General features: G+C 72.9%; 106 protein-coding genes and 7 tRNA genes. 80 read left to right on the top strand and 33 right to left on the bottom strand.

All coding sequences use genetic code 11. The features are described 5' to 3' along the window. The first annotated feature begins 174 nt into the window (after nt 1-174). Genes ACFYWG_RS30590 through ACFYWG_RS30580 form a run of 3 tightly spaced genes read left to right on the top strand, consistent with a single transcriptional unit; the run spans nt 175 to nt 3151 of the window. Entirely contained in the window at nt 175-1149 is a 975-nt protein-coding gene (locus ACFYWG_RS30590) for a hypothetical protein (protein ID WP_389204269.1), read from the top strand. Nucleotides 1150-1178: 29 nt separating this feature from the next. After that, a complete protein-coding gene (mycP, locus tag ACFYWG_RS30585) occupies nt 1179-2378 on the top strand; it encodes a type VII secretion-associated serine protease mycosin (protein WP_389204340.1) in 1200 nt (399 codons plus the stop codon). A gap of 44 nt (nt 2379-2422) precedes the next feature. Beyond that, the gene (locus ACFYWG_RS30580) at nt 2423-3151 is read left to right on the top strand and encodes an SseB family protein (RefSeq protein WP_376332611.1); all 729 of its coding nucleotides are present in this window, start codon (nt 2423-2425) and stop codon (nt 3149-3151) included. 52 nt (nt 3152-3203) lie between these two features. Here the strand turns inward: ACFYWG_RS30580 and ACFYWG_RS30575 are convergent, their stop codons facing one another. After that, on the bottom strand, nt 3204-3569 hold the full coding sequence (locus ACFYWG_RS30575) for a DUF1844 domain-containing protein (protein ID WP_376332612.1): 366 nt from the start codon (nt 3567-3569) through the stop codon (nt 3204-3206). Nucleotides 3570-3963: 394 nt separating this feature from the next. On the opposite strand from ACFYWG_RS30575, the gene infC reads away from it, so the two are divergent. From infC to ACFYWG_RS30525, 10 genes are all read left to right on the top strand, one after another. Continuing rightward, on the top strand, nt 3964-4602 hold the full coding sequence (gene infC, locus ACFYWG_RS30570; RefSeq protein ID WP_232840736.1) for a translation initiation factor IF-3: 639 nt from the start codon (nt 3964-3966) through the stop codon (nt 4600-4602). Between the two features lie 107 nt (nt 4603-4709). Then, nucleotides 4710-4904 carry a 50S ribosomal protein L35 gene (rpmI, locus tag ACFYWG_RS30565; RefSeq protein ID WP_003977225.1) on the top strand — a complete coding sequence of 65 codons (195 nt, stop codon included), beginning with the start codon at nt 4710-4712 and terminating at the stop codon, nt 4902-4904. A gap of 94 nt (nt 4905-4998) precedes the next feature. Further along, nucleotides 4999-5382, top strand: coding sequence for a 50S ribosomal protein L20 (gene rplT / locus ACFYWG_RS30560; RefSeq protein ID WP_003989074.1), 384 nt, complete (start codon nt 4999-5001; stop codon nt 5380-5382). An 88-nt stretch (nt 5383-5470) separates the two neighbouring features. Then, the gene (locus ACFYWG_RS30555; RefSeq protein WP_376332615.1) at nt 5471-6334 is read left to right on the top strand and encodes a TrmH family RNA methyltransferase; all 864 of its coding nucleotides are present in this window, start codon (nt 5471-5473) and stop codon (nt 6332-6334) included. Nucleotides 6335-6385: 51 nt separating this feature from the next. Beyond that, complete coding sequence (locus ACFYWG_RS30550) at nt 6386-7537, top strand: ATP-binding protein (protein WP_383501995.1); 1152 nt, start codon at nt 6386-6388, stop codon at nt 7535-7537. 136 nt (nt 7538-7673) lie between these two features. Continuing rightward, a complete protein-coding gene (pheS, locus tag ACFYWG_RS30545) occupies nt 7674-8795 on the top strand; it encodes a phenylalanine--tRNA ligase subunit alpha (protein ID WP_389204268.1) in 1122 nt (373 codons plus the stop codon). Beyond that, entirely contained in the window at nt 8795-11308 is a 2514-nt protein-coding gene (pheT, locus tag ACFYWG_RS30540) for a phenylalanine--tRNA ligase subunit beta (RefSeq protein ID WP_389204267.1), read from the top strand. Before pheS ends, pheT begins: the two co-directional genes overlap by 1 nt. A gap of 203 nt (nt 11309-11511) precedes the next feature. Beyond that, nucleotides 11512-12534, top strand: coding sequence for a PP2C family protein-serine/threonine phosphatase (locus ACFYWG_RS30535; protein WP_389204266.1), 1023 nt, complete (start codon nt 11512-11514; stop codon nt 12532-12534). Nucleotides 12535-12787: 253 nt separating this feature from the next. Continuing rightward, nucleotides 12788-14128 carry a transcriptional regulator gene (locus tag ACFYWG_RS30530; RefSeq protein ID WP_376332622.1) on the top strand — a complete coding sequence of 447 codons (1341 nt, stop codon included), beginning with the start codon at nt 12788-12790 and terminating at the stop codon, nt 14126-14128. Between the two features lie 107 nt (nt 14129-14235). Next, nucleotides 14236-14781: an NUDIX hydrolase gene (locus ACFYWG_RS30525; RefSeq protein WP_376332624.1), complete on the top strand. Its 546-nt coding sequence runs from the start codon at nt 14236-14238 to the stop codon at nt 14779-14781. A gap of 11 nt (nt 14782-14792) precedes the next feature. Here ACFYWG_RS30525 and ACFYWG_RS30520 read toward each other — a convergent pair whose 3' ends face one another. Further along, on the bottom strand, nt 14793-15050 hold the full coding sequence (locus ACFYWG_RS30520) for a hypothetical protein (RefSeq protein WP_383502006.1): 258 nt from the start codon (nt 15048-15050) through the stop codon (nt 14793-14795). Between the two features lie 219 nt (nt 15051-15269). Continuing rightward, on the bottom strand, nt 15270-16145 hold the full coding sequence (locus tag ACFYWG_RS30515; RefSeq protein WP_333934523.1) for a 3-hydroxybutyryl-CoA dehydrogenase: 876 nt from the start codon (nt 16143-16145) through the stop codon (nt 15270-15272). A gap of 173 nt (nt 16146-16318) precedes the next feature. On the opposite strand from ACFYWG_RS30515, the gene ACFYWG_RS30510 reads away from it, so the two are divergent. After that, nucleotides 16319-17554: a glycoside hydrolase family 10 protein gene (locus ACFYWG_RS30510; protein ID WP_376332628.1), complete on the top strand. Its 1236-nt coding sequence runs from the start codon at nt 16319-16321 to the stop codon at nt 17552-17554. A gap of 9 nt (nt 17555-17563) precedes the next feature. Here the strand turns inward: ACFYWG_RS30510 and ACFYWG_RS30505 are convergent, their stop codons facing one another. Next, a complete protein-coding gene (locus tag ACFYWG_RS30505) occupies nt 17564-17764 on the bottom strand; it encodes a DUF1918 domain-containing protein (protein ID WP_376332630.1) in 201 nt (66 codons plus the stop codon). Nucleotides 17765-17854: 90 nt separating this feature from the next. Further along, nucleotides 17855-18868, bottom strand: coding sequence for a DMT family transporter (locus ACFYWG_RS30500; protein WP_389204265.1), 1014 nt, complete (start codon nt 18866-18868; stop codon nt 17855-17857). Between ACFYWG_RS30500 and ACFYWG_RS30495 the strand changes: the two genes are divergently transcribed. The 3 genes from ACFYWG_RS30495 (at nt 18867) to ACFYWG_RS30485 (ending at nt 21535) form a co-directional block, all read left to right on the top strand. Then, complete coding sequence (locus ACFYWG_RS30495) at nt 18867-20303, top strand: PLP-dependent aminotransferase family protein (RefSeq protein ID WP_385417318.1); 1437 nt, start codon at nt 18867-18869, stop codon at nt 20301-20303. The two genes, ACFYWG_RS30500 and ACFYWG_RS30495, sit on opposite strands and share 2 nt — an antisense overlap. A 40-nt stretch (nt 20304-20343) precedes the next feature. Continuing rightward, entirely contained in the window at nt 20344-20784 is a 441-nt protein-coding gene (locus ACFYWG_RS30490; protein ID WP_389204264.1) for a GNAT family N-acetyltransferase, read from the top strand. Between the two features lie 157 nt (nt 20785-20941). Next, nucleotides 20942-21535, top strand: a complete 594-nt coding sequence (locus tag ACFYWG_RS30485; RefSeq protein ID WP_389204263.1) for a histidine phosphatase family protein — start codon at nt 20942-20944, stop codon at nt 21533-21535. Here ACFYWG_RS30485 and ACFYWG_RS30480 read toward each other — a convergent pair. Continuing rightward, nucleotides 21517-21957 (bottom strand): DUF6314 family protein, encoded by a 441-nt coding sequence (locus ACFYWG_RS30480; protein WP_383502023.1) that lies wholly within the window; start codon nt 21955-21957, stop codon nt 21517-21519. The genes ACFYWG_RS30485 and ACFYWG_RS30480 overlap by 19 nt on opposite strands. Before the next feature lie 131 nt (nt 21958-22088). On the opposite strand from ACFYWG_RS30480, the gene ACFYWG_RS30475 reads away from it, so the two are divergent. The 6 genes from ACFYWG_RS30475 to ACFYWG_RS30450 all read left to right on the top strand — a co-directional run bounded on the left by ACFYWG_RS30475 (nt 22089) and on the right by ACFYWG_RS30450 (nt 29825). Next, a complete protein-coding gene (locus ACFYWG_RS30475; RefSeq protein WP_389204262.1) occupies nt 22089-24572 on the top strand; it encodes an alpha-L-arabinofuranosidase C-terminal domain-containing protein in 2484 nt (827 codons plus the stop codon). Between the two features lie 410 nt (nt 24573-24982). Then, nucleotides 24983-26011 carry an N-acetyl-gamma-glutamyl-phosphate reductase gene (gene argC / locus ACFYWG_RS30470; RefSeq protein WP_376332641.1) on the top strand — a complete coding sequence of 343 codons (1029 nt, stop codon included), beginning with the start codon at nt 24983-24985 and terminating at the stop codon, nt 26009-26011. Beyond that, a complete protein-coding gene (argJ, locus tag ACFYWG_RS30465; RefSeq protein WP_389204261.1) occupies nt 26008-27159 on the top strand; it encodes a bifunctional glutamate N-acetyltransferase/amino-acid acetyltransferase ArgJ in 1152 nt (383 codons plus the stop codon). The genes argC and argJ overlap by 4 nt, the downstream gene beginning before the upstream one ends. Beyond that, the gene (gene argB, locus ACFYWG_RS30460; RefSeq protein WP_389204260.1) at nt 27156-28076 is read left to right on the top strand and encodes an acetylglutamate kinase; all 921 of its coding nucleotides are present in this window, start codon (nt 27156-27158) and stop codon (nt 28074-28076) included. The genes argJ and argB overlap by 4 nt, the downstream gene beginning before the upstream one ends. After that, nucleotides 28073-29272 carry an acetylornithine transaminase gene (locus ACFYWG_RS30455; protein ID WP_383502033.1) on the top strand — a complete coding sequence of 400 codons (1200 nt, stop codon included), beginning with the start codon at nt 28073-28075 and terminating at the stop codon, nt 29270-29272. The genes argB and ACFYWG_RS30455 overlap by 4 nt, the downstream gene beginning before the upstream one ends. Nucleotides 29273-29279: 7 nt before the next feature. Next, entirely contained in the window at nt 29280-29825 is a 546-nt protein-coding gene (locus ACFYWG_RS30450; protein WP_376332649.1) for an arginine repressor, read from the top strand. Between the two features lie 164 nt (nt 29826-29989). On the opposite strand, the gene ACFYWG_RS30445 is transcribed toward ACFYWG_RS30450, so the two are convergent. The 6 genes from ACFYWG_RS30445 to ACFYWG_RS30420 all read right to left on the bottom strand — a co-directional run bounded on the left by ACFYWG_RS30445 (nt 29990) and on the right by ACFYWG_RS30420 (nt 35744). Then, nucleotides 29990-30781 carry an FAD:protein FMN transferase gene (locus ACFYWG_RS30445; RefSeq protein WP_376332651.1) on the bottom strand — a complete coding sequence of 264 codons (792 nt, stop codon included), beginning with the start codon at nt 30779-30781 and terminating at the stop codon, nt 29990-29992. A gap of 4 nt (nt 30782-30785) precedes the next feature. Continuing rightward, nucleotides 30786-31874, bottom strand: a complete 1089-nt coding sequence (locus tag ACFYWG_RS30440) for an FMN-binding protein (RefSeq protein WP_385417335.1) — start codon at nt 31872-31874, stop codon at nt 30786-30788. A 40-nt stretch (nt 31875-31914) separates the two neighbouring features. Further along, nucleotides 31915-33297 (bottom strand): ferric reductase-like transmembrane domain-containing protein, encoded by a 1383-nt coding sequence (locus ACFYWG_RS30435; protein WP_383502039.1) that lies wholly within the window; start codon nt 33295-33297, stop codon nt 31915-31917. A gap of 127 nt (nt 33298-33424) precedes the next feature. Next, nucleotides 33425-34123: a L,D-transpeptidase gene (locus tag ACFYWG_RS30430; RefSeq protein WP_385417341.1), complete on the bottom strand. Its 699-nt coding sequence runs from the start codon at nt 34121-34123 to the stop codon at nt 33425-33427. Between the two features lie 3 nt (nt 34124-34126). Then, the gene (locus ACFYWG_RS30425; RefSeq protein ID WP_383502045.1) at nt 34127-34714 is read right to left on the bottom strand and encodes a pyridoxamine 5'-phosphate oxidase family protein; all 588 of its coding nucleotides are present in this window, start codon (nt 34712-34714) and stop codon (nt 34127-34129) included. Nucleotides 34715-34856: 142 nt separating this feature from the next. Beyond that, nucleotides 34857-35744: a hypothetical protein gene (locus ACFYWG_RS30420; RefSeq protein ID WP_389204259.1), complete on the bottom strand. Its 888-nt coding sequence runs from the start codon at nt 35742-35744 to the stop codon at nt 34857-34859. A 320-nt stretch (nt 35745-36064) separates the two neighbouring features. Here ACFYWG_RS30420 and argH point away from each other — a divergent pair, with 320 nt between their 5' ends. From argH to ACFYWG_RS30400, 4 genes are all read left to right on the top strand, one after another. Next, complete coding sequence (gene argH / locus ACFYWG_RS30415) at nt 36065-37501, top strand: argininosuccinate lyase (protein WP_389204258.1); 1437 nt, start codon at nt 36065-36067, stop codon at nt 37499-37501. Between the two features lie 136 nt (nt 37502-37637). After that, entirely contained in the window at nt 37638-38609 is a 972-nt protein-coding gene (locus ACFYWG_RS30410; RefSeq protein ID WP_389204257.1) for an aldo/keto reductase, read from the top strand. A gap of 90 nt (nt 38610-38699) precedes the next feature. Then, complete coding sequence (locus ACFYWG_RS30405; protein WP_383502057.1) at nt 38700-39251, top strand: TetR/AcrR family transcriptional regulator; 552 nt, start codon at nt 38700-38702, stop codon at nt 39249-39251. Further along, nucleotides 39248-40777: an MFS transporter gene (locus ACFYWG_RS30400; protein WP_389204256.1), complete on the top strand. Its 1530-nt coding sequence runs from the start codon at nt 39248-39250 to the stop codon at nt 40775-40777. The genes ACFYWG_RS30405 and ACFYWG_RS30400 overlap by 4 nt, the downstream gene beginning before the upstream one ends. Before the next feature lie 121 nt (nt 40778-40898). Here ACFYWG_RS30400 and ACFYWG_RS30395 read toward each other — a convergent pair whose 3' ends face one another. After that, nucleotides 40899-41573, bottom strand: coding sequence for a lysophospholipid acyltransferase family protein (locus ACFYWG_RS30395; RefSeq protein ID WP_376332215.1), 675 nt, complete (start codon nt 41571-41573; stop codon nt 40899-40901). Nucleotides 41574-41957: 384 nt separating this feature from the next. On the opposite strand from ACFYWG_RS30395, the gene ACFYWG_RS30390 reads away from it, so the two are divergent. The 3 genes from ACFYWG_RS30390 (at nt 41958) to ACFYWG_RS30380 (ending at nt 44262) form a co-directional block, all read left to right on the top strand. Then, a complete protein-coding gene (locus ACFYWG_RS30390; RefSeq protein WP_389204255.1) occupies nt 41958-43124 on the top strand; it encodes a glycerophosphodiester phosphodiesterase in 1167 nt (388 codons plus the stop codon). Between the two features lie 91 nt (nt 43125-43215). Then, nucleotides 43216-43707, top strand: a complete 492-nt coding sequence (locus ACFYWG_RS30385; RefSeq protein ID WP_383502067.1) for a sigma-70 family RNA polymerase sigma factor — start codon at nt 43216-43218, stop codon at nt 43705-43707. A 57-nt stretch (nt 43708-43764) separates the two neighbouring features. Next, a complete protein-coding gene (locus ACFYWG_RS30380; protein ID WP_383502134.1) occupies nt 43765-44262 on the top strand; it encodes a GNAT family N-acetyltransferase in 498 nt (165 codons plus the stop codon). A 52-nt stretch (nt 44263-44314) separates the two neighbouring features. On the opposite strand, the gene ACFYWG_RS30375 is transcribed toward ACFYWG_RS30380, so the two are convergent. After that, nucleotides 44315-44746 carry a hypothetical protein gene (locus ACFYWG_RS30375; protein WP_376332221.1) on the bottom strand — a complete coding sequence of 144 codons (432 nt, stop codon included), beginning with the start codon at nt 44744-44746 and terminating at the stop codon, nt 44315-44317. Then, nucleotides 44727-45086, bottom strand: a complete 360-nt coding sequence (locus ACFYWG_RS30370) for a hypothetical protein (protein WP_333934494.1) — start codon at nt 45084-45086, stop codon at nt 44727-44729. Before ACFYWG_RS30370 ends, ACFYWG_RS30375 begins: the two co-directional genes overlap by 20 nt. Nucleotides 45087-45155: 69 nt before the next feature. Here ACFYWG_RS30370 and ACFYWG_RS30365 point away from each other — a divergent pair, with 69 nt between their 5' ends. From ACFYWG_RS30365 to ACFYWG_RS30325, 9 genes are all read left to right on the top strand, one after another. Further along, nucleotides 45156-45806, top strand: coding sequence for an HAD family hydrolase (locus ACFYWG_RS30365; RefSeq protein ID WP_389204254.1), 651 nt, complete (start codon nt 45156-45158; stop codon nt 45804-45806). 388 nt (nt 45807-46194) lie between these two features. Continuing rightward, on the top strand, nt 46195-47229 hold the full coding sequence (locus tag ACFYWG_RS30360) for a methionine ABC transporter ATP-binding protein (protein ID WP_376332224.1): 1035 nt from the start codon (nt 46195-46197) through the stop codon (nt 47227-47229). After that, nucleotides 47226-47933, top strand: coding sequence for a methionine ABC transporter permease (locus tag ACFYWG_RS30355; protein WP_376332226.1), 708 nt, complete (start codon nt 47226-47228; stop codon nt 47931-47933). Before ACFYWG_RS30360 ends, ACFYWG_RS30355 begins: the two co-directional genes overlap by 4 nt. 61 nt (nt 47934-47994) lie before the next feature. Further along, nucleotides 47995-48825, top strand: a complete 831-nt coding sequence (locus ACFYWG_RS30350) for a MetQ/NlpA family ABC transporter substrate-binding protein (RefSeq protein WP_383502077.1) — start codon at nt 47995-47997, stop codon at nt 48823-48825. Between the two features lie 139 nt (nt 48826-48964). Further along, entirely contained in the window at nt 48965-49597 is a 633-nt protein-coding gene (locus ACFYWG_RS30345) for a GNAT family N-acetyltransferase (protein ID WP_376332230.1), read from the top strand. A 145-nt stretch (nt 49598-49742) separates the two neighbouring features. Continuing rightward, the gene (gene cbiE, locus ACFYWG_RS30340; RefSeq protein ID WP_389204253.1) at nt 49743-50963 is read left to right on the top strand and encodes a precorrin-6y C5,15-methyltransferase (decarboxylating) subunit CbiE; all 1221 of its coding nucleotides are present in this window, start codon (nt 49743-49745) and stop codon (nt 50961-50963) included. A gap of 365 nt (nt 50964-51328) precedes the next feature. Continuing rightward, nucleotides 51329-55555, top strand: a complete 4227-nt coding sequence (gene cobT, locus ACFYWG_RS30335) for a nicotinate-nucleotide--dimethylbenzimidazole phosphoribosyltransferase (protein ID WP_389204252.1) — start codon at nt 51329-51331, stop codon at nt 55553-55555. A 139-nt stretch (nt 55556-55694) separates the two neighbouring features. Further along, the gene (gene cobA / locus ACFYWG_RS30330) at nt 55695-56942 is read left to right on the top strand and encodes a uroporphyrinogen-III C-methyltransferase (protein ID WP_376332236.1); all 1248 of its coding nucleotides are present in this window, start codon (nt 55695-55697) and stop codon (nt 56940-56942) included. A 65-nt stretch (nt 56943-57007) separates the two neighbouring features. Beyond that, nucleotides 57008-57826 (top strand): TrmH family RNA methyltransferase, encoded by an 819-nt coding sequence (locus tag ACFYWG_RS30325; RefSeq protein WP_389204251.1) that lies wholly within the window; start codon nt 57008-57010, stop codon nt 57824-57826. 102 nt (nt 57827-57928) lie between these two features. On the opposite strand, the gene ACFYWG_RS30320 is transcribed toward ACFYWG_RS30325, so the two are convergent. Next, complete coding sequence (locus tag ACFYWG_RS30320) at nt 57929-59380, bottom strand: protein kinase (RefSeq protein WP_389204250.1); 1452 nt, start codon at nt 59378-59380, stop codon at nt 57929-57931. Nucleotides 59381-59575: 195 nt separating this feature from the next. Here ACFYWG_RS30320 and ACFYWG_RS30315 point away from each other — a divergent pair, with 195 nt between their 5' ends. The 4 genes from ACFYWG_RS30315 to ACFYWG_RS30300 all read left to right on the top strand — a co-directional run bounded on the left by ACFYWG_RS30315 (nt 59576) and on the right by ACFYWG_RS30300 (nt 61837). Next, nucleotides 59576-59815, top strand: a complete 240-nt coding sequence (locus ACFYWG_RS30315) for a hypothetical protein (protein WP_376332242.1) — start codon at nt 59576-59578, stop codon at nt 59813-59815. A 234-nt stretch (nt 59816-60049) separates the two neighbouring features. Then, complete coding sequence (locus tag ACFYWG_RS30310; RefSeq protein ID WP_369197422.1) at nt 60050-60259, top strand: hypothetical protein; 210 nt, start codon at nt 60050-60052, stop codon at nt 60257-60259. Between the two features lie 278 nt (nt 60260-60537). Next, a complete protein-coding gene (locus tag ACFYWG_RS30305; protein WP_389204249.1) occupies nt 60538-61476 on the top strand; it encodes a phosphotransferase family protein in 939 nt (312 codons plus the stop codon). A gap of 79 nt (nt 61477-61555) precedes the next feature. Then, complete coding sequence (locus ACFYWG_RS30300; RefSeq protein ID WP_376332246.1) at nt 61556-61837, top strand: zf-TFIIB domain-containing protein; 282 nt, start codon at nt 61556-61558, stop codon at nt 61835-61837. A 52-nt stretch (nt 61838-61889) separates the two neighbouring features. On the opposite strand, the gene ACFYWG_RS30295 is transcribed toward ACFYWG_RS30300, so the two are convergent. The 5 genes from ACFYWG_RS30295 to ACFYWG_RS30275 form a co-directional block, all read right to left on the bottom strand. After that, nucleotides 61890-61961: transfer RNA gene (locus ACFYWG_RS30295), tRNA-Val, on the bottom strand. A gap of 43 nt (nt 61962-62004) precedes the next feature. Then, nucleotides 62005-62076 (bottom strand) — tRNA-Val (locus ACFYWG_RS30290). A gap of 21 nt (nt 62077-62097) precedes the next feature. Beyond that, nucleotides 62098-62169, bottom strand: a tRNA-Val gene (locus tag ACFYWG_RS30285). Nucleotide 62170: 1 nt separating this feature from the next. Then, nucleotides 62171-62244: transfer RNA gene (locus ACFYWG_RS30280), tRNA-Cys, on the bottom strand. A 36-nt stretch (nt 62245-62280) separates the two neighbouring features. After that, nucleotides 62281-62353: transfer RNA gene (locus ACFYWG_RS30275), tRNA-Gly, on the bottom strand. 177 nt (nt 62354-62530) lie between these two features. On the opposite strand from ACFYWG_RS30275, the gene ACFYWG_RS30270 reads away from it, so the two are divergent. Genes ACFYWG_RS30270 through ACFYWG_RS30260 form a run of 3 tightly spaced genes read left to right on the top strand, consistent with a single transcriptional unit; the run spans nt 62531 to nt 65271 of the window. After that, on the top strand, nt 62531-63574 hold the full coding sequence (locus ACFYWG_RS30270) for a chorismate-binding protein (protein WP_383502096.1): 1044 nt from the start codon (nt 62531-62533) through the stop codon (nt 63572-63574). Beyond that, nucleotides 63571-64392 carry an aminotransferase class IV gene (locus ACFYWG_RS30265; protein ID WP_376332250.1) on the top strand — a complete coding sequence of 274 codons (822 nt, stop codon included), beginning with the start codon at nt 63571-63573 and terminating at the stop codon, nt 64390-64392. The genes ACFYWG_RS30270 and ACFYWG_RS30265 overlap by 4 nt, the downstream gene beginning before the upstream one ends. Before the next feature lie 54 nt (nt 64393-64446). Continuing rightward, nucleotides 64447-65271, top strand: coding sequence for a GNAT family N-acetyltransferase (locus ACFYWG_RS30260; RefSeq protein WP_383502099.1), 825 nt, complete (start codon nt 64447-64449; stop codon nt 65269-65271). A gap of 49 nt (nt 65272-65320) precedes the next feature. On the opposite strand, the gene ACFYWG_RS30255 is transcribed toward ACFYWG_RS30260, so the two are convergent. Further along, nucleotides 65321-65833, bottom strand: a complete 513-nt coding sequence (locus ACFYWG_RS30255) for a DsbA family protein (protein WP_389204248.1) — start codon at nt 65831-65833, stop codon at nt 65321-65323. Between the two features lie 235 nt (nt 65834-66068). Here ACFYWG_RS30255 and ACFYWG_RS30250 point away from each other — a divergent pair, with 235 nt between their 5' ends. Both ACFYWG_RS30250 and ACFYWG_RS30245 read left to right on the top strand, forming a co-directional pair. Further along, entirely contained in the window at nt 66069-66509 is a 441-nt protein-coding gene (locus tag ACFYWG_RS30250; RefSeq protein ID WP_389204247.1) for a hypothetical protein, read from the top strand. Nucleotides 66510-66672: 163 nt separating this feature from the next. After that, nucleotides 66673-67155, top strand: coding sequence for a hypothetical protein (locus ACFYWG_RS30245; RefSeq protein WP_389204349.1), 483 nt, complete (start codon nt 66673-66675; stop codon nt 67153-67155). 73 nt (nt 67156-67228) lie between these two features. Here the strand turns inward: ACFYWG_RS30245 and ACFYWG_RS30240 are convergent, their stop codons facing one another. Further along, the gene (locus tag ACFYWG_RS30240; RefSeq protein WP_385417380.1) at nt 67229-67789 is read right to left on the bottom strand and encodes a CGNR zinc finger domain-containing protein; all 561 of its coding nucleotides are present in this window, start codon (nt 67787-67789) and stop codon (nt 67229-67231) included. Between the two features lie 313 nt (nt 67790-68102). Next, nucleotides 68103-68516 carry an SsgA family sporulation/cell division regulator gene (locus tag ACFYWG_RS30235; RefSeq protein WP_004002642.1) on the bottom strand — a complete coding sequence of 138 codons (414 nt, stop codon included), beginning with the start codon at nt 68514-68516 and terminating at the stop codon, nt 68103-68105. 191 nt (nt 68517-68707) lie between these two features. Between ACFYWG_RS30235 and ACFYWG_RS30230 the strand changes: the two genes are divergently transcribed. Further along, a complete protein-coding gene (locus ACFYWG_RS30230) occupies nt 68708-69166 on the top strand; it encodes a TIGR02611 family protein (protein ID WP_383502108.1) in 459 nt (152 codons plus the stop codon). A 67-nt stretch (nt 69167-69233) separates the two neighbouring features. Next, nucleotides 69234-69305, top strand: a tRNA-Val gene (locus ACFYWG_RS30225). Between the two features lie 559 nt (nt 69306-69864). On the opposite strand, the gene ACFYWG_RS30220 is transcribed toward ACFYWG_RS30225, so the two are convergent. The 4 genes from ACFYWG_RS30220 to ACFYWG_RS30205 all read right to left on the bottom strand — a co-directional run bounded on the left by ACFYWG_RS30220 (nt 69865) and on the right by ACFYWG_RS30205 (nt 75813). After that, entirely contained in the window at nt 69865-70068 is a 204-nt protein-coding gene (locus ACFYWG_RS30220) for a hypothetical protein (RefSeq protein ID WP_376332260.1), read from the bottom strand. An 11-nt stretch (nt 70069-70079) separates the two neighbouring features. After that, nucleotides 70080-71435, bottom strand: a complete 1356-nt coding sequence (locus tag ACFYWG_RS30215) for a diaminopimelate decarboxylase (RefSeq protein ID WP_389204246.1) — start codon at nt 71433-71435, stop codon at nt 70080-70082. A 220-nt stretch (nt 71436-71655) separates the two neighbouring features. After that, entirely contained in the window at nt 71656-73329 is a 1674-nt protein-coding gene (locus tag ACFYWG_RS30210) for a PucR family transcriptional regulator (RefSeq protein ID WP_389204245.1), read from the bottom strand. 99 nt (nt 73330-73428) lie between these two features. Beyond that, nucleotides 73429-75813, bottom strand: coding sequence for an SCO7613 C-terminal domain-containing membrane protein (locus ACFYWG_RS30205; protein ID WP_383502117.1), 2385 nt, complete (start codon nt 75811-75813; stop codon nt 73429-73431). 98 nt (nt 75814-75911) lie between these two features. Between ACFYWG_RS30205 and ACFYWG_RS30200 the strand changes: the two genes are divergently transcribed. Then, nucleotides 75912-76358: an SRPBCC family protein gene (locus ACFYWG_RS30200; protein WP_389204244.1), complete on the top strand. Its 447-nt coding sequence runs from the start codon at nt 75912-75914 to the stop codon at nt 76356-76358. 39 nt (nt 76359-76397) lie between these two features. After that, nucleotides 76398-76469 (top strand) — tRNA-Val (locus tag ACFYWG_RS30195). A gap of 90 nt (nt 76470-76559) precedes the next feature. On the opposite strand, the gene ACFYWG_RS30190 is transcribed toward ACFYWG_RS30195, so the two are convergent. Then, nucleotides 76560-77288, bottom strand: a complete 729-nt coding sequence (locus ACFYWG_RS30190; protein WP_383502123.1) for a 3'-5' exonuclease — start codon at nt 77286-77288, stop codon at nt 76560-76562. 169 nt (nt 77289-77457) lie between these two features. On the opposite strand from ACFYWG_RS30190, the gene ACFYWG_RS30185 reads away from it, so the two are divergent. The 4 genes from ACFYWG_RS30185 (at nt 77458) to ACFYWG_RS30170 (ending at nt 82030) form a co-directional block, all read left to right on the top strand. Continuing rightward, nucleotides 77458-78024, top strand: coding sequence for a DUF4365 domain-containing protein (locus ACFYWG_RS30185; protein WP_333934468.1), 567 nt, complete (start codon nt 77458-77460; stop codon nt 78022-78024). Next, nucleotides 78021-79328 carry a hypothetical protein gene (locus tag ACFYWG_RS30180; RefSeq protein WP_389204243.1) on the top strand — a complete coding sequence of 436 codons (1308 nt, stop codon included), beginning with the start codon at nt 78021-78023 and terminating at the stop codon, nt 79326-79328. Before ACFYWG_RS30185 ends, ACFYWG_RS30180 begins: the two co-directional genes overlap by 4 nt. 91 nt (nt 79329-79419) lie before the next feature. Further along, nucleotides 79420-81405, top strand: a complete 1986-nt coding sequence (gene thrS, locus ACFYWG_RS30175; protein ID WP_389204242.1) for a threonine--tRNA ligase — start codon at nt 79420-79422, stop codon at nt 81403-81405. 64 nt (nt 81406-81469) lie between these two features. Beyond that, nucleotides 81470-82030, top strand: coding sequence for an HIT domain-containing protein (locus ACFYWG_RS30170; RefSeq protein ID WP_376332275.1), 561 nt, complete (start codon nt 81470-81472; stop codon nt 82028-82030). Between the two features lie 110 nt (nt 82031-82140). Here ACFYWG_RS30170 and ACFYWG_RS30165 read toward each other — a convergent pair whose 3' ends face one another. Both ACFYWG_RS30165 and ACFYWG_RS30160 read right to left on the bottom strand, forming a co-directional pair. Beyond that, the gene (locus ACFYWG_RS30165; RefSeq protein ID WP_376332276.1) at nt 82141-83808 is read right to left on the bottom strand and encodes a hypothetical protein; all 1668 of its coding nucleotides are present in this window, start codon (nt 83806-83808) and stop codon (nt 82141-82143) included. A 170-nt stretch (nt 83809-83978) separates the two neighbouring features. Then, nucleotides 83979-86177 (bottom strand): elongation factor G-like protein EF-G2, encoded by a 2199-nt coding sequence (locus ACFYWG_RS30160; protein WP_385417404.1) that lies wholly within the window; start codon nt 86175-86177, stop codon nt 83979-83981. 244 nt (nt 86178-86421) lie between these two features. Here ACFYWG_RS30160 and pgsA point away from each other — a divergent pair, with 244 nt between their 5' ends. From pgsA to relA, 15 genes are all read left to right on the top strand, one after another. Beyond that, nucleotides 86422-87195 carry a phosphatidylinositol phosphate synthase gene (gene pgsA / locus ACFYWG_RS30155; protein ID WP_389204339.1) on the top strand — a complete coding sequence of 258 codons (774 nt, stop codon included), beginning with the start codon at nt 86422-86424 and terminating at the stop codon, nt 87193-87195. After that, nucleotides 87192-88100, top strand: coding sequence for a phosphatidylinositol mannoside acyltransferase (locus ACFYWG_RS30150; protein WP_383511406.1), 909 nt, complete (start codon nt 87192-87194; stop codon nt 88098-88100). Before pgsA ends, ACFYWG_RS30150 begins: the two co-directional genes overlap by 4 nt. Next, complete coding sequence (locus ACFYWG_RS30145) at nt 88097-89260, top strand: glycosyltransferase family 4 protein (protein WP_376332281.1); 1164 nt, start codon at nt 88097-88099, stop codon at nt 89258-89260. The genes ACFYWG_RS30150 and ACFYWG_RS30145 overlap by 4 nt, the downstream gene beginning before the upstream one ends. Before the next feature lie 180 nt (nt 89261-89440). After that, nucleotides 89441-89983, top strand: coding sequence for a hypothetical protein (locus ACFYWG_RS30140; RefSeq protein WP_376332283.1), 543 nt, complete (start codon nt 89441-89443; stop codon nt 89981-89983). Between the two features lie 200 nt (nt 89984-90183). Beyond that, nucleotides 90184-91089, top strand: a complete 906-nt coding sequence (gene pdxS, locus ACFYWG_RS30135; protein WP_389204240.1) for a pyridoxal 5'-phosphate synthase lyase subunit PdxS — start codon at nt 90184-90186, stop codon at nt 91087-91089. A gap of 4 nt (nt 91090-91093) precedes the next feature. Further along, a complete protein-coding gene (gene pdxT, locus ACFYWG_RS30130) occupies nt 91094-91699 on the top strand; it encodes a pyridoxal 5'-phosphate synthase glutaminase subunit PdxT (protein ID WP_383511403.1) in 606 nt (201 codons plus the stop codon). A 48-nt stretch (nt 91700-91747) separates the two neighbouring features. Beyond that, on the top strand, nt 91748-92500 hold the full coding sequence (locus ACFYWG_RS30125) for a YebC/PmpR family DNA-binding transcriptional regulator (RefSeq protein ID WP_094057782.1): 753 nt from the start codon (nt 91748-91750) through the stop codon (nt 92498-92500). Nucleotides 92501-92605: 105 nt separating this feature from the next. Next, nucleotides 92606-93145, top strand: a complete 540-nt coding sequence (gene ruvC / locus ACFYWG_RS30120; RefSeq protein ID WP_369197447.1) for a crossover junction endodeoxyribonuclease RuvC — start codon at nt 92606-92608, stop codon at nt 93143-93145. After that, complete coding sequence (gene ruvA / locus ACFYWG_RS30115; protein ID WP_376332289.1) at nt 93142-93747, top strand: Holliday junction branch migration protein RuvA; 606 nt, start codon at nt 93142-93144, stop codon at nt 93745-93747. Before ruvC ends, ruvA begins: the two co-directional genes overlap by 4 nt. Before the next feature lie 156 nt (nt 93748-93903). Then, complete coding sequence (gene ruvB, locus ACFYWG_RS30110; RefSeq protein ID WP_383511273.1) at nt 93904-94974, top strand: Holliday junction branch migration DNA helicase RuvB; 1071 nt, start codon at nt 93904-93906, stop codon at nt 94972-94974. Nucleotides 94975-95159: 185 nt separating this feature from the next. Beyond that, on the top strand, nt 95160-95651 hold the full coding sequence (yajC, locus tag ACFYWG_RS30105; RefSeq protein ID WP_376332293.1) for a preprotein translocase subunit YajC: 492 nt from the start codon (nt 95160-95162) through the stop codon (nt 95649-95651). A gap of 132 nt (nt 95652-95783) precedes the next feature. Beyond that, entirely contained in the window at nt 95784-97535 is a 1752-nt protein-coding gene (secD, locus tag ACFYWG_RS30100; protein ID WP_376332295.1) for a protein translocase subunit SecD, read from the top strand. 1 nt (nt 97536) lies between these two features. Further along, entirely contained in the window at nt 97537-98646 is a 1110-nt protein-coding gene (gene secF, locus ACFYWG_RS30095) for a protein translocase subunit SecF (protein WP_383511276.1), read from the top strand. Further along, entirely contained in the window at nt 98643-99182 is a 540-nt protein-coding gene (locus tag ACFYWG_RS30090) for an adenine phosphoribosyltransferase (protein WP_376332299.1), read from the top strand. The genes secF and ACFYWG_RS30090 overlap by 4 nt, the downstream gene beginning before the upstream one ends. Before the next feature lie 193 nt (nt 99183-99375). Continuing rightward, complete coding sequence (gene relA, locus ACFYWG_RS30085; protein WP_383511277.1) at nt 99376-101892, top strand: GTP pyrophosphokinase; 2517 nt, start codon at nt 99376-99378, stop codon at nt 101890-101892. A 74-nt stretch (nt 101893-101966) separates the two neighbouring features. Here the strand turns inward: relA and ACFYWG_RS30080 are convergent, their stop codons facing one another. Together ACFYWG_RS30080 and ACFYWG_RS30075 are read right to left on the bottom strand one after the other, a co-directional pair. Further along, on the bottom strand, nt 101967-103196 hold the full coding sequence (locus ACFYWG_RS30080) for a DUF349 domain-containing protein (protein WP_389204239.1): 1230 nt from the start codon (nt 103194-103196) through the stop codon (nt 101967-101969). 136 nt (nt 103197-103332) lie between these two features. Then, nucleotides 103333-104178 carry a peptidylprolyl isomerase gene (locus ACFYWG_RS30075; protein WP_389204238.1) on the bottom strand — a complete coding sequence of 282 codons (846 nt, stop codon included), beginning with the start codon at nt 104176-104178 and terminating at the stop codon, nt 103333-103335. Between the two features lie 167 nt (nt 104179-104345). Between ACFYWG_RS30075 and ACFYWG_RS30070 the strand changes: the two genes are divergently transcribed. The 9 genes from ACFYWG_RS30070 to ruvX all read left to right on the top strand — a co-directional run bounded on the left by ACFYWG_RS30070 (nt 104346) and on the right by ruvX (nt 113776). After that, nucleotides 104346-105053, top strand: coding sequence for an MBL fold metallo-hydrolase (locus ACFYWG_RS30070; protein ID WP_389204237.1), 708 nt, complete (start codon nt 104346-104348; stop codon nt 105051-105053). Nucleotides 105054-105066: 13 nt separating this feature from the next. Continuing rightward, nucleotides 105067-106329 carry a histidine--tRNA ligase gene (hisS, locus tag ACFYWG_RS30065; protein WP_376332308.1) on the top strand — a complete coding sequence of 421 codons (1263 nt, stop codon included), beginning with the start codon at nt 105067-105069 and terminating at the stop codon, nt 106327-106329. A gap of 308 nt (nt 106330-106637) precedes the next feature. Further along, on the top strand, nt 106638-107294 hold the full coding sequence (locus tag ACFYWG_RS30060) for a vitamin K epoxide reductase family protein (RefSeq protein WP_376332310.1): 657 nt from the start codon (nt 106638-106640) through the stop codon (nt 107292-107294). Nucleotides 107295-107363: 69 nt separating this feature from the next. Beyond that, nucleotides 107364-108716, top strand: coding sequence for a replication-associated recombination protein A (locus ACFYWG_RS30055; RefSeq protein ID WP_383509664.1), 1353 nt, complete (start codon nt 107364-107366; stop codon nt 108714-108716). A 310-nt stretch (nt 108717-109026) separates the two neighbouring features. Continuing rightward, nucleotides 109027-109641, top strand: coding sequence for a 30S ribosomal protein S4 (gene rpsD, locus ACFYWG_RS30050; protein WP_309096595.1), 615 nt, complete (start codon nt 109027-109029; stop codon nt 109639-109641). A gap of 185 nt (nt 109642-109826) precedes the next feature. Beyond that, nucleotides 109827-110261 carry a DUF948 domain-containing protein gene (locus ACFYWG_RS30045; RefSeq protein WP_376332313.1) on the top strand — a complete coding sequence of 145 codons (435 nt, stop codon included), beginning with the start codon at nt 109827-109829 and terminating at the stop codon, nt 110259-110261. Between the two features lie 9 nt (nt 110262-110270). Then, nucleotides 110271-110624, top strand: a complete 354-nt coding sequence (locus ACFYWG_RS30040; RefSeq protein ID WP_376332315.1) for a hypothetical protein — start codon at nt 110271-110273, stop codon at nt 110622-110624. Beyond that, nucleotides 110624-113296: an alanine--tRNA ligase gene (gene alaS, locus ACFYWG_RS30035; protein ID WP_389204236.1), complete on the top strand. Its 2673-nt coding sequence runs from the start codon at nt 110624-110626 to the stop codon at nt 113294-113296. The genes ACFYWG_RS30040 and alaS overlap by 1 nt, the downstream gene beginning before the upstream one ends. Nucleotides 113297-113311: 15 nt before the next feature. Then, the gene (ruvX, locus tag ACFYWG_RS30030) at nt 113312-113776 is read left to right on the top strand and encodes a Holliday junction resolvase RuvX (protein ID WP_376332318.1); all 465 of its coding nucleotides are present in this window, start codon (nt 113312-113314) and stop codon (nt 113774-113776) included. Nucleotides 113777-113801: the final 25 nt, after the last annotated feature.

The raw sequence follows: 113801 nt of genomic DNA, 5'->3' as shown, positions 1-113801 counted from the left end.
CGCCCCGCGCAAGTGCCGCAGCCGGGCGCCGGTACCCCGGTCTCCGCCCAGCCGCGCCCCGCGCAAGTGCCGCACCCGGGAGCCCGTACCCCGGTCTCCGCCCCGCCGCGTCCCGCGCAGGCGCCGCACCCGGGTCCTCGTACACCGGCCACCGCCCCGCCTCCCCCCGCACAGGTGCCGCACCCCGGTGCCCGTACACCCGTCTCCGCCCCGCCGTACCCCGCCCAGGAGCCGCACGCCGCGTCTCCGGGCGGGGAGCGGACCGCTCCCGACCCCGCCCTGTCCTGGAGCGCCCCGCTCACCCCCGGTGGCAGCCCGGGGGCCACGCGGCCGGTCGTGTCGTTCGGGGAGCCCGAGGGGTACGACGGGGACGCGCGGCCCCGGCCGCTGCGGCGGCGCGAGGTGTCGCAGGCCGCCGCTGCCGCCGTGTGCCTCGTCCTGGGGCTCGGCCTCATCTCCGGTGCGGCCACCGGCAGCTGGCTCGTCGGGGATTCCGACGCCGCCGGCTCACGCACCGCCTACGGCGCCGCCGCGGGTCTGTGGCACAACGTGCCCGTCGACCGGCTGTTCCCGCCCACCGTGCAGGGCCGCGGCGCCGGCCCCGGCGGAGCCGACCGCTCCTGGACCCGGGTCGCCGTCGCCCCGGACAGCGGCTGCAAGGACGCCTTCGACCCCCTGCTGCGCAAGGCCCTGGCCCCCGTCGGCTGCGAACGCCTGCTGCGCGCCACCTACACCGACGCCACCGAGAGCCACGTGACCACCGTCGGGCTGCTGTTCACCACGGCCGACGCGCCGGGCATGACCGCCCTCGCGAACCGTTTCCGCAAGGAGCGCCTGGACCGCCGCAGCGACCTGATGCCCCTGCCGTACGCGGCGAAGGGCACACCCGCCGCCGGCTTCGGCGCCGCCCAGCGCGCGTCCTGGACCGTCTCCGTGCTGACCGAGGCACCGGTCGTCGTGTACGCCGTCTCCGGCTGGGCCGACGGCCGCACCGTCGACGACCCGCAGCCCGCCGAGGACGCCATGGCCGCCGACGCCGCCACCGCCGCCGGCCAGGCCGGGCTCGGCCACGAGGCGCAGGGCCTCGCCGACCGCCTCGAACGCGACCTGCGCAGGAACGCCCGCTCGGCCACGGAGCAGCCGTCGTGACCGACCCGACCCGGCAGACGACGGGTGCCGTGCCGGCCCCCCGGGCGCGCACCCGGGCCGCCCGGCACCGCCGCACCGCGGCCCTCGGCGCCCTGCTCACCGCCGCCCTGGTCCTCCTGCCCGCCGCCACGGCCCACGCCGACGGCATCCGCGCCCAGCAGTGGGCCCTGGAGGCCATGCGCACGGACGAGGCCTGGCGGACCACGAGTGGCGAGGGCGTCACCGTCGCCGTCCTGGACACCGGCGTCGACGCCGACCACCCCGACCTGGCCGGCAACGTCCTGACCGGCAAGGACCTGGTCGGCTTCGGCGCGAAGGCCGGCGACCGCGCCTGGGCCCGGCACGGGACCGCCATGGCCGGGATCATCGCCGGTCACGGACACGGCCCCGGCGACGGCGAAGGCGTCCTCGGCATCGCCCCCGAGGCGAAGATCCTCCCCGTCCGCGTGATCCTGGAGGACGGGGACCCCGCCCGCGCCAAGGCCCGCACCACCCGCGGCAACGCCCTCGCCGAGGGCATCCGCTGGGCCGCCGACCACGGCGCCGACGTCATCAACCTCTCCCTCGGCGACGACTCCGCCTCCGCGCACCCCGAACCCACCGAGGACCAGGCCATCCAGTACGCGCTGGACAAGGGCGTGGTGGTCGTCGCCTCCGCCGGCAACGGCGGCGAGAAGGGCGACCACGTCTCCTACCCGGCCGCCTACCCGGGCGTCGTCGCCGCCACCGCCGTGGACCGCGCCGGGACCCGCGCCTCGTTCTCCACCCGCCGCTGGTACGCCACCGTCAGCGCCCCCGGCGTCGACGTCGTCATCGCCGACCCGGACCGCAAGTACTACGAGGGGTGGGGCACCAGCGCCGCCGCCGCCTTCGTCTCCGGCGCCGCCGCCCTGGTCAGGTCGGCCCACCCGGACCTGACCCCGGCCCAGGTCAAGTCGGTCCTGGAGAAGACCGCCCGCAACGCCCCGGCGGGCGGCCGCGACGACTCCCGCGGCTACGGCTTCATCGACCCCGCCGCCGCCCTCAGGGCCGCCGCCCGGCTGAAGCCCGAGGGCCTGCGCGCGGCGTCGTACGGCGAGAAGTACTTCGGCAGCGGACCGGACGCGGCGGCCCCGGGCGACGGCGTCGCCGCCTGGGCCGGTCCTCTCGCGGGCGGTACCGGCGGCGTCCTGCTGGTCACGGCGGTCCTGCTGTGGCGCGGCCGGCGCACGGGCCGCGAGGAGCACTGATCCGCCGCGGGACGCACCACGTCCGGCCGATAGGCTCGGCGACCGTGGCGAACAAGAACATCCCCGACCCCGGCTTCTCCGACGACGACGGCTCCGCCGACCCCCGGCTGAGCGCGGCCCTGGCTGCCTGGTCCGAGGACCGCACCGCTGTCGGGCCCGTCCTTCAGGCGCTCAAGGGCGCCCGGCTGCTGGTCCCCGTCGTGGCCGTGCTCGGGGAGGTAGAGGAGGACGAGAACGGCCTGCGCCGCGAGAAGACCAGCGACATGGCCGTACCGACGCTCAAGGCCGGCGACCGCACCGCCCTGCCCGCCTTCACCTCCACGGACTCGCTCGCCCGCTGGGACCCCGCCGCCCGCCCCGTCGCCGTACCCCTGCACCAGGCGCTGCAAGCCGCCGCGCACGAGAAGGCGGACACGGTCGTGCTCGACCTGGCCGGGCCCGTGCCGTTCGAGCTGACCGGCTCCGCGCTGCTCGCCCTCGCCGAGGGCCGCGCCACCGCCGACCCGCTCGCCGACCCGGCCGTCGTCGGGGCCGTGCGCGAGGCCGTCGCCGCCGAGCCGGCCGTGCTGCGCGCCCACCTCGGCCCCGGGCAGGCCGACGGCACCCTGGCCCTGGTCCTGGACCCGTCCGCGGACCCGGCCGAGGCCGCGCGGGCCGTCGCCGAGCGGCTGGCCGCCGACGAAACGCTGAGGGCCCGCCTGGTGCGCGGCCTCGACCTGGCACTCCTGCCGGCCGAGGTGACGCCCCCGGGCGAGCCCCTGTTCGTGCGCTGAGCGACGTCAGCCCGGCGCGCCATGCGCCGGGCGACGTCCGCCGCGCGGCCTGCTAGCCGTAGACCGGGCCCGTGTACTTCTCGCCCGGGCCCTGGCCCGGCTCGTCCGGGACGAGCGAGGCCTCGCGGAACGCCAGCTGCAGCGACTTCAGGCCGTCGCGCAGGGGCGCCGCGTGGAAGGAGCTGATCTCGGTCGCGGTGGCGTCCAGCAGACCGGCCAGGGCGTGCACCAGCTTGCGGGCCTCGTCCAGGTCCTTGTGCTTCTCGCCCTCCTCGGTCAGACCGAGCTTCACGGCCGCGGCGCTCATCAGGTTGACGGCGACCGTCACGATCACCTCGACCGCCGGGACCTCGGCGATGTCGCGGGCCATGGCGTCGAAGTCGGGGTTCGCCGAGGATTCAGCAGGGGTCTCACTCATGCCCCACACGATAGGCGCACGAGGGGGGCGTGCCGCACCAGGGCCCGGGCGCCTGAATTAGCCGTTCCTGGCCATTGCTGGTAACCTCGTGTAACGACCGGTCGGACCCGTATGCCTCACGGCCCGCGAGCCCGGCCCACAAGTGGAGGCTTTCGAACTCCCACCCGACCGCCCCCGAGGCGGCGGGTCACCGGTCAGGCGGTCCCGTCCCTGCGGCGGCGATCCGTCCGAAAGCGCGCCCCGCGGATCCCGCGGCGGTGCTCCGGTAGTTCGAGGAGCCCCGCCTGGGAATCGTCCGGGGCATTTTTTGTGCTTCGGCGCGGTTAGGTCTGTCGAAAAGAGACGTTACGCGGCCGTCCGCCAGACCGTCGCGTGGTGCTACCGAGGAGGATCCATCAGCGCCGAGCCCCGCATCAACGACCGGATTCGCGTTCCCGAGGTGCGACTTGTCGGTCCCAGTGGCGAGCAGGTGGGCATCGTCCCCCTGGCCAAGGCACTGGAGCTTGCGCAGGAGTACGACCTGGACCTGGTCGAGGTCGCGGCGAACGCCCGTCCGCCCGTGTGCAAGCTCATGGACTACGGGAAGTTCAAGTACGAGTCGGCCATGAAGGCCCGTGAGGCGCGCAAGAACCAGGCGCACACGGTCATCAAGGAGATGAAGCTCCGGCCGAAGATCGACCCGCACGACTATGACACCAAGAAGGGTCACGTCGTCCGGTTCCTCAAGCAGGGCGACAAGGTCAAGATCACGATCATGTTCCGTGGTCGCGAGCAGTCCCGGCCCGAGCTGGGCTACCGACTGCTGCAGCGCCTCGCGGAGGACGTCCAGGACCTCGGTTTCGTCGAGTCGAACCCGAAGCAGGACGGCCGCAACATGATCATGGTCCTCGGTCCGCACAAGAAGAAGACCGAGGCGATGGCCGAGGCTCGTCAGGCGCAGGAAGCCCGCAAGGCGGAAGCGAAGGCCAACCCCGGCAAGTCGCAGAACGCCGCGGACGCCGAGGCGCCGGCCGAGGAGCCCGCCGAGGCGTGACCCCCGGGACGCGAGTCCCAGGAAGCAACCGAAACAAGACGACGCTCCACCGTGCCCGGTTTCACGACCGGGCACCGGAGCGCCACCGACGAGGAGAGAACGGCGCTATGCCGAAGAACAAGTCGCACAGCGGTGCCAGCAAGCGCTTCAAGATCACCGGCTCCGGCAAGGTGCTGCGCGAGCGCGCCGGCAAGCGCCACCTGCTCGAGCACAAGTCGTCCCGCGTGACGCGTCGCCTCACCGGCAACGCCGAGATGGCCCCGGGCGACGCCGCGAAGATCAAGAAGCTTCTCGGCAAGTGACGCCCGGCGCGTGAGCGCCGCACGTCAGGACCGGGACCCAATCGATTTCGGGCCGTGTGCAGACCCCCACGGCCCCGCTACAAGGAGTTAAGAAGTGGCACGCGTCAAGCGGGCAGTCAACGCCCACAAGAAGCGCCGGGCGATCCTCGAGCAGGCCTCCGGCTACCGCGGTCAGCGTTCGCGCCTGTACCGCAAGGCCAAGGAGCAGGTCACCCACTCGCTGGTCTACAACTACAACGACCGCAAGAAGCGCAAGGGCGACTTCCGTCAGCTGTGGATCCAGCGCATCAACGCCGCTGCCCGCGCCAACGGCATGACCTACAACCGCTTCATCCAGGGTCTGAAGGCCGCGAACGTCGAGGTCGACCGCAAGATCCTGGCCGAGCTGGCCGTCAACGACGCCGGTGCGTTCGCCGCGCTCGTCGAGGTCGCCCAGAAGGCGCTGCCGAGCGACGTCAACGCCCCCAAGGCGGCCTGACGCCGGCTTCGAGCCGATGTGACTGACAGGACCCGCAGGCCGAACGGCCTGCGGGTCCTGCTGTGCAGCTACCGAGAAAGCGAACAGGATGTCCCCTGCCACCCCCGAGCTCATCTCCCCCCGTTCCCCCCGCGTCTCCGCCGCCCGGCGGCTGGCCCGGCGGAACTTCCGGGGGAAGGAGCGGCTGTTCCTCGCCGAGGGGCCGCAGGCGGTGCGGGAGGCGGCCGGGCACCGGACCCGGGACGCGGCGACGCTGGTGGAGCTGTTCACCACGCCCGAGGCCGCCGACCGCTACGCCGACATCGTGGGGGCCGCCCGGGACGCCGGGGCACGCGTGCACCTCGCCTCCGAGCAGGTCATCGCCGACATCTCCACCACCGTCACCCCCCAGGGCCTCGTCGGCGTGTGCCGGTTCCTCGACACGCCCTTCGAGGAGGTCCTCGCCGCACGTCCGCGCCTGGTCGCCCTCCTCGCCAACGTCCGCGACCCCGGCAACGCCGGAACCGTCCTGCGCTGCGCCGACGCCGCGGGCGCCGAGGCCGTCGTGCTGACCGACGCCTCCGTCGACGTGTACAACCCCAAGGCCGTCCGCGCCTCCGTCGGCTCCCTCTTCCACCTGCCGGTCGCCGTCGGCGTACCCGTGGAGCAGGCCGTGGAGCGGCTGCGCGCCGCCGGGATCCGGGTGCTGGCCGCCGACGGCGCCGGCGACCGCGACCTCGACGACGAGCTGGACAAGGGCACCATGGGCGGGCCGACCGCCTGGCTCTTCGGCAACGAGGCATGGGGCCTGCCGGAGGAGACCCGGGCCCTCACCGACGCCGTGGTACGCGTCCCGATCCACGGGAAGGCCGAGAGCCTGAACCTCGCCACCGCCGCCGCCGTATGTCTCTACGCGTCGGCGCGTGCACAGCGTGCCGCCGGAGGGTGCCGCTCCGTCACCGGGAAAGAGTAGGGTGACCAGCTCGGGGAGCCCTCTGCGGAGCCTTGGAGGTGGGGGACGGGGATGAGCGTCGGCACGAGCAGCGCACCGGGGGCCCGGGGCGCCGGGAGCCCGCCCGCCGCGCCCCTGACCACCGGTGACCCCGGCGGCCTCGGGATCGATCCCGACCACCTGCCCGACGGGCTCGTCGTCGCCGACGAGCAGGGCCGCGTCATCTGCTTCAACGCCGCCGCCGAGCGCATCACCGCCGTGCGCGCCCGCGACGCCCTCGGGCAGCCGCTGGAGAAGGCCCTGCCCCTGGAGGACCTGGAGGGCCGTCGCTGGTGGCAGCTGACCGACCCCTACGGCGGGCTGGCCATCCGCGTGGGACAGCCCGAGCGGAACCTGCTGCTGCCCGGCGGGCGCGAGGTCCTCGTCCGCGCGCGCTACGTCCGCAGCCGGCCCACCGGCCCCCTGCGGCGCCTGGTGGTCACCTTGCGCGACACCGAGGCCCGCCGCCGCACCGAGCGCAGCCACGCGGAGCTGATCGCGACCGTCGCCCACGAGCTGCGCTCCCCGCTGACCTCGGTCAAGGGCTTCACCGCCACCCTGCTCGCCAAGTGGGAACGCTTCACCGACGACCAGAAGCGGCTGATGCTGGAGACCGTCGACGCCGACGCCGACCGCGTCACCCGGCTGATCGCCGAGCTGCTCGACATCTCGCGCATCGACTCCGGCCGCCTGGAGCTGCGCCGCCAGCCCGTCGACATCGGCGCCGCCGTCGGACGCCACATCCAGGCCCACGTCGCCTCCGGCCAGCCCGCCGACCGGTTCCTGCTGCGCGTCCAGCAGCCGCTGCCCGATCTGTGGGCCGACCCCGACAAGATCGACCAGGTCCTCAGCAACCTGCTGGAAAATGCCGTGCGCCACGGTGAGGGAACTGTCACGATCGACATCACGGCCACGGCGTCCCCCCGTGAGGGCGAGCACGCCGAGAACGCAGCCACGTCGGTCACGGTGAGCGACGAGGGGCCCGGCATCCCGGAGGAGTCCATGAACCGCGTCTTCACCCGCTTCTGGCGGGGCAGCAAGCGCGGTGGCACGGGCCTCGGGCTCTACATCGTCAAGGGCATCGTCGAGGCCCACGGCGGCACGATCACGGTCGGCCGCGCCCCGGGCGCCGGGGCCGAGTTCCGATTTACGTTGCCCGTGGCGGCTCCGGCGTATCTCGCCTGAGGACCACGGGCGCATTCGCCTGCCCCCACCCCGTTAGACTCGGCCATTGGCACCTTTGTGTCCCGAAAGCCGTGACGAGCCGTCCATGAGTCGGTGACGGGGACCTTCAGCCAGCCAATCGGAAGCACGGGAAGAGATGTCGGCACCGAATAAGTCGTACGACCCTGTAGAGGTCGAGGCCTTGAAACCGGAAGAGATCGAGCGCATGCGGGACGAGGCGCTCGCCGCCTTCGCCGCCGCGGACTCCCTCGAAGCCCTCCAGGAGGCCAAGGTCGCCCACACCGGCGGCACCTCCCCGCTGGCCCTCGCCAACCGCGAGATCGGCGCCCTGCCCCCGCACGCCAAGGCCGACGCCGGCAAGCGCGTCGGTCAGGCCCGCGGCGCCGTCAACAAGGGCCTCGCCGCCCGCCAGGCCGAGCTGGAGGCGGACCGGGACGCACGCGTGCTGGTCGAGGAGGCGGTGGACGTCACCCTGCCCTACGACCGTGTCGCCGCCGGTGCCCGCCACCCGCTGACCACGCTGTCGGAGCGCATCGAGGACGTCTTCGTGGCCATGGGCTACGAGGTCGCCGAGGGACCCGAGGCAGAGGCCGAGTGGTTCAACTTCGACGCCCTCAACATCGGCCCCGACCACCCGGCCCGCGGCGAGCAGGACACCTTCTTCGTGCAGGGCCCGGACGGCGGCCCCGACTCCGGCGTCGTCCTGCGCACCCACACCTCGCCCGTGCAGATCCGCTCGCTGCTCGACCGCGAGCTGCCGGTCTACGTGATCTGCCCCGGCGTCGTGTACCGCACCGACGAGCTGGACGCCACGCACACCCCGGTCTTCCGCCAGGTCGAGCTGCTCGCCGTGGACGAGGGCCTGACCATGGCCGACCTCAAGGGCACGCTGGACCACATGGTCAAGGCCCTGTTCGGCGAGGGCATGAAGACCCGGCTGCGGCCCAACTTCTTCCCGTTCACCGAGCCGTCCGCCGAGATGGACATGGTCTGCTACGTCTGCCGCGGCGCGTCCGTCGGCAACCCGGACCGCCCCTGCCGCACCTGCTCCTCCGAGGGCTGGATCGAGCTCGGCGGCTGCGGCATGGTCAACCCGCGCGTGCTGCGCGCCTGCGGCGTCGACCCCGAGAAGTACAGCGGATTCGCCTTCGGGTTCGGCATCGAACGGATGCTGATGTTCCGCCACAACGTCGAAGACATGCGAGACATGGTCGAGGGTGACGTCCGGTTCACCCGGCCGTTCGGGATGGAGATCTGATGCGGGTCCCGCTTTCCTGGCTGCGGGAGTACGTCGACCTGCCGGCCACCGAGACCGGCCGTGACGTCCAGGCCAAGCTGATCTCGGCCGGTCTGGAGGTCGAGACGGTCGAGCAGCTCGGCCACGACCTCAAGGGCCCCCTCGTGGTCGGCCAGGTGCTGACCATCGAGGAGCTGGAGGGCTTCAAGAAGCCGATCCGCTTCTGCACCGTCGACGTCGGCCGGGCCAACGGCACGGGCGAGCCGCAGGAGATCGTCTGCGGCGCCCGCAACTTCGCCGTCGGCGACAAGGTCGTCGTCGTCCTGCCCGGTGCCACCCTGCCGGGCGGCTTCGCCATCTCCGCGCGCAAGACCTACGGCCGGAACTCGCACGGCATGATCTGCTCCAGCGACGAGCTGGGCATGGGCGACGACGGCACCAAGGGCATCATCGTGCTCCCGCCGGAGACCGAGGTCGGCCGCGACGCCGTCGAGCTGCTGGAACTGGTCGACGAGGTCCTCGACATCGCCGTCACCGCCAACCGCGGCGACTGCCTGTCCATCCGCGGCGTGGCCCGCGAGACCGCCATCGCCTACGGCCTGCCGCTGCGCGACCCGGCCCTGATCGACGTGCCCGCGCCCAACGCGTACGGCTACCCGGTGCGCGTCTCCGAGCCCACCGGCTGCGACCGCTTCACCGCCCGCACGGTGACCGGCCTCAGCCCCGAGGCGCGCTCGCCGATCTGGCTCCGGCGCAGGCTGCAGAAGGTCGGCATGCGCCCGATCTCGCTCGCCGTCGACGTCACGAACTACGTGATGATGGAGCTGGGCCAGCCCCTGCACGCCTACGACCGCTCCCTGGTGCAGGGCACCATCGGGGTGCGCCGGGCCGAGCCGGGCGAGAAGCTCACCACCCTCGACGGCGTCGAGCGCACGCTGGACGCCGACGACCTGGTGATCACCGACGACCGCGGCCCGATCGGGCTGGCCGGTGTCATGGGCGGCGCGAACACGGAGATCGCCGACCACGACGACGTGGAGAACGCCACCGCCGACGTGGTCATCGAGGCCGCGCACTTCGACGCGGTGTCGATCGCGCGCACCGCCCGCCGCCACAAGCTGTCGTCCGAGGCGTCCCGGCGCTTCGAGCGCGGCGTCGACCCGCAGGCCGCCGCTGCCGCCGCGCAGCGCACCGTCGACCTGCTGGTCCTGCTCGCCGGCGGCACCGCCGAGGCCGGAGTCACCGAGGTCCTCGCCCCGGGCGCCCCGCACACCATCACCCTGCCCGCCGACCACCCGGACAAGGTCGCCGGTGTCGTCTACGGCCGCGAGACGGTCGTCCGGCGGCTCCAGGAGATCGGCTGCGACGTGTACGGGCAGGACGAGCTCGTCGTCACCCCGCCGTCCTGGCGGCCCGACCTCACCGACCCGAACGACCTGGCCGAAGAGGTCATCCGGCTGGAGGGCTACGAGAACCTGCCCTCCACGCTGCCCAAGCCGCCGGCCGGCCTCGGCCTGACGGCCCGGCAGCGGCTGCACCGCCGCATCGGCAGGGCCCTGGCCGGCGCCGGCTACGTCGAGGCGCTGAACTACCCCTTCGTCAGCGAGCAGGTCTTCGACCAGCTCGGCCTGGAGGCGGACGACCCGGCCCGCCGCGTCGTGAAGCTCAGCAACCCGCTGAACGACGAGGAGCCCGCGCTGCGCACCTCGCTGCTGCCGGGGCTGCTCGCCGCGCTGCGCCGCAACGACGGCCGCGGCTCGCACGACCTCGCCCTGTTCGAGACCGGCCTGGTCTTCCTCCCGGGCGAGGAGCAGCGCACCGCCACCGTCCTGCCCGTCGACCGCCGCCCCTCCGACGCGGAGCTCGCCGAGCTGAACGCCGCGCTGCCCGAGCAGCCGCGGCACGCGGCCGTGGTCCTCACCGGAGCGCGCGAGCAGGCCGGCTGGTGGGGCAAGGGCCGTCCGGCGGACTGGGCCGACGCGGTGGAGGCGGCCCGGACCGTCGCCCGCGAGGCCGGTGCCGAACTGGTCGTCCGCAAGGGGCAGTACGGGCCCTGGCACCCGGGCCGGTGCGCCGAGCTGGCGGTCACCGTGGACGGTGCCGAGCGGGTCGTCGGCCACGCGGGCGAGCTGCACCCCCGCGTCGTCAAGGCGCTCGGCCTGCCCGCACGCAGCTGCGCGATGGAGATCGACCTGGACGCGGTGCAGGCGGCCGGTGACTCCACGGTGCAGGCGCCCAGGATCTCCACGTTCCCGGTCGCCACGCAGGACGTCGCCCTGGTCGTCGACACGGCCGTCCCGGCCGCCGAGGTCGAGGCCGCGCTGCGCGACGGTGCCGGTGAACTCCTGGAGTCCGTCCGGCTGTTCGACGTGTACGAGAACGACGAGCAGCTCGGTGCGGGCCGCAAGTCGCTCGCCTACGCCCTGCGGTTCCGCGCGGCCGACCGCACGCTGACCGTGGACGAGGCGTCCGCGGCCCGCGACGCGGCCGTCGCGCTCGCCGGTGAGCGCGTGGGGGCCGAGCTGCGCAGCTGAGGGCACCGCGGGACTGCGCGGCGGCGCCTTCGCCGGAGCCGGCCGCGCCGTCCCCCGCCCCTCGAGGGACCGGTCACCTCACTCTTTTGAGTGGTTGGACACGGTGATCCCGTCTTTTCGGGCGGACTGTCCCACAGAATCGGACCGGCCTTTTCGGGCCGGTCCGATTCCGTGTGTCAGGGGCCTGATGGGGGGCCGTCGGCATGATCCGCGTCAGGGGCCGGGTGCGTTGCCTCGGACTGCCGGTGGTGTGGGGCGCGGCAGCCGTCACGTACAAGCTCGCCTGTCCGCTCGCCCAGCAGTCCTCTCTTCCGGCGCGCATCCTCACCAGCGCCGTCTTCTTCGCGGTCGGCACGGGGCTGATCCTCCACGTGCGGCGGTCGCTGGCGCGTGAGCTGCGGCAGCTGCGCCGGGTGGCGGGCGCCGCGCAGAACGCGCTGCTGCGTCCGCCGCCGTCCCACGTCGACGGACTGGACGTCGCCGCCGCCCAGGTGTCGGCCGAACGCGGCGCGGCGATCGGCGGCGACCTGTACGAGGTCGCGGCCACCGAGTACGGCGTGCGGGCCGTGATGGGCGACGTCCGCGGGCACGGGATCGGCGCGCTGGGCACCGTCGCCGCCGTGCTCGGCTGCTTCCGCGAGGCCGCGCACGACGAGAAGGACCTCGGCGGTGTGCTGCGCCGGCTGGAGCGCGCCCTGGAGCGGCATCTGCGCCAGGAGCATCCCACCGGCGACCTCGAGGAGTTCGTGACCCTGCTGCTCGTGGAGATCCGGGCCGACGGCGCGATGCTCGCCCTGAACTGCGGCCATCCCTGGCCCTATCGGCTGAGGGGCACCGGGGTGGAGCACCTCGCGGCGGGTGACCCGTACCCGCCCCTGGGGCTGTTCCCGCTGCCGGACAGCGACCTGCCCACCGTCGGACTCGGACGGCTGCGCGCCGGCGACGGGCTGTTCCTGTACACGGACGGCGCCCAGGACGCGCGGGACGCCCGCGGCCGGTTCTTCCCGCTGCAGACCGTGCTGGAGAGCGCGGCACGGGACGCACCGCCCACCCCCCGCGCGATCCTCACCCGCGTCGTCACCGCCCTGCACCACCACACCCGCGGCGAACCGGCCGACGACATCGCCCTGTTGATCCTCACCAACAGCCGGGACGCAGCCCTCGGGGAGAGCGGCGCAGGCGACCTCGCGTCCGCCGCCGGCGACGCGCCCCTGGCACCGCGGTGAGGGCGGCGCCGGCGAGGCCGCCCGCCCCGCCACGGAGTGTCGGGCAGGCGGCGGGGCGGACGGCTCAAGCGGGCCGCCGCACTTTTCGAGGGGGAGCCGGCGGCCCGGCCGGCCTCTTTCGAGGCAACTCAGTCAACCGGTCCGCGACGCAGAGCGACAGTGCGCACACAGCCCGGATTCGGGTACTCCGTTCACACCCCGTGTGAACCCGGAGCCACTAACCTGACCGCACCGAGCCACACGGGGGGCCCACATGCAGCCCAACACTCTGCTCGACGCGATCCTGGACGAGGCCGGCATCTCCCACGCGGGACTGGCCGCCCACGTCAACCAGGCCGGACGAGCACGGGGACTGACCCTGCGTTACGAACACACCGCGGTCGCGCGCTGGCTGAAGGGGCAGCGCCCCCGGGGCCAGGTGCCCGACCTCATCTGCGAGGTGCTCGCCGGCCGGCTCCGGCGGCAGGTCACCCTCGACGACATCGGGCTCGGTGTGCCCGGCGAGCCGTCCGCCCCGCACACCGGCTCGCTGTCCGGCTTCGTGGAGCGGGCCACCGCGCTGTGGCGCTCCGACCAGCAGCAGCGGCCCCACATCCTGGGCGCGCCCGCCCTCACCGGCACCCCGGCCGTGATGCCGGTGTGGGAGTGGGAGAACCCGCCCGAGGACGTGGACGTCTCACGCGGCGGCCGGCACCGGGTCACCCCCGGCGACCTGGAGATGCTGCGGGCCGCGCGCACGCACTACGAGCAGATGTACCGCAAGGCCGGCGGCATCGCCACGCGCGCCCGGATCGTCGGCTTCCTCAACTCCGAGGCCGCGCCGCTGCTGCGCGGCAGCTACACCGACGAGACGGGCCGTCAGCTGCACCGGGCCACCGGCGGGCTGGTGGCGGTCGCCGGCATCTGCGCGTACGACTCCGACGCGCACGGGCTGGCGCAGCGCTACTTCCACCAGGCGCTGCGGCTGGCGAAGGCGAGCGGCGACCGCGGGCTCGGGGCGTACGTCATCGCCCTGCTGGTCAACCAGTCGCTGTTCATGCGGGAGTACCGGCAGGCCGTCGCCTTCGCGGAGGCCGCGCTGCGGGCCGCCGGCACGCACATCACCCCGGCGCTCGCCTCCGACCTGTACGCGATGCAGGCGAAGGCGTACGCGCACCTGGGCGACGGCACGAGCGCCCTGGCCCGCATCCGGCGGGCCGAGCAGGCCGCCGAGCGCATCCGGCGCGGCCACGAGCCGGACGAGACCGGCTATGTCCAGCCGGGGCTCGTCAACGTCCAGGTGGCGGAGGCGCTGCTGAGCCTGGGGGAGATCGCGGCTGCCGGGGAGCACGCCGCTGCCGCCGTCGACAACCCGGCGCACGACCGCGGCCGGGTGCACCGGCTGGCCATGCTCAGCACCATCGAGCTGCGCCAGGGCAACGCCGACAAGGCCGTCGCCATCGCGGTGCAGATGGCGGAGCAGGCCCGGGGCATGGAGTCCCAGCGGCTGCGCGACCGGCTGCGCGCGGTCCGGGAGCACCTGGTCCGCAGCGGGTGCGCCGGCACCTCCGAGGCGGCCGAACTGATCGACGGGGCGCTGCGCGTACCGCTGTAGAGCCGTGCGGCGGCCGCCCGCGCCGCTCCGAGCCGCTTCCCGTGCGCCTGCTGCCGGACTGTCCCTGCTGCGATATTGCCACTTACTCGATGGAAGGTGGCAGAACCGTGCAGTGGACGAAACACAACGAACAAACTGTGTACGCGAACCGCTGGTTCAGCGTCAATCTCGCCGATGTGGAACTGCCGGACGGCCGGCACCTGGACCACTTCCTCATACGGCTGAGGCCGGTCGCGGTGGCCACGGTCGTCAACGAGGCCAACGAGGTGCTGCTGCTGTGGCGGCACCGCTTCATCACCGACACCTGGGGGTGGGAGCTCGCGGCGGGCGTGGTCGAGGACGGCGAGGACGTCGCCCGGGCGGCCGCGCGGGAACTGGAGGAGGAGACCGGCTGGCGGCCGGGACCCCTGCGCCACCTGATGAGCGTGGAGCCGTCCAACGGGCTCACCGACGCCCGGCACCACGTGTACTGGGCCGACGAGGGCGAGTACGTCGGGCACCCCGTGGACGACTTCGAGTCGGACCGCCGGGAGTGGGTGCCCCTCAAACTCGTCCCCGACATGGTCGCCCGCGGCGAGGTCCCGGCCGCCAACATGGCGGCCGCGTTACTCCTGCTGCACCACCTCAGGCTCGGACACGACACGCTGCCCTGACCCGGCGCGGCCTAGCGCCCGAACGCCTGCCAGACCGCCACGACGAGGGCACCCACGGAGGTGAGCGCGGCGACCGCCGGCAGCGGCCAGCGCGCGTGTTCGAGCGAGTGGATCCGGGAGTTGAGGTCGTCGAGCTCCTTGGCGGTCTCCTCGGTGCGGTGACTGAGCAGGGCCAGCCCGCCTTCGACGCGCGCGTACGCCACGTCGAGGCGGCGTCGTAACTCTGCGAGTTCACCCTGGACGACGGGATGCTCGGGATCGACGGTCACGATTCCGCTCCTTTCCGTAGTCGCTTCACATCCCTTGCATGCGCATGAGGAGTCAACTCGCCTGGTGGGCGCCTGGGGAGAGTGTGCGGAGGGCATATGCGAGCCCGGCGCGCACACGGTGTGTGAATGCCGCGGGCCCGGCACCAACCAAGGTGCCGGGCCCGCTGTATGGCCGAAATCTGACCGTCCGTAACCGGCCTGCGGGCCGGGGCACGGGGGTCAGGAGTAGGTGTAGAAGCCCGAGCCCGTCTTGCGGCCGAGGCGGCCCGCGTCGACCATGCGCTGCAGCAGCGGGGGAGCGGCGTACAGCGGCTCCTTGTACTCCTCGTACATCGACTGCGCGACCGAGGCGACCGTGTCCAGGCCGATGAGGTCGGAGAGCTTGAGCGGGCCCATGGGGTGGGCGCAGCCCATCTCCATGCCGTTGTCGATGTCCTCGCGGCTGGCGATGCCCGTCTCGAACATCCGGATGGCCGAGAGCAGGTAGGGGATCAGCAGTGCGTTGACCACGAAGCCGGACCGGTCCTGGGCACGGATCGCGTGCTTGCCGAGCAGCTTCTCGGTGAACAGCTGGGCGCGGCTGATCGTCCCCTCGGAGGTGGTGAGGGCGGGGATCAGCTCGACGAGCTTCTGCACCGGGGCGGGGTTGAAGAAGTGGATGCCGATGACCTGGTCGGGCCGCGAGGTCGCCACCGCCAGCTTCACCAGCGGGATGGAGGAGGTGTTGGAGGCCAGGATGGCGTCCGGCCGGGTCACGACCTGGTCCAGCACCTGGAAGATCTCGGTCTTGACCTGCTCGTTCTCCACGACGGCCTCGATCACCAGGTCACGGTCGGCGAACTCGCCGAGGTCCGTGGTGAAGCTCAGGCGGGCCAGGGTGGCCTCCTGCTCCTCCTCGGTGATCTTGCCGCGCTCGGCTGCCTTGGCCAGGGAGGTGAACAGCCGGGTACGGCCGATCTCCAGGGCTTCGCCGGTGGTCTCGGCGACCATGACGTCCAGGCCGGCCCGGGCGCACACCTCGGCGATCCCCGCACCCATCTGACCGCAGCCCACGACTCCGACGCGTGCAATGTCTCCCGCTGGGATGTCCGTCACATCGTCCCTTTCGCTGCTGATCCACGACCGGCAGGCCGGCCGGGTCCCGGCGCCTGCTCCGTTCGTGCACGTTACCGCCAAGTATCGATGATCGATCGCGGGGGGCGGCTCAGGTTCGGGCATGCTGGGCCCGGAGCGATCCGCGACGGTGCGGATCCGCGGCATTTTGGGGCATGCGCATGGGACGAGTCTCACGCAGGGCGTTCGCCGTGGCGGCGCTGTCGGCTTTCACGATGATGCCTCCCGCGTCGGCCGCCGCCGGCCGCAGGGGCGGGGCGCCGGCCACCGAGATGCGGGGGGTGTGGCTGGCCACCGTGGCCAACCGGGACTGGCCGTCCAAGCCCGGCCTCGGCGCCGCGCAGCAGCGCTCCGAGCTGCTCGCCCACCTCGACACGGCCGTCCGCAACCGGCTCAACACCGTCTTCTTCCAGGTCCGGCCCACCGCGGACGCCCTGTGGCCCTCGCCGTATGAGCCCTGGTCGCAGTACCTCACCGGGACGCAGGGCAAGGACCCCGGCTGGGACCCGCTGGGCACGGCCGTCGAGGAGGCCCACGCCCGGGGCCTGAAGCTGCACGCCTGGTTCAACCCGTACCGGATCGCCGCCCACGCCGATCCCGGTCGCCTCGCCGCCTCCCATCCGGCCCGGGAGAACCCCGACTGGGTGGTCACGTACGGCGGGAAGCTCTTCTACAACCCGGGGATGCCCGAGGTCCGCGCGTTCGTGGAGGACGCGATGCTCGACGCGGTGGCCCGGTACCCCGTGGACGGCGTCCACTTCGACGACTACTTCTACCCCTACCCGGTGGCCGGCCAGAGCTTCGACGACGACGACGCCTACGCGGAGCACGGCGGTGGTTTCCCGGACCGGGCCGCGTGGCGGCGGGACAACATCGACCTGCTGGTGCGCGAGACGGCGGACCGGGTCAGGGAGCTGCGGCCGGGGACCGCGTTCGGCATCAGCCCCTTCGGCGTGTGGCGCAACGCCTCGACCGATCCGGCGGGTTCGGACACCCGGGCCGGGGTGGAGACCTACGACGACCTGTACGCGGACACCCGGACCTGGGTGCGCGAGGGCTGGATCGACTACATCGTCCCGCAGCTGTACTGGAACATCGGCTTCGCCGCCGCCGACTACGCCAAGCTGGTGCCCTGGTGGGCGGAGGTCGCGCGCGGCAGCTCGACGCAGCTGTACGTGGGGGAGGCGCTGTACAAGGCCGGCGACCCGGCGCAGCCGGCGGCCTGGCAGCAGCCGGCCGAGCTGTCCCGGCACCTGACGCTGGCGGCGCAGCACGCCCCGGTGCGCGGGCACGTCTACTTCGCCGCCAGGGACGTGGCGGCCGACCGGATCGGGGCGATGGCGAGGGTGGTGGCCGACCACTACGGGCTGCCGGCCGACCCTCCGCGCTGAGCCGCCGGATCAGGGACCGGTGGTGGTCTCCCGGTGCCGGATCTCGGTGTCGGGCCCGGGCGAGCACACTCCCTCGTGCCCGTCCTCGAACCGGACGCGGTACGGGGGACCGCCCTCGTCGCCGAGGACCTCGACGATCTCGCCGACCTTGTCGTGCTGGCCGACCACCCTGCCGTGCTGGACCAGCCGGTCGCCCACGGTTGCGCGCATCGGGATCTCCTCACGAGGTGTTGCAGCGGCGGTCCGCGGCCTGGGGGTCCGCGGCGCGGGTCCCCGCGGACGGGGGCCGTACGCCGTCCCTCAGCCGCGGGCCCGCTGTGTGACGGCGATGCACACCAGCACCGCCGCGGCCGTCAGCGGGGCGGCCACCGTCAGGTGCTCGCCCAGCAGCAGCACCGACCACACCAGTGTGAGCAGGGGCTGGGCCAGCTGCAACTGGCTGGCCTTGGGAATGCCGATGGCCCCCATGCCGCGGTACCAGACGACCAGCCCCAGGAACTGCGAACCGGCCGCGACCCACAGCAGCCCGGCCACGCTGTGGCCGGTGAGGTCCACCGGCTCCTGCGCCAGCGCGAGGGCGGCCACCGGCACCGTCAGGGGCAGGCACAGCACCAGCGCCCAGCCGATCACGTGCCACCCCGGCATGACCCGGGCCAGCCGGCCGCCCTCGGTGTAGCCCGCCGCGCAGACCAGCAGCGCCGCGAAGAGGTACAGGTCGGCGGTGGTCAGGGCGCCGCCGCTCTGCTGGACGGTGAAGGCCAGGACCACCGCCGCGCCCGCGAGGGCCGCGCACCAGAAGGTGCGGGAGGGCCGGGCGCCGACCCGGAACGCGGAGAACACCGCGGTGGTGAGCGGGAGCAGGCCCACCACGACGGCGGCGTGCGCGGTGGTCGAGGTCTGCAGTGCCAGCGTGGTCAGCAGCGGGAAACCGAGGACCACCCCGGCGGCGACGACGGCCAGCCCCGGCCAGTGGCGGCGGGCGGGCAGCGGTACCCGCAGCGCCAGCAGGGCGCCGCCCGCGATCACCGCGGCGAGGACGCTGCGCACGGCGACCAGCGACCAGGGCCCGAACCCCTCCAGGCCCCACGCGGTGGCGGGGAAGGTGAGGGAGAACGCGACGACGCCGAGCGCCGCCTGGAGGGTCCCAAAACCGGCGCGGTCCGCTCCCGGCTCCCGGCCGGGCCGTCCGCCTCCCGCGGCGGGACCGGCCGCCCGCACACCGGTGCCGGGCGGGGTCCCCCGGTGCCTCCTGCCGGAGGCCGATGTGTCGACCGCTATCCCGCTGTCCGCAGTAGCGCTACTCTCTGCTCTCATGCATGAGCGTAGCAGTGTGGGTGAACTGGCGGAACAGCTCCGGCGGGAGCTGGACCGCTACTCGCCAGGTGGAAAGCTCCCGTCCAGCCGGGCGCTGGTCGAGCGGTTCCGGGTCAGCCCGGTCACCGTCTCCCGCGCCCTGGCGCAGCTGGCCGCCGAGGGGCTGGTGGTCACCCGCCCCGGCGCCGGAGCATTCCGCGCCCAGGCCCGTACGGCACCCGCCCCGGCCGGGGACACCTCCTGGCAGGAGGTCGCCCTCAGCGCGGAGGGCGCCGCCGACCTCGTGCCGCGCTCGGTGGACGCCTCCGGGGTGCTGGTCTCCCTGGCCGCGCCGCCGCCGGGCGTGATCGAGTTCAACGGCGGCTACCTGCACCCCTCGTTGCAGCCCGAGCGCGCGATGGCCGCCGCCCTCTCGCGGGCCGGCCGCCGCCCGGGGGCGTGGGGCCGGCCGCCCATGGAGGGACTGCCCGAGCTGCGGGAGTGGTTCGCGCGCGGCATCGGCGGCGCCGTGACGGCCGCCGAGGTGCTGATCACCTCCGGCGGGCAGTCCGCGCTCACCACCGCCCTGCGCGCCCTCGCCCCGCCGGGCGCCCCCGTCCTGGTCGAATCGCCGACCTACCCCGGCATGCTCGCCATCGCCCGCGCCGCGGGACTGCGCCCGGTGCCGGTCCCGGTGGACGCCGACGGTGTCCGCCCGGCCCTCCTCGCCGACGCCTTCCGGGCCACCGGCGCCCCGGCCTTCGTCTGCCAGCCCCTCTTCCAGAACCCCACCGGCGCCGTCCTCGCGGCCGGGCGGCGCGCCGAGGTGCTGCGCATCGCCCGCGAGGCCGGGGCGTTCGTCGTCGAGGACGACTTCGTGCGGCGGCTGGTGCACGAGGACTCCGGGCCGCTGCCGCGCCCGCTGGCGGCCGACGACCCCGACGGTGTCGTCGTCCACGTCTCCTCCCTCACCAAGGCGACCTCGCCGAGCTTCCGGGTGAGCGCCCTGGCCGCCCGGGGCCCGGTACTGGAGCGGCTGCGGGCCATCCAGGTCGTCGACACCTTCTTCGTGCCGCGCCCCCTGCAGGAGGCCGCGCTCGAACTCGTCGGCTCGCCCGCCTGGCCCCGCCATCTGCGGGCCGTCTCCGCCGCGTTGACGGCCCGCCGGGACGCGATGACCTCCGCCCTCGCCCTGCACCTGCCCGAACTGACCCTGGCGCACGTGCCGTCCGGCGGCTACCACCTGTGGCCGCGCCTGCCCGACGGCACCGACGAACCGGCGCTGGTGGCGGCCGCCCTGCGCACCGGCGTGGCCGTCACCCCGGGCCGCCCGTACTTCAGCGCCGAGCCCCCGGCCGCCCACCTGCGCCTCAGCTTCGCCGCCGTCGCCGGCACCGGTGAGATCGCGGAGGGCGTACGGCGGCTGCGGGCCGCCTGCGACGAGGCGCTCGGATAACCCCTCGACGCGCCCTCGCACGGCCTGCGAGCATCGCGCCATGAACGCCACCGCGCCCCTGCCCGAGGGCTACGAGATCTCCACCGACCCCGCCCGCGTCGACCGTGAGCGGGTGCACCGGTGGCTGTCCACCGACGCGTACTGGGCACTGGGCCGCCCGCGTGACCAGCAGGACCGCGCGATCGAGGGCTCGCTCAACTTCGGCGTCTTCGACACGGCGTCGGGGGAGCAGCTCGCCTACGCCCGGGTCGTCACCGACCGGGCGACCTTCGCCTGGCTCTGCGACGTGTACGTCGACCCGTCGGTGCGCGGCAAGGGCATCGGCGGCGCGCTGGTGGGTGCCGTGCGCGCGCAGGCGCAAGAGTTCGGCGTGCGGCGGGTGCTGCTCGCCACGCACGACGCCCACGAGGTGTACGCCCGGCACGGCTTCGCGCCGCTGGAGCGGCCCGAGCACTGGATGGCGCTCGTCCTCAGCCGGTGACGGCCTTCAGCCCGTCACGCCCTTCGCGGGGTCGGGGCCGCCCAAGGCGTGTCCGGTGACGGAGTGAGGGGCGGCGCTTCGTGAACGTCGATGTACCCTCGGTAACTGGCGGACAACACCTCTTGACCTGCGCACTTGCTGCGCTCACGATCGCCGCATGTCACTTCGGGTCACGTTCGTCGCCGCCGCGCGCAGCTCCCTGCCGCCGGCCGAGCGCTTCGAGGACGACCGGCCGCTGGACCAGGCCGGCTGGGGCGAGGTGGAGCGGGTGGCCCCGCAGCTGCTGCCGCTCGCCGCGGCCGACCTGCGCTACTGCTCACCGGCCCCGCGCAGCCGGGCGACGGGTGAGGGGCTCGGCTACGCGCCGCTCGTCCAGCTGGGCCTGCGCGACTGCGACATGGGCCGCTGGCGCGGGCTCACCCTGGGCGAGGCGATGGCCCGGGAGCCGGAGGCGGTGGACGCGTGGCTCACCGATCCGCGGACCGCACCGCACGGCGGGGAGTCCCTGGTCGACTTCGTCTCCCGGATCGGCGGCTGGCTCGACACCCGGCCGGTGGAGGACGGCTGCCGGGTGGTGGCGGTCGCCGAGCCGTCCGTGATCCGGGCCGCCCTGGTGTACGTGCTGAAGGCGCCGCCCTCGACCTACTGGAACATCGACGTCCGGCCGCTGTCGACGACGTCCGTGACGGGCCGGGCGGGTCACTGGCACCTGCGGTTCGACGGGGCCTCCGCTCAGCGCTCGCGCGCGTAGTCGGTGCGCAGGACGAGGTCCTTGGCGGGGCCGCGCACCCGCCACACGGTGTGCCAGTGGTCCGCGTCGCGGACGGTGAACTCGCCGCGGTAGAGGTCGGCCGAACAGGGATGGTCGGCGAGGTGCCGCCCCGGCCTCAGGTCGAGGTCGTGGAAGGGCCGCCCGTCCGCGAACCGGACGTCCGCCGTGCCGTGCGGACCCGGCAGGAACCGCAGCGTCCGCTCCGCGGGCCGGGTGACGCCGTGCCAGGTGAAGGTGCCGGACTCGTGGTGCAGCAGCCCGCCCCCCTCCAGGGCGCCGAACGCGGTGGTCCCGGCGAACTCCCCTTCCGCGCCGCTCGCGAGATCGCGCACGGTCCGCGACACCCGCCACCGCCCGGCCAGATACGCCAGTGCGTCCGGCACCGGCCAGAACTCGCCCATCCCTGACCGCTCTCCGTCCCGTCCCGTGCTGCGCGACCCATTGACGCGCTCCAGCCCCCTCCCTATCTTGCCGTTCGAAGTGCTGATCAGCGTCCGATATCTCGAACCCCCCACCGAGTCGCGGAGTATCCATGCCACGCACCGCCCGCACGCGAGGGAGAGCGGGCCTCACGGCCACCGCCCTCCTGACGGCAGCAGCCCTCGTGCCGGCCCCGGCGCACGCCGAGGACGTCACCGACTACGCGATCACCGTCGACCCCTCCGCCCGGGGCGCGACCATCGACGACACGATGTACGGCGTCTTCTTCGAGGACATCAACCGCGCCGCCGACGGCGGCCTGTACGCGGAGCTGGTGCAGAACCGGTCCTTCGAGTACTCCACCGCCGACAACGGCTCGTACACGCCCCTGACCTCCTGGACGGTCGCCGGCACGGCCGAAGCCGCGGACGACTCGGGACGGCTCAACGAGCGCAACCGCACCTACCTCTCCCTGGGCGCCGGCTCCTCCGTCGCCAACACGGGCTACAACACCGGCATCCGGGTCGAGCAGGGCAAGAAGTACGACTTCTCGGTGTGGGCCCGCGCCGGGGGCGGCAGCACGCTCACCGTCTCGCTGAAGGACGCCGCGGGGAGCCTGGCCACCGCCCGCCAGGTCGCCGTCAGGGGCGGCTGGGCGAAGTACCGGGCCGCCTTCACGGCGACCCGCACCAGCAGCCGCGGCCGCCTCGCCGTCGCCGCCTCGAACGCCGCCGCGCTCGACATGGTGTCGCTGTTCCCGCGCGAGACCTACCGGAACCAGGCCAACGGCCTGCGCAAGGACCTCGCCGAGAAGATCGCCGCCCTGAAGCCGGGCTTCGTGCGCTTCCCCGGCGGCTGCCTGGTCAACACCGGTTCCATGGAGGACTACAGCGAGGCGAGCGGCTGGCAGCGCAGGCGCAGCTACCAGTGGAAGGACACCGTGGGGCCCGTCGAGGAGCGCGCCACCAACGCCAACTTCTGGGGCTACAACCAGAGCTACGGCCTCGGCTACTACGAGTACTTCCGCTTCTCCGAGGACATCGGCGCCATGCCGCTGCCCGTCGTCCCGGCCCTGGTCACCGGCTGCGGCCAGAATCAGGCCGTCGACGACGACGCCCTGCTGCGGCGGCACATCCAGGACACCCTCGACCTCATCGAGTTCGCCAACGGCCCGGCGACCTCGACGTGGGGCAGGGTCCGCGCGACGATGGGCCACCCCGAGCCGTTCCGCCTGACCCACATCGGCGTCGGCAACGAGGAGAACCTCCCGCGCGAGTTCTTCGCCCGCTTCGAGAGGTTCCGGGCCGCCATCGAGGCGAAGCACCCCGGCATCACGGTCATCTCCAACTCCGGCCCGGACGACGCCGGCACGGTCTTCGACACCGCCTGGCAGCTCAACCGCGAGGGCGGGGTCGACATGGTCGACGAGCACTACTACAACAGCCCGGCCTGGTTCCTGCAGCACAACGACCGCTACGACTCCTACGACAGGAACGGCCCCGCGGTCTTCCTCGGCGAGTACGCCTCCCAGGGCAACGCCTGGAAGAACGGCCTGGCCGAAGCGGCCTACATGACCGGCCTGGAACGCAACGCGGACGTCGTCAAGCTCGCCTCCTACGCCCCGCTGCTCGCCAACGAGGACTACGTGCAGTGGCGCCCCGACATGATCTGGTTCAACAATCGGGCCTCCTGGAACTCGGCGAACTACGAGGTCCAGAAGCTGTTCATGAGCAACACCGGCGACCGGGTGGTGCCGTCGAAGGCCACGACCACGCCGGGCGTCAGCGGCCCGATCAGCGGTGCCGTCGGCCTGTCCACCTGGGCGACCAGCGCCGCGTACGACGACGTGAAGGTCACCGCGGCCGACGGCGCGGTCCTGCTGGACGAGGACTTCTCCGGTGACGCCTCGCGGTGGAGGCACAACGGCACCGGCAGCTGGAGCGTCCGGGACGGCCAGTACGTCCAGACCGACGCGGCGGCCGAGAACACGATGGTCACGGCGGGCGACCCGGCCTGGAAGGACTACGACCTGCACGTGCGCGCCACCAAGAAGTCCGGCCAGGAGGGCTTCCTGATCGCCTTCGGCGTCCAGGACACCGGCAACCACTACTGGTGGAACCTGGGCGGCTGGAACAACACCCGGTCGGCCGTCGAGCAGTCCGTGGACGGCGGCAAGAGCACCCTGCTGACCCAGCCCGGGTCGATCGAGACGGGCCGCGCCTACGACATCGACATCCAGGTGCGCGGCCGCCAGGTCACGCTGTTCCTCGACGGCGAGGAGTGGGGCCGCTTCACCGACGACAGGCCGGCCGAGCCGTTCCGCCAGGTGGTGACCCGCGACGACCGGACCGGCGACCTGATCGTGAAGGTCGTCAACGCCCGGCCGGCCGAGGCCCGCACGGCCGTCGACCTCGGCGGCGCCCGGGTCGCCTCGACGGCCCGCGTGACCACCCTGGCCGCCGGCCAGGAGGCGGTGAACACGGAGACGGACACGCCGGTGGCCCCGGTGACGTCCACCTTCCGGGGCGTGGCGGACCGGTTCACCTACACCTTCCCGGCGAACTCCGTGACGTTCCTGAGGATCGGACGGAGATGAGCGAGCCGTGGCCGCGCCCCCGCGCCGACGGCCACGCCGCACCGTCAGCCGCCGGCCGGGACGCTCTCCGTCCCGGCCGGCGGCCGCACGGCCGCCAGGCGGTCCGCCTCAGGCCGGTCGGTCGCAGGCCCGTCCGTCTCAGGCCGGTCCGCTCCGGTGGCACAGGACGCAGCCCTCCCGGTGGGGCAGCCCGCTCGGCACCCGGACGCATTCCCCGGCGGCGCCCGGTTCGTGCGGGGTCGCACCCCGGTCCAGCTCGGCCACATCGCGTCATCGCCGGCCCGGAAGACATTGCCCATGGCCGGAGCGTACGCATCGCCGCCGAGGGGCAGGATCGGCGAGGGCCGCGGAACAGGATTGCATAAACCTGCGGCGAAACGTATAGTCATGCCCCCTGAGGAGGAGGTGCCATGACGGTACGAGCGGCAGTGGCCGGGGCGAGTGGGTACGCGGGCGGGGAACTGCTGCGTCTGCTGTTGGCACATCCCGAGGTCGAGATCGGCGCCCTGACCGGCAACTCCAACGCCGGGCAGAGGCTCGGTGCGCTCCAGCCGCACCTGCTGCCCCTGGCCGACCGGGTGCTCCAGGAGACCGCTCCGCAGGTGCTCGCCGGTCACGACGTCGTCTTCCTGGCGCTGCCCCACGGGCAGTCCGCGGCCGTCGCCGAGCAACTCGGCCCCGACGTGCTGGTCGTCGACATGGGCGCCGACTTCCGGCTCACCGACGCCGCCGCCTGGGAGACGTTCTACGGCTCCCCGCACGCCGGAACCTGGCCCTACGGCCTTCCCGAACTTCCGGGTGCCCGCCTCGCGCTGGAGGGGTCCAAGCGCATCGCGGTACCCGGTTGCTACCCGACCGCCGTCTCCCTGGCCCTCTTCCCAGCGTACGCCGCCGGGCTCGCCGGGCCCGAGGCGGTGATCGTCGCCGCGTCCGGCACGTCCGGCGCGGGCAAGGCGCCCAAGCCGCACCTGCTGGGCAGCGAGGTCATGGGCTCGATGTCCCCGTACGGGGTCGGCGGGGGGCACCGGCACACCCCCGAGATCACCCAGAACCTCAGCGCGGCCGCCGGGCAGCCGGTCACCGTGTCCTTCACCCCGACCCTCGCGCCGATGCCCCGCGGCATCCTCGCCACGTGCAGCGCCAAGGCCGCCGACGGGGTCACGGAGGAATCGCTGCGCGCCGTGTACGCCAAGGCCTACGCCGACGAGCCGTTCGTGCACCTGCTGCCCGCGGGGCAGTGGCCCGCCACGGCGTCCGTCCACGGTTCCAACGCCGTTCAGGTGCAGGTCGCACACGACGAGGCCGCCGGGCGGATCATCGTGATCAGCGCCATCGACAACCTCACCAAGGGCACCGCGGGCGGTGCCGTCCAGAGCATGAACATCGCCCTGGGTCTCGACGAGACCACCGGGCTTTCCACGATCGGAGTCGCACCGTGAGCGTCACGGCAGCCAAGGGATTCACGGCGGCGGGCATCGCCGCCGGGATCAAGGAGAACGGCAACCCGGACCTGGCCCTCGTGGTCAACAACGGGCCCCGCCGTGCCGCCGCCGGCGTCTTCACCTCCAACCGCGTGAAGGCCGCGCCGGTCCTGTGGTCCGAGCAGGTGCTCAAGAGCGGCCAGGTCTCCGCCGTCGTCCTCAACTCCGGCGGTGCCAACGCCTGCACCGGCCCCAAGGGCTTCCAGGACACCCACGCCACCGCCGAGAAGGCCGCCGAGGTCCTCGGCCGCGGCGCCATCGAGGTCGCCGTCTGCTCCACCGGCCTCATCGGCGTGCTGCTGCCCATGGACAAGCTGCTCCCGGGCGTCGAGACGGCCGCCGCCCAGCTCTCCGAGCACGGCGGCGAGAAGGCCGCCATCGCCATCAAGACCACCGACACCGTCCACAAGACGGCCGTCGTCACCCGGGACGGCTGGACCGTCGGCGGCATGGCCAAGGGCGCGGGCATGCTCGCCCCCGGCCTCGCCACGATGCTCGTCGTCCTCACCACCGACGCCGCCGTCGACGACACCGGGCTGGACGAGGCGCTGCGCGCCGCCACCCGCACGACCTTCGACCGGGTCGACTCCGACGGCTGCATGTCCACCAACGACACCGTGCTCCTGCTCGCCTCGGGAGCGGCCGGAGTGACCCCCGCCCAGGACGAGTTCGCCGAAGCCGTACGGCAGGTCTGCGACGACCTCGGGCAGCAGCTCATCCGGGACGCCGAGGGCGCCAGCAAGGACATCAAGGTGGAGGTGATCAACGCGGCCAGCGAGGACGACGCCGTCGAGGTCGGCCGCTCCATCGCCCGCAACAACCTCCTCAAGTGCGCCATCCACGGCGAGGACCCCAACTGGGGCCGCGTGCTCTCGGCGATCGGCACGACGAAGGCCGCCTTCGAGCCGGACCAGCTGAACGTCGCCATCAACGGCGTCTGGGTGTGCAAGAACGGCGGCGTCGGCGAGGACCGCGAGAAGGTGGACATGCGCTACCGCGAGGTGCACATCGTCGCCGACCTCGCCGCCGGGTCCGAGACCGCCACCATCTGGACCAACGACCTCACCGCCGACTACGTCCACGAGAACAGCGCCTACAGCTCATGAGCACACCGACGCGCAAGCACACCGCGCTGCCCAAGGCGCAGATCCTCATCGAGGCCCTGCCCTGGCTGGTCCGGCACAACGGCAAGACGGTCGTAATCAAGTTCGGCGGCAACGCCATGGTGGACGAGGACCTCAAGGCCGCCTTCGCCCAGGACGTCGTCTTCCTGCACCACGCCGGCCTCAAGCCCGTCGTCGTGCACGGCGGCGGACCGCAGATCAGCGCCGCACTCGACCGGCACGGCATCGTCAGCGAGTTCAAGGCCGGACTGCGGGTGACCACCGAGGACGCCATGGACGTCGTACGCATGGTGCTGGCCGGGCAGGTGCAGCGCGAGCTGGTCGGCCTGCTCAACCGGCACGGGCCGCTCGCCGTCGGCCTGACCGGCGAGGACGCCCACACCATCAGCGCCACCAAGCACCAGCCCCGGATCGACGGCGAGTCGGTCGACATCGGGCGGGTCGGCGAGATCACCGCGATCGACACGGGCGCCATCGAGGCCCTGCTCGCCGACGGCCGCATCCCGGTCGTCTCCTCGATCGCCCGTTCCCAGGACGACAGTGATGCGGGACATGTCTACAACGTCAATGCTGATACGGCGGCTGCGGCACTCGCTGCTGCACTGGGCGCCGAAACCCTCATGGTCCTCACGGACGTCGAAGGACTCTACGAGGACTGGCCCCGCAGCGACGAGGTGATCAGCCGCCTCACCGCCTCCGAACTGGAACGCCTGCTGCCGGACCTGTCCTCCGGGATGGTGCCGAAGATGGAGGGCTGCCTGCACGCCGTACGCAACGGCGTCACCACCGCCCGCGTCATCGACGGCCGCGTCCCGCACTCGATCCTGCTGGAGATCTTCACCGACGAGGGCATCGGCACGATGGTCGTGCCCGACGAGCCGAAGGGGGACGCCGTATGACCGCCCAGCAGGAGTACGCCCAGCGCTGGCAGGGCGCACTCATGAACAACTACGGCACCCCGCTGCTGCCCCTGGCACGCGGCGAGGGCACCCGGGTCTGGGACGCCGACGGCCACGCGTACCTCGACTTCGTCGGCGGCATCGCCACCAACGCCCTCGGCCACGCCCACCCGGCGGTCGTCGAGGCGGTCGGCCGGCAGATCGGCTCCCTCGGCCACATCTCCAACTTCTTCATGGCCGAACCCACCGTCGCCCTCGCCGAGCGGCTGCTGCGCCTGTTCGGCCGGGACGGCAGGGTCTTCTTCTGCAACTCCGGGGCCGAGGCCAACGAGGCCGCCTTCAAGATCGGCCGCCTGACCGGGCGGACCCACGTCGTGGCCACCGAGGGCGCCTTCCACGGGCGGACCATGGGCGCCCTGGCGCTGACCGGCCAGCAGGGCAAGCGGGAGCCGTTCCTGCCGCTGCCCGGGGACGTCACGCACGTGCCGTTCGGCGACGCGCAGGCGCTGGCCGCGGCGGTCACCGAGGAGACCGCACTGGTCGTCCTGGAGCCGATCCAGGGCGAGCTGGGTGTCGTCGTCCCGCCCGCCGGTTACCTCAAGGCCGCCCGGGCCATCACCGCCGCGACCGGGGCGCTCCTGGTCCTGGACGAGGTGCAGACCGGCATCGGCCGCACCGGGCACTGGTTCGAGTACCAGGCCCATGAGGGCGTCCTGCCCGACGTCGTCACCCTCGCCAAGCAGCTCGGCGGCGGACTGCCGCTCGGTGCGACCGTCGCCTTCGGCCGGGCCGCCGACCTGTTGCGGCCCGGCCAGCACGGGACGACCTTCGGCGGCAACCCGGTGGCCTGCGCGGCCGGGCTCGCCGTGATCGACACCATCGAGAACGAGGGCCTGCTGGAGAACGTCAAGCGGCAGGGCGAGCGGTTGCGGGACGGAATCGAGGGCCTGGGCCACCCGTTGATCGACTTCGTCCGGGGCTCGGGGCTGCTCCTGGGTATCGTGCTCACCGAGCCGCTCGCGCCCCAGGTGCGCCAGGCGGCTCAGGAGGCCGGATTCCTGGTGAACGTGCCCGCCCCCGACGTCGTCCGGCTGATGCCGCCGCTCAACCTCCGCGACGACGAGGCGGACGCGTTCCTCGGAGCACTGCCCGGCATCCTGGACACAGCCAGCGGGGACGGACGAACCGGGGAATGAGACGACGATGAGCCAGGCGCAGGACCACGAGCAGCCGGGGGCGAACGGGCCCGCCGTCCCGCAGACCCGCACCGCACGCCACCGCCGGATCGTGGACATCCTCAACCGGCAGCCGGTCCGCTCGCAGAGCCAGCTGGCGAAGCTGCTCGCCGACGACGGCCTGACCGTCACGCAGGCGACCCTCAGCCGCGACCTGGACGAGCTGAACGCGGTGAAGATCCGCAACACCGACGGCGACCTGATCTACGCGGTGCCCAGCGAGGGCGGCTTCCGCACGCCGCGGGCGCCGCTGGGCGGTTCGGCGAAGGAGGAGCGGATGCGGCGGCTCTCGCAGGAGCTGCTGATCTCCGCGGAGGCGTCGGCGAACCTCGTGGTCCTGCGCACCCCTCCGGGGGCCGCCCAGTTCCTGGCGTCGGCCATCGACCAGGCCGAGCTGCACGACATCCTGGGCACGATCGCCGGCGACGACACGCTGCTGCTGATCAGCAGGGAGCCGGCGGGCGGGCAGGCCCTGGCCGACCATCTGCTGAACCTGGCCCAGAACGGGCACTGAGGGTCGTCGTTCGGGTGCGGGCGGGCTGTGGCTGATCGCGCAGTTCCCCGCGCCCCCGGGTCGGCTGGGCCGAGGGCATGCGTGCCGCTGGGGGCGGCTCCCGTCCCACCGAGGGCGGCACCCCGTTCCGCCGGGCTGCGGACCCACCCGCCCCCGGCACCGGCTCACCCCAGCCTCGCCGCCAACCCCCCGGTACACCGCACCTCGTCCCCGGCCGTGATCAGCAGCGCCTCCACGTCCGGCAGGGACTCCAGCCAGGCCAGGCCCTCGCGCGAGCCCATCGCGAAGGCCGCCGTCGCCCAGCAGTCCGCCCAGGTCAGCCGCGGGGCCACCACCGTCACGGCGACCAGGTCGGTCACCGCCGAGCGGCCCGTGCGCGGATCGACGATGTGCGCGCCCCGCTCCGCCGTACCCGACGTGGCCACGGACAGCTCGTCGGCCCCGGCGGCCGAGACGACCGCCGCCAGACCGCCCGGCCGCAGCGGGTCGGCCACCCCCACCCGCCAGGGCCGCTGGGCCCCCGGCGTACCGAGGAGCTGCACGTCCCCGCCGCCGTTCAGGTTCACCCCGCAGACCCCGGGCACCTCGGCCAGCCGCCGCGCCGCGCGTTCCACGGCCCAGCCCTTCACGATGCCGGTCGGATCGAGGCGGCCCTCGTAGGTCGTGCTGAACCAGCCGTCGCTCAGCCGCTCCGCCTCGGCGGCCAGGGCGAGCACCTCCGCGACCTCCGGGGCGCAGTCCCCGACCGTCACCTCGCCGCGCCGCAGCCGGGAGACCTGGCTGTCCTCGCGGTAGGTGCTGAACACCTCGTCGACCCGGTGCAGCCCGGCGACCGCCTCGTCCAGGGCCGCGCGCACGGCGGCCGGTTCCCCGCCGCGGACGTCGAAGGAGAAGACGGTCCCCATCGTCTCCTCGGCATGACGCACCGCGGCGGGAGCGTGAGCGGAGCCGGCCATGGTGTCAGCCACCGGCCTGGTCCAGCGCCGACTGGAGGGACTTCTTGTACCCGGCGCTGGTGTAGGTGGCTCCGGAGACGGAGTCGATGTCGGCGCTGCCGGTGGCGACGGCGGCCTGGTTGAGGCGGGGGACGGAGGAGGAGGTGATCTGGTCGCTGCGGCCGCCCTTCGGTGCCTGCACCGCCTCGGCCTTGGTGATCTTCCCGCCCGCGACGGTGATCCGGACCTGCACCGGCCCGTACTCCGTCTGCGCCGCGCTCCCGGTGAGGACCTGCGTCTGCGCCCGGCCGCCCCCCGATCCCGCGGCCTGGCCACCGCCACCGCCACCGCCCGCGCCGCCCTGCGCCTTCGCCTTGTCGAGGGCGGACTGGAGGGACTTCTTGTACCCGGCGCTGGTGTAGGTGGCTCCGGAGACGGCGTCGATGTCGGCGCTGCCGGTGGCGACGGCGGCCTGGTTGAGGCGGGGGACGGAGGAGGAGGTGATCTGGTCGCTGCGGCCGCCCTTGGGCGCCTGCACCGCCTCCGCCTTGGTGATCTTCCCGCCGGCGACGGTGATCCGGACCTGCACCGGTCCGTACTCCGTCCGCGCGGCGTCGCCGGTGACCGTCCGCGCCTGCCCCGAGCCCTGCCCCGAGCCCTGTGCCGCGCCGCCCTGTGCCTTCGCCTTGTCGAGGGCGGACTGGAGGGACTTCTTGTACCCGGCGCTGGTGTAGGTCGCCCCGGACACGGCGTCGATGTCGGCGCTCTGCGCGGCCACCGCCGCCTGGTTCAGGCGCGGCACCGAGCTCGCGGTGATCTGGCCGCTGCGCCCGCCCTCGGGCGCCTGCACCGCCTCCGCCTGCGTGATCTTGCCGTTGCTCATGGTCAGGCGGACCTGCACCGCGCCGTACTGCGTCTGCGCCGCGTCACCGGTGACCGCGCCGTTCACCCCGCCCTGCGGCGCCTGCCCGGCTGCGGCCGGGGGGACCTGCCCGCCCGCCGCCTGGGCGGCACCCGGGTCGGTGGCCGGCTTGAGGGACAGCAGCAGCACGATCCCGGAGACGGTGGCTGCGCCGGCGAGCACGGCACGCCGGACCGGGTGACTCTTCCTCATGGTTTCCCAAACTCCTGAAGGGCTGTTGGTGTCCCGTCGCTCACATCTCGAACGACTCGTGATGGATACGGCGGGCGGGGACTCCCGCACCGCGCAGTGCCTCGTAGACCGACTGCGCGAAGCCGGGCGGCCCGCACATGAAGACGTCGTGGTCGCCGATGTCCGGGATCTTGCGCTGGAGGGACTCGGCGGAGATGTCGGGGCGCTCCCCGTCCGGGCTGTTGACCGCGTACATCAGCCGCGCGCCGCGCTCGTCGGCGATCGCGGCCAGCTCGCCCCACAGGGCCAGGTCCTGGGTGCTGTTGGCCCGGTAGAGCAGGGTGATGTCGCCGGACGCTCCCGGCAGCGTCTCGAACAGGGCCCGCATCGGCGTGATCCCCACCCCGCCCGCGACCAGCAGCACCTTGCCGCGGCTGCGGCGCTGCGCGGTCATGGCACCGTAGGGGCCCTCCGCCCACACCCGGGTGCCGGGCGTCAGGTCCCGCAGCCGCTCGGTGTGGTCGCCGATCGCCTTGACGGTGATCCGCAGCATGTCCGGGCGGGGCGCCGCCGACAGCGAGTACGGGTGCGAACTGAACCGCATCCCCGGCGCCATGAACCGCCAGCGGAAGAACTGCCCGGCCTCCGCGCCCATCCGGTGCAGCCTGCGCCCGCCGATCAGCACGGACACGATCCCCGGGGTCTCCTCGATGACCGCCTCGACGCGCATCCGGTGCCGCAGGTTCAGCCGGATCGGCGTGAGGATCCGGTACCAGACGACCAGGGCGGTCACGGCCCCGTACAGGCCGTACCAGAAGGTCTTCGCGGTGGGTTCGACGGCGAACTCGTTGCCGGTGGTGATCTGGTGCCAGAACGTCAGGTACACGGCGGCGTAGGTCAGCAGATGCACGTGGTACCAGGTGTCGTAGCCGATCACCCGGCGCACGCCGCCGATGGACAGGATCCCGATGAGGAACAGCAGACCCGTGCCGATGGCGGCCTTGCCCATGTCGGGCAGCTGGTTGATGGAGTCGGTCGTCTGCTGGACGATGTCGCCGAGTCCCTTGCCCGCCTGCAGGGCGTAGCCCCACATGATGAGGAAGACGTGGGCGAGGACGAGGCAGAGCGTGTAGCGGCCGGTCATGGCGTGCCAGCGCGCGACCCGGTCCGTCCCCACCCGGCGCTCCAGCGCGGGCACCCGGGCCATCTGGAGCACCACCAGCGCCATGAGGTAGCCGGCGAGCAGACCGGTGATACGGCCCGCGGCCAGGATCTTGCTCGTCGTGTCGGCGAGGGACGGCGTGTTGTCCCACCACAGCCACAGCACGGCCGCCGCACCGGCCCACAGGGCGATCAGCAGCGGGACGGCCGGGGAGCGGCGCGGGCGGATGCGGCGCATCGTCTGGCGGCGGGCGGCACGTCCGCCTGCGAGCGTGGTGGTCACGGTTCCTCCGTGGGGACTTGACCCTTGGCCCACAGATACGTGCGGGGGCACGGGAGTGTTCAGCCGCGCCCGGAGTCGTGTGCGCACCGCTGTGACCGCGGGTAACTCCCGCGCGGCCGCCGGACCGTCACAGACGGGTGACGGCCGTCGGCCCGCTCACCGTCCCCACGGCGATGTGCGGGCGCCGCGCCGGGTCGGCCCAGAGCAGGATCCGGCGCATCGCGTCCTTCGGCACGGACACGCAGCCGGCCGTCGCCCCGCGCCCGTGGACGTGCAGGAAGATGCCCGCGCCGCGGCCCCGCACCGGACGGTCGTAGTTGAAGCCGACGACGAGCGCGTGGGCGTACTGCGTGCGGTAGGTGACGAGGTGTTCCGACTCGGCGGCCCGGCAGTCGGCCGGGCGGGGCTCGGTCCAGCGGTTGTAGGAGCGGGAACCGTTGTCCTGGCACCACCAGGAGTCCTGGCGGACCCGCCGGTAGGGGTACCGCGTGCCGCGCGGGGCCGCCTCGATGCCGAACGCGTAGGGCAGTCCGTACAGCCCGGTCGGGGTGGTGTTCGTGCCCTGCTTGCGCGAGGCGCCCGCCGTGAGGCCGTTCGCCCCGAAGCGCGCGGGTGCGGACCCGGCCCGCACCCAGCGTCCGCTCGCGGCCCGGTCCCACCAGGTGACGGTGCCCGTCGTCGCGTGCGTGCCCCGGGCCACGGCGGTGACCAGCTGGGTGCCGCCGCCGGTGTCCGCCATCCGGGCCGGCAGCGGAGCGGGGGCGGGCGGCCCGGCGCCGAGGGCGAGGAGGGAGGAGACGGCGAGGGCGACGGCACCGGGGCGCATGCCTCAGACCGTAGAGGGCGGCAGCGGGAGCGGCAGCCCGGGAAGTCCGTCCAGGCTCGTGGCGATGTACTCCTTCTTGGTGAAGTAGGCGTCGAGCGAGGCGTCGTCCTCACGGGCGAACCGCTTGCCGTGCAGATCCCGGTCCTCCTCGTACGCCATGAAGGGCACGGCGTAGCCGCAGGTGTCGCGGACGAGTTCGGCGGTGACGACGATGATCGCCCGCAGCCCGTGCGGTGCGGGGTCGATGTCCGGGAAGCGGGCGAGCAGTTCCCCGAAACGGGGGTCGTCGCGGAAGACGGGCTCGCCCCGGCCGTGCACCCGGACGATGTTCGGCGGGCCCTGGAAGGCGCACCACATCAGGGTGATCCGTCCGTTCTCCCGCAGGTGGGCGATGGTCTCGGCATTGGAACCGGCGAAGTCGAGGTAGGCCACGGTGTGCTCGTCCAGTACCGCGAACGAGCCCTTGAGTCCCTTCGGGGAGAGGTTGACCGTGCCGTCGGCGGACAGGGGAGCGGTGGCGGTGAAGAAGACCGGCTGCGCCTCGATGAACGAGCGGAGCCGGCCGTCTATGCACGCGTGTGTCTTTCCCATGTCCAGCCATTATGGGCGACGTTGTTTCGACCGTCCGAGGAATTGCGGGCTCCGGTCGCCCGCCTCCGCCGGACCCGCGGAATCCCCCGACCGTGGCCGCCCCGGCCGGCGCTCCCACGGGGCGGCCACGGCGCCTGTCACCTCACTTGGTGAGCGTGCAGGCGGCCAGGGTGTCGAGGCCCTGGGGCTTGGCGGCGGTGCGGCCGATGGCGGTGGCGATGCGGTTGACGGTGGCGACGCGCTTGTCCTTCAGGGGGCCGAGGATGGCGTTCCGGACGAAGTCGGGTCCGCCCTGTCCGACGCTACTGGCCAGGCGGGTGTTGGCTTCGCGGAGCTGGGTGTCGAGCAGGGTGAGGTTGCGGTCGACCTCGGCTCGGGCGGAGGCGGGGACGGCGGGCAGCTGGGAGCGCACGTCCGGGCAGGTGATCGTCCCTGCGCCCCCGTTCCCGCCGTTGTTGGCATTGCCGCCGTTGCCGGCGTTCCCGCCGTTGTTCGCATTGCCCCCGTTGCCGGCGTTGCCCGCGTTCCCCGTGCCGCCGCCCGCCTGCGGCTTGCCTGCCTGGCCGTTGCCTCCGCCGGTGCCCGCGCCGTTCAGCGTGCAGGCGGCCAGGGTGTCGAGGCCCTGGGGCTTGGCGGCGGTGCGGCCGATGGCGGTGGCGATGCGGTTGACGGTGGCGACGCGCTTGTCCTTCAGGGGGCCGAGGATGGCGTTCCGGACGAAGTCGGGTCCGCCCTGTCCGACGCTACTGGCCAGGCGGGTGTTGGCTTCGCGGAGCTGGGTGTCGAGCAGGGTGAGGTTGCGGTCGACCTCGGCTCGGGCGGAGGCGGGGACGGCGGGCAGCTGGGAGCGCACGTCCGGGCAGGTGATCGTCCCCGGGCCGGCCAGTGTCCGGGCGGAGTCCGCCTTGCTCCCGGACGTCTCCCCGGCGAGGGCGAACCCGGCGATCACCGTGCCGGACAGCGCCACCGCGGCGGCGCCGCCGATGAACGCGACGCGACGCTTGTCGTACTTCGGAAGAGCCCTGGACATGGGGGTGCCTCACTAGGGGTCGGTGTCGTCGGTGTGGGAGACGCGGCGCCTGCGTCCGGCGAGAGATACGGGTAAGCGGTTTCTCGCGTTCAAGGGATCCTCGGATTCCCCGGACGGCCGGATCCGCCCGGTCCCGCCCCGAGCTGGATTGACGAATCATGCAGTGCCCTGCATACTCATGCATACGGATCGTGGTCCGCGGCGCACCCGCCCCGGCTCGCGGAGACCGGCGGGACCTCGTGCACGCAGTAGCGTGCTGACCCGCCTCCCCGGAACCGGGGGAGCGGCGGCACATCGACATCCAATGAGGAGCGCAGCAGGTGAGCAGCAACAGCGGTGATGTCCGGCTCTGGGGCGGCCGTTTCGCCGACGGCCCCGCCGAGGCCCTGGCGAAGCTGTCCGCGTCCGTCCACTTCGACTGGCGGCTCGCGCCCTACGACATCGCCGGCTCGCGTGCCCACGCCCGCGTGCTGCACACGGCGGGCCTGCTCACCGAGGACGAGCTGGAGCGCATGCTCGCCGGGCTCGACCGGCTGGAAGCGGACGTCGCCTCCGGCGCGTTCGTCGGCACGATCGCCGACGAGGACGTCCACACCGCCCTGGAGCGCGGCCTGCTGGAGCGCCTCGGCGCCGACCTCGGCGGCAAACTGCGCGCCGGCCGCTCCCGCAACGACCAGGTCGCGACCCTGTTCCGCATGTACCTGCGCGACCACGCCCGTGTCATCGGCGGTCTGATCGCCGAACTGCAGGACGCGCTGATCGGCCTGGCCGAGGTCCACCCCGACGTGGCGATGCCCGGCCGCACCCACCTCCAGCACGCCCAGCCGGTCCTCTTCGCCCACCACGTCCTCGCGCACGTGCAGTCCCTCTCCCGGGACGCCGAGCGCCTGCGCCAGTGGGACGCCCGTACGGCCGTGTCGCCGTACGGCTCGGGCGCCCTGGCCGGTTCCTCCCTGGGGCTGGACCCGGAAGCGGTGGCGAAGGACCTCGGGTTCGAGCACGGCTCCGCCGGCAACTCCATCGACGGGACCGCCTCACGGGACTTCGTGGCCGAGTTCGCCTTCATCACGGCGATGATCGGGGTCAACCTCTCCCGGATCGCCGAGGAGGTCATCATCTGGAACACGAAGGAGTTCTCCTTCGTGACCCTGCACGACGCCTTCTCCACGGGCTCGTCGATCATGCCGCAGAAGAAGAACCCGGACATCGCGGAGCTGGCGCGCGGCAAGTCCGGCCGCCTGATCGGCAATCTGACCGGCCTGATGGCCACGCTCAAGGCCCTCCCGCTCGCCTACAACCGCGACCTCCAGGAGGACAAGGAGCCGGTCTTCGACTCCATCGACCAGCTGGAGGTCCTGCTGCCGGCCTTCACCGGCATGATGGCCACCCTCACCGTGCACCGCGAGCGCATGGAGGAACTCGCCCCGGCGGGCTTCTCCCTCGCCACGGACATCGCCGAGTGGCTCGTCAAGCAGGGCGTCCCGTTCCGCGTGGCGCACGAGGTGGCCGGCGAGTGCGTCAAGGCCGCCGAGGCGGAGGGCAAGGAGCTGGACGAACTGACGGACGAGCAGTTCGCGAAGATCTCCGCCCACCTGACCCCCGAGGTCCGCACCGTCCTCGACGTCCCGGGCGCCCTCGCCTCCCGCGACGGCAGGGGCGGTACGGCCCCGAGCGCGGTGGCGGTCCAGCTGGGAGAGGTGAAGGCGGACGTGGCGGCCCAGCACGCGTGGGCGGCGGCCAAGGGCGGCGCCCGGTAGCGGCACCGGGAACCGCGCGAGCAGCCGCACCCCGGCCCGTGGCCGGCGCATCGCAGGGAGCCGCGTGCTCGGCGGCGAAGGCCGTCGCGGGAGTTACGTTGGTCGGACGTCGCCGCCGACCGAACGGAGCCCCGCGATGCCCTTTGCCCGCCTGGCCACCGCAACGACCCCCACCTGCCACATCGGCCTCGGCCTCGCCGCCGTCGGGCGCCCCGGCTACATCAACCTCGGCCGGGACCGGGACCTCGGAGCCGACCGCAGCGCGGAAGCGCTGCGCACCCGCACCCACGAACTCCTCGACGCCGCCTACGCCCAGGGCGTCCGCTACTTCGACGCCGCCCGCTCCTACGGCCGCTCGGAGGAGTTCCTGGCCGGCTGGCTCGCGGCCAGGCCGGGCGTCGACGACGTCGTCATCGGCAGCAAGTGGGGCTACACCTACACCGCCGACTGGTCCACCGACGCCGAGCAGCACGAGGTCAAGGACCACACCCTCGCGAACTACGAACGGCAGCGCGCCGAGAGCGACGCCCTGCTCGGCGACCGGCTCGACCTCTACCAGATCCACTCGGTGACCCCGGACAGCCCGGCCCTCACCGACAAGGAACTGCACGCCCGGCTCGCGGAGGCCGCGGCCCAGGGCCTCACCGTCGGGTTCTCCACCAGCGGGCCCGCCCAGGCCGACGCCGTCCGGGCCGCCCTCGCCGTGACGGTCGACGGCGAGCCCCTGTTCCGTACGGTCCAGTCCACCTACAACGCGCTGGAGACCTCCGCAGGCCCCGCCCTCGCCGAGGCGCACGCCGCCGGACTCACCGTGATCGTCAAGGAGGGCATGGCCAACGGCCGCCTCGCGGAGGAGCAGGCGCCGGCGGTCCTCAAGGAGATCGCCGGCCGGAGCGGGCTGGGCTGCGACGCGGTCGCGCTGGCGCTGGTCCTGCGGCAGCCCTGGGCCGGTGTCGTCCTGTCCGGCGCGGCCACCACCGCCCAGCTGGCCTCCAACCTGCACGCGGCGGTCGTCGACCTCGACGACGACCAGCTGGAGCGCCTCGCCGGCCTGGCCGAGGAACCGCGGGCGTACTGGACGCGGCGCGGACAGCTGCCCTGGCACTGACGACCCCGTCCGGCTGACGGAACCGCACCGCCCTGAGTCACCCACGCCCACAATGAGACATTGATGTCTCATTCGGTGTATGGTTGTCTCATGGCTGTCGATCCCGACCACGTGCTGCGCTCCGCCGCGGCCCTGCTGACGCGCAAATCCACCGCGACCATGGACGAGGTCGCCAGGGCCGCCGGGATCAGCCGGGCCACCCTGCACCGGCACTTCGCCGGGCGGGACGCCCTGGTCCGCGCCCTGGAGTCGCTCGGCATCGCCGAGTGCGAGGCCGCGCTGCGAGCGGCCCGGCTGGACGAGGGCACGGCGAGCGAGGCCGTGCGCCGGCTGGTCGGCGCCATCGAACCGGCCGCCGGACTGCTCGCCTTCCTCTACACCGAGAACCAGCTGTTCGAGGGCGAGGAGCAGAACGCGGGCTGGACCGAGATCGACGACCGGATCTCCGCCCTGTTCCGGCGCGGCCAGCGCAGCGGCGAGTTCCGCATCGACCTCACGCCCGCCTGGCTCACCGAGGCGCTCTACGGCCTGCTGGCCTCCGGCGCCTGGCTGGTGCAGAGCGGCAAGGGCGCCCCCAAGGACTTCCAGCACATGATCGTCGAGCTGCTGCTCGGCGGCGCCGTCAGAAGAGAGGAATCATGACCAGCACCCTGCAGGCGGCCGAGACGGAGGCGGCGAAGCGCCCGGGCCGGTGGCTCGCGCTCGGCGTCCTCGTGCTCGCCGTACTGCTGGTGGCCGTCGACGCGACCGTCCTCGGTCTCGCGACCCCCTACATCAGCGAGGACCTCGAGCCCTCCGGCACGCAGCTGCTGTGGATCGGCGACGTCTACTCGTTCGTCATCGCCGGCCTGCTCGTCTCGATGGGCAGCCTCGGCGACCGGATCGGGCGCAAGCGGATCCTGCTCGTGGGTGCCACGGCGTTCGGGGCGATATCCGTCCTCAACGCCTACGCCACCACGCCCGAGATGATGATCGTCGCCCGGGCGCTGCTCGGGGTCGCCGGTGCGACGCTGATGCCGGCCACGCTCGCCCTGATCCGCAACCTCTTCCACGACCCCCGCGAGCGCAGCCTCGCCGTCGGCATCTGGGGCGCCACCGCCTCGGCGGGCACGGCCGTCGGCCCGATCGTCGGCGGGTTCCTGCTGGAGCACTTCTGGTGGGGCTCGGTCTTCCTGATCAACCTGCCCGTGATGGCCGTCCTGGTCCTCGTCGGCATCAAGCTGCTGCCCGAGTCGCGCACGGAGAACCCCGGACCCTGGGACCTGGTCAGCGTCGTGCTGTCGCTGGTCGGCATGATCGGCGTGGTGTACGCCGTCAAGGAGACCGCGACGCACGGCTTCGCCTGGAGCCCCCTGGCCGCGTGCCTGCTGGGCGCGGCCGCCCTCTACGGGTTCGTCCGCCGCCAGCTCAGGCTCCCGGCGCCGCTGCTGGACATGCGGCTGTTCCGCAAGCGCGGCTTCAGCGGGGCCGTCCTGGCCGACCTGCTGACCATCCTCGGCCTGTCCGGGCTGGTGTTCTTCCTGTCGCAGTACCTGCAACTGGTGCAGGGCAGGCGCCCGCTGGAGGCCGGCCTGGCCGAACTGCCCGCCGCCGTCGGAGCGGTGGTGGCCGGGCTGATCGCCGGGCGTGCGGCGCGCCGCTTCTCCGTCCGGTCCGTCGTCTCCGGCGGGCTGGCGGCGATCGGCCTGGCGCTGGCCGCCCTGACCGTGATCGACCAGTCCACCGGCTACCCGCTGCTCGGCAGCGCCCTGCTGGTGGTCGGGGTCGGCGCCGGCTTCTCGTTCACCGTCACCGCCGACGTGATCCTCTCCAGCGTGCCCAAGGAGGAGGCCGGTGCCGCGTCGGCCGTGTCCGAGACGGCGTACGAACTCGGCGCCGCGCTGGGCATCGCCGCGCTCGGCTCGATCGTGACGGGCGTCTACCACGACTTCACCGGTCCGGCCGGCACGCCGGACGCGGCGCACGAGTCACTGGGCGGCGCGGTGGAGGCGGCGACGCACATGCCGCCCCGCGATGCCGCCGTGATGCTGGACGCGGCCCGCACGTCCTTCGTCGACGGACTGGCCCTCGCGGCGGGCGTCGGCGCGGCGGTCCTGCTGGCGGCGGCGGTGGCGGCGTGGTTCCTGCTGCGCCACCAGCGCCTGGAATCGACCCCGACCCATCCCTGACCCCCGACCGCCCCTGAGGGCCAACCCCCTCAGGGGCGCGGGGAACCGCGCGAAAAGCCCCGCGGGCCCGCAGCCGCCGGACAACCGGTCACCGGCGACGGCACCCGCAGCCCGCCGGAGACTACGCCGCTTCCTTCGCCTTGCTGGCGTACATGTCCACGTACTCCTGCCCGGACAGCCGCATGACCTCGGCCATCACCGAGTCGGTCACGGCCCGCAGCACGTACCGGTCCCGGTCCATCCCCTCGTACCGGGAGAACTCCATCGCCTCGCCGAAGCGCACCGTGACCTTGCCCGGCCGGGGCAGCCCCGCCCCGCCCGGCTGCAGCTTGTCCGTGCCGATCATGGCGAACGGCACCACCGGCGCGCCCGTCATCAGCGTCAGCCGGGCGATGCCCGTCCGGCCGCGGTACAGGCGGCCGTCGGGCGAGCGCGTGCCCTCCGGGTAGATGCCGAAGATCCGGCCCTCCTCCAGCACACGGCGGCCGGTCATCAGCGCGGCGACACCGCCCCGGCCGCCGTCGCGGTCGACCGGGATCATGCCGACACCGGTGAAGAACCAGGCCATCAGCCGGCCCTTCAGGCCCTTGCCGGTCACGTACTCGTCCTTGCCGATGAAGACGACCTGCCGGTCGCAGACCAGCGGCAGGATCATCGAGTCGATGAAGGTGAGGTGGTTGCCCGCCAGGATGACCGGACCGTCGCCGGGAATGTGCTCCGCGCCCTCCACCTGGGGGCGGAACATCAGCCGCATGATCGGGCCGAGCACTGCCTTGATGAGCGCGAAGCGGGACAACGGACCCTCCGGTGTCAAGGGATGCGATATGAGTCTGTGCAGGTGAGGACGATACTCGTGGGGCCCGTGGTCACGCACATCGGGCACGGCGACTTAACCGAGTCCTTACGCACTGTTGACGCGGCTTCACCTGCGGTGACGCGGCGCCGACCGTGCGTGACGCGTCCGGCAGGTGTGACACACATCGCCCCGCGGCACACCCTTCGCGTTCCCGGAACCGGCGGGACGAACCAGCCCGGATGCTACGAACCGTCAATTCACCGTCCCCATCCGCCACGGGTGACATCCCGCGTCACCCGCGTGTTCCGCCCGCGGTCTCCCGCCGGTCATGTACGCGCCCCTACGATCGGCCCGCACTGACGGGCACGACGGCAGGAGGCGCTCATGGGAACGCACGAGTCGAACGAGGAAACGACCGGCACCGGACGGCGGGCGCTGCTCGGCGCGGCGGTGCTCGGCGCCGGCACAGCGGTCCTCGGCATGGCCGGAACGGCGAGAGCCGAAGGGGCCCGGCACGGCGGCGGGGGACTGGACAGCCTGCCCAGGCCGACGATCATCGGCCACCGGGGCGCCAGCGGCTACCGCCCCGAGCACACCCTCGGCTCGTACCAGCTGGCCCTCGACATGGGGGCCGACATCGTCGAGGCGGGCGACCTGGTCCCCACCAGGGACGGGCATCTGGTCTGCCGTCACGAGCCGGAGATCGGCGGCACCACCGACGTCGCCGACCACCCCGAGTTCGCGGGCCGCAGGACGACCAAGCTCCTCGACGGCGTCTCCACCACCGGCTGGTTCACCGAGGACTTCACGCTCGCCGAGCTGAAGAGCCTCCGCGCGATCGAGCGCATCCCGGCCAACCGCCCGCACAACACCCTCTACAACGGCCGCTGGGAGATCCCCACGTTCGAGGAGGTCCTGCGCTGGCAGGACGAGCAGACCCGCAAGCGCGGCAAGCAGGTGTGGATCTACCCCGAGCTCAAGCACCCCACCTACTTCCGCAAGCAGGGCCTGCCGCTGGAGGAGCGGGTCGCCAAGCTGCTGCGCAAGCACCGCAAGGACCGCCGCACCTCGCCGGTCGTCCTGCAGTCCTTCGAGCCGACGAGCGTCGAGCGGCTCGACACACTGGTCGGCAACCCCCTGGTCGTGCTGCTGTCGTCGGCCGGCTCCCGCCCCTGGGACTTCGTCGAGACCGGCGACCCGCGCACCGTCGCCGACCTGGTCAAGCCGGCCGGCCTGCGCGAGATCGCCTCGTACGCGCAGGGCATCGGGCCGACCCTGGACCTCGTGATCCCGCGCGACGCGCAGGGCCGGCTCACCACACCGACCACGCTGGTCGCCGACGCCCACCGCGCGGGCCTGATCCTGCACCCCTACACCCTGCGCAACGAGAATCCCTTCCTGCCCGCCGAGTTCCGCAAGGGCACGGACGCGGACGCCTACGGTGACGTCTTCGGCGCCTACCGGGCCTACTTCGCGACCGGCATCGACGGCGTCTTCACCGACCAGCCCGACACCGGACTGCTGGCGCGCGAGGACTTCCGCGCCCGCTGACCGGCGTCAACTCCACGGCTCGCACCGCCCGGTCGGGTGAGCTTGCGCCGCCCGGGCAACCCGCGGCCCGGGCGGCCGCGTCGCACCGCACATGACGCACGACCTGGTCACCGACCTGCGCCCGCTGCTCACCGCCGAGGCCGCCGCGGAGGCACCTGCCGCCGGAACCGAGGCAGGTGATCTGGAGCAGGCCGTCTGGCTCCGCCTGCTGGAACGCCTGGACGCCGACGGACCCCCGCGCGATCCCGGGCAGTGGCTGCGCCGGGCCGTCCGCGCGGAGGCCCGCCGCAGCCGCCGTACGCGCCAGATCGAACGGCCGTACGCCACCGAGCCGGTGGACGGCGGCGACGACCCGGAGCAGCTCGCCCTCGCCGCGGCCCGCGGGCGTGCCCTGCGCGCGGCCGTCCGTCGTCTCCCGGGTCGCTGCCCCCGGCTGATGGAGGCTCTGCTCGCCCCCGAGGACCTGACGTACCGGGAAATCGCAGGGGAGTTGGGTATCTCACAGGGCAGTCTGGGCCCGGAACGTTCCAGATGCCTGGGATGTCTGCGCAGATTGCTCACACCGGAGGTTGCGGCCCGCTGAGGACGGGGATAGGAGTGGGGGACCACCGGTGATCAGATGAGCGGGAGGCGTGCGCACATGGGCATGAGCGTGACCATCTCTGCGGCGACCGAGCAGGACGCGGAGCAGATCTTCAGGCTGCAGTACCTGTGCTTCCAGCCGGAGGCGGCGCTGTACGGCAACTACCGCATCGACCCGCTCGTCCAAACCCTCGACTCCGTCCGCGAAGAGGTCGTCCGCGACTGCGTCTTCGTGGCCCGGCTCGGTGAGGAGGTCGTCGGCTCGGTCCGCGGCTCGGTCACCGAGGACGGCGCGGCCGTCATCGGCAAGCTCTGCGTCCACCCGCGCCTGCAGGGCCACGGCATCGGCGCCCGGCTGCTGCGCGCCGCCGAAGCGGCTCTGGCCGACCGGCACGGCGCGACCCGCTTCCGCCTCCACACCGGCCACCGCAGCGAGGGCACCCTCCGCCTTTACCGCAAGGTCGGCTACCAGGCGGTGGGCACGTCCCAGGGCGCCGACGGCGTACCGATGATCGTCCTGGAGAAGCCGGCGACCACCTACGCGGCGACGGCCTGACCCCTCCCGGGGGCGCGAGGCGTCCCGTACGGCCCGGCGCCGCCTGGCGACCTCAGGCGGCGCCGCCGTCGCGCGCCCGCGAGGACCGCAGCCAGTAGATGGCGGTCAGCGGCAGCAGCACGGGGATGAAGAGGTAGCCCATCCCGAAGTCCGACCAGACCGTCGCGTCCGGGAAGGCCGACGGCTCGACCAGGGTCCAGGTGCCCACCGTCACCACCCCGACCAGCTCGGCGGCACAGCACGCCAGCGCGACCCTGCGCGCCGTCTCCCCGCCGCGCACCAGCGTGTACGTGATGAACCCGTACACCACCCCGGCCACCGCCGACAGCGAGTACGCCAGCGGCGCCCGGTCGAACTCCGTGGCGATCTGGTACGCCGAGCGCGACACCGCCCCGACCACCATCACGCCGTACAGCCACACCAGCAGCGTGCCCGGCCCGGAGGCCAGCCGCCGCCGGCCCACCTCAGCCCGCCCAGATGTCATAGAGCCGCACCTCCAGCACCGCCAGCACCACACCACCGGCCGCCACCGTCACCGAACCCCACCGGGTCCGCTCGGCCAGCGACATGAACCCCGCCGCCGGGACGCACGCGAACGCCCCCAGCAGATACGCCACGAAGATCGTCGTGCCCTGCTCCGGCTTCTCGCCCCGCGCCAGCAGCACGATCCCCACGACGAGCTGGACCAGCGACAGCAGGGTGACCACGGCCATCCCGATGAAGTGCCAGTCCTTCGTCGGCTGGTCGCGGTAGGCCGCCCAGCCGCACCAGGCGGCCAGCAGCAGCGCGGCGACGCCGGTCACCAGCGTCAGGACAGTGAGCATGCAGCGACCTTATTACGCCCGCGAAGGCCCCACGCTCCGGGCCCTGGCCTGCACCGTAGGGTCGAGGGCATGACGATCCACGCGCAGGCCCTGCTCTTCGACAACGACGGAACCCTCGTCTCCTCCCTCGCCTCGGTGGACCGCTGCTGGGCACAGTGGGCCGCCGAGTACGGGATCACGGCGCAGGAGTTCGCCCGCGTCGAGCTGCACGGCCGGCCGGCCGCCGAGATAGCCGCCGACCTGTTGCCCGCCGAGATCGTGCCCGAGGCCGTCGCGCGGATCGAGGACCTGGAGGTCGAGGACGTGCCGCGCGGCGGCGTCCACCTGCTGCCCGGCACCCGCGCCCTCCTCGACGCCCTGCCCGCCGACCGCTGGGCCGTCGTCACCTCCGCCACCCGGCGCCTGGCCGAGGCCCGGCTCGATGCCGTCGGCATCCTCCCCAAGACGCTGGTCGCCGCCGACGACATCACGCGCGGCAAGCCCGACCCCGAGCCGTACCTGCTGGCCGCACGGGCGCTCGGCGTCGACCCGGCCCGGTGCGTCGTCCTCGAGGACGCCCCCGCCGGACTCGCCTCGGGCCGCGCCGCCGGGATGACCACCGTGGCGTTGACCACAACCCACCGGGCCGAGGAACTCCACGCCGACCTGGTCGTGGAGAACCTGTCGGCCTTGTCCGCACTGGTCAGCGACCGGGGCGTGGAGATCTCCGCGCGCGCCTGACCGGGCCGGTCCCTCCCGCCGCCGCTGTCCATCGCTGTCCAGCATGCGGACAGCGGCGGCCGGTCAGGACCGTACACATGTTTTACTTGCCGCATGACCACGACGAGCGACCGCATCACCGCGACCGAGGCGACCATGACGCCCGGTGCTCGTTGTATGTGTCGAATGTGCGCCTTCTAGAGGGCCCCTGCACCACCCCTGAGCTCGCGCCCCGAAGCGAGACCGCGGCCCGTCCGCACGCCCTGAGCGGTGCGTGACGCGCAGCCGCCCGCGCACATGTTTCTCCCCGGTTCCCCTCTTTCCCGTGAGAACCGTGTCGCGTCCCTGACCGAATGCACCTGTGCCCGGGCACACCCACGCCCGCGCACTCGACAGTGACGGAAACCCAGTGATCACCACTTCGGGCCTCACCAAGGTCTACCGCTCACGCGGCCGCGAGGTCACCGCCCTGGACGGCGTGGACCTGCACGTCCGCGAGGGCGAGGTGTACGGCGTCATCGGCCAGTCCGGCGCCGGCAAGTCCTCGCTCATCCGCTGCGTCAACCTCCTGGAACGCCCCACCTCCGGCACCGTGACCGTCGCCGGGCAGGACCTCACCGCCCTGGCGGGCCGCGGACCCCGCGCCGGTAAGGAACTGCGGCGGGCGCGCAGCCGGATCGGCATGGTCTTCCAGCACTTCAACCTGCTGTCCTCGCGCACGGTGCAGGACAACGTCGAACTGCCGCTGGAGATCCTCGGCCGGTCCGGCCGGGACCGCTCCCGCAAGGCGCTGGAACTGCTCGACCTGGTCGGCCTCGCCGACAAGGCCGGCGCCTACCCCTCCCAGCTGTCCGGCGGCCAGAAGCAGCGCGTGGGCATCGCCCGCGCCCTGGCCGGCGACCCCAAGGTCCTGCTGTCCGACGAGGCGACCAGCGCCCTGGACCCCGAGACCACCCGCTCCATCCTGGGGCTGCTGCGCGACCTGAACCGGCAGCTCGGCCTCACCGTCCTGCTCATCACGCACGAGATGGACGTCGTGAAGTCGGTCTGCGACTCGGCGGCCCTCATGGAGAACGGCCGCATCGTCGAGTCGGGCACGGTCAGCGAACTGCTGGCCACCCCCGGCTCCGAACTGGCCGCCGCGCTGTTCCCGCTCGACGGCGAGGCCTCCGGCGCCGACCGCACCGTCGTCGACGTCACCTTCCAGGGCGAGAGCGCGACCCAGCCCGTCATCTCGCAGCTGGCCCGCACCTACAACATCGACATATCGATCCTCGGCGCGGCCATCGACACCGTCGGCGGGCTCCAGGTCGGCCGGATGCGCATCGAACTGCCCGGCCGCTACGAGGACAACGTCGTGCCGATCGGCTTCCTGCGCGAGCAGGGCCTGCAGATCGACGTCCCGGGCCACGAGTCCGTACTGGTGAAGGAAGGCGCGAAGTGACCTGGTCCGAGATGCAGCCCCTGCTGACCCAGGCGTGTTGGGACACGCTCTACATGGTCGGCTGGTCCACGCTCATCGCCGTCGTCGGCGGGCTCCCGCTGGGCATCCTGCTCGTCCTGACCGACCGCGGCGGTCTTCTGCAGAACGTCGTCGCCAGCAAGGTCATCGGGCAGGTCGTGAACATCGCCCGCTCGCTGCCGTTCATCATCCTGATGGTCGCGCTGATGACCTTCACCCGGTGGATCACCGGCACGACCATCGGCCGCGAGGCCGCCATCGTGCCGCTGGCCGTCGGCGCCATCCCGTTCTTCGCGCGCCTGGTCGAGACGGCCGTGCGCGAAGTGGACCACGGGCTCGTCGAGGCCGTGCAGGCCATGGGCGGCAACACCTGGACCATCGTGCGCAAGGTCCTCGTCCCCGAGTCGCTGCCCTCGCTGATCGCCAGCACCACCACCACGGTCGTCGCGCTCATCGGCTACTCCGCCATGGCCGGCACCGTCGGCGCCGGCGGCCTCGGCGACATCGCCATCCGCTACGGCTACCAGCGCTTCGAGACCGAACTCATGTGGATCACCGTCGCCATCCTCGCGGTCGTCATCTCCCTGATCCAGTTCGCCGGCGACTACGCGGCGCGCTCCCTGCACCGCCGCGGCGCCCGCTCGGGTCCCGCCCCCCGACTGCGGCTCCTCAAAGCCGCCTCCTGAACTCCCCGTCCCACCCACGACGGGGCAGCACCACCCCCGGTCATAAGGAAAGGCACTTTTCGTGCGTAACACCGCCAAGATCACCACCGCCGTCCTCGCCGCCGGAGCCCTCACCCTCGGGCTCGGCGCCTGCGGATCGGGCGACTCCGACTCCGGCTCCGGCTCCGACGGTCCCCTCGTCGTCGCCGCCAGCCCGGCCCCGCACGCCGAGATCCTCACCTTCGTCAAGGACAACCTGGCGAAGAAGGAAGGACTCGACCTGGAGGTCAAGGAGTTCACCGACTACGTCACGCCCAACACGGCGACGCAGGACGGCTCCGTCGGCGCCAACTACTTCCAGAACAAGCCGTACCTCGACGACTTCAACAAGAAGAACGGCACCGACATCGTGCCCGTCGTCACGGTTCACCTGGAGCCGCTCGGCCTCTACTCGAACAAGGTGGACAAGGTCGAGGACCTGAAGAGCGGTGCGACCATCGCCGTCCCCAACGACACCGTGAACGAGGCCCGCGCCCTCAAGCTCCTGTCGGACAACGGGCTCATCACGCTCAAGGAGGGCGTCGGCAACTCGGCGACCCCGGCCGACATCACCAAGAACCCCAAGAACCTCAAGTTCAAGGAGCTGGAGGCGGCCCAGACCCCGCGCTCCCTCGACGACGTGGACGCCTCCGTCGTCAACGGCAACTACGCCCTGGAGTCCGACCTCAAGCCCTCCGAGGACGCCCTCGTCCTGGAGTCCGCGAAGAACAACCCCTACGGCAACTTCCTCGCCGTCAAGAGGGGCAACGAGGACGACCCGCGCGTGAAGAAGCTCGCCAAGCTCCTCACCTCGCCCGAGGTCAAGAAGTTCATCGAGGACAAGTACGCCGGCTCCGTGCTCGCCTCCTTCTGAGCCCCCGACCGGCACCCGCGCGCACGGGGCCCCGCCTCACGACCGAGGCGGGGCCCCGTGGTGCGCGTCGGTGCTTTCATGCTGCATGCTGGGCAGTTCAGCAGGCCCTGACGGTTCCCCGAAGGTTACGGAGCGGCGCATGACGAGCACCTTCCCCAACGTCTCCATCAGCACGGAGCGGTTGGTGCTGCGTCCCCTCGACGAGGACGACGTCCCCGCCCTGACCGCCATGATGAACGACGAGCAGGTGGCGGCCTGGACCTCGGTCCCGCAGCCCTTCACGGAGGACGGCGCCCGCACCTGGATCACCGAGTACGCCCCGGCGGAACGCACCGAGGGACGCGGCCTCGACTTCGCCGTCACCGAGTTCCTCACCCAGCGCCTGGTCGGCCTCGTCCAGCTCGGGAAGACCAACTGGCACGTGCGCTCCACCGAGCTGTCGTACATCATCGCCCCCTGGGCCCGCGGCGAGGGCTACGCCTCCGAATCCGCCCTCGCCACCGCCCAGTGGCTCTTCACGGACCAGAAGTTCGAGCGCATCGAGCTGCGCACGGCCGCCGACAACACCGCCTCCCAGCAGGTCGCCCAGAAGATCGGCTGCATCAGCGAGGGCGTCCTGCGCAACGCCTGCATAGCCCGCGCCCGGGCCGAGGACGGCACCTGGGCCGACGTACGCACCGATTTCATCGTCTGGAGCCTGCTCCCGGAGGACCTGGAGGGCGTCGGCGAGCAGCTCCGCGACGGTTTCACGTCGTTCGGCGACTGGAACTGAGCGCCCCCACCCGCGCGCGGGCGGCGGCCATGACACCGGCGTCCCCTCCCGCGACTCCACCGGATACCCTCACCGAGCCCGCCCCCGGGCGGCTTCCCCCGACCACCCGCAGACCACCTGCGCCACCCCCTGGAGACTGACGACGATGGCCGACCGGGTCACGGTGATCGGCTGGGACGGTTCGCCGCCGACCGCCGCGGCGAGCGCCGCCCTCGGCGCCGCCACGCTCGTGGCCGGCGCCGCCCACCACCTGGCGCTGCCCGAGGTGCCCGCCGGCGCGGAACGCATCCGCCTCGGCAGCGTCGCCCTCGCCGCCCGCCGCATCGCCGCCCACCGCGGCACGGCGGTCGTCCTCGCCGACGGGGACCCCGGCTTCTTCGGGGTCGTACGCACCCTGCGCGCACCGGAGTTCGGACTCGAGGTCGAAGTCGTCCCCGCTGTCTCCTCGGTCGCCGCCGCCTTCGCCCGGGCCGGAATGCCCTGGGACGATGCACAGGTGGTGGTCGCACACCGGCGAACCCTGCGACGCGCGGTCAACGTATGCCGCGCCCACACGAAGGTGGCCGTCCTCACCTCGCCCGGCGCCGGACCCGCCGAACTCGGCCTGCTCCTCGAAGGAGTCCACCGCTCCTTCGTCGTCTGCGAGGAACTCGGCACCGACCGCGAACGCGTCAGCGTCGTCACCTCCGACAAGGCCGCCGACCACACCTGGCGCGACCCCAACGTCGTCATCGTCCTGGGCGGCCCGGTCCGCCCCGACACAGGTGGGGACAGCGGCGGCTGGATAGCAGGCCGCGACCCGTCCGCCGGACCGCGCGGCTGGACCCTGCCCGCCGACACCTACGACGGCGTCCCCGGCGAGGGCGAGACGCCGTTGCTGCGCGCCTCCCAACTCGCCCGCCTCGGACCGCGCCTGGGCGACCTCGTGTGGGACATCGGCTGCGGCGGCGGCGCCTTCGCCGTCGAGGCCGCACGCGCCGGCGCCGGCGTCATCGCCGTCGACAGCGACCGCGACGCCTGCGCCCGCACCGACGCCACCGCCCGCCGCCTCGGCATCCCGCTCCAGGTCGTCCACGGCACCGCCCCGCACGTCCTGGAGAACCTGCCCGAACCGGACGTCGTCCGCGTCGGCGGCGGGGGAGTGGCCGTCGTCTCCGCCGTGGCCGACCGCCGCCCCCAGCGCATCGTCACGCACGCCGCCACCCGCGACGCCGCCGAACTCGTCGGCCGCGACCTGACCGAACACGGCTACACCGTCGAGTGCGCCCTCCTCCAGTCCGTCGAACTCGACACCAGGGCCTGGACGGAGAAGGAGCGGAGCGTCGCGTTCCTGCTCAGCGGCGTCCTGCCGAAACGCGGCCTCTGACCCGGCGACCGTCCCCGTGATCGGTTTGTCGTACTGCGCGCGGTAGGCTGGCCGATCGCTGCACCGCACCCGGACCTCCGGCACTTCGTCGGCCAATGTCCGGAAAGCCCGCCCGTTTTGAGGTGGGTGTGGTACGGCAGAACCGAAGGACGCGCAACGTGGCGCAGTCCACAGCGGAACCGTCGCGGATCATGCTGCCGTGAGGGTGGTACGGCCGCAACAATGCCACCGAGTGGCTTTGTCGCCTTTTCCGGCGGGCCGTTCGTGCCGCTGGGGACGCACGCTCGTTCTTCACTGCGGGGCGGTCGGTGCGCCGTTCCGGCGAGCTGGTCGTAGGAGCACTAACCGATGGGCGAGGGGTACGCATGACCGACACCGGCCAGGTCCCGGGCGAGGGACTGCCGGAGAGCGCAGGCATGGTGGAGCAGCCGGGCGCCTACGCGCACGGTTCGTACACCTACCTCTCCGACGACTCCGCCGAGGACGAAGACCTGCTGCTGCCGGGCGCCCAGGGCGCGTGGGGCAACGAGGTCCCGCCGCCCGCGCCGGAGCCGGTCGCCGAGACCGTGCACCAGCCGGGCCCGCACGAACTCTCCGGCCGCGACAGCGGCTCGGTCGACCTCAGCGGTGTCCGCCTGCCCGACCCGCCCCCGATCCCGCCCATCACGCCGCGCCGGCCGCTCCATCTCGGCCCGCCCCTGCCCGACAGCTCCGCCAGCCCGGTCCGCTCCCTGGCCGACCGCGGCCCCGCGGACGCGCCGGTGCGCCAGCCCGCCGCCGCCCAGACGCCGGGCCCCGAGTACGTCGACGCGCCCCGGGCCGCCGAGGCCCCCGCGGGCGCGCCCTGGGGTGCGCAGGCCGCGGCCCAGGTCCCGGTGGCCGCCGGGGCGGCGCCTGCGGAAACGGTTGTTCCGGAGGCGGCTGTTCCGGTAGTTGCTCCGGCGGGCACGGCCCAGGCGGGCGCGACCCACTCGGCACCGCAGCCGGCCGAGGCCGCGCAAGCGGCACAGCCCGCGCAGCCCGCTGCCGCGGAGCAGCCGGCGGCGGTGCCGGTCGCCGGTGGTCCGGAGGGCCAGGCCCTCGCGGGACAGCAGAGTCCTTCGGTGCCGGCGCAGGCCGGGGCCGTCGATCCCGCCGGCGCGGGCCCGGCCCAGGTGGCAGCGCACGTCTCCGCTGCGGTGGGAGCCGCAGCGGCCCCGGCCGAGGACCCTGCGGCCGGCGCCGCGGCTCCTGCGGAGGCGGGCCAGGCGCCCGGCCCCGTGGACGCCGCGGCGGAGGCCATCGGGCCCGACGCGGCTCCGGCCGCAGCGGGTGACGCGGTGGCCGGGGCGGCCGAGGCCGCCGTGGACCAGGCGCACGCGGCCGGGCCCGCCGTCTCCGAGGCCGGCACGGCGAGCGGCGAGGCGGCCGTGGCCGGCCCCGCCCACGCGGAGGCTGCTCCGGGCGCGGGCCGCACCGGCGCCGTCGCCACCGAGCCGGAAGCGGCTCCGGGTGACGCGGGCGTGGCTCCGGACGGGCTCGCCGCGACTGCCGCCGAGGCGGGGGCACTTGAGGGCTTGGCCGCGGCCCGTGCTGCGGCCGTGGACGTCACCGGTCCCGCCGCGGAGGGCGTGACCGGAGGGGCGGGCGCCGTGCAGCCGGGCGCGGTCGCCGCTGCCGCCGAGCCGGGTGACCAGGCCGTGGTCCCCGCCGACCAGGTCCCTGCGACGGCCCACGCGACTCCCGCTGAGGCTCAGCAGGACCTCGCCGGTGCCGACCAGGCCAAGACCACCGCCGAGCAGCCCGCGACAGCCGCCGAACAGGCTCTCCCTGGAGTGGCCGAAGTCCTGGGCGCCCCCGAAGCCCCGGCGGCTGCCGACGCCCCCGAGGCGGCAACTCCCGTTCCGGACCCGGCCGTCCCGGCTCCCGGGACTCCGACTCCCGTCCCCGCGGTGGCGACTCCCGCCCCCGAGGCCGTGACGGCGCCCACGCTCCCCGACCCCGCAGCAACCCCGGCAAACGCAGCAACCCCGGCAACCGCGCCGGCACCGGAGACCACACCGGTACTGGACGCCGCGCAAGCGCCGGAAGCCGCACCGACTCCTGCCCCCGCCCCCGAACCCGTCCCCTTCCCGGAAGCCGCCGCTCCCTTGGTCCCTGAACCCGCCGTCGTGCACCCGCCCGAGACCGCCGCCGAAGGCTCGGCCGGTGTCTCCCCGGGCGCTCCCGGGGCCCCGGCCCCCACGGCCGAGGACGCGGCACTGCCGGCGGCGGCCGCTGGGACCCCGGTCGCGCCGGAGGCACGAGCCGACGCCGAAGCAGCCGTACCGGCACCTCGGACGACGGCCCCCCAGCCGGTCGCTCCCGAGGCTGCCGCCCCCGCCGCAGCGGCCCCGCAGGCCCCGGGCCACGCAGCCGCCGCCCCGGACCCGGCGAGCGCGGCCGGAGCTCCCGAGGCGGGCCGAGCGCAGCCCGAGGTGCCGGCCGAAGCCCTGGCCCCGGTGCAGCCCTCCGCGGCCGGAACGGCCGCACCCGAGCCGGGCGCGGCTCCCGCGCCCGCGGACGCGGAGCCCGCCCCCGAACCGGCCGGCCCGACGGCGTCCGCCACCGCGCACGTCACCGTCGTCGTCCCCGCCCCCGCACCGGAGGCGGGCGGCACGCAGCCCGTGCAGGGCCCGCAGCAGTCGCAGGCCGCGCAGCCCGGGACGCCCGAGGCCGGCGTCGCGGTGCCCGCGCCCCGCGAGGGCGATGCCGACGCCGGACTCGCGCAGAGCGCCGACGACCTGGACACCCGGGCCGCCGACCAGGAAGACCTGGACGACCTGGAGATCCGGAGAGAAGAGAGCGCGGCAGCCGTGGCACAAGCACGTCCGTCCACCGGTCCCGCCGCCCCCGGCTACGACCCCGCCGAGCGCGAGGCCGTCCTGAAGGTCATGCGCGAACGCCGCGACATCCGCAACGGCTTCCGCAGCGACCCCATCCCGCACGAGGTGCTGCTCCGGGTCCTGGAGGCCGCCCACCACGCGCCCTCCGTGGGCCACTCGCAGCCCTGGGACTTCGTCGTGATCCGCTCCGCCGACACCCGGCGGGCGATGCACGAGCTGGCCATGCGCCAGCGCGACGCGTACGCGAAGTCCCTCCCCAAGGGCCGGGCCAAGCAGTTCAAGGAACTGAAGATCGAGGCCATCCTCGACACGCCGGTGAACATCGTCGTCACCGCCGACCCGACCCGCGGCGGCCGCCACACCCTCGGCCGCCACACCCAGCCCCAGATGGCCCCGTACTCCGCCGCCCTGGCCGTGGAGAACCTCTGGCTCGCCGCCCGCGCCGAAGGACTCGGCGTCGGCTGGGTCAGCTTCTTCGACGAGCGCGAGATGGTGCGCGCGCTCGGGCTGCCCGAGCACCTCGAGGTCATCGCCTATCTGTGCGTCGGTTACGTCGACGAGTTCCCGGACGAGCCCGAGCTGCTGCAGGCGGGCTGGTCCAAGCGCCGCCCGCTGTCGTGGGTCGTGCACGAGGAGACGTACGGCCGACGCGCACTGCCCGGAGAGGAACCGCACGACCTGCTCGCCGAGACCGTGGCGCAGATCCGCCCGCTGGACGCCAAGGCGCTCGGCGAGGCGTGGGAGCGCCAGAAGCGCATGACCAAGCCGGCCGGAGCACTCGGCATGCTGGAGATCATCTCCGCGCAGCTGTCGGGTCTGTCCCGCCAGTGCCCGCCGCCCATCCCGGAGCCCGCCGCCGTGGCGATCTTCGCGGGGGACCACGGCGTCCACGCGCAGGGGGTCACCCCCTGGCCGCAGGAGGTCACGGCCCAGATGGTGGCCAACTTCCTCGGCGGCGGCGCCGTCTGCAACGCCTTCGCGACCCAGGTGGGCGCCGAGGTGTGCATCGTCGACGTGGGCGTCGCCGCCGACCTGCCGGCCACCCCGGGCCTGCTGCCCCGCAAGATCCGCGGCGGCACGTCCGACATGACGACCGGCCCCGCGATGAGCCGCGAGGAGGCCAGGCAGGCCATCGAGGTCGGCATCGAGACGGCCCGCGACCTGGTCGCCGCCGGGAACAAGGCCCTGCTCACCGGTGAGATGGGCATCGGCAACACCACCGCGTCGGCCGCCCTGATCTCCGTCTTCACGGGCGCCGACCCGGCCGAGGTCACGGGCCGGGGCACCGGCATCAACGACGAGACGCTGGCCCGCAAGACCGAGGTCGTCCGCCGCGCCCTGGAACTGCACCAGCCGGACCCGGCCGACCCCATCGGGGCGCTCGCCGCGATCGGCGGCTTCGAGCACGCCGCCCTCGTCGGCCTCCTCCTCGGCGGCGCCTCGCTGCGCACGCCGGTGATCCTGGACGGGGTCAGCGCCGGTGCCGCCGCCCTGGTCGCCCGGGCGATCGCCCCGGAGGTCCTCGCCGCGTGCATCGCGGGCCACCGCAGTGCCGAGCCCGGCCACGTGGCGGCCCTCAACAAGCTGGGCCTGCGCCCCCTGGTCGACCTGGACCTGCGCCTCGGCGAGGGCACGGGCGCCCTGCTCGCCCTGCCCCTGGTCCAGAGCACGGCCCGGGCCATGCACGAGGTCGCGACGTTCGACTCCGCGGGAGTGACCGAGAAGTAGGGTCGAACCGTTTCCGGTGGCTCTGCGCCCGGCCGGGGTGCTCAGCCACCGGACACCCGTGCCGCCCGGAGGCCCGCGCGGCTTAAAATCCGCACGTCAGGGCCGCCGCCGAACCCGCCCCCTCAGGAGCCCCACCACCATGGCCGAACACCCCGCCTACCCCGTAGGCCTCCGCCTCGCCGGCCGCCGCGTGGTCGTCCTGGGCGGTGGCCAGGTCGCCCAGCGCCGCCTGCCCGCCCTCATAGCGGCGGGCGCGGACATCGTCCTGGTGTCCCCGGAGGTCACCCCCTCGGTGCAGGCCATGGCCGACGCCGGGGAGCTGACCTGGCACCGGCGCCGCTACGAGGAGGGCGACCTCGACAGCGCCTGGTACGCGCTCGTCGCCACCAGCGACCCGGAGGCGAACACGCTCGCCTCGGCGGAGGCGGAAGGCCGGCGCATCTGGTGCGTGCGCGCCGACGACGCCGACGTGGCCACGGCCTGGACCCCGGCCAGCGGCCACAGCGAGAGCGAGGGCGTCACGGTCGCCGTCCTCACCACCGACGCGCGCGAGCGCGACCCGCGGCACATCGCCGCCATCCGCGACGCCGTCGTCGAGGGCCTGCGCGACGGCACGCTCGTCGCCCCGCACCACCGCACCCGCACGCCCGGCGTCGCGCTGGTCGGCGGCGGCCCCGGCGACCCGGACCTGATCACCGTGCGCGGCCGCCGCCTGCTCGCCGGGGCCGACGTGGTCATCACCGACCACCTCGGCCCGCGCGACCTGCTCGCCGAGCTGCCCCCGAACGTCGAGGTGATCGACGCGGCCAAGCTCCCGTACGGCCGGTTCATGGCGCAGGAGGCCATCAACAACGCCCTGATCGAGTACGCCAGGCAGGGCAAGGCCGTCGTCCGGCTCAAGGGCGGTGACCCGTTCGTCTACGGGCGGGGCATGGAGGAGGTCCAGGCGCTCGCCGAGGCGGGGATACCCTGCACGGTCGTGCCGGGCATCTCCAGCTCGATCTCGGTCCCGGGCGCCGCCGGCATCCCGGTCACCCACCGCGGGGTCGCCCACGAGTTCACGGTCGTCAGCGGCCATGTCGCCCCCGACGACGAGCGGTCCCTGGTCGACTGGCCGTCGCTCGCGAAGCTCACCGGCACGCTCGTGATCCTCATGGGCGTCGGCACGATCGGCAAGGTCGCCGAGACGCTCGTCGCCCACGGCAAGTCCCCCGACACGCCCGTCGCCCTGATCCAGGAGGGCACGACAGCCGCCCAGCGGCGGGTCGACGCCACCCTCGCCACCGTCCGGGAGACCGTCCGCACGGAGAACGTGAAGCCCCCGGCCGTCATCGTCATCGGGCCGGTCGTCACGGTCGGCCCGAAGACCGCCGAACCCCTCCACTGACGAAGACGGGACACCGCCCGTTCCCGGGCCGTCCCACCACCCCCAGGACAAGGCAGTACACCGCTGTGGCCGAACTCATCACCGTCGAGGACCCGGACGACCCGCGCCTGCGCGACTACACCGGCCTGACCGACGTGGACCTGCGCCGCAAGCGCGAACCCGCCGAGGGCCTGTTCATCGCCGAGGGCGAGAAGGTCATCCGGCGGGCCAAGGACGCCGGCTACGCGATGCGCTCCATGCTGCTGTCGGCCAAGTGGGTCGACGCCATGCGGGACGTGATCGACGACCTCCCCGCCCCTGTCTACGTGGTCGATCCGGGGCTCGCCGAGCAGGTCACCGGCTACCACGTGCACCGGGGTGCCCTCGCCTCCATGCAGCGCAAGCCGCTGCCCACGGCGGCCGGCCTGCTGGGCACCGCCCGCCGCGTGGTGGTCATGGAGTCGGTCAACGACCACACCAACATCGGCGCGATCTTCCGCTCGGCCGCCGCCCTCGGCATGGACGCCGTCCTGCTCTCCCCGGACTGCGCGGACCCCCTGTACCGCCGCAGCGTGAAGGTCTCCATGGGCGCGGTCTTCTCCGTGCCGTACGCCCGCCTGGACAGCTGGCCCGGGGATCTGCACGCGGTCCGCGAGGCGGGCTTCACCCTGCTCGCCCTCACGCCCGCCGAGCGGGCCCGGTCCCTGGACGAGGTCGCCCCGCACACCCTGGACCGCGTGGCGCTCATGCTCGGTGCCGAGGGCGACGGCCTGTCCACCCGGGCCCTGCGCGCCGCCGACGAGTGGGTCCGCATCCCCATGTCCCACGGCGTCGACTCCCTCAACGTCGGCGCGGCGGCGGCCGTGGCCTTCTACGCCGTGGCCACCGGCCGTCCCACGACCTAGGCACACCTGGGGCCTGCCGTCCCGATCACGCCGCAGGCGCCCGGTCCGGCACGCACCTCCGCGGTGTCGCCGCCGGTTCCCGACGGCTCTGGGCAGGCCCGCCTACGGCCGCACGCCGGGCGGCGCCGGGTCCTGCTGCACCCGCTCCTGCCGTACGCCGGAGCCGTCGCCGCCGAGTCCCCGCGCCGGGCCCTGGCAGCCCTGGACCAGGGCGATGCCGACGGCGACCAGCAGGGTCACCACCACGAACACGAACAGGCGCTGGCGCAGCAGACGCGGATTCGCCGGCCGCAGACCGGTCCCGGTGCCGCGCGGCGCCGGACGCCCCGTGCCGCTGTGCGGTCCGGTACGGCTGCCGGTGCCCGAGCGGGTCCCGTTGCGCCCGGTCGGTGTCGGCCGCGCCCCGGACCGCGAGGGGGCTCCGCCGCGCGAGGCGCCCGTGCCGCGCCCCGCGGTCCTGCCGCGGGTACCCGCGCCCGCCGGGCGCGTCCCGCCCTGGCCCCGGGCACCGCCGCGCACACCCGATCCGCCCTGGGAGGCCGGGCCGTCCGGCGGCGGACCCTCGCCGGGCCCGGACGTGCGGCGCGGCGGGGGAGTGCCCCGGCCCCGCTGGGGCCCGGACGGCGCCTGCTGCCCCTGCCTGCCCCGGCCGCGGTCCGGGTAGGTGTCGACGGGCCGCTCGCCGTCCGCCCCGCGCGGAGCGGGTGGCCGCACACCGGCCAGGTCCTGCGACTCGCGGGCCGCGATCTCCTTGAGGCGCAGCGACAGCTGCAGCGTGCTGGGCCGCTCCTCGGGGTTCTTCGCCAGGCACGCCCGGACCAGCGGGGCCAGCGCGTCGGGCACGCCGTGCAGCTGCGGCTCCTCGTGCACGACGCGGTACAGCATCACCTCGGAACTGCCGTGCCCGAAGGGCGAGTCGCCCATCGAGGCGTACGCGAGCGTGGCGCCCAGCGAGAACACGTCCGTGGCCGGGGTGACGGCCGCACCGCGCACCTGCTCCGGTGCGAGGAACCCCGGCGAGCCGACGGCCGTGCCGACGTGGGTGAGCGTCGAGGCCCCGGTCGCCCAGGCGATGCCGAAGTCGATGATCCGCGGCCCCTTCGGGGACAGCAGGATGTTGGAGGGCTTCAGGTCCCGGTGCACCACGCCGGCCTCGTGCACCGCGACCAGGCCCTCGGACAGGGCCGCTCCCACGGCGGCGACGTCGGCGGCCCCGAGCGGCCCCTCCGCGGCGACCTTGTCGTGCAGGGACGGACCGGGCACGTACTGGGTGGCGAACCAGGGGCGGTCCGCGTCGAGGTCGGCCGCCACGAGCCGGGCCGTGCAGCCGCCGCGGATCCGGCGGGCGGCGGACACCTCACGGGCGAACCGCGACCGGAACTCCTGGTCCTCCGCCAGATCCGGCCGGATGACCTTCAGCGCGACCCGCTGCCCCTTCTTGTCGGAGCCCAGGTAGACCACGCCCATCCCACCCGCGCCGAGCCGTCTGTGAAGCCTGAACGAGCCGACGACGCGCGGGTCCTCGCGCCTCAGGCGCATCATCGCCATGTTCATCCCCGCTGCCCGGTCCTGTGACGAGCCACAGCTTACGTTTCCACGGCCGCCCGCGCGCAGAGGCCGCGCCCTCTCGGGGGGAGGGATTGTCAGTGGTGGGTGGGAGAATTGAAAGGTGGTCAGGGAGGGCGCGGAGAAGCCGACTTCGGGTCCGGAGTGATCCCAACCACCCGTCGCAGAAGGGGGATTGATCCTGTGAAGGGTGACCGAGTGGAGATAGTCGTGGACGCGGGGGACACGACCCGCACCTACGAGGTGGTGGCCGGCAGGGCGGGGCGGCGGGTGGAGACCGCGGTGCGCCGGGGCGTGGTGGAAGTGAGCGAAGTCACGCGAAGTGGGACTGTCGTACGTACGGCGCGGTTCATGGCGAACCGGGTGCTGGCGCTGGTGGAGCAGCCGGTTCCGAGGGAGGGGAGCGCGGACAAAGCGGGATGACCCCGGCGCCCCGTCGGGGAAGACCCTGAGAGCCGGGTCCGCGTCTCCACCCAGGGGAGTACACCGCAGGTGGCGGCTCATCCTCCGGGAGGCCCGGCAATCGGTACGAGGGCATGACGCCCGCGCGCCGCACGGACCCTAGATTTGAGGTCAAGCGGCGGGTGGCAGCACTCGTCCCCCGAGGTCAGACGCCCGCCGCTGCCGACGACAACGGAACACGGTCAGGAGAGGACCATGGCCCACACGGCAGCGCGGACGCTGATCCGCGAGGAGGGACGCAAGGCGTACGCCGCCGCGTTCCGCCCGCGCCGCCAGGGCCGCCGCCACCCCGTGGTGGCGACGCTGATGGCCCTTCCCCTGGCGGTCCTGCTCCTCCTCGTCTTCGACGGGTGGGAGACAGTGGCCACACAGGCGTCGTCCGTGGGCGAGATGCTGGGGCGCTGAGCGGCGACCCCAGGCCCGGAAGAGCGGTCCGGGCGGGGACATCCACCCATGAAACCCCGTGGGGACGGGGGTGCGGCGGACGGCACAGATGCCGGCGCAGCTGGGGAGCTGCGCCGGCATTGCTCTGCCCGGAACCACCGGCACTCCCGCCGAGCCGCACATCGCCCCGCACCCGTCCCCTCGCCGTTCCGCGAGGTGCACAAGCGACTGCTCCCCGCACCACGCCCCCCGCGTACCCTCACCCCGAGACCGCCACCGCCCAGGCAGCAGGGAGCACTGTGACGCCCCACCCCGGTTCGCTCGCGGCCGCGCTCCGCGCCGAGGTCCGGGCCGCCGCGCACGCCCGCTGCGCGATGTGCCCCTGCGGCGCGGCCACGCTGGCCGACCGGCCCGACGGCCTCGTCGTACGGCACGCGGACACCGTCGCCAAGGCCCACGCCCCGGACACCCGCCCGGCCGAGCTGGCCGACCGGCTCGCCCTCGCCCTGCGCCACCCCGGGATCTTCCTGCCCCCGCTCACCCCCGCACCCCTCGACCTGCACGACCGCCTGGTGACGCTCTGGCCGTACGGAGCACCGGTGGACCCGGCCGACCCCGACGCCGCCCCCTGGGAGGACGCCGCCGCGCTGCTGGCCCGCCTCCACCGCGCCCCGGTCCCCGACGGGCTGCCCGCGATGCGCGGTCCCGGGAAGGCCGCCCGGGCCGTGTCCCTGCTCCGCCGGGCCGGCGGCCCCGCGGCCGACGCGGTCCTGCGCGCCTGGGACACCCTCCCGCCCTGGGCCCGGGCCGAGGCGCCGATGCCCGGCCCCGGCACCCTGTGCCACGGCGACCTCCACCTCGGCCAGCTCGTCCGCCACCCCGCTCCCGACGGGCCGTGGCTGCTGATCGACGTGGACGACGCCGGCGTGGGCGTCCCGGCCTGGGACCTGGCCCGCCCGGCCGCCTGGTACGCCTGCGGTCTGCTCCCGCCCGGCGAGTGGACCCGCTTCCTCGACGCCTACCGGCGGGCCGGCGGTCCGGCCGTACCCGCCGAGGGCGACCCCTGGCCCGCACTGGACGTCTGCGCCCGCGCCCTGACCGTGCAGACCGCGGCCCGGACCCTGGTGAAGGCGGCCGCAGCGGGCCGCGACCTGGACGAGGTGGAGCGCTCGGTCGTGGACGCCTGTGGCCGAATGGCGACCGTCCCGCCGCAGTTGACGCAGGTGGACCGGGCGTAGGGTGCAACCGACCACCGCGGGACGGAGTCTGTCCTGGCGAGATGGGAAGCAGCACCGACCGGCGAGGAGTTGACCGATCATGCAGTGTCCGAAGTGCCACGCACCGATGCACACGTACAACCGCAACGGTGTCCAGATCGAGCAGTGCAGCGGCTGCCGCGGGATATTCCTGGACTACGGCGAGCTGGAGGCGCTGACGCGTCTGGAGTCGCAGTGGTCGCAGCCGGCCCCGCCGCCCCCGCCCGCCCCGCAGGCCTACCCGGCCGCCCCGGCCCCCGCCTGGGGCGCCCCGCACGGCGGCCACGGCCACCACGGTCACCACCGCCACAAGAGCTTCGGGCACATGCTCTTCTCGTCCTGAGCAGGGAACGACAGGAGCCCCCGGCCGCGAAGGCCGGGGGCTCTCTGTGATGTGGACGATACTGGGATTGAACCAGTGACCTCTTCCGTGTCAGGGAAGCGCTCTCCCGCTGAGCTAATCGTCCTCGGGACCATGACCACTGTGAGCAGCGGACCATGGGCACTGCGTGCGCGATACTGGGATTGAACCAGTGACCTCTTCCGTGTCAGGGAAGCGCTCTCCCGCTGAGCTAATCGCGCGGGACGGATCCGAAGATCCAGTGGACGATACTGGGATTGAACCAGTGACCTCTTCCGTGTCAGGGAAGCGCTCTCCCGCTGAGCTAATCGTCCTTGGAGGTGGAGACGGGATTTGAACCCGTGTAGACGGCTTTGCAGGCCGTTGCCTCGCCTCTCGGCCACTCCACCAGGAGTGCAGGGGCCCGGGAGCCCCCTCTTCCTGCGAGCGGACGACGAGGTTCGAACTCGCGACCTCAACCTTGGCAAGGTTGCGCTCTACCAACTGAGCTACGTCCGCCTGTCGTTTCGGTCCGCTCTCGCGGCCCGGCGACGTGTTGAACTCTAGCGGATTCCGGTGCCAGTACAAAAACGCGTTTGCGCAGCGTGCTGCACCTGCCCTGCTCAGGGACGCCGCGAGGGCCCCGCGGACGACGTCCCCCGGTCACCCGCGGGACACCCGCCATAGACTCGACGCGTGCTCGACCTCCCTCCCCTCGCCCGCTTCGGCGACCGCGTCGCCACCGGGCTCCTCGACGTCACCGACGACCCCGAAGCGCTGGAATCCAGCGGCTTCTGGGCGGTCTGCGCCGACTTCGAGGGCCGTCTGACCTGCGCACGCTTCCGTGACGTCCTCAGGGCCGAGGTGCCGCTGCCCGCGCCCGGCGGCTGGCGGGGCCCGGCGGCCGGTGACTGGACGTCCTCGCTCGACCGCGCCGCGTACACCGCCGCGGTGCGGCGCATCCGGGAGCACATCGCGGCCGGCGAGGTCTACCAGGCGAACCTCTGCAGGGTGCTGTCCGCGCCCGTCCCGCCCGGCGCCGACGTCGACGCCCTCACCGCCCTGCTGGCCCGAGGGAACCCGGCCCCCTACGCAGGAACGATCCGCCTGCCCGGCCACGGGGTGGAGATCGCCACCGCCTCCCCCGAACTGTTCCTGCGGCGCGACGGGCGGACCGTCGAGTCCGGGCCGATCAAGGGCACCGGACGCACCGAGGCGGACCTCCTGGAGAAGGACTACGCCGAGAACGTGATGATCGTGGACCTGGTCCGCAACGACATCGGCCGGGTCTGCGCCACCGGCACCGTCACGGTGCCCGACCTGTGCGCGGTGGAGAAGCACCCCGGACTGGTCCACCTGGTCTCCACGGTCCGGGGCGAGCTGCGGGAGGGGGCCGGCTGGCCCGAACTGCTCGGCGCCGCCTTCCCGCCCGGCTCGGTCACCGGCGCCCCCAAGTCCAGCGCGCTGCGGATCATCGACGCCCTGGAGACGGCGCCCCGGGGGCCGTACTGCGGCGGCATCGGCTGGGTCGACGCCGACCGGGGCACCGGCGAGCTGGCCGTCGGCATCCGCACCTTCTGGATCGACCGGGACGCGGGCATGCTGCGCTTCGGCACCGGCGCGGGCATCACCTGGGGCTCCGACCCCGAGGGGGAGTGGCGCGAGACCGAGCTGAAGGCCTCCCGGCTGCTCGCGATAGCGTCGGGAACGTACGAGGTGAGTGGAGAGGACCTGACGTGAAGATCTGGCTCGACGGCGGGCTGCAGGACATCGAGTCCGCCCGCGTCTCCGTCTTCGACCACGGGCTGACCGTGGGCGACGGCGTCTTCGAGACGGTGAAGGCCGTGGACGGCCGGGTGTTCGCGCTCACCCGGCACCTGGACCGGCTCACCCGCTCCGCCCGCGGACTCGGCCTGCCCGACCCGGACCTGGACGAGGTCCGCCGCGCCTGCGCCGCCGTGCTGGAGGCCGTCCCGGTCCCGCTCGGCCGCCTGCGCATCACCTACACCGGCGGCCACGGACCGCTCGGCTCCGACCGCGGCGACCACGGCCCCACCCTCGTCGTCGCCCTCGGCGCGACCACCCGCCGGCCCGACTCCACCGCCGTGATCACCGTCCCCTGGACCCGCAACGAACGCGGCGCACTGACCGGCCTGAAGACCACCTCGTACGCCGAGAACGTCGTCGCTCTCGCCCGCGCCCGCGAACAGGGCGCCTCCGAGGCGCTGTTCGGCAACACCGTGGGCCGGTTGTGCGAGGGCACCGGGTCGAACGTCTTCGTCGTCCTGGACGGCGAGATCCACACCCCGCCGGTCGCCTCCGGCTGCCTCGCCGGCATCACGCGCGCCCTGGCGATCGAGTGGACCGGCGCGAAGGAGACCGACCTGCCGCTCGACGTCCTGGAGCGGGCCGACGAGATCTTCCTGACCTCCACGCTGCGCGACGTGCAGGCCGTGCACCGGGTCGACGGACGGGAACTGCCCGGTGCGCCGGGCCCGGTGACCGCCAAGGCCATGCGGGTCTTCGAGGAGCGCTCCGGGGACGACCTCGATCCCTGACCGGCCCGCGATATTCGGCTGACCGGGGCCGTGGTTGCGGGTAGAACACCGGTGATGACCACGACCCTGCGGCCGACCGAGCCGCTTCAGCAGAACGACGACGGGACGCGCTCGCGCCGCTACCAGGTGTGCGTCAACAGCCGTCCCGTGGGCGAGATGGACCTCGGCACGCATCCCGTGTTCGGCGACGCCGTGGCCCGGATCACGCGCCTGGAGATCGACGAGGCGGACCGCGGCCGGGGCAGGGGTGCCGTGGCCGCCCTGGCCGCCGAGGAGGTCGCGCGCGGCTGGGGGTGCCGCCGCATCGAGGTCTCGGTGCCGGCCGCGTCCGGGGCCGGGCTCCGGCTGGCCACCGCGCTCGGCTACGCGGTGCGCAACCGCGGCATGGAGAAGCGGCTCGGAGACACCCCGCCCGAGCTGCCCGAGGGCAGCCGCGCCCGGCCCATGACCGAGGCGGAGTTCGGGCCCTGGCTGGAGAAGGGCAAGGCGGACTACGCCCGCAGCTGGGCCGAGCGGGGCGTCCCGGAGGCCGAGGCCCGGGCCAAGTCCGAACGCGACCACGCCGACCTGCTGCCCGAAGGGCTCGCCAGCCCCGGCATGCTGATCAGCGTCGTCGAGCACCTGGGCACACCGGTGGGCACGCTGTGGCTGGCGCTGCGCGAGGACAGCGCCTTCGTCTACGACGTCGAGGCGGACGCAGCCCACCGGGGCCGGGGGCACGGCCGCACCCTGCTGCTGCTCGCCGAGGCCCAGACGATCACCGAGGGCAGGCACACCCTCGGCCTCAACGTCTTCACCGGCAACACCCCGGCCGAACGGCTCTACGCCTCCCTCGGCTACGAGACGACCCTGTACGCCATGTACAAGCCGCTGCTCTGACGGACCCGGGCCTGCGGGCGGGCAAGCGGCGCGGCGAGGGGGCGAAGGGTCAGGCCTGCCCGCCGGCCAGCAGCCGGTCGGCGATCCGCTCGATCCGCTCGCGCAGCCCTTCCTGGCTCTTGCCGCCGTCGAGCCGCTCGCCACCGATGACGTAGGTCGGGGTGCCGGTCACACCGATCGCCTTGCCCTCGGCCTGGTCGGCGTCCACCATCAGGATGTGCCGGCCGTCGATCAGCGCGGTGTCGAACTCCTCGGCGTCCAGGCCCAGTTCACCGGCCAGTTCGACCAGGAACGGCTCGCCGGCCCGGCCCAGCTCCTCGACCCGGCCCAGCAGGGCCTCGGCGTAGGGCCACCCCCGGCCCTGCTCCCACGCCTCCTCGGCGGCCTGGGCGGCGGCGAAGGCGTGCTTGTTCTTCTCCAGCGGGAAGTGCCGCAGCCGCACCTCCAGCCGATCGCCGTAGCGGGCGCGCAGGGCACGCAGGTCGTCCAGCGCCGTGTGGCAGTCGGGGCACTGGAGGTCGCACCAGACCTCGAGGACGGGGGCGGGGGAGGAGTCGCTCATAGGGACAGTCTCCCAGCCGCCGCGCACTGCGGTGGCGCGGGGCGGGGCGCCCGCCCGGTCGGCTCGCCGTCGCCCGGCGCCGCCCCGGGACGGCGGGGCGCACCGGCACCTGCGGAGGAGGCGACCCGGAGATGTCCCTGATGTCCGCCGGGGGCATGGCCCGCCGGGGTGCGGCGGGTGCAGGATGGAAGGGACGAACCACCCCGCCGGACCGCGCACGCCTGGAGGCCCCCGGATGATTGCCGAGACCGTCTGCTCCGCCGTGTCCGCGGCCGGCCTGGGCATCGCGGCCGTCACGGCGTACCGCAAGCGCTTCCTCGCGGCCGCCCGCATCGCCGCCTACGCGCTGGTGCCGATCGCCCTGGTCATGACCGGGATCGTCCAATGGCTGGCGGACACGGCGTTCAGCCCGACCGCCTGGGCCGGTTTCGGGCTGCTGGGCCTGGCGTGGGTGCTGTTGGCGACGACCCGGTTCGCCGAGCGCCGCCGGGGCGGTACCCGCAAGGAGCGCAGGGCCGCGGCCCGCGCGGCGGAACAGCCCGGGGCGGTGGCCCCGGCGGCCTCAGCGCCCTCCCTGGGCCAGGGCTCGCGCCCGGCCTCCCGGCCCGCCGCCGCACCCCGCAGCGACGACGACTTCAGCGACATCGAGGCGATCCTCAAGAAGCACGGCATCTGACGGCGGGCGTGTCGGGTCGATAGGTCACAGTTCGTCCCCAGGCGCGCGGAAGTGATCACAGAGCGAACCGGACCTCGCGGTTTCGGCGCATCCCCGCACGCAAGCAGGCCGCTGATCGCGTCCGGCCGGGTGACTGCGTCATCATCGCCGCGAGATGCTGGACATGACGCAACAGAGCGACCCCGCGCCGCCGCAGAACGAGGCCCCCGCCTTGCTCGACGAGCGGCTCTCCCTCCGGGACGAAGCACCTGCCGCACCGGTCGAGCGGTTCCCTCCGCGGGACGAGGCACCGGTCCTCCTCGATGAGCGGCTCCCTCCGCGGGGCGAGGCACCCGTCTTCCTCGACGAGCGGCTGGCACCCGGGATCGAGGCCCCGGTCTGCCTCGACGATCGGCTCCCTCCCAGAGGTGAGGCGCCCGTCCTCCTCGATGAGCGGCTCTCGCCGGTGGGGCAGGCGTCCGTCTTCGTCGACGAGCGGCTCCCCCCGGGGGACGAGGCACCCCTCCTGCCGGAGGCGCGGCGTCCGCCGCGGGACGAGCCGCGCGGCTGCCTCTTCGCCCTGTCCCAGCCACCGCTGATGATCTTCCTTGCGGTGATCGGGACCCTGCTGCTCATGGCCTCGCTGCACGATCTGCTGCTGCTGTGACCCCCACCCGCGGTGCCCGGCGTCACCCGCCGGGGCCGCGCCGTCCCGCCGGCCCGGTCGCCGGCGGTGCCCCTCAGCCCGCCGCCTCCTTGCGGCGCGCCCGGTACGCGGCGACGTGCAGCCGGTTCCCGCAGGTCCGGCTGTCGCAGTAGCGCCGCGAGCGGTTGCGGGACAGGTCGACGAAGGCGCGCCGGCAGTCGGGCGCCTCGCAGCGCCGCAGCCGCTCCTGCTCCCCGGCGACCACGAAGAACGCCAGGGCCATCCCGCAGTCGGCGGCCAGGTGGTCGGCCACCGAGGCGCCGGGGGCGAAGTAGTGGACGTGCCAGTCGTAGCCGTCGTGGTCGGTGAGGCGGGGCGTGGTGCCCGCGGCCGCGACCAGCTCGTTGATCAGCACGGCGGCGGCCCGGGCGTCCGGTGCCGCGAAGACCGCGGCGAACCGCCCGCGGATCTTGCGCACCGCGGAGAGGTCGAACTCCGAGAGCACCCCGACGTCGCTGATGTCGTGGTTCCGTACGAAATCCGCGAGGGCCGCCACGTCCGGCAGCCCGTCCGCCGCGGTGTCGTCGTCCGGTGCGGTGTTCACCAGATCGACCACGGTGTCGAGGGCGCACCGGGTGTCGTGGGTGATCAGCACGATTCGCTCCCTGGCCTGAGGGTCGGGCGGGCGCCCGCCGATGCTGGCCGATGGTAACGGCTCGACCGCGGCCGGTCCGCACCTTCGCCCGCACATGGCTTCGATGAGAACGCTGTCCGGCCCGCCGTGGTTCCCGACCGCCTGCCCTGCTGGCTCCGCCTCCTCCCGTCACCCGCCCCGGGGCCGCGCACACGCACACCGGCGCCGCCCCGCGTGAACCGCGGAGCCGGCGCCGGTGTGACCTGTATGCGGTTGTCCGGGCCCGAGCCGTCTCCCCGAGTCGACGGCGCCGGGCGGCTTGTGGGGCCTCGGTCTAGCTCTCCGCCAGGATGTGCGACAGCTCCTGATCGAGGTCGAAGTGCCGGTGCTCCGTGCCGGGCGGCACGGCGGCGTCTGTGCGCTTCAGGAAGGACTCCAGGGCCCGTGCCGGGGCCTCGAGCAGGGCTTCGCCCTCCGGTGAGCTCAGGGCGATGCACACGACGCCCTGACCGTGACTGCGCGACGGCCAGACACGGACGTCGCCGGTGCCGGTGGGGCGGTGAAGCCCCTCGGCGAGGAGGTCGCGGGCGAACACCCACTCGACGGTCTCCTCGGCTCCGGTGTGGAAGGTGGCGTGCACGGCGTAGGGGTCGGCCGTGTCGTACCGCAGGCCTGCGGGGACAGGCAGGGAGGACTCGCTCGACACAACGAGGCGCAGGTGCAGCTCGCAGCTGACCGTGGTGTTCATAAGCGCCAGGGCCTTTCGCTCAGTGTGCGCTCGGGGATTCGCACGTCGGCGAAATCGACATGCCACCTACGGTGCCGTTGTAAACCCCTCTGAGTGTTTTGCGTGCCTTTACGTAACTCTTCCGGCCGAGAGATCGTTCGCGGCGTGCGTCCATTCCGGTGACTGGTTTCGCTCGGGTAGTGTTCGTCCGTATGAATACGGGGAGTGACGAGCCGGGCGAGGTGGCCGTGGCACCGGACGGATCGGGGACCGGCGAGGTGGAGAGCGAGCCGGAGCGGGGACTCGGCTCACGGGCGCCGGAATTCATCAAGGCGCGTCGCGTGCTGCACATGAGCTGGCAGGTCGGCGTCTTCATCATCGGCCTGGCCGTCGTGGTGGCCGGCATCATCATGCTGCCCCTGCCCGGGCCGGGCTGGGTCGTGATCTTCGGCGGCATGGCGATCTGGGCGACGGAGTTCGTCTGGGCCCAGCTGGTGCTCCGCTGGACCAAGCGGAAGGTCACCGAGGCGGCGCAGCGGGCCCTCGATCCCAAGGTGCGCCGCCGCAACATCATCCTGACGAGCATCGGCCTGGTGATCGTGGCCGTCCTGGCCGGGGTCTACCTGTGGAAGTTCGGCGTCGTCATGCCGTGGAAGATCAAGGACCAGTGAGCCGTGCGGGGGTGCCGGTGCTGGTCACAGGCACCCCCTGACATGGGGTAATGTTCTTCCTGCGTCCGGGCGATTAGCTCAGTGGGAGAGCGCTTCGTTCACACCGAAGAGGTCACTGGTTCGAACCCAGTATCGCCCACCCGGATCACCGGCCCACCTGCGAAAGCGCAGGTGGGCCGGTGTCGTGTCCGGCCCTTTTTCTCGGGGCGGGGTCGCCCGGGGGGGGCACGCGGTGCCAAATCCGCCGGCCGTGCGGCGCCCTCCCGGTCATCTCGTCCCCTCCCTGCCCCGTGCTCCGGGTCCGTCTCCCGTCTCCGCGCCGGACACCCCGTCCCGGCCGTCCCGTGGCCGAATGCCGACCTCGCCGGGCCGGCTCCTCCCGCCCGCCCCAGCGGTCCTCTTCCGGCCACCGTGCGTCCCGTGCCCGGGGCGAAGCCCGCTTCCCCCCGCGAAGGCGGAGCGTGCCGAGGCGGCTGAGCGCCCTGCGATCACCGGCTGGTGACGATCCGTTAGGCACGCTCAGCGAGAAGAAGCAGCCGGAAATCGAAGTGGAAACGGACGTCCGGTCTTGTCCCGACTTCCGGAGAAAGCCCAACACCCGGAACTGGAAAGGAAAACAACGGAGGTCGCCCGAAATCCGATCGGGTCGCTGCGTCGATACGGCGCGAAGAACGCGCCGGCGGATCCCGCGTTCAGATCTAGTCGATGATCTGGTCGAAGAACAGTACGGCCGGGGCCACCACCCCGCCTCCGACACTCACCGCCACCGGCCACCCCTTGCCGGCCAGCACGGCCAGGACGGTGGCACCGACGCCGACCAGGACGGCCAGGAGGAAGACCATCGCGGCGCGCTGAGTGAGCAGCGGCCCGTCACGGCCCGGCCCACGACCGGTCTGTGCCACCTCGCAGCCCCCTACCCGGCGCCGCGGACGGTCTCGTGCGCCCGCCACGTCAGCGCCGCACCGTCGGCATCGGGGCCCGGTACGTCCCACGGGTCCTGCGCCGGACGCAGGAGTTCGAAGCGGACCTCGCCGCCGGCACCCTCCGTGCGGAATCCGTGCACGGCGGGTTCCGGGAGGCTGTTGTAGTGGAAGGGCGTCGAGAAGTAGTAGGCGCCGGTGTCCGGGACGGCGACGAGATCGCCGGGTTCCAGGAGCGGCAGGGCCCGGTCGCAGGCCAGCAGGTCCCCGGCGAAGCAGGCGGGTCCGGCGATGTCCTGGCGCACGGGTCCGCCCCGCTTGGCCCTGCCGCTCCCGTCGTGCGCCTCGATGCGCAGGGGCCAGGCGTCGGGCTGGAACACCGTGCGGGTCGCCACCTGCACACCGGCGTGCGTGACCGCGATGCGCCGCCCGCCCGTGCTCTTGGTGTACTCGACGTACGCGGCGGTGAACCCGTTCTTGGCGAGGACGGAACGGCCGAACTCGGTGACGATCTCGTACCGCCCGGAGAACAGTGCGGGGGCCTGGGCGCGCAACTGCCGCACGTACGTGTCGAAGGTCGGCGTCGTCTCGTCGTCGGCGAAGTTGACCGGCAGTCCGCCGCCGATGTCGATGCCGATGACCTGGCGCCGTCCGAGCGAGGCGTTGACCTCCTCGGCGAACTCCACGGCCCGGGCGACCCCGCCGGCCATGAGGTCCAGCGGGCAGCCCTGCGAGCCGGCGTGCGTGTGCACCCAGGTGAGCCACGGGTGATCGTGGTAGGCGCGCAGCAACTGCCGCCGGCTGCCCGGATCCCCCAGCGGGACGCCGAACTTCGACGTCCTCGTCGCCGTGCTCATCGCGGCGATGCTCCCGCCGCCGAGCTGAGAGTTGACACGCACTCCGATCCGCGAGGCCGGGGCGCGGCCGCCGAGCGCCCGGTCGATCCTCGCCAGCTCCTGGTGGTTGTCCACGTTGACGGTCACCCCGAGGTCGAGGGCAAGGCGCAGCTCGGCCTCCGTCTTGGCGGGGGAGTCGAAGACGATCCGTTCCGGTGCGAACCCTGCTGCCAGCGCACGGGCCAGCTCGCCCGCCGTGGCCACCTCGCAGCCCATCCCCAGCCGCCGCACCTCCGCCAGCACGGGCACGAGGCAGTTCGCCTTGGCGGCGAACGCGTGCAGCACGCGGGGCGAGGAGGGGAAGGCGCGGTGCAGGGACGCGACGGTGGCCGCGAGACCGTCGAGGTCGACGAAGCCGGCCAGCGGTGACCGCTCGGCGTCCAGCAGACCCTGCCGTACCGCTTCCTGGAGAATCCGTTCGCGCCGCTCCGCGGCGGGAGTCCGTCCGGTCATGACGAGCCCTTTCGGTGCCGGTGCCCCGGGCCGTCCCGGGGTCGAGCACCAGGCTGCTGTCCGCAGCGGGCCGGCGTCTTCGTCGCATCGTCAAAGCCGCGGGCCCCGCTTGTGGGGGCCACGCCCGCCAACTCACCCTCTGAAAAGACGAGTTGTCCGATCGGACAACGGAGTGCCGTTCCGTCGGTGGCACCGGCCGAACGGCGGACCGCACCGGCGGTCAGGTCGCGGGTGCCGGGCGGTGGCGCGGGCCGGCGGCCGCCTCACCCAGCCGTAACTCCACCTGGGCGAGCAACCGCGCGTCGGGACTCCGCAGGTCCAGCCCGGACACCTCCGTCATACGGCGCAACCGGTAGCGCAGAGTGTTGGGATGCACGTCCAGCGTGCGGGCAGCGGCCGAGACGTCACCGAAGTGGTCGAGGTAGGCGCGCAGGGTGTCCACCAGGCAGCTGCCCGCGTGTTCGGCGTCGAACTCCCTCAGCCGGGCCACCGACGTCCGCGACGGCAACGCCAGATCGCGCAGGGCGTCGAGGACCTGGAGGACGCCCACGGTGTCCGCGACGTCCTCGCTCCGCGCGACGCGAGGCAGTCCGGCGCCCGCGGCGAGCGCTCCCAGCGTCCGCTCCGCCGACCTGCGTGATCCGGGCGCTTGTGCCAGTCCGGCGGCGACGTCGCCGAGTCCCACCCTCACCGTCGAGCCGGTCGCCGCCGCCAACCGGTCGGCCAGCGCGTTCCCCAGCCGGCGCACCTGGGCCTCGGCCCGCCCGGGGCCGCGGTCCAGCCCGCTCACCAGCACCAGGGTCCTGCCGCCCGCCGGGACCACCACGACCCGGTGGCCGAGGGACGCACAGTGCAGGGCCAGCAGGCTGTGCAGCCCGGACGGGTCGTCGTCCGCCGCGCGGCCGGGCCCCGCCCCCACCGCCAGGACGGCACAGGGCTCACGGACCTCCAGCCCGGCCCGCTCCGCGAGCACGTCGACGGACCCGCGGTCCTCCAGCACCGCCCGGGCCGCGTCCTCCACCAGACGGTCGTCCGAGCTGTGCGTGCGGTGATGCAGCAGGTGGGGGGCCGCGGCCCGGACCGCCGCACGGAGAGTCTCCGCCGCGTTCGGCGACAGCGGGCGGCCCCCCACCGCCGCGACCCACAGGGAGCCGAGGGCCTCTCCACCCGCCCGGACGGCACCGACCAGACGCTCCGGGTCGTGTCCCCGGGCGGGCCGGTGCAGGACGTCGTCGGCGCCCCACAGCGCCTGGAAGAAGCCCGCCTCCCGCATCGCCGCCACCCGCCAGGGCGGCACCCGGCGGCCGAGGATGGTCAGCCGGCGCATCTCGTCGACGTTCTCCTCGGTGGAGGAGTACGCCAGCACCCGCGACTCCGTGTCCTCGATCGTCACGGAGCCTCCCACGAGGGCGGCCACCGCGTCGGCCAGGGAGTCCAGGTCACCCAGGCGCACCCCGCCGGCCGCCGGCACCGGCGGAGCACCCGCCGCGGCCAGTCCCGCCCTCAGCACCCCCACCAGCTGCGCCCACGTGCACCAGGCGGTGCGGAAGAGCACCGCCGTGCCGCTCTCCCGCGCGGCCGGCTGCAGTGCCCGCGCGGCGGACTCCGCCCGGACCGGGCCGAACACCACTCCCGCAGCGCCGGCCTCACCGGCCCGGCGGACCACGTCGACCGCGTGGGCCGAACCCGGGTCGACCCCGACCGCGAGCACCAACGCCCGTGCCCTGATCAGGTGTTCCAGGGGATCCAGCACCTGCACATCGGTGATCTCCGTCCGCAGTCCCGCGGGGGCGGTGAGCAACTCCACGGCTCCCGCGCCCACCACCGACAGCAGGCGCTCCAGCGTCGCGTCGATGCCCGCTCCCCGGTCCGGGGTCCCCCTCAACTCCGCCACGGCGCCTCCCCCTTGAACCCCTCACCGGCCGTGCGGCTGCCGGCGGCCCGCCCGGGAGCACGTATGACATCACGTCCCGCACCCCGGGTCGAGAGCGTCCTAGTTCATCCTCCCCAGCACGTCCCGCACCCGCCGGACGTCCCGGAGCCGCTGCTCGTACGTCGCCCCGAGGGCGAGCAAGAGGAGCCCGGCGAGGGCGGGAGGTGCCCAGCGGGGCAGGGCGCCGGTCACCTGGACGACGTACGGGGCGAGTTCGTGCAGCGTGACCAGGGCCAGGACCGTGCCGCCGAACACCAGCGGCGCCTGGAGGCGGTGGCGGGCACCCAGGAGCGTGACGGCCAGGGCCGCCGCCCCGAGCAGCAGCGGGCGCGTCCAGTGCGGGTCGGACCAGGCCACGGCCAGGCTGGGCAGCAGGGTCGCGGCCAGCCCCGGGCCGTACGCGCCCCAGGACGAGGCCCGCGGGTCGCGGCGCCGGTGCAGCATGCCGATGAGCAGGGCGGGGACCGACACCGGAAGCGTGTACGCCTCGGGCGTCCCGACCTGCCAGGCGGCCAGGCGCACCCAGGCGGCCAGCACGAACAGGGCCGTGGCCGCGTAGCCCACGGGACGGCGGTCCGGGCGCAGCGCGGTGCCCGCGGCGATCACTCCGCACAGCGCCAGCACCAGGGCGAGCAGCGGCGGGTCGGTGACGGCGAGCCCGGCGGCGAGCAGCGCGGCGGCGGCCCCCGCCGCCTCGACCGGCACCGTCGCGCGGGACCCGCCCAGACGCGGCGCGAGCACGGCGGCCACCGCGGGGACGAGCAGGACCAGCAGGGCGGTGCGGGCCGGCGGCCAGTCCGCCGCGGCGCCCGCCGCGGACGCCAGGGCGGTGCCGTACACCAGGGCTGCCGGGGCCGTGAACGGGGTGAGCGGGGCGTGCCACGAGGCGGCCGCGAGCAGCGCGGTCAGCAGCGCGAGCACGACCAGCGTCACGCTCCTCGACGCCAGGGAGAGCAGCGTGAGGTCGGCGGTCGTGAGCAGCGTGAGGACCAGGGCGGTGATCCTCGCCTCGGCGAGCGTCGTCCGGGCCAGGTACAGCGCGGCCGCCGCCACCACGGCCAGGACGGCCAGGCCCGCGAGGTACGGGATCGAGACGATCGCCGGCAGCAGCAGGGCCGCCGCCCACACCAGGCCCAGCGCACCGGTCCGGGCGCGCGGACGCCACTGCTCGGCACGGACCGCCCACCCGAGCACGGCCGCGACCGCGAGCAGCACGAGCGGAGCCGTCACCGCGTCCGGCGGCCAGGGCGCGTCGACGGCGACCGCCGCCCGGGCGTCCGAGGGCGCGCCGCTCCAGATCCGCCCCAGCCACCCGGCCGGGCCGAGCACCACCAGGGCGGCCACGGGCAGCACCGACAGCAGGGCCAGCCCCTGCACCGCGGCCGAGGCCCAGAGCAGGCCGTGCCGTATCGCGTCCGGCAGCAGGCGTCCGGCGCGCAGGGCCGCCAGCAGGGCGATGCCCAGCGCCAGATGCACCGGGACCGTCCAGGCGGCCGGCACCTCGGTGCGGGCCACTCCGCCGAGCGCGCCGACCGTGAGCAGCCCGGAGAGGGTCGCCAGGCCGAGGGCGTGCCGGCGGGCCGGACCGGCGAGCCGCCAGGCCGCGCCCAGCGCGATCGCCGCCGCCAGGACCAGCAGCGCACCGGCCCGGGACGCCGCCACCGGGCCGCCCGCGGTCAGGGACAGCCAGCCGGCGGCCGACACCCCGAAGCCGCCGGTGCCGTACGCGCCGACGAGGGCGCAGATCCGCACCGCGACGGCCGGCATCCGCAGGGCCACCAGCGCGTCCAGCCCGGCCGTCACCAGCAGCGCGGCCGTGACGGTGTGGGGGCCGGCGTCCGCGGCCAGGGCCCACAGGGTCAGCGGTGACTGGGCCGCCGCCACGGCACAGGGGCCGGGCAGGCGCAGGGCGCCGACCGCCGGGAGCAGGCCGTACGCCGCCCAGACCAGGGCCAGCACCGCCGAGGCGGCCGCCGCGTAGAGCGTGCCGTCCGAGCCGCCGAGCGCCGCCTCGTGCAGCGCGTAGGCGTCGAGGACCGTCAGGGCGAGGCCGAGGCCCGCCACCGCCTCCGCCGTCGAGCGCAGCCCTCGCTTCAGCAGCGGCACGGGCGCGAGGAGCGTGGCGAGCGTGACCGCGCCGAGCACCAGCGCCCGCCCGGTGATCCCCATCTCTCCCCAGCTGACCAGCGTGAACACCGCCGCGGCGAGGGTGAGGAGGATCCCGCCGAGCACCAGGAGCACGTTCTGCACGCTGGGCGCGGCGGTCTCCGGGCGGGGCGGGGCGGCGGACGGGTGCGCCGCCGGCAAGGGGGACCCCTGCATCTGCTGCAGAGCGGCGACCAGCCAGGCGCGACGGGTCAGCAACTGGGCGCGCCGGGCGTCGAGTCGGCTCAGTTCGGCGTCGAGGAGCCGCAGTTCCTCGGCCGGGGGCGGTTGGTGCGTCATGCCTGGCAGTGTGGTCCGGGTCACCCGGCGCGGCATGAGTGCCGGTACTCAGGGGCGTACTCAGACACGGACCGGCGCACCCCGGGCAGACTGCGGACATGGACTGGAACCGTTACCGCTTCCGCAGCCTGTGGCTCCTGCCCGCCCCGCCGGACGCCGTGTACGAGGTGCTGGAGCGCCCGGAGGACTACCCGTCCTGGTGGCGCCAGGTCCGGGAGGTCGAGCGGCTCGACGACACCACCGGCGTCATCCGCATCCGCTCCGTCCTGCCGTACGGCATCACCTTCACGGCACGGCGGACGCGGCACGAACCGTCGGCCGGCGTGCTGGAGATCGCGGTGTCCGGGGACATCGAGGGCTGGGTCCGCTGGACCCTCACCCCGCACGGGGACGGCACGCTCGCGCGGTACGACCAGGTCGTGAGCGTCGGCAAGCCCCTGCTGCGGCGGCTCGCCGTGCCGGGTCGGCCGCTGTTCCGCGCCAATCACGCGCTGATGATGCGGTCCGGTCGGCGCGGACTGCTCCGGCACCTGCGAGCGGTTTGAAGGATGCGTGCCGGGACCTGTATTGTTCAGTGCGTTCCCGGGCGATTAGCTCAGTGGGAGAGCGCTTCGTTCACACCGAAGAGGTCACTGGTTCGAACCCAGTATCGCCCACCGGAAACAGCCGGTCCGTCACCGACGGACCGGTTTTTTCATGTCCGCCTCGCACCGCCGTGCCCGCGCCCCGCACGCGCCAGGGGTTGCTCAGGCTGCCGCCGGCAGCTCCGGGCGCAGCGGCCACGCCGGATCCACGGCCTCGTCGACACCGCTGCGCGCGAACCACGCCTGCAGGCCCCGGGCCTGCGCCGCGTGCCACACCGCCTGCAGCGTGTGCAGTTCGCCCGGTGCGAGCCGCTCCAGCCGCGACGCGAACCGCCGGCCCACCGCCCGGGTGACCTCCAGCGCCGCCACGGCGTCGGCCGCCGCGTCGTGCGCGCCCTCCAGGGTCACGCCGTAGTGCGCGCACAGGTCGGTCAGGGTCCGGCGGCCCTTGCGGTAGCGGTCCAGGTGCTTGTCGAGCACCCGCGGATCGAGCACCAGCAGCGGCGCCGACTCGAACCAGCGGCCGAGCGCCGACGCCCGGTGGCGGCGCAACTCCCGGTCCAGCATGGTCAGATCGAACGGCGCGTTCATCACCACCACCGGGCGGCCCACGTGCGCCTGCTCGGCCAGCGCCTCCGCTATCTCGAACATCACCGGCGCCGGCCACCGGCCGTTGCGCTGCAGATGCTCCTCGGTCAGCCCGTGCACCTCCGTCGCCTGCGCGGGCACCGGCACACCCGGGTTCACCAGCCAGCGGCTGATCCGCGGCCGGAGGCCCGGCGCGTCCTGGACGACGACGGCGGCCGACACGATCCGGTCGGTCTCGACGTCGACGCCTGTCGTCTCCGTGTCGAAGGCGGCCAGCGGCCCCTCGTACCAGCACGTCGTCATACGCCCACAACCCCTCGTTCACCTTCGGCAGTTGACGCACCGTCCGCTGCCCGATCCGGTGATACCCGGGCTGTTTGCGCCGTACGCCGGAAGGAGACAACAGGAGTACGGGTCTTTGCAGTTCAGCGGCCCGCACGGGGAATCCACTGTTCTGGAAGGCTGTTCGGCCATGGCCATAGCGCAGCCCGAACGGGGCGGGCTGCTGCCCGAGCGCACGGCCCCCTCCCGCGGCTCTCTCGCCACCACCGCCTGCATGGAGACCTTGCAGGTCGGCTATCTGCACGCCGTCGCGGCGGCGGCCGGCTGCTCGCTGTCCCAGCCCTTCCCCGACAACGGCATCGACTGGCACGTCAGCCACAGCGCACCCGGGCACACCGTCGACGACGAGGTCACCATCAAGGTGCAGCTCAAGGCCACCTACCAGGTGCCGCCCCACCCGCCGGGCCGCAGCTTCTCCTTCACGCTCGACAACGACCACCTGGTCAAGCTCGCCCGCACCCCCGTGTCCGTGCACAAGATCCTCGTGGTGATGCTGGTGCCGCGCTCGCGCGAGGACTGGCTGCGCGCCGGGCACGACCGGCTCGACCTGCGGCACTGCTGCTACTGGACCAACCTCGCCGGCCACCCGGTCACCGGCCGCCGCCGCACCACCGTGCGCATACCGACCGCGCGCATCTTCGACGACCGGGCGCTGTGCGAGATCATGACGCGGGTCGGGACGGGAGGACGACCGTGACGCACCGCCCTGCCGAGGAGCCCCCGCGCCCCGTGCGCCCCCACCCCGCCGGCACCGCCCCCGGCGGCCCACCCTCCGAGCCCGGGACCGGCGCCTTCGGCCCCGTCCCCGAGCTCGGGACCGGCGTCCTCGGCGGCCCCGTCCCCGAGTCCGGTGACGTCGACCCGGCCGTGCTCGCCGCCCTGCTGCGCCGGCACGGCTGGCAGCGCCGCGGCGGCGCCCCCGGCCGCTACGGCCGCTGGACCCCGCCCGGCCCCGGCGCCCACGGCACCAGCCTGCTCGTGCCCGAGAGCCGCGCCTTCCCCGACAGCGACGACCTGCTCGGCGAGGCCCTGCTCGCCCTGACCCGCAGCGCGACGCCCTCCGCCCGCGAGGTCCTGGTCTCCCTCGCCGTGCCCAGCGACGAGATCCGCTGGTGGCACGACGTCCCCGCCGGGCCCGCCGGCGCCGCGCCCTGGAGCGCCGAGGAGCGGCTGCGCACCGCCGCGCGCCGGACCCTCCTCGCGGCCGCCCTCGCCGACCGCGCCCGGGCCGGCTACCACGGGGCCCGCCACCGGCGCACCGCCACCGCGTCCCTGGGACGCGTCCTCCTCGGCTCCGCGAACGGCGGCCGGCTCACCGCCTTCGTCCCCGCCGACGGCGGCCGCCCCCTGGCCGTACGCCTCCACCAGGCCCTGCACGCCGCCCGTGAAGCCGTCGACTACCAGCGCGCCACCGGCTGCACGGACGCCTTCGACGGTGCCGTCGAGGCCGGCGTGTGCCACGAGCTGACCGAGGCACTGGTCGCCCTCGTGCACGGCACCGAGGGCGCCCGCATCGCCGTCGCCTGGGCACCCGCGGCCGGGGTCCCCGAAGGCTGCGCGGCCTCTGCCGGACCGGTCGAGTTCTCACCCGGCGACCTCCCCGCGCTGCGCGCCGCGAGCGCCCGCTACCTGCGCGAGGAACCGGCCGTGCCCGTGCGGATCACCGGGGTGGTCACGCGGATGCGCAGGTCGGGGCCGCGGGGCGCGGGCACCGTACGGCTGCGCGTGCTGGCCGGGGCCGACGTGCCGCACGTCCGCGTCGCCCTGGAGGAGGAGGCGTACCGCACCGCCGGGCACGCGCACCTGGTCGGGCTGCCCGTGCGGGTGCAGGGGCGGCTGGAGAGCCGGGGCGGGTTCCGCCGCCTCACCGGCGCCCACGGGGTCGTGGCAGTGCCGCTCGACGAGGCCGAGCAGGACCGGCTGATGAAGTCGCTCCGGGAAGACGCCGGGGTCACGGCAGCCTTCTTCGAGGAGGCCGGGGGAGGGGAGCGCGGGGACTGATTTCGCGGGGGGCGGCCCGGGGTCGGTACGATCCTTACTCGTGCGCGCGCTCCGGTATGGCGCCGCAGCCCCCTTCAGTCAGGAGAGACCGGTGTCAGACGTCCGTGTGATCATCCAGCGCGATTCCGAGCGGGAAGAACGCGTGGTGACGACGGGCACTACGGCCGCCGAGCTCTTCGCCGGCGAGCGTTCGATCATCGCCGCGCGCGTCGCCGGCGAGCTCAAGGACCTGTCGTACGCCCTGTCCGACGGCGACGAGGTCGAGGGCGTCGAGATCTCCTCCGAGGACGGTCTGAACATCCTGCGCCACTCGACCGCGCACGTGATGGCCCAGGCCGTGCAGGAGCTGTTCCCCGAGGCCAAGCTGGGCATCGGCCCGCCCGTCAAGGACGGCTTCTACTACGACTTCGAGGTCGACAAGCCGTTCACGCCCGAGGATCTCAAGGCCGTCGAGAAGAAGATGCAGGAGATCCAGAAGCGCGGGCAGCGCTTCTCCCGCCGCGTGGTCACCGACGAGGCCGCCCGCGAGGAGCTGGCCGGCGAGCCGTACAAGCTGGAGCTGATCGGCCTCAAGGGCTCCGCCTCCGTTCAGGACGGCGCCGACGGCGCGGACGTCGAGGTCGGCGCCGGCGAGCTGACGATCTACGACAACCTGGACGCCAAGACCGGCGAGCTGTGCTGGAAGGACCTCTGCCGCGGTCCCCACCTGCCCACCACCCGCAACATCCCGGCGTTCAAGCTGATGCGCAACGCGGCCGCCTACTGGCGCGGCAGCGAGAAGAACCCGATGCTGCAGCGCATTTACGGCACCGCCTGGCCGACCAAGGACGAGCTGAAGGCGCACCTGGAGTTCCTCGCCGAGGCCGAGAAGCGCGACCACCGCAAGCTGGGCAACGAGCTGGACCTGTTCTCCATCCCCGAGCAGATCGGCTCCGGCCTCGCCGTCTTCCACCCCAAGGGCGGCATCATCCGCCGGGTCATGGAGGACTACTCCCGCCGCCGCCACGAGGAGGAGGGCTACGAGTTCGTCTACACCCCGCACGCGACGAAGGGGAAGCTCTTCGAGACCTCGGGCCACCTGGACTGGTACGCCGACGGCATGTACCCGCCCATGCAGCTCGACGAGGGCGTGGACTACTACCTCAAGCCCATGAACTGCCCGATGCACAACCTGATCTTCGACGCGCGCGGCCGCTCCTACCGCGAACTGCCGCTGCGCCTGTTCGAGTTCGGGACCGTGTACCGGTACGAGAAGTCCGGCGTCGTGCACGGCCTGACCCGGGCCCGCGGCTTCACCCAGGACGACGCGCACATCTACTGCACCCGTGAGCAGATGTCCGAGGAGCTGGACAAGACGCTCACCTTCGTGCTGAACCTGCTGCGCGACTACGGCCTGACCGACTTCTACCTGGAGCTGTCCACCAAGGACCCGGAGAAGTTCGTCGGCTCGGACGAGGCGTGGGAGGAGGCGACCGAGACGCTGCGCCAGGTCGCCGAGAAGCAGGGCCTCCCGCTCGTCCCCGACCCGGGCGGCGCCGCCTTCTACGGCCCGAAGATCTCCGTCCAGGCCAAGGACGCGATCGGCCGCACCTGGCAGATGTCGACCATCCAGCTCGACTTCAACCTGCCCGAGCGCTTCGACCTGGAGTACACCGCGGCGGACGGCACCAAGACCCGCCCGGTCATGATCCACCGCGCGCTGTTCGGCTCCATCGAGCGTTTCTTCGCGGTCCTGCTGGAGCACTACGCGGGCGCCTTCCCGGCGTGGCTCGCCCCCGTCCAGGCGGTCGGCATCCCGATCGGCGACGCGCACGCGGAGTACCTGGAGAAGTTCGCCGCCGCCGCCCGCCGCAAGGGCCTGCGCGTCGAGGTCGACTCCTCCTCCGACCGCATGCAGAAGAAGATCCGCAACGCCCAGAAGCAGAAGGTGCCCTTCATGGTCATCGCGGGCGACGAGGACATGTCGAACGGCTCGGTGTCCTTCCGCTACCGCGACGGCTCGCAGGAGAACGGCATCCCCTTCGACGAGGCCATCGCCAAGATCCTGAAGATCGTCGAGGACCGGACGCAGGTCTGATCGCACGGCGCGAGGCCCCCGGGACCCCCCGGGGGCCTTTGCCGTCCCGCCGTCTCGACGCCATATGCTGCACTGCATGACGAGTGAGCCGGAGCAGCAGCTGGGAGTCGGGACGCAGGACGCGTTCCAGCGTCTGTGGACCCCCCACCGGATGGCCTACATCCAGGGGGAGAACAAGCCGACCGGCCCGGGCGCCGGCGACGGCTGCCCCTTCTGCGCGATCCCGGCCAAGTCCGACGAGGACGGGCTCGTGGTCCGCCGCGGCGAGCAGGTCTACGCCGTGCTGAACCTGTACCCGTACAACGGCGGGCACCTGATGACCGTGCCCTACCGGCACGTCGCCGACTACACCGACCTCACCCCCGCGGAGACCGCCGAGCTGGGTGAGCTCACCAAGCAGGCGATGACGGCCCTGCGCACCGCCTCCGGCGCGCACGGCTTCAACATCGGCATGAACCAGGGCTCGGTCGCCGGCGCGGGCATCGCGGCGCACCTGCACCAGCACATCGTGCCGCGGTGGGGCGGGGACACCAACTTCATGCCGGTGGTGGGCCACACACGGGTGCTGCCGCAGCTCCTGGCCGACACGCGGAAGATGCTCGCGGAGGCGTGGCCGGCCGCTTGATCCGGGCGCGGCCGGGCATTCCCGGCCCGTCCGGCGAGTGAGGGCGAGGCCGCCCGGTCCGACGGGGGTCCCGGGGCGCATCCCCCGCGACCCCCGCCTGCGTCGCTCACCTACGCGTCGTACACGTCCGCCTTCTTCGGCGAAGCCTCCTGCACGGCCCCGCTGAGCGCCGCCGACCGCGCGCCGAACTTCTCCACGCTCACCCCGTTCTCGCGCAGCACCTTCAGCGCCGCGGCGTGCACCACCCGCAGCACCGGCGTGGCCGCCCGCAGCGCGTCGTCCGCCATGAACCGGTGCCGCCAGGGCTGGTCGGCCCACGCGTGCCGCAGGCCGAACGGCTCCGGCAGGGTGAGGCCGCCGCCCAGCCACTTCAGCAGCGGCGGGTACCAGGTCAGCGGGGCGCGCGCGGCCAGCCGCACCACCTCGTCGGCGTCGACCAGGGGGAGCTTGACCGTGCGGGTCTCCCAGAAGCGGAAGGACTTCTGGACCGTCTTCTCCCTGGCCGCGGGCTTCTCGTTGAACAGCGGGTTGACCGGCCCCAGCGCGTGCCCGGTGACCTCGATGCGCAGGGTGTCGTGCAGCACCGTCACCGTGATCAGCATGGTGATCACCAGGTGGCCGTCCCACAGCGTCCACTGCACGCCCAGGTAGTGCCGGTCACCGCTGCCGAACTGCTGCTTGTTGCAGATCTCCTGCACCGCGTGCGTGCGGACCGTGTACGCGTCGACGTCCGTCCCGCTCGGCCGGGACACCTCCGTGGCCTTCTCGCCGATCGGCGTGACGATCCAGTGCGTGATGGACGGCTTGGGGAAGCCGCCGGTGTTGATCGAGGTGCGCTCCAGCATGGCCAGACCGCCCTGGATCGCCACGATCACGTCCCAGCTGCGGAAGGGGTGGAACTCCTTGCCCGGCTCGGCCGACACCAGCTCCTCGGCCAGCTGCCAGCTGCCCCAGCGCGTGCCCATGCCGAGTATGCCCTTGGGGCCCGCGTAGAAGACCGAGTTCGAGCGCTGCTCGGCGGCCAGGCGGGCCAGCTCCTTGCGGACCTGCTCGGCCGCGTCGCCCGGGTTGCCGGGAACCGCCTCGGGGATCTTGGCACCGACCCCGCCGCCCGACAGCAGGCCCGACCAGCGGTCCCGCAGGTCCCGTGCCGTGCGCTCGCAGACGTGCTTGGCCCAGAACCAGCCGACCACGGGCATCAGGACGCAGGCGCGCGCGTACCAGCCCCAGAACCCCGAGAAGGGCATCTTCAGCAGGAACAGCACGGCCAGCGCGCCGATGGCGACCAGCAGGGTCGTGGCCAGGGCGCCCGCGCGCTTGTCCTCGCGCCTGGCCATGGTGGTGCGCAGCGTGAACACCAGCAGCCACACGAGGAAGCCGGGCAGGAACAGCAGCCCGCACACCACCGTGATCACCGAGAGCATGTTGTCCCGGTCGCGGCGGATGCGGTGCGCCGCCAGGCAGTGCTCGACGACCACCTGGGGTTCGATGCCGAAGGACTGGATGACCGGGGCGCGCCCGGCGCCCAGCATCCGGTCGATGACCGCCCGGGAGAACGCCTCGCCGAGCCGGGGCCGGAAGATCTTCGCCCAGGGCCGCGGGGGCGTCACCTTCGACTGGTGCCACTCGTTGTCGGCGGCCAGGATCTTGCCGACCTCGTCGTCCCGGTAGGCCGCCGCAGCCAGCGCGTACGTCGCCGCCGTCTGGCCGCTCGCACCCGCCAGGGGCACCTGAGCCCCGGGACTGAAGTCGAATCCGTCCGTCACTGCCGCCCCCATCGCCGCCGCATCCGCATCTGCGGCCTTCCCGACTTCCGCTCCGCGCACACCTGTTGATCAGGTCATCAGCGTATCCGTCCGTACGGGCGCGCGTCGGCGGACGGCCGTCAAGCCGCCCGCCGACGCGGAAGGAAGCCCTCATCCGGGCAGTCGGAGGCGCCCGGCGCCAACTACGGTGCCGCGTGCGCCTCTTCGCGCACCCGCTCCGCCACCTGCGCCGGCATCGGCTCGTGCCGTACGTAGCGGCGGCTGAAGCGCGCCGTGCCGTGCGTCATCGACCGCAGGTCGATCGCGTACCGGCCGATCTCGATCTCGGGCACCTCGGCCCGGATCAGGGTGCGCCCGCCGGGGGTCTGCTCGGTGCCGAGCACGCGGCCGCGCCGCCCCGACAGGTCGCTCATCACGGCGCCCACGAAGTCGTCGCCGATCAGCACCGACACCTCGGCCACCGGCTCCAGCAGGTGGATCCTCGCGGCGGCGGCGGCCTCCCGCAGCGCCAGCGCCCCGGCCGTCTGGAAGGCGGCGTCGGAGGAGTCCACCGAGTGCGCCTTGCCGTCCAGCAGGGTCACGCGCACGTCGATGAGCGGATGTCCGGCGGCGACCCCCTTGGCCGCCTGGGCGCGCACGCCCTTCTCGACCGACGGGACGAACTGCCGGGGCACCGCTCCGCCGACGACCTTGTCCACGAACTCGATGCCGGAACCGCCCGGCAGCGGCTCGACCTCGATCTCGCAGATCGCGAACTGGCCGTGCCCGCCGGACTGCTTGACGTGCCGGCCGCGCCCGGACGACCGGTGCGCGAAGGTCTCGCGCAGGGACACCCGGTGCGGCACCACGTCGACCTGGACGCCGTAGCGGCTGCGCAGCCGCTCCAGGGCGACGTCCGCGTGCGCCTCGCCCAGGCACCACAGGACGACCTGGTGGGTGTCCTGGTTCTGCTCCAGCCGCATCGTCGGGTCCTCGGCGACCAGCCGGGCCAGGCCCTGCGACAGCTTGTCCTCGTCCGGCTTGCTGTGCGCCTGGATGGCCAGCGGCAGCAGCGGGTCGGGCATCTGCCACGGCTCCATCAGCAGCGGGTCGTCCTTGGCGGACAGGGTGTCGCCGGTCTCGGCCCGGCTCAGCTTGGCCACGCACGCCAGATCGCCGGCGATCACGTGCGACACCGGGCGCTGCTGCTTGCCGAACGGCGTGGACAGGGCGCCGATCCGCTCGTCGACGTCGTGGTCCTCGTGTCCGCGGTCGGCCAGCCCGTGCCCGGAGACATGGACCGTCTGGTCGGCGCGCAGGGTGCCGGAGAACACCCGGATCAGCGACAGCCGGCCCACGTACGGGTCGGAGGACGTCTTCACGACCTCCGCGACCAGCGGAGCGTCCGGGTCGCACGGCTTGAGCTCGCGCGGCTTGCCGTCGACGGTCGTCACCCGGACCGTCTCGTGCTCCAGCGGGGTCGGGAAGCCGCCGGTGATCAGCTCCAGCAGCTCCACCGTGCCGAGGCCCTGCCGGGCGCCCTCGGCCGCGGGGGCGGCGGCCAGGACGGGGAAGAACGCCCCGCGCGCCACGGCCCGCTCCAGATCGTCGATCAGCGTCTTGACCTCGACGGGTTCCCCGCCGAGGTAGCGGTCCATGAGGGTCTCGTCCTCGCTCTCCGCGATGATCCCCTCGATGAGCCGGTTGCGGGCCTCCTCGATCAGCGGCAGCTGATCCGGACCCGGCTCGGACTCCTTGCGCTCGCCGGTGGAGTAGTCGAACAGCTTCTGCGACAGCAGCCCGATCAACCCCGTCACGGGCGCGTGCCCGTCGGGCGCCTGAGGGCCGTGCAGGGGCAGGTACAGCGGCAGGACCGCGTCCGGGTCGTCCGCGCCGAAGGCCTCCGCGCAGATGCGGGTCATCTCCTCGAAGTCGGCGCGCGCCGCCTCCAGGTGCGTGACGACGATGGCCCGGGGCATGCCGACCGCCGCGCACTCCTCCCAGACCATGCGCGTGGACCCGTCCACGCCGTCCGAGGCCGAGACGACGAAGAGGGCCGCGTCCGCGGCGCGCAGACCGGCCCTGAGCTCCCCGACGAAATCGGCGTATCCGGGGGTGTCGAGGAGGTTGACCTTGATGCCGTCCCAGGCAACGGGCACCAGGGAGAGCTGCACCGAGCGCTGCTGCCGGTGCTCGATCTCGTCGTAGTCGGAGACGGTGCCGCCGTCCTCCACGCGGCCCGCCCGGTTCACCGCCCCCGCCGTGAGGGCGAGGGCTTCGACCAAGGTGGTCTTGCCCGATCCGGAGTGGCCGACCAGCACCACGTTCCGTACGGACTGGGGGTGGTCGGCCGCCTGCGCCCTGCCGGCGGCCCCAGGGTGTGTCTGTCCCTTGTCGCCCATGATCCTGCCTCCCGTGCACGGTGAGGTCCCTGTGGGCGCGGGCACGCGGATCCTCCCCGGACTCCGTCCGGGAGGTGCCCCCAGCGGTGGCGGCTCCGGCGACGCCCGCGGTCATTCGACCTTCCCACCGTCGCCACGGCGCGTCCATACGAAGGACGTCACCGCGCCACCCGGCGGTGCCCCGCGGGTTCCCCCGAAAGGGGTCCGGGTGCCCGCACCTCACCCGCACGCGCGCGTGGCTACGATGGGCCAGCCGGTGGCCAGCAGGGGCCAGACGGCGACACCGACCCTCGGGAAGGCCATGCTGAACAAGTACGCGCGTGCATTCTTCACGCGTGTCCTCACACCGTTCGCCGCGTTTCTGATCCGCCGGGGCGTCAGCCCCGACACCGTCACGCTCATCGGCACCGCCGGAGTGGTCGCGGGCGCGCTGGTCTTCTACCCCATAGGAGAGTTCTTCTGGGGCACGGTCGTGATCACGCTGTTCGTGTTCTCCGACCTCGTCGACGGCAACATGGCCCGCCAGCTGGGCCGCTCCAGCCGCTGGGGCGCCTTCCTCGACTCCACGCTCGACCGGGTCGCCGACGGCGCGATCTTCGGCGGCTTCATCCTCTGGTACGCGGGCGGCGGCGACGACCTGGTGCTCTGCGCCGTGTCGATCTTCTGCCTGGCCAGCGGGCAGGTGGTGTCGTACACCAAGGCCCGGGGCGAGTCGATCGGGCTGCCGGTGGCCGTCAACGGGCTGGTGGAGCGCGCCGAGCGGCTGGTGATCTCGCTGGTCGCGGCCGGTCTCGCGGGTCTGCACGCGTTCGGTGTCCCCGGCATCCAGTACCTGCTGCCGGTCGCCCTGTGGATCGTCGCCGTGGGCAGCCTCGTCACGCTGATCCAGCGGGTCGTCACCGTCCGCCGCGAGTCCGCCGAGGCCGAGCAGGCGGCGGCCGCCGCGCAGGGCAGTGCCGCGCAGGACAATGAGGGCGAGCAGCACAACGCCTCCCACGGGAGCGAGGCGGCCACGTGAGCGCACAGGACCGGCTGACGGACGCGCTGTACGGGCTGGGCTGGAGCACGGTCAAGAAGCTCCCCGAACCGGCCGCCGTACGGCTCGGGCGGACCATCGCCGACGCTGCCTGGAAGCAGCGCGGCAAGGGCGTGCAGCGCCTGGAGAGCAACTACGCGCGCGTGGTGCCCGGGGCCAGTCCCGAGCGCCTCGCGGAACTCTCGCGCGCCGGCATGCGCTCCTACCTGCGCTACTGGATGGAGTCCTTCCGCCTCCCCGCCTGGAGCAGGCAGCGGATCGCGGACGGTTTCACCGCCAAGGACCTGCACCACCTCACCGAGGGCATGGACGCGGGCCGGGGCGTGATCCTCGCCCTGCCGCACCTGGCCAACTGGGACCTCGCCGGCGCCTGGGTCACCACCAAGCTGGGCATTCCCTTCACCACCGTCGCCGAGCGGCTCAAGCCCGAGACGCTCTACGACCGGTTCGTCGCCTACCGCGAGGGCCTCGGCATGGAGGTCCTGCCCCACAGCGGGGGCAGCGCCTTCGGCACCCTGGCCCGGCGGCTGCGCGACGGCGGCCTGGTCTGCCTGGTCGCCGATCGCGACCTGTCCGCCTCCGGCGTGGAGGTGGACTTCTTCGGCGACACCGCCCGGATGCCGGCCGGACCGGCGCTGCTCGCCCAGCAGACGGGCGCCGTGCTGCTGCCCGTCACCCTCTGGTACGACGACTCGCCCATGATGCGCGGCCAGGTCCATCCGCCCGTCGAGGTGCCCGGCTCGGGCACACGCGCCGAGAAGACGTCCGTCATGACACAGGCGCTGGCCGACGCCTTCGCCACCGGCATCGCCGACCATCCGGAGGACTGGCACATGCTGCAGCGGCTGTGGCTCGCGGACCTCGACCCCGCCCAGGGGCGCCCGTGAGGATCGGCATCGTCTGCCCCTACTCCTGGGACGTGCCGGGCGGCGTCCAGTTCCACATCCGCGACCTCGCCGAGTACTTCATCCGCCTCGGCCACGAGGTGTCCGTCCTGGCCCCCGCCGACGACGACACCCCGCTGCCGCCCTACGTCGTCTCGGCCGGGCGCGCGGTGCCCGTGCCGTACAACGGCTCGGTGGCCCGGCTGAACTTCGGGTTCCTCAGTGCCGCCCGGGTGCGCCGGTGGCTGCACGACGGCTCGTTCGACGTCATCCACATCCACGAGCCGACCTCGCCGTCCCTGGGCCTGCTGGCCTGCTGGGCCGCCCAGGGCCCGATCGTGGCGACCTTCCACACGTCGAACCCGCGCTCCCGCGCCATGATCGCCGCGTACTCGATCCTCCAGGCCGCGCTGGAGAAGATCAGCGCGCGGATCGCCGTCAGCGAGTACGCCCGCCGCACGCTGGTGGAGCACCTCGGCGGGGACGCGGTGGTCATCCCCAACGGCGTCGACGTCGACTTCTTCGCGCAGGCCGAGCCCAAGGCCGAGTGGCAGGGCGACACGATCGGCTTCATAGGGCGCATCGACGAGCCCCGCAAGGGACTGCCGGTGCTCATGGGGGCCCTGCCGAAGATCCTCGCCGCGCGCCCGCAGACCCGCCTGCTGGTGGCCGGACGCGGCGACGAGAAGGAGGCCGTGGAGTCCCTGCCCGTCGAGCTGCGCTCCCGCGTGGAGTTCCTCGGCATGGTCAGCGACGAGGACAAGGCCCGCTTCCTGCGCAGCGTCGACCTGTACGTCGCGCCCAACACGGGCGGCGAGAGCTTCGGCATCATCCTGGTCGAGGCCATGTCGGCCGGTGCCCCCGTCCTCGCCTCCGACCTGGACGCCTTCGCCCAGGTCCTCGACCGGGGAGCGGCGGGCGAACTGTTCCCCAACGAGGACGCCGACGCCCTGGCCGACGCGGCCGTACGCCTCCTGGACGACCCGGAGCGGCGCGCGGAACTCCGCGAGCGGGGCAGCGCCCACGTGCGGCGCTTCGACTGGTCGACGGTGGGCGCGGACATCATGTCGGTCTACGAGACGGTCACGGCGGGCGCGGCGGCGGTGGCCGCGGACGAACGGACCACCGGACTGTGGGGTCGCCTGGGCCTGGCCCGGGACTGACGCAACGCCCCCGGCGAGGTACGCCGAGCAGCACCCAGCCCGTCCGGCCTTCTTGGACCGGGCCGTTCAGGCCGACAGCGAGGGTCCCGGGGCGGCAGCACTCAGGAGGACCGGGCCGGACTCCCCGCCCGGCGGGACAGCCGGCCGACCGGGCGGAGCGCCCCGGTAGCCTCTTGGCCCGTGACCGCAACCCTCATCTGGATCCTCGTCGCCCTCGTGGTGATCGGCCTCTACCTCAGCTGGACGGCCGGGCGGCTGGACCGGCTGCACGCGCGGATCGACGCCGCGCGCGCCGCACTCGACGCACAGCTGCTGCGCCGCGCCTCCGTCGCCCAGGAGCTGGCCACTTCCGGGGTGCTCGACCCGGCCGCCTCGATCGTCCTGTACGAGGCCGCCCACGCCGCGCGGCAGGCCGAGGAGGAGCAGCGGGAGGTCGCCGAGAGCGAGCTGACGCAGGCGCTGCGCGCGGTGTTCGAGGAACCCGCGCAGGTGGAGGCCGTCCGCGAGGCGCCCGGGGGAGAGGAGGCGGCCCGCGAACTCACGGAGGCGGTGCGCAGGGTGCCGATGGCCCGGCGCTTCCACAACGACGCCGTGCGCGCCGCCCGGGCCCTGCGCCGCCACCGCAAGGTGCGCTGGTTCCGGCTGGCCGGACACGCCCCGTTCCCCATGGCCTTCGAGATGGACGACGAGCCCCCGGCCGCCCTGGTCGACCGCTCCGCCTAGCCCCGGCTCCGCAGGCACGCCGCCCACCCCGCCCGCCTGCCCCCGGCTCCGGGCCCGCGCCGTCCGCCTCGTTCACCGGCCGTTACCCGCGCCGGCGCCGAAAAGGATCCACGGCGTTCCCATTGGCCCTTGCTGTGGCCTGCTTCCTTCACGTTTCCTCAGTGCTGCAGAAACCCTCTTTCCCATCAGCGAGGTCACCCGTGTCCATCTCCGAAAACCAGGCTCCCGAGACCGGCACCGCCCGTGTGAAGCGCGGCATGGCCGAGCAGCTCAAGGGCGGCGTCATCATGGACGTCGTCACCCCGGAGCAGGCGAAGATCGCCGAGGACGCGGGCGCGGTCGCCGTCATGGCCCTGGAGCGGGTCCCGGCCGACATCCGCAAGGACGGCGGCGTGGCCCGCATGTCCGACCCGGACATGATCGAGGGCATCATCCAGGCCGTCTCGATCCCGGTCATGGCCAAGTCCCGCATCGGCCACTTCGTCGAGGCCCAGGTGCTGCAGTCCCTCGGCGTCGACTACATCGACGAGTCCGAGGTCCTCACCCCGGCCGACGAGGTCAACCACTCCGACAAGTGGTCCTTCACCACCCCGTTCGTGTGCGGCGCCACCAACCTGGGCGAGGCCCTGCGCCGCATCGCCGAGGGCGCCGCGATGATCCGCTCCAAGGGCGAGGCCGGCACCGGCAACGTCGTCGAGGCCGTGCGCCACCTGCGCCAGATCAAGAACGAGATCGCCAAGCTGCGCGGCTTCGACAACCACGAGCTGTACGCCGCCGCCAAGGAGCTGCGCGCCCCGTACGAGCTGGTGAAGGAGGTCGCCGAGCTGGGCAAGCTCCCGGTCGTGCTGTTCTCCGCCGGCGGCGTCGCCACCCCGGCCGACGCGGCCCTGATGCGCCAGCTCGGCGCCGAGGGCGTCTTCGTCGGCTCCGGCATCTTCAAGTCCGGCGACCCGGCCAAGCGCGCCGCCGCCATCGTGAAGGCGACCACCTTCTACGACGACCCGAAGATCATCGCGGACGCGTCCCGCAACCTCGGCGAGGCCATGGTCGGCATCAACTGCGACACCCTCCCCGAGACCGAGCGCTACGCCAACCGCGGCTGGTAGTTCCATGAGCACTCCTGTCATAGGCGTCCTGGCCCTCCAGGGCGACGTACGGGAGCACCTCGTCGCCCTGGCCGCGGCCGACGCCGTGGCCAGGCCGGTGCGGCGCCCCGAGGAACTCGCCGAGGTGGACGGCCTGGTCATCCCCGGCGGGGAGTCGACCACCATCTCCAAGCTGGCCGTCCTGTTCGGCGTGATGGAGCCCCTCCGCGCGCGCGTGCGCGACGGGATGCCCGTGTACGGCACCTGCGCCGGCATGATCATGCTCGCCGACAAGATCCTCGACCCGCGCTCCGGCCAGGAGACCGTCGGCGGCATCGACATGATCGTGCGCCGCAACGCCTTCGGCCGGCAGAACGAGTCCTTCGAGGCGGCCGTCGGCGTCACGGGCGTCGAGGGCGATCCCGTGGAGGGCGTCTTCATCCGCGCCCCCTGGGTGGAGTCCGTCGGCGCCCGTGCCGAGGTGCTCGCCGAGCACGACGGCCACATCGTCGCCGTGCGTCAGGGCAACGCGCTGGCCACCTCGTTCCACCCGGAACTGACCGGTGACCACCGGGTGCACGCCCTGTTCGTCGACATGGTGCGCGCGAACCGGACACCCGAGTCCTTGTAGGATTCCTGCGTTCGTTGCTGAGATGGGTTACGCGAAGGAGACAGGCAGATGTCCGGCCACTCTAAATGGGCCACGACGAAGCACAAGAAGGCCGTCATCGATGCCAAGCGCGGCAAGCTCTTCGCGAAGCTGATCAAGAACATCGAGGTCGCGGCGCGGATGGGCGGCGCCGACCCCGAGGGCAACCCGACGCTCTACGACGCCATCCAGAAGGCCAAGAAGTCGTCGGTCCCCAACAAGAACATCGACTCGGCGGTCAAGCGCGGCGCGGGCCTGGAGGCCGGCGGCGCCGACTACGAGACGATCATGTACGAGGGCTACGGCCCGAACGGCGTCGCGGTGCTCATCGAGTGCCTCACCGACAACCGCAACCGCGCCGCCTCCGAGGTCCGCGTCGCCATGACCCGCAACGGCGGCTCCATGGCCGACCCGGGCTCGGTGTCGTACCTGTTCAACCGCAAGGGCGTCGTGATCGTCCCCAAGGGTGAGCTGTCCGAGGACGACGTCCTCGGCGCCGTCCTGGACGCCGGTGCCGAAGAGGTCAACGACCTCGGCGAGACCTTCGAGGTCATCAGCGAGGCCACCGACCTGGTCGCGGTCCGCACCGCCCTCCAGGACGCCGGGATCGACTACGACTCCGCCGACGCCAACTTCGTCCCGACCATGCAGGTCGAACTGGACGAGGAGGGCGCCAAGAAGATCTTCAAGCTGATCGACGCGCTGGAGGACAGCGACGACGTGCAGAACGTCTTCGCCAACTTCGACGTCAGCGACGAGGTCATGGAGAAGGTCGACGCCTGACACGCGCACGAGAGCGACGGGCCGACGGGACACACCCCGTCGGCCCGTCGCGTTGTCGGTGGCACCCGATAGCCTGCACAAACTGGTGAGCGAAAGGGAGGGCGCGTGCGCGTACTGGGGGTGGACCCGGGACTGACCCGGTGCGGGGTCGGCGTGGTCGAGGGCGTCGCCGGACGGCCGCTCACCATGGTCGGCGTCGGTGTCGTGCGCACGCCCGCGGACGCCGAGCTCGGCCACCGCCTGGTCGCCGTCGAGCAGGGCATCGAGCGGTGGCTCGACGAGCACCGGCCCGAGTTCGTTGCGGTGGAGCGCGTCTTCAGCCAGCACAACGTGCGCACGGTGATGGGCACCGCCCAGGCCAGCGCCGTCGCCATGCTGTGCGCCGCCCGCCGCGGCATCCCCGTCGCACTGCACACCCCCAGCGAGGTCAAGGCCGCCGTCACCGGCAGCGGCCGCGCCGACAAAGCCCAGGTGGGCGCCATGGTGACGCGTCTGCTCAGACTGGACGCGCCCCCCAAGCCCGCCGACGCGGCCGACGCCCTCGCGCTCGCCATCTGCCACATCTGGCGCGCCCCCGCGCAGAACCGGTTGCAGCAGGCCGTCGCCCTGCACACCGCCCGAGCACCGAAAGGCCGTACGGCATGATCGCCTTCCTCAGCGGCACAGTGGCCGCACTCGCTCCCGACGCCGCGGTCGTCGAGGTCGGCGGCGTGGGCATGGCCGTGCAGTGCACGCCCGACACGCTGTCCACGCTCCGCGTGGGCCGGCCCGCCACCTTGCACACCTCCCTGGTGGTGCGCGAGGACTCCCTCACCCTGTACGGCTTCGCGGACGACGACGAGCGGCAGGTCTTCGAGCTGCTCCAGACCGCGAGCGGCGTCGGGCCGAGACTCGCCCAGGCCATGCTCGCCGTGCACAGCCCCGACGCGCTGCGCCGGGCCGTGGCCACCGCCGACGAGAAGGCCCTCACCGCCGTCCCCGGCATCGGCAAGAAGGGCGCCCAGAAGCTGCTGCTGGAACTGAAGGACCGCCTCGGCGCCCCCGTCGGCGCCCCCGCCGTCGGCGCACCGGTCAGCTCCGGCTGGCGCGACCAGCTGCACGCCGCGCTGATCGGCCTCGGGTACGCGACCCGGGAGGCCGACGAGGCCGTGTCCGCCGTGGCCCCGCAGGCCGAGGCCGCCGAGGGCACCCCCCAGGTGGGCCAGCTGCTCAAGGCCGCCCTGCAGACCCTGAACCGCGCCCGGTAGCCGGGACCGTAACGGACGGCCGCGGCCCCGCAGTCCCGCGGCACGCCCCCGGCCCCGGGCCCCGGCCCCGCCCCCCGCGAAGCCGCACCGCCCACCCGCACCGCAGCACCCTCCGTACCGCCGCACCCCCCGTACCGAGATTCCGAGGCACACTCCATGAACTGGGACGACACGACCGACGCCGACGCCGCCGAGCGGCTCGTGGGTGCGTCCGCCGACCGTGAGGACCAGGCCGTCGAGGCCGCCCTGCGCCCCAAGGACCTGGGCGAGTTCATCGGCCAGGAGAAGGTCCGCGAGCAGCTCGACCTCGTCCTGCGCGCGGCCCGCGCCCGAGGCGCCACCGCCGACCACGTCCTGCTCTCCGGCGCCCCCGGCCTCGGCAAGACCACCCTGTCCATGATCATCGCGGCGGAGATGGGCGCACCCATCCGCATCACCTCCGGCCCCGCCATCCAGCACGCCGGCGACCTCGCCGCGATCCTGTCCTCCCTGCAGGAGGGCGAGGTCCTCTTCCTCGACGAGATCCACCGCATGTCCCGGCCCGCCGAGGAGATGCTGTACATGGCCATGGAGGACTTCCGCGTCGACGTCATCGTCGGCAAGGGCCCCGGCGCCACGGCCATCCCCCTCGAACTGCCCCCCTTCACCCTGGTCGGCGCCACCACCCGCGCCGGACTGCTGCCGCCCCCGCTGCGCGACCGCTTCGGCTTCACCGCCCACATGGAGTTCTACGAGCCGACCGAACTGGAGCGGGTCGTCCACCGGTCGGCGAACCTGCTGGAGGTCGAGATCGACCCGGCGGGCGCGGCCGAGATCGCCGGCCGCTCGCGCGGCACGCCCCGCATCGCCAACCGCCTGCTGCGCCGCGTCCGGGACTACGCGCAGGTCAAGGCCGACGGCCTGATCACCCGCGACATCGCCGCCGCCGCGCTCGCGGTCTACGAGGTGGACGAACGCGGCCTGGACCGGCTCGACCGTGCCGTGCTGGAGGCCCTGCTCAAGCTGTTCGGCGGCGGTCCCGTCGGCCTGTCCACGCTCGCTGTCGCGGTGGGGGAGGAACGTGAGACCGTGGAAGAGGTCGCCGAACCCTTCCTCGTACGGGAAGGACTGCTGGCCCGCACCCCCCGCGGCCGGGTCGCCACCCCCGCCGCGTGGGCGCACCTCGGCCTCACCCCGCCGCGCTCCCAGGCCGCCGGAAACGGACAACAGGACCTGTTCGGGGCGTGAGGGCGCCGCCGCCCCGGCGGCACGGCGAGGACAGTGGCCGGAGCAGGAACCCCGGTGCCATGCTGAGCGTTGTTCCATGCGCGCGGACTCGCTTAGACTCCGCCGATGCCGCCTTCGTCGGCGGCGTACACACCCCCAACCATCTGGCCGCTCACAGCGCGGTCGTGTGAAGGAAGTACCGACCCGTGAGTCTCCTGACCCTCCTCCCGTTCATCGTGCTCATCGGGGCCATGTTCCTGATGACCCGATCGGCCAAGAAGAAGCAGCAGCAGGCCGTGGAGATGCGGAACCAAATGCAGCCCGGCAGCGGCGTCCGCACCATCGGGGGCATGTACGCCACGGTCAAGGAGGTCAACGAGGACACCGTCCTCGTCGACGCCGGTCCCGGCGTCGAGCTCCTCTTCGCCAAGAACGCCATCGGTGCCGTCCTGACCGACGACGAGTACAACCGCATCGTCCACGGCATCGAGCACGACCTGAAGTCCGACGCCGACGTCGTCCCGGACGACGCCTCCTCCCTCACCGGGACCGACGACTCCGTCGCCCCCGCTGACGACAAGGCCGTCGACCTCGGCAAGAAGGACGCGGCCGGCGACCCGGCCGCCGCCACCCCGGCAGACGAGGCGAAGGCGGACGCAGAGCCGAAGAAGACCGACGGCGACCCCGACGCGAAGTAGTCGTGTCCCGGGGCGCGCGGGCCCGGTCCGCGCACCCCGGCACACGACCGGCTCGCACGGAGTCCCGACACATTGGCATGGCCGCCCGTCCGCCGATCCGGACCGGGGCGGCCCGAGAGGGAGTACGAGAAGGTGGCCACACCTAAAAAGGGCCGGAGCGCGAGCGCCCAGAGCAAGCCGTGGCGCTCGCTGGCCCTGATCCTGATCGCCATCGCGGCGCTCACCGGTGGAATGTTCGCCTCGGGACACACGAAACCGCGTCTCGGTATCGACCTGGCCGGCGGCACGAGCATCACGCTCCGCGCCGTCGCCGAGCCCGGCCAGGAAAACGCCATCAACAAGACCAACATGGACACCGCGGTCGAGATCATGGAGCGCCGTGTCAATGGTCTGGGCGTCTCGGAATCCGAGGTGCAGACCCAGGGCAACCGGAACATCATCGTCAACATCCCCAAGGGCACCAACTCCAAGGAAGCCCGGGATCAGGTCGGCACCACCGCCAAGCTCTACTTCCGTCCGGTCCTGCAGCGCGAGGCCGCTCCCGGTGAGGCCGAGCCCACCCCGAGCGGGACCTCCGGCGGCAGCGCCTCCCCGAGCCCGTCCGGCTCCGGCAAGCCCAAGGAGTCCGCGACCTCCGGCTCACCGAGCCCTTCGGCCTCCGCCACGACCCAGGGCCGTGCCGTCACCGACTCGCTGAAGGCCGACGCCACACCGTCCGCCAGCGGCAGCCCCAAGGCCTCCGGCAGCCCGTCGCCCTCCGGCACCGCCGGTGCCGCGTCCGGTGGGGTGGAGAAGCAGTACGCCGCCCTCGACTGCTCCGACCCGAAGCAGCGCGCCACCGCCGGCAAGGCAGCCAAGAACGACCAGCCCACCGTCGCCTGCGGGCAGGACGGCGGCGTCTGGAGCAAGTTCCTGCTGGGCCCGGTGGACGTCGACGGCACCGAGATCAAGAAGGCCCAGGCGAGCCTCAACACCCAGGGCGGCGCCGGCTGGCAGGTCGACATGACCTTCAACTCGGCGGGCACCAAGAAGTTCGCCCAGACCACCGCCAAGCTGGCCCAGCAGGCCACCCCGCAGAACGAGTTCGCGATCGTTCTGGACGACGAGGTCGTCTCCCACCCGTTCGTCCAGACCGCCATCAGCGGCGGCAACGCGCAGATCTCCGGCAGCTTCACCCAGGAAGAGGCCAAGAGCCTCGCCAACATGCTGTCCTACGGCGCCCTCCCGCTGACCTTCGAGGAGGACAGCGTCACCACCGTGACGGCCGCCCTCGGCGGCGAGCAGCTGGAGGCCGGCCTCATCGCCGGCGCGATCGGCCTCGCGCTGGTCGTCATCTACCTGCTGGTCTACTACCGCGGTCTGTCGTTCATCGCGATCCTGTCGCTGCTGGTCTCGGCCGCCCTCACCTACACGATCATGTCGCTGCTCGGCCCGACGATCGGCTTCGCGCTGAACCTGCCGGCCGTCTGCGGTGCCATCGTCGCCATCGGCATCACGGCGGACTCGTTCATCGTCTACTTCGAGCGCGTCCGCGACGAGATCCGCGAGGGCCGCTCGCTGCGCCCCGCCGTCGAGCGGGCCTGGCCGCGCGCCCGGCGCACCATCCTGGTCTCCGACTTCGTGTCGTTCCTGGCCGCCGCCGTGCTGTTCATCGTCACCGTCGGCAAGGTGCAGGGCTTCGCGTTCACCCTCGGCCTGACCACCCTGCTCGACGTGGTCGTGGTGTTCCTCTTCACCAAGCCGCTGCTGACCCTCATGGCCCGCCGCCCGTTCTTCGCGAACGGCCACAAGTGGTCCGGCCTCGACCCGAAGAGCCTGGGTGCGCAGCCGCCGCTGCGCCGCACCCGCCGCCCCGCCGTCCCCGTCGACACCAAGGAGGCCTGAGATGTCGAAACTCGGCAACCTCGGCGCTCGACTGCACCGTGGCGAGATCGGCTACGACTTCGTCAAGAACCGCAAGATCTGGTACGGCCTGTCGATCCTGATCACCATCACGGCCATCGTGGGCCTGGCGGTCCGCGGCCTGCACATGGGCATCGAGTTCCAGGGCGGTGCCGTCTTCACCACGCCGAAGAACATCAGCGTCTCGGTGTCCCAGGCGGAGGGCTACGCGGAAGAGGCCTCCGGCCATGACGCCATCGTCCAGAAGCTCGGCGACGGCAGCCTGCGCATCCAGGTCGCCGGCATCGACACCGGCGCCGCCGACAAGATCAAGGACCAGCTGTCCGACGACCTGAAGGTCGACGCGGAGCAGATCAACGCCGAACTGGTCGGACCCAGCTGGGGTGACCAGATCGCCAACAAGGCCTGGCAGGGTCTCGGCATCTTCATGGTGCTCGTGGTGATCTACCTGGCGATCGCCTTCGAGTGGCGCATGGCCGTCGCGGCGTTCGTCGCACTGATCCACGACATCACCATCACGGTCGGCATCTACGCCCTCGTCGGCTTCGAGGTCACACCGGGCACGGTGATCGGTCTGCTGACCATCCTCGGCTACTCGCTCTACGACACGGTCGTGGTGTTCGACAGCCTGAAGGAACAGACCAGGGACATCACCAAGCAGACCCGCTGGACCTACAGCGACATCGCCAACCGCTCGATCAACAGCACCCTGGTCCGCTCCATCAACACCACGGTGGTCGCGCTGCTGCCGGTCGCGGGTCTGCTCTTCATCGGTGGCGGTGTCCTCGGCGCCGGCATGCTGAACGACATCTCCCTGTCGCTCTTCGTCGGCCTCGCGGCCGGCGCGTACTCCTCGATCTTCATCGCCACCCCGCTCGTCGCCGACCTCAAGGAGCGCGAGCCGGCGATGAAGGCCCTGAGGAAGCGCGTCCTGGCCAAGCGGGCCCAGTCCGCCGCCAGGGACGAGGCCGAGGCCCACGACGAGGCGTACGCCGAGGAGCCCGAGGACGCCGCCCCGGCCGTCGTCGGCCCCCGTAACCAGCCCGCGTCCCGCACCCGCGGACGCGGCCGTCCCTCGGGGAAGCGCCGGTGACCGACATCCAGGAGCTGCTCCTCAGCCGCATCCGGGACGTGGCCGACCACCCCGAGCCGGGCGTGATGTTCAAGGACATCACCCCGCTGCTCGCGGACCCGGCGGCGTTCACCGCGCTCACCGACGCCCTGACGGAGATCGCCGAGCGCACCGGCGCCACCAAGGTCGTCGGCCTGGAGGCCCGCGGGTTCATCCTCGGCGCCCCGGTCGCCGTCCGCGCCGGACTCGGCTTCATCCCCGTGCGCAAGGCGGGCAAGCTCCCCGGAGCGACCCTCGCCCAGGCCTACGACCTGGAGTACGGGTCGGCGGAGATCGAGGTCCACGCCGAGGACCTGGCCGCCGGCGACCGCGTCCTGATCGTCGACGACGTCCTGGCCACCGGCGGCACCGCCGAGGCCTCGGTCCAGCTCATCCGCCGGGCCGGTGCCGAGGTGGCGGGTCTCGCGGTACTGATGGAACTCGGTTTCCTCGCCGGCCGTGCCCGCCTGGAACCCGCGCTCGGCGGCGCCCCGCTGGAGGCGCTGCTCACGGTCTAGCGACCGCCGGACAGCCCCGGCGCGACAGGTATCGCACCGCGAAGGCGGGCCCCGAGGAATCCGGGGTCCGCCTTCGGTGTTTGCGGGTAGACGGCTCTCACATCGGCCTGAAGGCGATCCAGGAGCCCAGGATCGCTACCATGGGGTCTCCGGAGCCTGACCGGGGGACCCGGATCGCGCACGAGGAGTCCTCTTGCCAGACGAGGCCCAGCACCTGACCGCCGCCAAGCCCGAGTCCGCCTCGGCGGCCGCGGCGAAGCCCGCGCCGACCACGCCCCACGCGAAGAACGACACCCGCGGGCCGGTCGAGCACGCCCAGTCGGCGCCGGTCGACAAGCCCGCCGAGCAGGCCCGCCCCAAGCCCGCCCCGCCGGTGCGGCAGGCCTCGGGCCAGCCGGCCCGCAGCGGCTCCTCCAACCGCGTCCGCGCCCGCCTGGCCAGGCTCGGCGTGCAGCGCGCGAACCCGTACAACCCGGTGCTGGAGCCGTTGCTGCGGATAGTCCGCAGCAACGACCCCAAGATCGAGACGTCCACGCTCCGCCAGATCGAGCGCGCCTACCAGGTCGCCGAGCGCTGGCACCGCGGCCAGAAGCGCAAGAGCGGCGACCCGTACATCACGCACCCGCTCGCCGTCACCACCATCCTCGCCGAGCTGGGCATGGATCCCGCCACGCTGATGGCGGGCCTGCTGCACGACACGGTCGAGGACACCGAGTACGGCCTGGAGGACCTGCGCCGCGACTTCGGCGACGTCGTCACGCTGCTCGTCGACGGCGTCACCAAGCTGGACAAGGTCAAGTTCGGCGAAGCCGCCCAGGCCGAGACCGTGCGCAAGATGGTCGTCGCCATGGCCAAGGACCCCCGCGTCCTGGTCATCAAGCTCGCCGACCGCCTGCACAACATGCGCACCATGCGCTACCTCAAGCGCGAGAAGCAGGAGAAGAAGGCGCGCGAGACCCTCGAGATCTACGCGCCCCTCGCCCACCGCCTGGGCATGAACACCATCAAGTGGGAGCTGGAGGACCTCGCCTTCGCGATCCTCTACCCCAAGATGTACGACGAGATCGTCCGGCTGGTCGCCGAGCGGGCGCCCAAGCGCGACGAATACCTGGCCATCGTCACCGACGAGGTCCAGCAGGACCTGCGGGCGGCCCGCATCAAGGCGACCGTCACCGGCCGCCCCAAGCACTACTACAGCGTCTACCAGAAGATGATCGTCCGCGGCCGGGACTTCGCGGAGATCTACGACCTGGTGGGCATCCGCGTCCTCGTGGACACCGTCCGCGACTGCTACGCGGCCCTCGGCACGGTGCACGCGCGATGGAACCCGGTCCCGGGCCGGTTCAAGGACTACATCGCGATGCCCAAGTTCAACATGTACCAGTCGCTGCACACGACGGTCATCGGCCCCGGCGGCAAGCCCGTCGAGCTGCAGATCCGCACGTTCGACATGCACCGCCGCGCCGAGTACGGCATCGCCGCGCACTGGAAGTACAAGCAGGAGGCCGTCGCCGGCGCCTCCAAGGTGCGCACCGACGCGCCCAAGTCGTCCGGCAAGGGCAAGGACGACCACCTCAACGACATGGCCTGGCTGCGGCAGCTGCTGGACTGGCAGAAGGAGACCGAGGACCCCGGCGAGTTCCTGGAGTCGCTGCGCTTCGACCTCTCGCGCAACGAGGTCTTCGTCTTCACCCCCAAGGGCGACGTCATAGCGCTCCCCGCGGGTGCCACCCCCGTCGACTTCGCGTACGCCGTGCACACCGAGGTCGGCCACCGCACCATAGGCGCCCGGGTCAACGGCCGCCTGGTCCCGCTGGAGTCCACCCTGGACAACGGCGACCTGGTGGAGGTCTTCACCTCCAAGGCGGCCGGCGCCGGGCCGTCCCGCGACTGGCTGGGCTTCGTCAAGTCGCCCCGCGCCCGCAACAAGATCCGGGCCTGGTTCTCCAAGGAGCGCCGCGACGAGGCGATCGAGCAGGGCAAGGACGCCATCGTCCGCGCCATGCGCAAGCAGAACCTGCCGATCCAGCGCATCCTGACCGGCGACTCCCTGGTGACCCTGGCGCACGAGATGCGCTACGCCGACATCTCCGCGCTGTACGCGGCGATCGGCGAGGGGCACGTCTCCGCGCAGAACATCGTGCAGAAGCTGGTGCAGGCCCTCGGCGGCGAGGAGGCGGCCACCGAGGAGATCGACGAGTCGGTCCCGCCGGCCCGCGGACGCAGCCGCAAGCGCCGCTCCAGCGCCGATCCCGGTGTCGTCGTCAAGGGCGTCGAGGACGTGTGGGTCAAGCTGGCCCGTTGCTGCACGCCCGTGCCCGGCGATCCGATCATCGGCTTCGTCACGCGCGGCAGCGGCGTGTCGGTGCACCGCAGCGACTGCGTGAACGTGGACTCGCTGTCCCGCGAGCCCGAGCGCATCCTCGACGTCGAGTGGGCGCCCACCCAGTCCTCGGTGTTCCTGGTCGCCATCCAGGTGGAGGCCCTGGACCGCTCCCGGCTGCTGTCGGACGTCACCCGCGTGCTGTCCGACCAGCACGTCAACATCCTGTCGGCGGCCGTCCAGACCTCCCGCGACCGGGTCGCCACGTCCCGCTTCACCTTCGAGATGGGCGACCCCAAGCACCTCGGCCACGTGCTGAAGGCGGTCCGCGGCGTGGAGGGCGTCTACGACGTGTACCGGGTGACCTCGGCCCGCAGCAGGTCGTAGCGGCCCGCGGCGGCCACACGAGAAGGGGGGCTTCCCGTACGACGTGTACGGAAAGCCCCCTTCGTGCGGGCCGCTCAGCCCCCGAACTCCTGCAAGCCCTTCAGTGCCTGGTCCAGCAGCGCCTGACGGCCGTCCAGCTCACGCTGGAGTTTGTCCGCCTTGGCGTTGTTGCCCTGCGCGCGGGCCTGCTCGATCTGGCCCCGCAGCTTGTCCACGGCGGCCTGCAGCTGCCCGGTCAGCCCCTCGGCACGCGCGCGTGCCTCCGGGTTGGTCCGGCGCCACTCGGCCTCCTCGGCCTCCTGGATGGCCCGCTCCACGGCGTGCATGCGGCCCTCGACCTTGGGCCGGGCGTCACGCGGCACGTGGCCGATGGCCTCCCAGCGCTCGTTCACGTTCCGGAAGGCGGCCCGGGCCGCCTTGAGGTCGGTGATCGGCAGGAGCTTCTCGGCCTCCTCGGCCAGCTCCTCCTTGAGCTTGAGGTTCTCCGCCTGCTCGGCGTCGCGCTCGGCGAAGACCGAGCTGCGGGCCGCGAAGAACACGTCCTGAGCGCCGCGGAAGCGGTTCCACAGGTCGTCCTCGTGCTCGCGCTGCGCACGGCCCGTGGCCTTCCACTCGGACATCAGCTCGCGGTAGCGCGCGGCCGTGGCGCCCCAGTCCGTCGAGTTCGACAGCGCCTCGGCCTCGGCGACCAGCCGCTCCTTGGTGCGGCGGGCCTCCTCGCGCTGGGCGTCCAGCTGCGCGAAGTGCTGCTTGCGCCGCTTGGAGAACGCCGACCGGGCGTGCGAGAAGCGGTGCCACAGCTCGTCGTCGGACTTGCGGTCCAGCCGCGGCAGGCCCTTCCAGGTGTCCACCAGGGACCGCAGCCGCTCACCGGCCGCCCGCCACTGCTCCGACTGCGACAGCTCCTCGGCCTCGGCGACCAGCGCCTCCTTGGCGTGACGGGCCTCGTCGGACTGTTTCGCCCGCTGCGCCTTGCGCTCCTCGCGGCGCTTCTCCACCAGTTCCACGAGCTTGTCCAGCCGCACCCGCAGGGCGTCCAGGTCACCCACCGCGTGATGGGCGTCGACCTGCTCCCTGATGTGGTCGATGGCCGCCTGGGCGTCCTTGGCCGACAGGTCGGTGGTCTTCACTCGCTTCTCGAGGAGGCCGATCTCGACAACCAGGCCCTCGTACTTGCGCTCGAAGTAGGCCAGCGCCTCCTCGGGGGAGCCTGCCTGCCAGGAACCGACGACCTGCTCGCCGTCGGCCGTACGCACGTACACGGTCCCCGTCTCGTCGACGCGGCCCCACGGGTCGCTGCTCACAGCGCCTCCTCCACATGATGCCTGCGGGGGGCCTGCGGCACCCCCGGGCATCGTCCACAGTTTCGTCACGGCCAACATAGGCGACCGGCGGGGGGCCTGTCCGCATCCCGCGCGACCGAAATTTCGCAGTTGAGGGTCAAGACTCGCTGATCGTGGCCTTGTTGATCACGACCGTCGCGTTCGGCGCGGTGTTGCCCGTCTGGGGGTCGGGAGCCTGCGCCCCGGCCTTGGCGATCTTCTGCAGGACCTTCATGCCGGCCTCGGACACCGTACCGAACGGTGTGTAGTCGGGCGGCAGCTGACTGTCCTGGTAGACGAGGAAGAACTGGCTGCCGCCGCTGTCGCGGCCCTGCTTGGTCTGGGCGTTGTACTGGTTCGCCATCGCGACCGTGCCCGCCGGGTACACCCCGCCCTTGAGGCTCTTGTCCTTCAGGTTCTCGTCCGGGATCGTGTAGCCCGGACTGCCCATGCCGGTGCCCTGCGGGTCGCCGCACTGCAGGACGTAGATGCCCTGGGAAGTGAGGCGGTGGCACTTGGTGTGGTCCAGGTACCCCTTGTCGACGAGGAACTTGAACGAGTTGACCGTGCGCGGGGCCGCCGACGCCTTCAGGTCGATGCCGATCTCGCCGCAGGTCGTGTCCAGCTTCATCGTGTACTTCGCCGACTCGTCGACGGCCATCGCCGGTTCCTTCTTCCAGGTCTCCGACTTGACCTTGCCAGGCGCCGGCTTCTCGCAGGGGTCCGGGGCCTTGCTGGGCGTGGCGCTCGGCGTGACCTCCGCGCCCGCGTTCTCCTTCTTGCCGTCGTCCTCGAACGGCTTCGTCAGGAAGACCGTCACGGACAGCACCACGACCACGCCGAGGACCGAGGCGATCACGGAGTTGCGGATACGGGCCTTGCGTCGCGCGTCCGTGCGTCGCTGCTGCTGCCGCAAGAACTTCTCCCGGGCGAGCTGACGCCGCCGCTGTTCCTGGCTGACCACCGGGTTCTCTCCTCCTGGGTCCAAAACGTCGACCGGTACGCGTGCGTCCTGTGTGCCGAGCGCCTGCGTGTGCCCCGTACCGTATATGGGTTCGCTGAGGAAACGGCAGCGCCGGTAGGCTCTGTGAGCAGCCGTAGCCGCCCGTATCGACACAACGAAGGACGATCGTGCTCATTGCCGGGTTCCCCGCCGGGGCCTGGGGGACGAACTGCTATCTCGTCGCCCCCGCCGCCGGTGAGGAGTGCGTGATCATCGACCCCGGCCACCAGGCCGCCGACGGCGTCGCCGAAGCGGTCGCCAAGCACCGCCTCAAGCCCGTCGCCGTCGTCCTCACCCACGGCCACCTCGACCACGTGGCCTCGGTCGTCCCGGTCTGCGGCGCGCACGACGTGCCGGCCTGGATCCACCCCGACGACCGGTACATGATGAGCGACCCCGAGAAGGCGCTCGGCCGTTCCGTCGGGATGCCGCTGATGGGGGAGCTGACCGTGGGGGAGCCGGACGACGTCAGGGAACTGACCGACGGCTCGAAGCTGGAACTGGCGGGCCTGGAGCTCACCGTCGCGCACGCTCCCGGCCATACCAAGGGGTCGGTGACCTTCGGCATGCCCGAGGCGGCGGACATCCCGCCGATCCTGTTCTCGGGCGACCTGCTGTTCGCCGGCTCCATCGGACGCACCGACCTGCCCGGCGGTGACATGGCCGAGATACTCGACTCGCTGGCCCGCGTGTGCCTGCCGCTCGACGACTCGACCGTGGTGCTGTCCGGTCACGGCCCCCAGACGACCATCGGCCAGGAGCGCGCCACCAACCCGTATCTGCGGCAGGTGGCGGCCGGCCAGGGAGCCCAGCCCGCTCCCCGACGAGGAATGTGACGAGAGACGTCCTGTGAGCACCTTCAAGGCCCCCAAGGGCACGTACGACCTGATCCCGCCGGACTCCGCGACGTATCTGGCGGTGCGCGAGGCGATCGCCGCGCCGCTGCGCAACTCCGGCTACGGCTACATCGAGACTCCCGGCTTCGAGAGCGTCGAGCTGTTCGCCCGCGGCGTCGGTGAGTCCACCGACATCGTCACCAAGGAGATGTACGCCTTCGAGACCAAGGGCGGCGACCAGCTCGCCCTGCGCCCCGAGGGCACGGCCTCGGTGCTGCGCGCCGCGCTGGAGGCCAATCTCCACAAGACCGGCAACCTCCCGGTCAAGCTCTGGTACTCCGGTTCGTACTACCGCTACGAGCGTCCCCAGAAGGGCCGCTACCGCCACTTCTCGCAGGTCGGCGCCGAGGCGATCGGCGCGGAGGACCCGGCGCTGGACGCCGAGCTGATCATCCTGGCCGATCAGGCCTACCGCTCCCTCGGGCTCAGCCGGTTCCGGATCCTGCTCAACAGCCTCGGCGACAAGGAGTGCCGCCCCGTCTACCGGGCGGCACTCCAGGAGTTCCTGCGCGGGCTGGACCTGGACGAGGACACCCTGCGCCGCGCGGACATCAACCCGCTGCGCGTCCTGGACGACAAGCGCCCCGAGGTCCAGAAGCAGCTGGCCGATGCGCCGCTGCTGCGCGACTACCTGTGCGACGCGTGCAAGGCGTACCACGAGGAGGTCCGCGAGCTGATCACGGCGGCGGGCGTCGCCTTCGAGGACGACCCCAAGCTGGTGCGCGGTCTGGACTACTACACCCGCACGACCTTCGAGTTCGTCCACGACGGCCTCGGCTCCCAGTCCGCGGTGGGCGGCGGCGGCCGCTACGACGGACTGTCCGAGATGATCGGCGGCCCCGCGCTGCCGTCCGTCGGCTGGGCCCTCGGCGTCGACCGGACGGTCCTGGCCCTGGAGGCGGAGGGCGTGGAGCTCGACATCCCCGCCTCCACCAGCGTCTACGCGGTCCCGCTCGGCGAGGAGGCGCGCAGGATCCTGTTCGGCAAGGTCGCCGAGCTGCGCAAGAACGGCATCGCGGCGGACTTCTCCTACGGCGCCAAGGGCCTCAAGGGCGCCATGAAGAACGCCAACCGCAGCGGTGCCCGCTACGCGATCGTCGCCGGCGAGCGCGACCTCGCCGAGGGCGTCGTCCAGCTCAAGGACATGGAGTCCGGCGAGCAGACGGCCGTCGGCGTGAACGAGATCGTGGCGGAGCTGGAAGCACGACTCGGCTAGCGGCACGGGCGACGGTCGCCGTCATCCGCGAAGGCCACGCCATCCGCGACGGCCGCCTCACCCGCCAAGGCGCCGGGCACCCGACGAGGTGCCCGGCGCCTTCGCCGTTCCGCGGGGGGCGCCCTGCGCCGTTCCGCCGGAGGCATTCGCACCACTGTGCCCCCGTGCGAACGCACGTCGGCCGAAACGCAACCCTCAGGGACGACCGTGCGGGCATCCTTATGCCCGGCGAACGGTGCGCACACAGGCCCGTGCGGCACAATGGCCGTGCCCGAAGAGGTTCAGGTCTCGAGTGACGGATCGGCGTGATGAGCAAGACGACAGTGAAGGACGTCTCCGCGGAGCCCGAGCCGGAGCGCGCCGAGACCGCGCCCCGCGCCGAGGGCGGCAGCCGGGCCCTGGCCCTGCTGCTGGTGATCACCGGCGCGGCCGGACTGCTCGCCGCCTGGGTCATCACCCTCGACAAGTTCAAGATCCTCGAAGCCAAGGTCGAGGGCAAGACCTTCACGCCCGGCTGCAGCTTCAACCCGGTGGTCTCCTGCGGCAGCGTCATGGAGAGCAAGCAGGCCGCCGTCTTCGGGTTCCCCAACCCGATGCTCGGCATCGCGGCCTACGCCGTCGTCGTCCTCGTCGGCGTGAGCCTGCTCGCCCGCGCCCGCTACCCGCGCTGGTACTGGCTCACCTTCAACGCCGGCTGCCTGTTCGGCGTGAGCTTCTGCGCCTGGCTGACGTTCCAGTCGCTGTACCGGATCAACGCCCTGTGCCTGTGGTGCTGCCTGGCCTGGGTCGCCACGATCATCATGTTCTGGTACGTGACCTCCTTCAACATCCGCAAGGGCTTCCTGCCCGCCCCGGGCTGGCTCAAGAGCTTCTTCGGCGAGTTCACCTGGGTCATGCCCGTGCTGCACATCGGCATCATCGGCATGCTGATCCTGACCCGCTGGTGGGACTTCTGGCTCAGCTGACCCGGGGCCGGCCCGGGCTCCGACCCGGGCCGGGGCCGACTGTCGGTGCCGTGAACTAGGGTTTCCGACGTGGAGCCCGACCTGTTCACCGCCGCAGCAGAAGAACGCCAGGAGAAGGAGCCGTCCAGCAGCCCCCTGGCCGTGCGGATGCGCCCGCGCACCCTCGACGAGGTCGTGGGGCAGCGGCACCTGCTGAAGCCGGGCTCGCCCCTGCGCAGACTGGTCGGAGAGGCCTCCGGACCGGCCGGGCCCTCCTCGGTGCTCCTGTGGGGCCCGCCCGGCACCGGCAAGACCACCCTCGCCTACGTCGTCTCCAAGGCGACCGACGCCCGCTTCGTCGAGCTCTCGGCGATCACCGCCGGCGTCAAGGAGGTCCGCGCGGTCATCGACGGGGCCCGCCGCGCCTCCGGCGGCTACGGCAAGGAGACCGTCCTCTTCCTCGACGAGATCCACCGCTTCAGCAAGGCCCAGCAGGACTCCCTCCTGCCCGCCGTCGAGAACCGGTGGGTCACGCTCATCGCGGCCACCACGGAGAACCCGTACTTCTCGGTGATCTCGCCGCTGCTGTCCCGCTCCCTGCTGCTCACCCTCGAACCGCTCACGGACGACGACGTGCGGGGCCTGCTGCGCCGGGCCCTCACCGACGAGCGCGGCCTCAAGGGCACCGTCACCCTCCCCGAGGAGACCGAGGACCACCTGCTGCGCATCGCCGGCGGCGACGCCCGGCGCGCCCTGACCGCCCTGGAGGCCGCCGCGGGCGCCGCCCTGGACAAGGGCGAGTCCGAGATCGCGCTGACCACGCTGGAGGAGACGGTCGACCGCGCCGCCGTGAAGTACGACCGCGACGGCGACCAGCACTACGACGTCGCCAGCGCCCTGATCAAGTCGATCCGCGGCTCCGACGTCGACGCCGCCCTGCACTACCTGGCCCGGATGATCGAGGCGGGGGAGGACCCCCGCTTCATCGCCCGGCGGCTGATGATCTCGGCCAGCGAGGACATCGGCCTGGCCGATCCGAACGCCCTGCCGATCGCGGTCGCCGCCGCCCAGGCCGTCGCGATGATCGGCTTCCCCGAGGCGGCCCTCACCCTCAGCCACGCCACCATCGCCCTGGCCCTCGCGCCCAAGTCCAACGCCGCGACGACCGCGATCGGAGCGGCCCTGGAGGACGTGCGCAAGGGCCTCGCCGGCCCCGTCCCCGCCCACCTGCGCGACAGCCACTACAAGGGCGCGACCAAGCTCGGCCACGGCCAGGGCTACGTCTACCCGCACGACCTGCCCGAGGGAATCGCCGCCCAGCAGTACGCCCCGGACGCCCTCAAGGACCGCGCGTACTACGAGCCGACCCGGCACGGCGCGGAGGCGCGGTACGCGGACGCGGTCGAGTGGACGCGGAAGAACCTCGGTCGTAAGCGGTCCTGAGCACCCTGTAAACTCGTCCGGAGTGCCGCGTCCCGTGCAGTCAGAACGGGGCAGTCGGCCGGAGCCGGTCAGGGGCCCGTCCCCGCACCGGCGCCAGGAGCGTCGCGCACCGTCGAACGGTGTCGCGGGCAGCCCACCACCCCCCGTCGCAGGACGGGACCGGTCGGTGGGCCACTCGCGTGCTGCACGTATGTGCCCAGACCAGGGGAGCGGCTGCCCACCGAGGTCCCACCGGACCGAGGCGGGTTTCCCCGGCTGCGGATGCGACCTCCCACCACCCTGACAAGCCGAATCAAGGAAATGAGAAGCAGTGGCGAACCAGTCCCGCCCCAAGGTCAAGAAGTCGCGTGCCCTCGGCATCGCGCTGACCCCGAAGGCCGTCAAGTACTTCGAGGCCCGTCCCTACCCGCCGGGTGAGCACGGCCGCGGCCGCAAGCAGAACTCGGACTACAAGGTCCGTCTGCTCGAGAAGCAGCGTCTGCGCGCGCAGTACGACGTGTCCGAGCGCCAGCTCGTCCGCGCCTACGAGCGTGCCTCCAAGGTCCAGGGCAAGACCGGTGAGGCCCTGATCATCGAGCTCGAGCGCCGTCTCGATGCCCTGGTGCTGCGTTCGGGCATCGCCCGCACGATCTACCAGGCCCGCCAGATGGTCGTCCACGGCCACATCCAGGTCAACGGCAAGAAGGTCGACAAGCCCTCCTTCCGTGTCCGCCCGGACGACGTGGTGCAGGTCCGCGACCGCTCCAAGGAGAAGACGCTCTTCACGATCGCCCGTGAGGGCGGCTTCGCCCCCGAGGGCGAGACCCCGCGCTACCTCCAGGTGAACCTCAAGGCCCTGGCGTTCCGCCTGGACCGCGAGCCGAACCGCAAGGAGATCCCGGTGATCTGCGACGAGCAGCTCGTCGTCGAGTACTACGCCCGCTGATCTCCAGCAGGCACGCGGTACGTCGAGCCCGCCGCCTCCCCGCCCTCACCGGCGGGCGGGGCGGCGGGCTTTCGCGATCTCCCCACGCCCGGGCCGCAATCCGGTACGGAGCGCCATCCCCGGCGCGATAGGCTCGGCGTACGACTTTTTCGAAGTTCAGGCGCGTTTCAGGGAGCGGGTGCACAGTGTCCGGTGGAGAGGTTGCCGGGATCCTGGTGGCCGTCTTCTGGGCGATTCTGGTCTCCTTCCTCGCCGTCGCACTGGCGAGGCTGGCCCAGACGCTCAGGGCGACCACCAAGCTCGTGGCGGACGTGACCGACCAGGCCGTCCCGCTGCTGGCCGACGCCTCCTCGGCGGTGCGCTCCGCGCAGACCCAGATCGACCGGGTCGACGCGATCGCCTCCGACGTCCAGGAGGTCACGTCGAACGCCTCGGCGCTGTCGACCACCGTCGCCTCCACCTTCGGCGGCCCCCTGGTCAAGGTCGCCGCCTTCGGCTACGGCGTGCGCCGGGCCCTGGGCGGCCGCAAGGAGGACGCGCCGTCCGCCAAGGCACCGAGGCGTACCGTGATCGTCGGCCGGACGGTCACCCGGCGCAGCGCCCGAGGGAAGAGGGACTGAGAGCCAGCGATGTTCCGCCGCACCTTCTGGTTCAGCACGGGCGTCGCCGCCGGTGTGTGGGCCACCACCAAGGTCAACCGCAAGCTCAAGCAGCTGACGCCCGAGAGCCTCGCGAGAACCGCCGGGAACAAGGCGATCGAGGCGGGCCACCGCATCAAGGACCGCGCGGTCGGCTTCGCGCTCGACGTCCGGGAGAACATGGCCGCGCGGGAGGCCGAGCTCGGCGAGGCCCTCGGCATCAACGAGAACCCCGAACTGCCCGGGCCCCGGCGGTACCCCGCCATCGAGAACCGCAACAACCCCACGTACGTCGAGGGATCGACGTACCCGACGTACCCGTACAACCGGAATGAGGACCACTGATGGAGTCGGCTGAGATTCGCCGCCGCTGGTTGAGCTTCTTCGAGGAGCGCGGTCACACCGTCGTCCCTTCGGCGTCGCTCATCGCGGACGACCCGACTCTGCTCCTCGTCCCGGCCGGCATGGTCCCCTTCAAGCCCTACTTCCTCGGTGAGGTCAAGCCGCCCTTCGCCCGCGCCACCAGCGTGCAGAAGTGCGTGCGCACGCCGGACATCGAAGAGGTCGGCAAGACCACCCGGCACGGCACGTTCTTCCAGATGTGCGGCAACTTCTCCTTCGGCGACTACTTCAAGGAAGGCGCCATCAAGCTCGCCTGGGAGCTGCTCACCAGCTCCCAGGACGAGGGCGGCTACGGCCTCGACCCCGAGCGCCTGTGGATCACCGTCTACAAGGACGACGACGAGGCCGAGCGCATCTGGCACGAGGTCGTCGGCGTGCCGAAGGAGCGCATCCAGCGCCTCGGCATGAAGGACAACTACTGGTCCATGGGCGTCCCCGGCCCCTGCGGCCCCTGCTCCGAGATCAACTACGACCGCGGCCCCGGGTTCGGCGCCGAGGGCGGTCCCGCCGTCAACGACGAGCGGTACGTGGAGATCTGGAACCTCGTCTTCATGCAGTACGAGCGGGGCGAGGGCACCGGCAAGGACAACTTCGAGATCCTCGGCGAACTGCCCAGCAAGAACATCGACACCGGTCTCGGCCTCGAGCGCCTCGCCATGATTCTGCAGGGCGTGCAGAACATGTACGAGATCGACACCTCGATGGCCGTCATCGACAAGGCCACCGAGCTGACCGGCGTCCGCTACGGCGACGCCCACACCTCGGACGTCTCCCTGCGCGTGGTCACCGACCACATGCGCACCGCCACCATGCTCATCGGCGACGGCGTCACCCCGGGCAACGAGGGCCGCGGCTACGTGCTGCGCCGCATCATGCGCCGCGCCATCCGCAACATGCGCCTGCTCGGCGCCACCGGTCCGGTGGTCAGGGACCTGATCGACGTCGTCATCAGCATGATGGGCCGGCAGTACCCCGAGCTGATCACCGACCGCGAGCGCATCGAGAAGGTCGCCCTCGCCGAGGAGAACGCCTTCCTCAAGACGCTGAAGGCCGGCACGAACATCCTCGACACCGCCGTCAGCGACACCAAGCAGGCCGGCTCCACCGTCCTGCCCGGCGACAAGGCCTTCCTGCTCCACGACACCTGGGGCTTCCCGATCGACCTCACCCTGGAGATGGCCGCCGAGCAGGGGCTGTCCGTGGACGAGGACGGCTTCCGGCGCCTGATGAAGGAGCAGCGGGAGCGCGCCAAGGCCGACGCCCAGGCCAAGAAGACCGGCCACGCCGACATGGGCGCCTACCGGGAGATCGCCGACAAGGCCGGCGAGACCGACTTCATCGGCTACACCGACACCGAGGGCGAGTCCACGATCGTCGGCATCCTCGTCGACGGCGTCTCCTCCCCGGCCGCCACCGAGGGCGACGAGGTCGAGATCGTCCTCGACCGCACCCCGTTCTACGCCGAGGGCGGCGGCCAGATCGGCGACACCGGCCGCATCAAGGTCGACTCCGGCGCCGTCATCGAGATCCGCGACTGCCAGAAGCCGGTGCCGGGCGTGTACGTCCACAAGGGCGTCGTCCAGGTCGGCGAGGTCACGGTCGGTGCCACGGCCCACGCCTCGATCGACTCGCGCCGCCGCACGGCCATCGCCCGCGCCCACTCGGCCACGCACCTCACCCACCAGGCCCTGCGCGACGCCCTCGGCCCCACGGCCGCCCAGGCCGGTTCGGAGAACCAGCCCGGCCGCTTCCGCTTCGACTTCGGCTCGCCCTCGGCCGTCCCGACGGCCGTGATGACCGACGTCGAGCAGAAGATCAACGAGGTGCTCGCCCGCGAACTGGACGTCCAGGCCGAGGTCATGGGCATCGACGAGGCCAGGAAGCAGGGCGCCATCGCCGAGTTCGGCGAGAAGTACGGCGAGCGGGTCCGCGTGGTGACCATCGGCGACTTCTCCAAGGAGCTGTGCGGCGGCACCCACGTGCACAACACCGCCCAGCTGGGTCTGGTGAAGCTGCTCGGCGAGTCCTCCATCGGCTCGGGTGTCCGGCGCATCGAGGCCCTGGTCGGCGTGGACGCCTACAACTTCCTCGCCCGGGAGCACACGGTCGTCGCCCAGCTCCAGGAGCTGATCAAGGGCCGTCCGGAGGAGCTGCCGGAGAAGGTCTCCGCCATGCTCGGCAAGCTGAAGGACGCCGAGAAGGAGATCGAGAAGTTCCGCGCCGAGAAGGTCCTCCAGGCCGCCGCCGGCCTGGCCGAGTCCGCCAAGGACGTGCGGGGCGTTGCCGTCGTGACCGGCCAGGTCCCGGACGGCACGACCGCCGACGACCTGCGCAAGCTGGTGCTCGACGTGCGCGGGCGCATCCAGGGCGGCCGGGCCGCCGTCGTCGCCCTGTTCACGGTGGCCAACGGCAAGCCGCTCACGGTGATCGCCACCAACGAGGCCGCCCGCGAGCGCGGCCTGAAGGCCGGCGACCTGGTCCGCGCCGCCGCCAAGACCCTCGGTGGCGGCGGTGGCGGCAAGCCGGACGTCGCCCAGGGCGGCGGCCAGAACCCGGCCGCCGTCGGTGACGCCGTGGACGCCGTCGAGCGCCTCGTCGCCGAGACGGCCAAGTAGGAGACGGTCGAGACCATGCGCAGAGGACGTCGGCTCGCGATCGACGTCGGGGACGCCCGCATCGGGGTCGCCTCGTGCGACCCCGACGGGATCCTCGCCACCCCGGTGGAGACGGTCCCCGGGCGCGACATCCCCGCGGCCCGGCGACGGCTGGGACAACTCGTCGAGGAGTACGAGCCGATCGAGGTGGTGATCGGCCTGCCGCGCTCCCTCAAGGGCGGTGAGGGCCCGGCCGCCGTCAAGGTCCGGGGCTTCGCCCAGGAACTGGCACGCATGATCGCGCCGATTCCGGTCAGACTCGTCGACGAACGCATGACCACGGTGACGGCCAGTCAGGGGCTGCGCGCTTCCGGCGTGAAGTCCAAGAAGGGCCGGTCCGTCATCGACCAGGCGGCAGCCGTGATCATCCTGCAACAGGCCCTTGAATCCGAACGGGTGTCAGGTGAACCACCCGGCGAAGGCGTCGAAGTGGTCATCTGATCGCGATACGGTAACGTTCCGCGCG

Source organism: Streptomyces sp. NPDC003456, assembly GCF_042878735.1.
Taxonomy (GTDB): domain Bacteria; phylum Actinomycetota; class Actinomycetes; order Streptomycetales; family Streptomycetaceae; genus Streptomyces.
The sequence above is the reverse complement of the archived record's forward strand: the minus strand, read 5'-3'. Positions and strand labels throughout refer to the sequence as shown.

Bases quoted from the DNA above. Each gene is read 5' to 3' on its own strand.
- ACFYWG_RS30575 (WP_376332612.1), bottom strand. From the start codon at position 3,569: ATGAGTGAGACCCCTGCTGAATCCTCGGCGAACCCCGACTTCGACGCC.
- rpmI (WP_003977225.1), top strand. From the start codon at position 4,710: ATGCCGAAGAACAAGTCGCACAGCGGTGCCAGCAAGCGCTTCAAGATC.
- ACFYWG_RS30555 (WP_376332615.1), top strand. From the start codon at position 5,471: ATGTCCCCTGCCACCCCCGAGCTCATCTCCCCCCGTTCCCCCCGCGTC.
- ACFYWG_RS30550 (WP_383501995.1), top strand. From the start codon at position 6,386: ATGAGCGTCGGCACGAGCAGCGCACCGGGGGCCCGGGGCGCCGGGAGC.
- pheS (WP_389204268.1), top strand. From the start codon at position 7,674: ATGTCGGCACCGAATAAGTCGTACGACCCTGTAGAGGTCGAGGCCTTG.
- pheT (WP_389204267.1), top strand. From the start codon at position 8,795: ATGCGGGTCCCGCTTTCCTGGCTGCGGGAGTACGTCGACCTGCCGGCC.
- ACFYWG_RS30535 (WP_389204266.1), top strand. From the start codon at position 11,512: ATGATCCGCGTCAGGGGCCGGGTGCGTTGCCTCGGACTGCCGGTGGTG.
- ACFYWG_RS30530 (WP_376332622.1), top strand. From the start codon at position 12,788: ATGCAGCCCAACACTCTGCTCGACGCGATCCTGGACGAGGCCGGCATC.
- ACFYWG_RS30510 (WP_376332628.1), top strand. From the start codon at position 16,319: ATGCGCATGGGACGAGTCTCACGCAGGGCGTTCGCCGTGGCGGCGCTG.
- ACFYWG_RS30505 (WP_376332630.1), bottom strand. From the start codon at position 17,764: ATGCGCGCAACCGTGGGCGACCGGCTGGTCCAGCACGGCAGGGTGGTC.
- ACFYWG_RS30495 (WP_385417318.1), top strand. From the start codon at position 18,867: ATGCATGAGCGTAGCAGTGTGGGTGAACTGGCGGAACAGCTCCGGCGG.
- ACFYWG_RS30500 (WP_389204265.1), bottom strand. From the start codon at position 18,868: ATGAGAGCAGAGAGTAGCGCTACTGCGGACAGCGGGATAGCGGTCGAC.
- ACFYWG_RS30490 (WP_389204264.1), top strand. From the start codon at position 20,344: ATGAACGCCACCGCGCCCCTGCCCGAGGGCTACGAGATCTCCACCGAC.
- ACFYWG_RS30485 (WP_389204263.1), top strand. From the start codon at position 20,942: ATGTCACTTCGGGTCACGTTCGTCGCCGCCGCGCGCAGCTCCCTGCCG.
- ACFYWG_RS30480 (WP_383502023.1), bottom strand. From the start codon at position 21,957: ATGGGCGAGTTCTGGCCGGTGCCGGACGCACTGGCGTATCTGGCCGGG.
- ACFYWG_RS30475 (WP_389204262.1), top strand. From the start codon at position 22,089: ATGCCACGCACCGCCCGCACGCGAGGGAGAGCGGGCCTCACGGCCACC.
- argC (WP_376332641.1), top strand. From the start codon at position 24,983: ATGACGGTACGAGCGGCAGTGGCCGGGGCGAGTGGGTACGCGGGCGGG.
- argB (WP_389204260.1), top strand. From the start codon at position 27,156: ATGAGCACACCGACGCGCAAGCACACCGCGCTGCCCAAGGCGCAGATC.
- ACFYWG_RS30455 (WP_383502033.1), top strand. From the start codon at position 28,073: ATGACCGCCCAGCAGGAGTACGCCCAGCGCTGGCAGGGCGCACTCATG.
- ACFYWG_RS30450 (WP_376332649.1), top strand. From the start codon at position 29,280: ATGAGCCAGGCGCAGGACCACGAGCAGCCGGGGGCGAACGGGCCCGCC.
- ACFYWG_RS30445 (WP_376332651.1), bottom strand. From the start codon at position 30,781: ATGGCCGGCTCCGCTCACGCTCCCGCCGCGGTGCGTCATGCCGAGGAG.
- ACFYWG_RS30440 (WP_385417335.1), bottom strand. From the start codon at position 31,874: ATGAGGAAGAGTCACCCGGTCCGGCGTGCCGTGCTCGCCGGCGCAGCC.
- ACFYWG_RS30430 (WP_385417341.1), bottom strand. From the start codon at position 34,123: ATGCGCCCCGGTGCCGTCGCCCTCGCCGTCTCCTCCCTCCTCGCCCTC.
- ACFYWG_RS30425 (WP_383502045.1), bottom strand. From the start codon at position 34,714: ATGGGAAAGACACACGCGTGCATAGACGGCCGGCTCCGCTCGTTCATC.
- ACFYWG_RS30420 (WP_389204259.1), bottom strand. From the start codon at position 35,744: ATGTCCAGGGCTCTTCCGAAGTACGACAAGCGTCGCGTCGCGTTCATC.
- ACFYWG_RS30410 (WP_389204257.1), top strand. From the start codon at position 37,638: ATGCCCTTTGCCCGCCTGGCCACCGCAACGACCCCCACCTGCCACATC.
- ACFYWG_RS30405 (WP_383502057.1), top strand. From the start codon at position 38,700: ATGGCTGTCGATCCCGACCACGTGCTGCGCTCCGCCGCGGCCCTGCTG.
- ACFYWG_RS30400 (WP_389204256.1), top strand. From the start codon at position 39,248: ATGACCAGCACCCTGCAGGCGGCCGAGACGGAGGCGGCGAAGCGCCCG.
- ACFYWG_RS30390 (WP_389204255.1), top strand. From the start codon at position 41,958: ATGGGAACGCACGAGTCGAACGAGGAAACGACCGGCACCGGACGGCGG.
- ACFYWG_RS30385 (WP_383502067.1), top strand. From the start codon at position 43,216: ATGACGCACGACCTGGTCACCGACCTGCGCCCGCTGCTCACCGCCGAG.
- ACFYWG_RS30380 (WP_383502134.1), top strand. From the start codon at position 43,765: ATGGGCATGAGCGTGACCATCTCTGCGGCGACCGAGCAGGACGCGGAG.
- ACFYWG_RS30375 (WP_376332221.1), bottom strand. From the start codon at position 44,746: ATGACATCTGGGCGGGCTGAGGTGGGCCGGCGGCGGCTGGCCTCCGGG.
- ACFYWG_RS30370 (WP_333934494.1), bottom strand. From the start codon at position 45,086: ATGCTCACTGTCCTGACGCTGGTGACCGGCGTCGCCGCGCTGCTGCTG.
- ACFYWG_RS30365 (WP_389204254.1), top strand. From the start codon at position 45,156: ATGACGATCCACGCGCAGGCCCTGCTCTTCGACAACGACGGAACCCTC.
- ACFYWG_RS30345 (WP_376332230.1), top strand. From the start codon at position 48,965: ATGACGAGCACCTTCCCCAACGTCTCCATCAGCACGGAGCGGTTGGTG.
- cbiE (WP_389204253.1), top strand. From the start codon at position 49,743: ATGGCCGACCGGGTCACGGTGATCGGCTGGGACGGTTCGCCGCCGACC.
- cobT (WP_389204252.1), top strand. From the start codon at position 51,329: ATGACCGACACCGGCCAGGTCCCGGGCGAGGGACTGCCGGAGAGCGCA.
- cobA (WP_376332236.1), top strand. From the start codon at position 55,695: ATGGCCGAACACCCCGCCTACCCCGTAGGCCTCCGCCTCGCCGGCCGC.
- ACFYWG_RS30320 (WP_389204250.1), bottom strand. From the start codon at position 59,380: ATGAACATGGCGATGATGCGCCTGAGGCGCGAGGACCCGCGCGTCGTC.
- ACFYWG_RS30310 (WP_369197422.1), top strand. From the start codon at position 60,050: ATGGCCCACACGGCAGCGCGGACGCTGATCCGCGAGGAGGGACGCAAG.
- ACFYWG_RS30300 (WP_376332246.1), top strand. From the start codon at position 61,556: ATGCAGTGTCCGAAGTGCCACGCACCGATGCACACGTACAACCGCAAC.
- ACFYWG_RS30260 (WP_383502099.1), top strand. From the start codon at position 64,447: ATGACCACGACCCTGCGGCCGACCGAGCCGCTTCAGCAGAACGACGAC.
- ACFYWG_RS30255 (WP_389204248.1), bottom strand. From the start codon at position 65,833: ATGAGCGACTCCTCCCCCGCCCCCGTCCTCGAGGTCTGGTGCGACCTC.
- ACFYWG_RS30250 (WP_389204247.1), top strand. From the start codon at position 66,069: ATGATTGCCGAGACCGTCTGCTCCGCCGTGTCCGCGGCCGGCCTGGGC.
- ACFYWG_RS30245 (WP_389204349.1), top strand. From the start codon at position 66,673: ATGACGCAACAGAGCGACCCCGCGCCGCCGCAGAACGAGGCCCCCGCC.
- ACFYWG_RS30235 (WP_004002642.1), bottom strand. From the start codon at position 68,516: ATGAACACCACGGTCAGCTGCGAGCTGCACCTGCGCCTCGTTGTGTCG.
- ACFYWG_RS30230 (WP_383502108.1), top strand. From the start codon at position 68,708: ATGAATACGGGGAGTGACGAGCCGGGCGAGGTGGCCGTGGCACCGGAC.
- ACFYWG_RS30215 (WP_389204246.1), bottom strand. From the start codon at position 71,435: ATGACCGGACGGACTCCCGCCGCGGAGCGGCGCGAACGGATTCTCCAG.
- ACFYWG_RS30205 (WP_383502117.1), bottom strand. From the start codon at position 75,813: ATGACGCACCAACCGCCCCCGGCCGAGGAACTGCGGCTCCTCGACGCC.
- ACFYWG_RS30200 (WP_389204244.1), top strand. From the start codon at position 75,912: ATGGACTGGAACCGTTACCGCTTCCGCAGCCTGTGGCTCCTGCCCGCC.
- ACFYWG_RS30190 (WP_383502123.1), bottom strand. From the start codon at position 77,288: ATGACGACGTGCTGGTACGAGGGGCCGCTGGCCGCCTTCGACACGGAG.
- ACFYWG_RS30185 (WP_333934468.1), top strand. From the start codon at position 77,458: ATGGCCATAGCGCAGCCCGAACGGGGCGGGCTGCTGCCCGAGCGCACG.
- ACFYWG_RS30170 (WP_376332275.1), top strand. From the start codon at position 81,470: ATGCTGCACTGCATGACGAGTGAGCCGGAGCAGCAGCTGGGAGTCGGG.
- ACFYWG_RS30165 (WP_376332276.1), bottom strand. From the start codon at position 83,808: ATGGGGGCGGCAGTGACGGACGGATTCGACTTCAGTCCCGGGGCTCAG.
- ACFYWG_RS30160 (WP_385417404.1), bottom strand. From the start codon at position 86,177: ATGGGCGACAAGGGACAGACACACCCTGGGGCCGCCGGCAGGGCGCAG.
- pgsA (WP_389204339.1), top strand. From the start codon at position 86,422: ATGGGCCAGCCGGTGGCCAGCAGGGGCCAGACGGCGACACCGACCCTC.
- pdxT (WP_383511403.1), top strand. From the start codon at position 91,094: ATGAGCACTCCTGTCATAGGCGTCCTGGCCCTCCAGGGCGACGTACGG.
- ACFYWG_RS30125 (WP_094057782.1), top strand. From the start codon at position 91,748: ATGTCCGGCCACTCTAAATGGGCCACGACGAAGCACAAGAAGGCCGTC.
- ruvA (WP_376332289.1), top strand. From the start codon at position 93,142: ATGATCGCCTTCCTCAGCGGCACAGTGGCCGCACTCGCTCCCGACGCC.
- ruvB (WP_383511273.1), top strand. From the start codon at position 93,904: ATGAACTGGGACGACACGACCGACGCCGACGCCGCCGAGCGGCTCGTG.
- secF (WP_383511276.1), top strand. From the start codon at position 97,537: ATGTCGAAACTCGGCAACCTCGGCGCTCGACTGCACCGTGGCGAGATC.
- ACFYWG_RS30060 (WP_376332310.1), top strand. From the start codon at position 106,638: ATGAGCAAGACGACAGTGAAGGACGTCTCCGCGGAGCCCGAGCCGGAG.
- ACFYWG_RS30040 (WP_376332315.1), top strand. From the start codon at position 110,271: ATGTTCCGCCGCACCTTCTGGTTCAGCACGGGCGTCGCCGCCGGTGTG.
- alaS (WP_389204236.1), top strand. From the start codon at position 110,624: ATGGAGTCGGCTGAGATTCGCCGCCGCTGGTTGAGCTTCTTCGAGGAG.
- ruvX (WP_376332318.1), top strand. From the start codon at position 113,312: ATGCGCAGAGGACGTCGGCTCGCGATCGACGTCGGGGACGCCCGCATC.